A 114,503-nucleotide genomic window follows, 5' to 3' on the forward strand; every position below is an offset into this window, starting at 1 on the left:
GCCCGCGCCGGGTTTCAAGGAATTCGAGGATATCGGAAAGGCGATGGGCGGTTTCTGCATTGGCATCGATCAGCCCCGGATTGTGGCAATAGGGGCAGCGCCACGGGCAACCCTGCAGAAACAGCGTCGCCACGATCTTGCCCGGCCAGTCGCAGAGCGAAAACGGCTCGAAGCCGCCGATGCGGAGGTCGTTTGCGATTTCTCTTTTGGTGTCACCCTCGGGCTCGGCCCGAGGGTCCAGGAAAGGTTCACCGAGCAGCCTGGATCCTCGGGTCAAGCCCGAGGATGACGCAGGGAGGAAACTGGCTTCAGCTCCAAAAGTGGTGCCACACGCCTCCCGATCTCCCCCCTTGAGGGGGAGATGCCCCGAAAGGTGCAGAGAGGGGTGAACCGTTTCGGCGGATTCGGCGTTGGCGGCATGCTTCGTTACCCCTCTCTGTCGCTGCCGCGACATCTCCCCCTCCAGGGGGGAGATTGATGAGGGCATCGCCGCCACCTCTTTATCTCTGCTCACCGGCCTCTTCCCGGAAATAGCGGCGCTCAGTGAATTCGCCCTTCTTGCCGCGGTTGAAGGAGGAGACGGGGCGGTGGTAGCCCATGACGCGGGTCCAGATCTCGCAGGGCTGTCGCTCCTCGTCGGAAAGCGTGATTTCGGTTTCGGCCATGAAGTCTTTCTCGATAACGGACATGATGTCCTCCTTTCATTCGGCGGGCTGGAATGCTTGGTCTTGTGATTCAGCCGCATTGACCGGCTCGCACAACAGCGCGCGTTTTTGCGCCAGCCGTTCGGCATCGCATTTCGGGCAGAATGCGTGCTCGCCCTCGATATAGCCGTGGGTCGGGCAGATGGAGAATGTCGGCGTCACGGTGATGTAGGGCAGGCGGAAGTTCGAAAGCGCCCGTTTGACCAGCGCCTTGCAGGCCTCGCCAGAGGAAATGCGGCTGCCCATGTAGAGGTGCAACACCGTGCCGCCGGTATATTTCTTCTGCAGCACTTCCTGCCGCGACAAGGCCTCGAAGGGATCATCGGTGAAGCCGACGGGCAACTGGCTGGAATTGGTGTAATAGGCATTTTCCGGCGTGCCGGCCTGGATGATGCCGGGGAAGCGCTTGCTGTCTTCGCGGGCGAAGCGATGGGCCGTGCCTTCGGCGGGTGTGGCCTCGAGATTGTAGAGGTGGCCGGTTTCCTCCTGGAAGGAAACGATCTTGGCCCGCACGTGATCGAGGAATTGCTCGGCGAAAGCCTCGCCCCACTCGCTGGTGATGTCCTCGTTGCCGCCGGTGAAGTTGCGGATCATCTCGTTGATGCCGTTGACGCCGAGCGTGGAGAAGTGATTGCGCAGCGTGCCGAGATAGCGCTTGGTATAGGGAAACAGGCCCTCGTCGATCAGCCGCTGGATCACCTTGCGCTTGATCTCGAGACTGTCGCGGCCGAGCTCCAGCAGCGTGTCGAGACGCGCGAGCAGCCCGGCTTCGTCGCCTTTGTGGGCAAAGCCGAGACGGGCGCAATTGATGGTGACGACGCCGAGCGACCCGGTCTGCTCGGCCGAGCCGAAAAGCCCGTTGCCGCGCTTCAGGAGTTCCGTCAGGTCGAGCTGCAGCCGGCAGCACATCGAGCGCACCATGTTGGGCGAGAGTTCGGAATTCAGAAAGTTCTGGAAATAGGGCAGGCCGTATTTCGCCGTCATCTCGAACAGGCGGGTCGCGTTTTCGCTCTCCCACGGGAAATCGGGCGTGATGTTGTAGGTCGGGATCGGGAAGGTGAACACCCGGCCCTTGGCATCGCCCTTGGTCATCACCTCCATATAGGCGCGGTTGATGATGTCCATCTCGGCCTGTAGTTCGCCATAGGCAAACGGCATTTCCTCGCCGCCGATGATCGGGCGCTGTTCCTTGAGATCATCCGGGCAGACCCAGTCGAAGGTGAGATTGGTGAACGGCGTCTGCGTGCCCCAGCGGGAGGGGACGTTCAGATTGTAGATCAGCTCCTGGATCGACTGCAGCACCTCTTCATAGGAGAGATTATCCTTGCGGATGAATGGCGCCATATAGGTGTCGAAGGAGGAGAAGGCCTGGGCGCCGGCCCATTCGTTCTGCAGCGTGCCGAGGAAGTTGACGATCTGGCCGACGGCGGACGACATGTGCTTCGGCGGATCGGCCTCGACCTTGCCGGGCACTCCATTCAGCCCCTCGGTCAGAAGTGTCCTGAGCGACCAGCCGGCGCAATAGCCGGACAGCATGTCGAGGTCGTGAATATGAAGATCGCCCTCGCGATGGGCGGCGCCGATTTCAGGCGCGTAGACATGGGAAAGCCAGTAATTGGCGACGACCTTGCCGGAGACGTTGAGAATGAGACCGCCCAGCGAATAGCCCTGATTAGCATTGGCGTTCACCCGCCAGTCGGAGCGGTCGAGATATTCGTCGATCGAGGAGATGACATCGACGGCGACCTTGCCGCCTTCGCGCAGCTTCGCGTGTTTCTCGCGGTAGACGATGTAAGCGCGGGCGGTGTCGAAGAAGTTCGCCGAGATCAGCACCTGTTCGACGATGTCCTGGATGCGTTCGATCTCGATCGTCTCGCCGGAGGCGCTGTGGGCGATCACCTTCACCACCTGGTCCGACAGCCGCCTAGCCTCGCCGGCGCCAAAGGCCTGTGTGGCTTCGCCCGCCTTGACGATGGCGCGCTCGACCTTGTCGGCATCGAACGGTTTGCGCACGCCGTTGCGCTTGACGACGAAGGGCGGCAGCCTTTCTTCGGTGGTTAGGATCGCGGCATCAGACATATTCGGCCCCCAAGCTCAGGCCGCACCGTATGTGGTGTGTCGTGACGTCAATTCGTCAATATATGGTGGAAACGGCCTCAACTATCGATGAACCGATTCGCGAAGTCGCGCCTTGCAGATCGTCAGATGACCGCGCGTTTCCATATGAAAATTGATGGCGGCGATCTATCGATCGGATGTCTGCCAGCGCGGGTTCGTCCACGGCACGGCATTCTCAGGGGCAAGCGGTGCCTTGCCGAGAATATGATCGCTCGCCTTCTCGCCGACCATGACCGACGGGCCGTTGAGGTTGCCGTTGGTGATGCGCGGGAAGATCGAACTGTCGGCAACGCGCAAGGCCTCGACGCCGATGACGCGGCATTCGGGGTCGACCACGGCCATCGGATCGCTCGCCGCCCCCATCTTCGCCGTTCCGCAGGGGTGATAGGCGCTTTCGGCGTGTTCGCGGATGAAATCGTCGATTTCGTCATCGCTTTGAACGCCCACACCCGGCTGGATTTCCTTGCCGCGATAGGGATCGAAGGCCGCCTGGGCGAAGATTTCGCGGGTCAGGCGCACGCAATGGCGGAAATCGGCCCAGTCCTTCTCGTGGCTCATATAGTTGAACACGATCTTCGGCGCTGCGGCAGGATCGGCGCTGTTCAGCGTGATTTCGCCGCGCGAGGGCGAGCGCATCGGGCCGACATGGGCCTGGAAGCCGTGGCCCTCGGCCGCGGCCGTGCCGTCATAGCGGATCGCCATCGGCAGGAAATGATACTGGATGTCGGGATAATCGACGCCGGCGGCCGAGCGCAGGAAGGCGGCGCTCTCGAACTGGTTGGAGGCGCCGATACCGGACTTGAAGAACAGCCACTCAGCACCCGCAAGCGCCTTTCCGATGAGGTTCCAGTGCTTGTAGAGGGTGATCGGCTGGGTGCTCGCCTGCTGGATATAGACCTCCAGATGGTCCTGCAGGTTCTTGCCGACACCGGGCCGGTCGGCGACGACGGTAATGCCGTGTTCGGCCAACTCTGTCGCCGGCCCGATGCCGGAAAGCAGCAGCAGTTTCGGCGTGTTGATCGAGGAGGCGGCGAGGATAACCTCGCGGCGGGCGCGCACGATCTCGGTCCTGCCGCCGCGCGCGATCTCGACGCCGACCGCGCGGCCATCTTCGATGATCACCTTGCGGGCGAAGCAGCGGATCATGTCGAGGTTCTGTCGCTTCAGCGCCGGCTTCAGATAGGCGTTTGCCGTCGACCAGCGCCGGCCTTTCCACACCGTCTGTTCCATCGGCCCGAAGCCTTCCTGCTTCTCGCCGTTATAGTCGGGCGTCAACTCGAAGCCCGCCTGCCGGCCGGCCTCGACAAAGGCGTGAAACAGCGGGTTCTTCCGCGCGCCGCGGGTGACATGCAGCGGGCCGGATGTGCCGCGCCAGGACGGATCGCCGCCATGGCCGCCATCATGCCAGTTCTCCATGCGCTTGAAATAGGGAAGGACGTCGGCATAGCCCCAGCCGGCAGCCCCCGTCTCGGCCCAGTGGTCGTAGTCGCCGGCGTTGCCGCGCACATAGACCATGCCGTTGATCGAGGACGAGCCGCCGATGACCTTGCCGCGCGGCGTGGCAAGCCGGCGATTGCCGAGATGAGGTTCCGGCTCCGAGGCAAAGCCCCAGTCATAGCGCTTCATGTTCATCGGATAGGAAAGCGCTGCCGGCATCTGGATGAACGGCCCGACATCGGTGCCGCCGAATTCCAGCACCAGAACGGAATGCTTCCCGTCTTCCGACAGGCGATAGGCCATCGCCGCACCTGCGGACCCGGAACCCACTATGACAAAATCTGCTTCAGCCAATTTAGACCCTTTCATTGCCGCAGTGGCGATTTTTCCCATACGCCACTTGCTCGACCGGATCTTCGACCGGTCACTGTCATCGACCTGTCCTCCTCTCCGCGTCATCCTCGGGCTTGACCCGAGGATCCAATCACCCCGGTCGCGAAAGGAGCCGGCGGTTTTCGACGCGGGACGGTCCGCAGGCAGGCAAGGGCACGTCCGTCGTGGGACGATGTGGTTAGATCCTCGGGTCAAGCCCGAGGATGACGTCGAGAGAGGGACGCCGCCAAAACCCTCACTGGCGCATCAAGCGCCATCCACCCATTCAATAAGGACTGTCCACCTTGCCAAGCGCCACATGCACCGTCTTCAGCTGCGAATAGAACGCGATCGCGGCCTTGCCGTTTTCGCGGCCAAGACCGGAATGCTTGACGCCGCCGAAGGGGATTTCGACGGGGGTCAGGTTATAGGTGTTGATCCAGCAGATGCCGGCGGCGAGCCTTCCGGCGACCCGATGGGCGCGGGAGATGTCCTTCGTGAACAGCCCGGCTGCGAGACCGAATTCGGTGCCGTTGGCGCGTTCGACCACTTCTTCCTCGGTGTCGAAGGAAAGAACGCTCATCACTGGCCCGAAGATTTCCTCGCGCGCGATGGTCATGTCGTCGGTAACGCCGGCGAAGACGGTCGGCTCGATATAGGTGCCGGCAGCGAAGGCCTCGCCCTCGGGAACGCCGCCGCCGATGACGAGCCGTGCGCCCTCCGCCTTGCCCTTCTCGATATAGGCCATCACCTTGTCGTGCTGGGCTTTCGAGATCAGCGGACCGAGATGGGTTTCGGGATCGAGAGGGTCGCCTATCCGGATCTTTGCCGTGCGCTCGGCAAGCCGGGCGAGGAATTTTTCGAGGATGCCCTTCTGCACGAAGACGCGGGTGCCATTCGAGCAGACCTGGCCGGTCGAATAGAAGTTGCCGAGCATGGCGCCGCCGATCGCGTCTTCCAGATCGGCGTCATCGAAGACCACGAGCGGCGACTTGCCGCCGAGTTCCATCGTCACGTGGCGCATGCCGGCGGCGGCCGCGGCATAGACCTTGCCACCGGTCGGCACGGAGCCGGTGAGCGAAACCTTGGTGGTCTTCTCATGGGTGGCAAGTGCCGCGCCGACATCGCCAAGGCCCTGCACGACGTTGAAGAGCCCCTTCGGCGCACCGGCTTCGATGAAGATTTCGGCAAGTTTCAGCGCGCAGAGCGGCGTCATTTCGGAGGGCTTGAACACCATGGCATTGCCGCAGGCCAGCGCCGGTGCCGCCTTCCAGCAGGCGATCTGCGTCGGATAGTTCCAGGCGCCGATGCCGACGCACACACCGAGCGGCTCGCGCACCGTATAGGCGAAGGCATCGCCGAGCGGCACGCTTTCGCCGGAAAGGCTGGCGGCTTGTGCGGCGAACCATTCGAGGCTGTCGGCACCCGATGAGGCATCGGCCACCAGCGTCTCCTGAATGGCCTTGCCGGTGTCGAGCGTTTCGAGTTCGGAGAGCGCCTCGTTGCGCGCGCGGATGATATCGGCGGCGCGGCGCAGCACGCGGGCGCGCTCGGCCGGCAGCCATGAGGCCCATTCAAGCTGGGCGCGGCTTGCCGCCGCCATCGCCTTGTCGATGATCGCCGGCGTCGCGCTGTGGAGGGTGGCGATCACCTCGCCGGTCGCGGCATAGATGCTTTCGAAGGCCTTGCCGGCCTCGTCCTCGACATAGACGCCGTCGATGAAATGGCTTGCTTCAGGCTGTGCCCGCATTGTTCTGTCTCCCGTCTCTCGGGTCATTCGCCCCGCGGCCAGCGCTGGCTGGCCTCGAGGATGTTCAGGTCCATGTGGTTGCGCATGAAGCGCTCGGAGGCATTCTTCAGCGGCTGGAAATCCCAGGGCTGGTATTGGCCGTTTCGCAGGGCCTCGTAGACGACGTGCCGGCGCGCCTGGCTTTCGCGCACCTCTGCGTCGAAGGCCGTCATGTCCCAGAGTTCCTCGACCTTGCGTGCGAAGGCGGCGGCCGTTTCGGCATGGGCCGGGTCATCGGCAAGGTTCTTCAACTCGTGCGGATCGGCTTCAAGGTCGAAGAGCAGCGGCGGGTCGAGTTCGCAGTGAATGTACTTGAACCGGCCTTCGCGCAGCGCCACGAGCGGCGCTTCGGAGCCTTCCGCGGCATATTCCATGCGCACCGGTATCTTCCGCTCGGCACCGGCGGCGATCGGCAGCAGGCTTTCGCCGTCCACCCAGGGCTCGATCTCGCCAAGCCCGATCCCGGCAATGTCCGCAAGCGTCGGCGCCACGTCGATGGTCGAGACCGGGGTTTCGACGAGACCGGGCGCCATGCCGGGCGCTGCGACCATCAGCGGCACGCGCGACGAACCTTCCAGGAAGCTCATCTTGAACCACATGCCGCGCTCGCCGAGCATGTCGCCATGGTCGGAGACAAGCAGGATTGCCGTGTTTTCTGCAAAACCGGTACCTTCCAGCGCCTCGAAGATCTGGCCGATCTTGTCGTCGAGATAGGAGATATTAGCGAAATAGGCACGGCGCGAGCGGCGGATCTGTTCCGGGTCGATGTCGAACTTGCGCCAGTCATTGGCGTCCATCAGGCGCTTCGAATGCGGGTCCTGGTCCTTGTAGTCGATTGCGCCGATCTCCGGCTCCAGATGCTCGCAACCCTCGTAGAGATCCCAGTATTTCCTGCGCGCCACATAGGGGTCGTGCGGGTGGGTGAAGGAGACGGTCAGCATGAACGGCCGGTCTTCCTTGCGGCGGCCGAGATCGTAGATCTTGCGCACCGCCTCGTAGGCGACTTCGTCGTCATATTCGAGCTGATTGGTGATTTCGGCAACGCCGGCGCCGGTGACCGAACCCATGTTGTGGTACCACCAGTCGATCCGCTCGCCGGGCTTGCGGTAGTCCGGCGTCCAGCCGTAATCGGCGGGATAGACGTCGGTGGTCAGCCGCTCCTCGAAACCATGCATCTGATCTGGCCCGACGAAATGCATCTTGCCGGAAAGCGAGGTCTGGTAACCGGCGCGGCGCAGGTGATGCGCGTAGGTCGGGATGTCGGAAGAGAACTCGGCGGCATTGTCATACGCGCGGGTGCGGCGCGGCAGCTGGCCGCTCATGAAGCTCGCGCGGGCCGGGGCGCAGAGCGGCGAGCTGGTATAGGCGTTCTTGAAGCGGGTCGAGCGTGCGGCAAGCTTCTTCAGGTTCGGCGTGTGCAGGAAATCGGCGGGGCCGTCGGGAAACAGCGTTCCGGCAAGCTGATCGACCATGAGAACGAGTATGTTCGGCCGCGCGGTCATTCCTTTGTCTCCTTGGCAATGATGAGATCGAGATATTCGAGCGTCATGTCGATGGCGCTCTGGCGATTGGTGGAGAAGTCCTGCAGGGCGGCGCGCAGATAAAAACCGTCGATCATCGAGCCGAGGCCGGCTGCGATGCGATGGGCGGCCTCCTTCGAGACGATCTGCTTCAGGGCATAGACGAGGTTGGATCTCAGCCGCCGCTCGTAGATCACCAGCAGGCGGCCGGCCTCACCCTTCTGCTGGGACTGAACATAAAAGGCGAGCCAGGCCGCGACCACGGCGCTGTCGAACTGATCCGGGCTGAAGCTTGCCTCGATGATCGCGCGCAGCCGTTCCCGTGGCGTCGTGGTGTCGCGGTAGCGGGCCTTGACCGAGCGGCCGTACTCATCAAGGATGCGCCGCATGGCCGCAAACAAGATCCTGTCCTTGGACCCGAAATAATGGTGGGCGAGCGCCGCCGAAACGCCCGCGCGCTTGGCGATCCGGGCCACCGTGATGTCGACCATTCCGACCTCGCCGACCTCGGTGATCGCGGCGCGCACCAGCGCTTCTCGGCGAATGGCTTCCATTCCGGTTCTAGGCATCGGCAAAACCCGCTGAAAAATTACTCATATGCGCAAGCTGGCGTAGATTTATGCAGCTCCAGGCGCTTCGACGTTTACAAAAATTAACATATGTTATATTGACTGAGCGATCAATTAAAAATGCCTTGGGGGAATTTCAAGGAACATCCGTTCAAATCCGACAAGGTTTCGATTCAACCGACCCGAAAGGAAATGCTGACATGTCCCGACAAATCCGATCGATCGTTGCCGCCCTGGCCGTCACGTCTGCGCTTGCAGCCGGCGCAGCCCAGGCTCAGGAAACCGCCTGCAAAAGCGTAAGCTTCTCCGATGTCGGCTGGACCGACATAACCTCGACCACCGCAACAGCCAAGCACGTGCTCGAAGGCCTCGGCTACAATGTCGACGTCAAGGTTCTCTCCGTCCCGGTCACCTTCGCCTCGCTCGAAAGCGATGATGTCGATGTCTTCCTCGGCAACTGGATGCCCGCGCAGACCAGCGCCATCACCCCTTATGTCGACAAGGGCGAGATCGACGTGGTCGCCACCAATCTCGAAGGCACCAAGTACACGCTCGCCGTGCCGACCTACACCTATGACGCAGGCCTCAAGACCTATGACGACATCGCCAAGTTCGGCGACGAGCTCGATGATAAGATCTACGGCATCGAGCCGGGCAACGAAGGCAATGCCTACCTCGTTTCGCTGATTAACGAGGACAAGCACGGCCTGAAGGACTTCGAGGTCGTGGAAAGCTCGGAGCAGGGCATGCTCGCCATGGTCGGCCGCAAGTACAAGAAGGAAGAGCCGATCGTCTTCCTCGGCTGGGAACCGCACCCGATGAACTCCACCTACTCGCTGAAATACCTGACCGGCGGTGAGGACTTCTTCGGCGGCGAAGGCATCGTGCGTACCGTGACCCGCAAGGGCTATGTCGATGAGTGCCCGAATGTCGGCAAGCTTTTGACCAATCTGAAGTTCACCCTGCCCATGGAAAACGAGATGATGGGCGCTATCCTCAACGATGGCGAGAACGAAGCCGATGCGACCAAGGCCTGGATCGTGGCCCATCCGGACGTGCTGGATGGCTGGCTCGATGGCGTGACCACCACGTCGGGTGAGCCGGGGCTGCCGGCGGTCAAGGCATCGCTCGGTCTCTAAAAGTTCTGCCGGCCCGGGAAGCACCTTTCCGGGCCGCTTCGTTTGACGGAACGGCGTGGTCATCCGACCCTGCCGCAAAGGGCTGCCGCGCCATTGAAGCGACGGCGGCGAGGGGATGAGAAGGAGTTTTTCCTTGCACTGGCTGACGGATTACAAGATTCCGGTCGGGCATTGGTCCGCCGCGATTTTCGACTGGATGCAAACCCATGGCGGCTGGTTCTTCGACGGGCTCGCCGCGGTGATGAGCTGGCTGATCGACCAGCTTCTGTTCATCCTGCAGGCGCCGGGGCCGATCGTGGTTGCCCTCGTTGTCACCGCCATTTCCTACTGGCTGCAGCGCAACTGGAAGGTCACGCTGCTGGTCTTTCTCGGCTTCCTGTTCATCATCAACCAGGGCTACTGGGAAGAAACGACGGAAAGCCTGGCGCTGGTCATTTCCTCCTGCATCATCTGTATGGCAATCGGCGTGCCGATCGGCATCCTCACCGCCCACCGGCCCCGTCTTTATCAGGTGATCCTGCCCGTTCTCGACCTGATGCAGACGCTGCCGCCCTTCGTCTATCTCATTCCGGCGATCGTATTCTTCGGCATCGGCATGGTGCCGGGCCTGCTGGCAACCGTCATCTTCGTGGTCGCCGCTCCGATCCGCCTCACCTATCTCGGCGTCTCGTCCGTGCCGAAGCCGCTACTTGAGGCCGCCGATGCCTTCGGCGGCACGGCCTGGCAGAAGCTCACCAAGGTGGAGCTGCATCATGCGCTGCCGCAGATCATGGCCGGGCTCAACCAGACGATCATGCTGTCGCTGTCGATGGTGGTCGTTGCCGCTCTCGTCGGCGCCGATGGTCTCGGCGTGCCGGTGGTGCGGGCGCTGAACCAGGTCAACCCGGCGCTCGGCTTCGAAAGTGGTTTCGTGATCGTCGTACTTGCGATCATCCTCGATCGTGTTCTCAAGATCGGGAGGAACCGCTGATGGCCAATGCTGTGATATTCGAAGACGTCAACATTGTTTTCGGCGACAGGCCGATGAGCGCCTTGCCGCTGATGGATGCGGGCGAAAACCGCTCCGAGATCCAGGAAAAAACCGGCCAGGTGCTCGGCGTCCACAATTGCTCGCTGACAGTGGAGGAAGGCGAGCTTCTGGTGCTGATGGGGCTTTCCGGCTCCGGCAAGTCGACCCTGCTCAGGGCCGTCAACCGGCTGAACCCCGTCTGCCGCGGCCGCGTGCTGGTCAATGACGGCAACGAGATGATCGATGTCACCGGCGCCGACAAGAAGACGTTGCGCCATATCCGCCTGTCGCGGGTGTCGATGGTGTTCCAGCAGTTCGGGCTTCTGCCCTGGCGCACGGTGCGTGACAATGTCGCCCTCGGCCTTGAATTCGCCGGGCTCTCCCGTGACGAACGAACCAAGAAGGCCACGGCCCAGCTCGAGCTGGTCGGCCTCAAGGACTGGGGCGACAAGCTGGTCGGCGAATTGTCCGGCGGCATGCAGCAGCGCGTCGGTCTTGCCCGTGCCTTTGCCACGGAAGCGCCGATCCTGCTGATGGACGAGCCGTTCTCCGCGCTTGACCCGCTGATCCGCACCCGGCTGCAGGACGAACTGATCGAACTGCAGAAGAACCTGAAGCGTACCATCATCTTCGTCAGCCACGATCTCGACGAAGCCTTCAAGATCGGCGACCGGATCGCGATCATGGAGGGCGGACGCATCGTTCAGTGCGGTACGCCCTCGCAGATCGTGCGCAAGCCGGCCGATGCCTATGTCGCCGATTTCGTCGCAAATGTGAATCCGCTCGGCGTGTTGCGTGCGGCCGATGTGATGGGTGAGGCTCCGGCGCCCGCCGATGCGCCGACCGTCAACATCCACACCAAGCTTGCCGACATGATGGAAGCGCTCGGAAACGGTGCCGTGCTCGGTGTGCTGGACGATGCCGGCAAGCCGGCGGGCAGCATCCGGCCTTCGGATGTGGTGACCGCGCTCAATCCGGCAAACGGCCTGAACTGAAGCCATCGTCGAGACAAAAAGAAAACGCCTTCGCGCTCTCCAGTGGGCAGCGAAGGCGTTCTTGTATCAAGGCCTCGGAAATGGGGTTACCGCGGCATCAGGAAGAATTCCAGTACGCCGGTGCGGATCGCGCGACGCCGCACCTTGTTGCGGAAGGGCAGCGAGGCGACGTTGCCGATCAGGCGACAGACCCTGTAGGGCCCGTAGAAGCGCTCGATCTTCTCGCGTTCTGGGTCGTGTTCCGGAATGGTTACGCTTGCATCCACATGCTTGCGGTAAAGGCCGAGCCACTCATTATGCGTGTAGCAGGTCATGAACGAGTTCGGATGCACCTTCATCAGGAAGGTCGGCTTTGACGGCATCAGGTTGAACTGATCGAAGGTCAGGAACACGAAGTTGGAGGCGAAGTAACGCTCTGTCTCGAGGATCGCCGCCATGTTGTCGTCGTTGTAGTATTCGCAGGGCACCTTGCGGCCCATGCGTCTCAAGGCGTTGACGAAGATATACTGCTCCGGCGTGTAGCGGTTGTAGCGCCGGTCGTCCGTGTCCCAGTAGGCTTCCTCTTCGGTCATTAGCGGAACGTCGAAGAGCGCCTTCAGATCGTCGGTCGGCCCGAAGAAGGCAAGATCGGACGGGTGGAACGGAAAGCGCGTGCGCGACCGCGGATTGCGCGAGAAATAGCAGCAGGCCAGCAGCTTTTCGGAGAATACCGAATAGGCCGGGTCGGCATCCGGATAGGCGCCGACGAAATTCAGGAAGTTCGAGCCCGTGAGGCGAAAGTCGGTGCGCATGCGCATCGCATAGCGGGTGCCGGCCTTGGCAAGGCCGGCTGCGGTGCCGACGATCTGTCGGTTGACATTGTTGACCTTTTCGCCGGGCCGGTCGGAATAGAAGAAGTAGCCGGGATCCTCCGAAAGCACGAGGTCGTCGAAATCAAGTCCATCGACATCCGTGCCGGACCAGGTGGAAAGGATGATCGTCGAACCCGGGAAAAACCGTCGGATGCCCGCAAAGCTTTCGCGCAGCGTCGCCTTGTCGGCGGCGCCCTGAAACACGAATGTGATGTCTTTCGGATCAATCATCTTTCATTCCACTTCACCAACAGGCCTTCCGCATCGAAGAGCCGTTTTGCAGGAGCCCGCCAAACCCCTCATGTCGTTATACAGGTATTCTTCAGCAAACTAAACCAAAGATTGCATCTTCTGCAGCCACTTGCCTGTCTGGCGGATTGTCACGCCCGCAAGGTGCCCGGATATTTGTCGTTCGTGGCGCCCGGTAGCTTGACCACCACATTGACGGTCTCGTCTTCCAGACATTCGAAATCGGTCGCCTCACCAGGCTCCATCACGACGATGTCGCCGGCGCCGTAGTCCTTCCCGTTCATCCGCACCCGGCCGGACACGATCACGGTGTATTCGGTCGCGATCCGGTGGAAGTGCATATCCTCCCGATCGCCCTTGCGGTAATGCTTCACCGCCACTTCGACATCCTCGGTCCGACAAAGAGACGGATCGAAATTGCCGATGAACCAGCCCTTGACCATGTCTTCCAGTTGCGCTGTCTTCAATGCAGCCAGGCCTCCCTATGTTCCTGCAGCTGGTTGATATATTGCGCGAGCTGCATTTCCGTCTTCAGCGGGTGGAACTTGTCGTTCTCGATGAACTGGATGCCGACCGTGCCATGGCGCAGGATCATCTCGTTCACTGTCTGGCTGAGATAGAAGGCATTGTTGATCTTGCGATCCTTGCGCACGACGCTCTGGGCGCACTGGACGAATTCGTGGCCGCTGCGGAAATAATAGAAGCTCGCCAGCGCATGCTTGCTCACCGGCCGCTTCTCCGCGACCTCGCGCACCGCGCCGTTCTCGTCGAGAAGGGCGAAAGAGTAGCGCGGATGCACCGAACGGAAGGAGACCACGCCCGCATCCTGTCCGGCATCGCGAAAACCCTTCACGAGGGTGGCAAAGTCGGCGTCGATGAGCTCGTCGGCGGCGACCAGCACCACCTCTTCCTGCTTGTCCACATGTTCGGCGGCGAGCAGTGCCGTGCAGACCGAGCCGGCGGTAGGCCCGGCCACCTCGACGCAGATCGCGTTTTCGGCGCTCTGGGAGATGACATCGTCGACATTGAACTTGCGGATATCTGCGGCGCGCACGCAAAAGAGGATCTGGCTCGGCTCAAGCCTCTGCAGGCTCCTGATCTGCCGCTCCAGGATCAGCTCCTCGTTGAACTCGGTCATGTAGAGCGGATAGCGCTCGCCCTTGATGTCGAGATTGTCGCCACCCATGAGAACGATGATCTTCATGCCGCAGACCCCACGGAGCGCGCCGCCGCGTCGATTTCGGCAATCCGGCGCTTGATGTTCTCGTAGTTGACGTCATCGACTTCGCGCACGGCGAGCAGATGGGCGCCGGAGCCGATTGCGGCCTGGATGCCGTTCGGATTGTCCTCGACGACGAGGCATTCCTTCGGCTTCAGGCCGAGCCTCTCTATGGCCTTGGCGTAGATTTCCGGATCCGGCTTCGGTGCCTTGACGTCCTGGTTGGACAGCATGAAATCGAGGTACGGCGTCAGGCTGGCCTTGTCCATCATCAGCGTCACCGTCTCGCGCATCGAATTGGAGGCGACTGCGAGGCTGTAGCCGTCCTGCTTCAGCCGCGACAGCGCATACTCATGATCGAAGCGCGGCCGGCAACGTTCGTAGATGATCTCCATCGTGTATTTCTGCTTCATCTCGTTGATGAAGCCATGCAGATAGGCCGGGAGATTCTTCTCGATGCTGAGGCGCTTCAGCTTGGTGCGCGTCGGCAGCCCGTCATAAACGGTCGTGTGCTCGTAGCGCTCGATCGTGTAGCCGAACAGGCCGAGCGCCCGGTTGAGCGCATCGTAGTGCCAGTCCTTGGCCTCGATCAGAACCCCGTCCATGTCAAAGATGACTGCCTTGATTGCCATCATCCCGCCTCCCCGAAATAGGTCGCGGCCCGTTGCGGCACATCCGTGCACAGCATGAGCGCCGGGCTAGAGAGTCTTTTGGCCAATTTTATGATCGACCATTGTTGTTCGACATCGCGCTTGTGAAGATCGGCAGAGACGACGCAGACCCGCTTGCCCTCATCGATGAGGCCGTCGATCAGGCCCGGGCCGAACCAGTCGGAACGGAAACAGTCGAGCCAGACGCCCTGACAGTCGGCGAGAAGCGGGGGATTGGGCTGGATGTCGGAAAGGCCGGTAAACGCTGTCATGCCGTCGGCAATCTGCCGCACGAGGTCGGGCACGGACATGTCGAACACGAAATAATTCGTGTGCCCGTAAGCTGCCAGAATGTCCTTGACCCTTGCACTCAAGCCATCCGCCTTGATGTTCAGCGCGAGCGTCAGATTGCGCCCGGCCATGATTTCAAGAACGTGCGAAAACGCGATCTCGTTCCCGCTTGGCATGTCGTGAGCGATGACGATCTCGCCATTGTGGTCGCGCAGGTCCGTCTCGGTGCCGAAGCCGAGGTCGAAGGAGCGCCGGAAGGCGATCTCTGCGTTTTTCTCCTCCGGCGTTTCCCACAATCCGCGGTGCGACAGGATTTCCATCAGCGCACCCTTTCCGAAACCGGATGCTTCAGGAAAAATTCGAGATCGTAGGGAATGCCGAGGCCATACATGCCGTCATATTCCCGGCCGATCGAATAATGCCCGATCCTTCGTCCCTCTGCGATCAGCTGGTTATAGACCGGACAGATGTAAAATTCGCCGTTCACCCGGATGTCGTCGGCGATCATCTGCTTGGCCGCCCGCACCAGGTCGCTGCCCTTGCGGAAATTGAACAGGCCGACGGCGGCATCGTTGGAGATCACCCGCTTTTCCGCGGTCTCGACAATGCGCCCGTCCTCCTCGCGCACGAATGACCACTTGGGGTCATCCGCCTTCATCGTCATGATCAGGCCGTCATAGCCGCCACGCTCCATAAAGGCGAGATAATCGTTGATGTCGGCATCGATATACTGGTCGGAATTGGCAGTCATCACCGGATCGTCGTTGTCGATCAGGCCTTCCGCCAGAAGCACGGTCGATGCCTGGCCCTCGGTGACGTGATCAATGCCGATGATCTCGACATCGCTGGCGAGCGCCGACAGCTTCTCCTTTAATCCGTAATCGCGGATATGCGCATTCTGGCAGATGAAGATGAAGCGGTGCGGAACCTCAGGCGTCAGGTTCTCGACCACGACCTGGATCATCGGCTTGCCGTGGACGTCAATCAGCGGCTTCGGATCGGTGTAGCCTGCGTCTGCAAACCGGCTGCCCCTACCGGCCATCGGAACAACAATATTCAGCACGTCCCCTCACTTACATGGCTTTCAATTTCGCCAGTAATATTTAAACCAATTGCGTCGCCTGAAACAGGCTAAACGTATACGCGCATTCACTAATACTTGCCCGCCTCAGAATTTAGTGAACGCTTTCCTGTCTTAACCCCACCCCGCTTTCGCATCAATACGGCGATCGGCGAATGCCGGCCTTTTCCTGCCATGGCACAAAAAAGGTCCGGCGGCGGATTGACGTGTCGGGCGCCGTAGCCTAAAACCAATTCATAATTGGAACGTGCCAAATTTGGGAGGAGATGGCATGAAGTGGGGTCTCATCGGCGCCAGCACGATCGCGTCCGCCCATATGATCGGGGCCATCCGGGCGCAAACCGGCAACACGGTCGAGGCCGTGCTGTCGTCGGACGCGACACGCGCCCGGGAGTTCGCTGCACGGCATGACATCCCGCACGCCGATACCGACCTCGCGGTCCTTCTTGGGCGTTCGCAGATCGACGCCGTCTACATCTCCACCACCAATGAAAAGCATTTCGCCCAGGCGATGGCGGCCATTGCAGCGGGCAAGCATGTTCTCTGCGAAAAGCCGCTGGCGATGACCGTTGCCGATGCCCGCACCATGGTGGAAGCAGCGCGTGCGGCCGGCCTGGTCTTCGCCACCAATCATCACCTGCGCTGTTCCGGCGCCCATCGGGCCGCCAAGGCGGCAATCGCCGAGGGACGGATCGGTGATGTGCTTTCCATGCGGGTCTTCCACGCCGTGATGCTGCCGGAAAAGCTGCGCGGCTGGCGCATCGACAATCCGGCGGCTGGCGGCGGCGTCATCCCCGACATCACCGTGCACGACGCCGATACGGTGCGCTTCTACCTTGACGAGGATCCGCAGCGGGTGGTGGCGCAGGCCCTCACTTCGGGGCTTGGCAAGGGCGTCGAAGACAGCGTCATGTCGGTCTGGACCATGCCGTCGGGCATCATGGTGCAGAGCCATGAGAGTTTCACCCATCCCTTCGCTGGGTCCGGCCTCGAAATCCACGGGAGCAAGGGTTCGATCTTCGCCCGCAATGTGATGACGCAGCTTCCGACCGGCCGGGTGACGCTGGTGACGGCCGAGGGCGAGCGTGACCTCGCCTATGACAGCTACGATCTTTACGAATTCGCGCTGGCGGAGTTCAACCGCGCTGTCGCCGGCCATGGCAGACCCGCGGCCGACGGCATCGACGGGGTGAAGTCGCTCGCCGTTGCCATGGCTGTGCGCGAGGCGGCGCTCTCCGGTCGCGCCGTCGATGCCGACTATGGAGGCTATTGATCATGGCCGGCAAGATCGTCACCGCCGAAGCCGCTGTCAGCCACATCGCCGATGGCGCCGTGGTGTCCGTTTCCTCCTCCTCCGGGCTCGGTTGCCCGGACAAGGTGCTGGAAGCGCTGGGCGCCCGGTTTGCGGCGACCGGCCATCCGCGCCGGCTGACCACCATTCATCCTATCGCCGCTGGCGACATGTACGGCATCAAGGGCATTGACCACATTGCCCGCGACGGTCTGCTCGATACCGTGATCGCCGGCTCCTATCCGAGTGGCGCCTCGTCGCTGCCGATGCCGGATATCTGGAAGATGATCGTCGAGGATCGGGTCACCGCCTATAACGTGCCGTCCGGCATCCTGTTCGACATGACCCGCGATGTCGCCGCCAGACGCCCCGGCGTGCTGACCAAGGTCGGCCTCGACACATTCGTGGATCCTGAGCGCCAGGGCTGCGCGATGAATGACCGCGCCGCAACCCGACCCATCGTCAAGCGGGTCGAATTTTCCGGCGACACCTGGCTTCACTTCGAAAATTTTGCCCCCGACGTCACCATCCTGCGCGCCACCACGGCCGATGAACACGGCAACCTCACCTATGAGCACGAGGGCGCCTATCTCGGCGGGCTCGACCAGGCGATCGCGGCCCGCAACAATCGCGGCATCGTCATCGCGCAGGTGAAGCGGGTGACCGCCGGCGGCACGCTCCGGCCCCACGATGTGCGCGTTCCCGGCCATCTGGTCGATTTCGTCGTCGTCGACCCCGGCCAGTACCAGACCACCGAAACGCTCTACGATCCGGCGATTTCCGGCGAGGTCATCCATCCGATGGAGGATTTCGAGCTTGCCGAACATGGCGTCGAGAAGATCATCGCGCGGCGCGTCGCAATGGAGCTTTCCGCCGGCCAGACGGCCAATCTCGGCTTTGGCATCTGCGCGCTCGTTCCGCGCATCCTGCTGGAGGAGGGCCATGCCGGCAAGGTGACGTGGGCGATCGAGCAGGGTGCGGTCGGCGGCATGCCGCTCACCGGCTTCGCCTTCGGCTGCGCCTCCAACGCCGACGCCTATATGCCGTCACCGAACCAGTTCACCTATTTCCAGGGCGGGGGCTTCGACGTCACCTTCCTGTCCTTCCTCGAGGTGGACCGTCAGGGCAATGTCAATGTGTCGAAGCTCGGCAAGAAGCCCTATCTCACCGCCGGTTGCGGCGGTTTCGTCGACATCACCGCCAATGCCAGGAAAATCGTGTTTGCCGGGCTTTTCGAAGCGGCCGCCTCGCTGGTCCTCTCCCCGCAGGGCCTGACCGTCGAAAAGCCCGGCAAGTTCTCCAAGATGGTCGATGAAGTCGAGCACGTCACCTTTTCCGGCCGCCGGGCGAAAGAGACCGGGCAGGATGTGCTCTACGTCACCGAACGCTGCGTCATGCGCATCGGCGAAAACGGCCTCGTCGCCACCGAGATCATGCCCGGCATCGAGCCGGAACGCGACATCGTCGCCGCATCGGGTGGGCGGGTGCGCGTGGCGGAGAATGCGACGGACATGCCGCTGTCGCTGCTGTCGGAGAAGCCGATGGGGCTGGTGATATGACGATCGCGGCAAGGAAGGCGTCCGCCGGGAAAACGAGGGCAAGCCACTCCGAAACAATCTCCCCCCTCGAGGGGGGAGATTGTTGGGTGGTCACGGCAAGTGTTGGAGAAACAAGCCGGGAGCCCACCGCATGAGCGCACTTCATCTCATCCGTCACGACGCCATTGCCGAGCTGCGTCTCGACAATCCTCAAAAGCTCAACGCCTTCACGCCGGACATGCTCGCCGCACTTGAGGCGCATCTCGGAACCATTGATGCCGATCCCGTTATTCGCTTTGTCATCCTGACTGCGGAGGGCGAGCGGGCGTTTTGCGCAGGGGCCGATATCAATGCCTGGGGCGACCTGTCGCCATCGGAATTCGCACGCCTGTGGGTGCGCGACGGGCATCGCCGTTTCGACCGGCTCGCGCGGCTCTCCAAGCCGACCATCGCCGCGCTTTCCGGCCATGCCTTCGGCGGCGGGCTGGAGCTCGCGGCCGCCTGCGACATCCGCGTCATGGCACCGGGTGCAACGATATCCCTGCCCGAACCGAAGGTTGGCATCGTGCCGGGCTGGTCGGGTACGCAGCGTCTCGGTCGGCTTCTGCCGGAGCCGGTGCTGAAGGAAATGGTGCTGTTCGGCCGCAGGCTGGATGCGGCGCGCGCTGTCGCGCTCGGCTTCACGGCCGAAATCGCCGATGATGCCCGCGCCCGCGCCTTCGAGATCGCGACGGAGGCCCTCGGCGCATCGCCGCGCGCCACCGAGATCGCCAAATACATGATCCATGCCGGCGCCGGCGAGGATGTTGCGGCGATGATCGATACGCTCGGTAGCGGCATGAGCGCTGCCACAGAAGACAAGGCCGAGGGCGTTGCCGCCTTCCGCGAAAAACGCAAACCCGATTTCAGGGGCCAGTGAAAGGGCAGATGCCATGACCACCATCATCCCCGCCGTCAACCGACCGCAACAGGCCGTTTTCGAAGCCCGGCACCTGATCGATGGCACATGGCGGACCTCTGCCGATGAGGCGACCTTTGACCGGCTGTCGCCCGCCCATGCCGACCTTGTAACCACCGCCGCGAAGGGCGGTGTCGCCGAGACCGAAGCCGCGATTGCCGCGGCCCGCAAGGCCTTTGACGACGGCCGCTGGTCGCGCCTGTCCGGCAAGGACCGCGCCACCGTACTGCTGAAGGTCGCCGACCTCATCGACCGCGACCGGGCGCGGATCGCCCTTGCCGATACGCTTGAAAGCGGCAAGCCGATTGCCCAGGCGACAAGCGAGATCGAGGGCGCCTCCGACCTCTGGCGCTATGCGGCATCGCTTGCCCGCACGCTTTCGGGCGAAAGCCACAACAGCCTTGGCGATGACATGCTGGGCGTCGTGCTGAAGGAGCCCGTGGGCGTCGCCGCCCTGATCACGCCCTGGAACTTCCCGTTCCTGATCGTCTCGCAGAAGCTGCCTTTCGCGCTCGCGGCCGGCTGCACGGCGGTGATCAAGCCTTCCGAGATGACCCCGTCATCGACCGTCATCCTCGGCGAATTGCTGATCGAGGCCGGCATTCCCGACGGGGTCGTCAACATCGTGCTCGGCTACGGCGACCCGGTCGGCACGACCCTTTGCGAAAGCGCCGATGTCGACATGGTGTCCTTCACCGGCTCCACCGCCGTCGGCAAGGCGATCGTGAGTGCCGGCGCCGGCACGCTGAAGAAGGTGTCGCTGGAACTCGGCGGCAAGAACCCGCAGGTGGTGTTTCCCGATTGCGATCTCGATGACGCGGCCGATGCCATCGTCTTCGGCGTCTATTTCAACGCCGGCGAATGTTGCAATTCCGGCTCCCGCATTATCGTCCACGAGGATGTCGCAGACGCCCTTTCGGAGAAGATCGTGGCGCTGTCGGAAAAGGTCGCCTTCGGCGATCCGCTCGACCCTCAGACGAAAGTCGGAGCCATCATTTCCGACACCCATTTCGCAAAGATCGACGGCTATGTTTCCGCCGCGCGCGAGGCCGGTGCGGAGGTTCGCCTCGGTGGCGAGGCGTTGCAGGTGCCGGGGTTGTCAGGCCGATTTTACGCGCCTACAGTTGTGACAAATGTCAATTCCGGGATGGCGATCGCACGGGAGGAGGTCTTCGGACCAGTGCTGTCGGTGCTGACATTTAAAACGATTGAGGAGGCAATCGATCTGGCCAATGACGCAGCCTACGGCTTGTCGGCGGGTGTGTGGAGCGATGACATCCACACTTGCCTTGCCTTTGCCCGCCGCGTGCAGGCCGGAACCGTGTGGACCAATACCTGGATGGATGGATTTTCCGAGCTGCCGTTCGGCGGCGTCAAGCAGTCCGGTCTCGGCCGCGAGCTTGGCCGCTACGGGCTCGAGGAATACCTGGAGGTGAAGACCGTGACGATGCGCATCGGGCGCTCGCGCGCACCCTGGGTCGCATGAAGCCTTCCCCAAGGGGAGGCTGAGGAGGAATTCCGGCCGGACATCGAGGAGCTTGAGGAGGCTCCGTCCGGCGGAAAAACGCAGACAGGAGGAGATCATGCGTTTGAACTTTGCAAGAAGTGCAGCTTTGATTGCGATCGTCGCGGCTTCGGCCGCAGCCACCCAGGTCAAGGCCGAGGACGTCGAAGTCCTGCACTGGTGGACGGCCGGTGGCGAAGCTGCCGCGCTCAACGTGCTCAAGGAAAACCTGCAGGAACAGGGCATCGGCTGGGAAGACATGCCGGTGGCTGGCGGCGGCGGCGAACAGGCGATGACCGTGCTGCGCGCCCGCGTCACGGCCGGTAACCCGCCGGCAGCCGTGCAGATGCTCGGCTTCGATATCACCGACTGGGCCGCCGAAGGCGCGCTCTCAAACCTGAACGACATCGCGGCGGAGGAAAACTGGGATGAAGTGGTGCCTGAAGCACTGCAGAAATTCTCCAAATATGACGGCAACTGGGTCGCAGCCCCCGTCAACGTCCACTCCACCAACTGGGTCTGGGCCAACAAGTCGATCCTCGATGAACTCGGCATCGAGCAGCCCCAGACCTGGGACGAGCTGATCGCAGCTCTCGACAAGGTCAAGGCCTCCGGCAAGGTCGCGATCGCCCATGGTGGTCAGCCCTGGCAGGACGCGACGATCTTCGATGCCGTGGTGATGGCGACCGGCGGGCCGGAATTCTACCAGGCCTCGATGATCGACCTCGATCCCGAAGCGCTCGGCTCCGACACGATGAAGGAGGTCTTCGACCGTATGACCGTTCTGCGCGGCTATGTCGACGACAACTTCTCCGGTCGCGACTGGAACCTGGCGTCCGCCATGGTCATCAACGACGAGGCCGCCTTCCAGTTCATGGGCGACTGGGCAAAGGGCGAATTCCTCAAGGCCGGGCTGACCCCGGACGAGGATTTCCTGTGCTTCCGCTTCCCCGGCACCCAGGACCAGGTGACCTTCAATTCGGACCAGTTCGCCTTCTTCAACCAGGGCGGCGAACCGACGGCGGAGCAGGTCGCGCTTGCCAAGGCGATCATGTCGCCGGAATTCCAGTCGGCCTTCAACGTCGTCAAGGGCTCGGTGCCGGCGCGCACGGATGTCTCGGACGAGGCCTTCGACGCCTGCGGCAAGAAGGGCATGAAGGATCTGGCGGCGGCAGCCTCCTCCGGTAACCTGTTCGGTTCCATGGCCCACGGCCACGCCAACCCGGCCTCCGTGAAGAACGCCATGTATGACGTGATCACCGCCCAGTTCAACGGCGAATACGATTCCGAAACGGCCACGCAGGAACTGGTCGACGCGGTGTCGATCGCGCAGTGATGGGCTGCGATGGAATCGCATGGGAAGCCGAGCGATTCCATCGTCTGCTGTTCTCCCCTGGCAAGGTCGATGCGAGCGTGAGTGAGGTTGCGGCCTGCGCCAAATATTCTCTCCCGCTTGCGGGAGAGATGCCCCGACAGGGGCAGTGAGGGTGAAACAGCATTTCAAGTCGTGAGGGCGTCCGTTTCGACGGGCTCCCCCCTCACTGTCGCTTTCGCGACATCTCTCCCCTCCGGGGCGAGAAGGTGTGGGGCTTTGCGGCTAGGTCGATCGGAGAGATTGGCAAGCGACACGCCCCTTTGAACAAAACGGCGAGCCCTCATGGCCTCGCCCATCCGGAGGACTGGGATGGCTTCGTCTGCAGCAAGACGAGGGAGCGCGGGCGATGTCCTGCGTGACGCCCTGCCGAAGATCGTGCTCAGCCCGTCGCTGGCGATGGTGCTGATCTTCGTCTACGGCTTCATCGCCTTCACGCTCTACCTCTCGTTCACCGACAGCCGCATCCTGCCGAGCTACGATCTCGTCGGCTGGAAGAACTATATCAACCTGTTCCGGCTCAGGGCCTGGACGATCGCGATCAAGAACGTCGCGATCTTCGGTTCGCTCTATATCATTTTCTGCTGCTTCATCGGGCTGATGCTGGCGATCTTCCTCGACCAGAAGATCCGTGCGGAAGGCTTCATCCGCTCCATCTATCTCTATCCGATGGCGCTTTCCTTCATCGTCACCGGCACGGCGTGGAAGTGGTTCCTCGATCCGGGCATCGGGCTCGAGGCGGTGATGCATTCCTGGGGCTGGACGAGTTTCCAGTTCAACTGGATCAAGTCGAACCAGATGGCGATCTACACCATCGTGATCGCCGCCGTCTGGCAGACCTCCGGCTTCGTCATGGCCATGTTCCTGGCGGGGCTGCGCGGCATCGATAACGAGGTGCTGAAGGCGGCACAGATCGACGGCGCCTCGAATTTTTCGCTCTATCGTCGGATCGTCATTCCGCAGCTTCGCCCGGCCTTCATGTCGGCGATCGTCGTGCTCGCCCATATGGCGATCAAGTCCTACGACCTCGTCATCGCCTTGACCGGCGGCGGGCCGGGGAGGGCGACCGAACTGCCGGCAACCTTTATGTATTCCTACACATTCACCCGCAACCAGATGGGCATTGGCGCGGCCTCGGCGGTCATCATGCTGATGTCGGTCGCCGCGATCATGGTGCCCTATCTCTGGTCGGAACTGAGGGAGAAGCCGCAATGAGCAGCGCCTCCGCAAGCCAGGTGGTCTCGACCGGGCGCACCACGCGCTTCCTGATCTACACCCTGCTTCTGATCTTCTGCCTCTATTACCTGCTGCCGCTTTACGTGATGCTGGTGAACTCGCTGAAACCCTTGCGCGAAATCCAGTCGGGCGGGATGATGAACCTGCCCGAGAGTCTGACCTTCGAGCCGTGGAAAAGCGCATGGTCGACCGCACAGATCGGCGTACAGGCGACCGGCCTTCGCCCCTATTTCTGGAACTCGATCCAGATGGTGGTGCCGGCTGTCGCGATCTCCACCATTCTCGGCGCGTTGAACGGCTATGTGCTGACCAAGTGGCAGTTCCGCGGCCACAACATCGTCTTCGGCCTGCTGCTCTTCGCCTGCTTCATCCCGTTCCAGATCGTGCTGATCCCGATGGCGCGCATCCTCGGCATTCTCGGCATCGCCGGCTCGGTGCCGGGCCTGATCTTCGTGCATCTGGTCTACGGCATCGGCTTTTCGACGCTCTATTTCCGCAACTACTACGCCCAGTTCCCGACCGAGCTGGTGCGCGCGGCGATGATCGACGGCGCCGGGTTCTTCACCATCTTCCGCCGCATTCTGCTGCCGTCGTCGGGACCGATCGCCGTGGTCTGCATCATCTGGCAGTTCACCAACATCTGGAATGACTTCCTGTTCGGCGCCTCGTTCTCCGATTTCAACAGCCAGCCGATGACGGTGGCGCTCAACAATCTCGTCCAGTCCTCGACCGGCGTGAAGGAATACAACGTCCACTTCGCCGGCGCGATCATGGCCGCGATGCCGACCCTTCTCGTCTACATCGTCGCCGGACGCTACTTCGTGCGCGGCCTGATGGCCGGCAGCGTGAAAGGGTAACCCATGGGTTTTCTCAAGATAGACAAGGTCACCAAGAGTTTCGGTGCGCTGACGGTGCTTTCCGAGACCGATATCGCGGTGGAGGAGGGAGAGTTCCTGGTACTTGTCGGCCCGTCGGGCTGCGGCAAGTCCACGCTTTTGAACATGATCGCCGGTCTCGAACCGGTCTCCTCCGGTGACATCGTCATTGACGGCCGCTCGATGAACGGCGTGCGCCCGGCCGACCGAAACATCGCCATGGTGTTCCAGTCCTACGCGCTCTATCCGAACATGAATGTCGCCGAGAACATCTCCTTCGGGCTGGAAATGCACGGCGTCGCCAAGGCGGAGCGCGACAAGGCCATCGGCGAGGTCGCGGAGCTGCTACAGATCACCCATCTTTTGAAGCGCAAGCCCGGCCAGCTTTCCGGCGGCCAGCGTCAGCGCGTCGCCATGGGCCGGGCGTTGGTGCGCGATCCGGACGTATTCCTGTTCGACGAGCCGCTGTCGAACCTCGACGCGAAACTGCGCGTCGACATGCGCACCGAGATCAAGAAGCTTCACCAGAAGCTCGGCACCACCATCGTCTACGTCACCCACGACCAGATCGAGGCGCTGACGCTGTCGACCCGGATCGCCGTGATGTTCGGCGGTCATGTCCAGCAGCTCGGCACGCCGAAGGAGATCTACGACAATCCTGCCAACATGTTCGTCGCCGGCTTCATGGGTTCGCCCTCGATGAACCTGTTTCCGGCAAAGGTCGCCGTCAGCGGCGGCAAGGCGGTGGCGAAGATCAGGCTTGCCGATGGCGTGACGGCGGAGCTGCCCTTCGCCGGCGACGCCATGGCCGCCCATGACGGGCGCGACATCGTTCTCGGCATCCGCCCGGAGGCGATCACCGACGAGCTCGGCGCCGATCGCTCCTCAAACGCTGTCCATACCATCAATGCCAAGGTCGAGGTCACCGAGCCGGCGGGCTCGGATACCTATGTGGTTGCCGAACTCGGCGGCGAGGAGGTGACGGCCCGGTTCCGTGCCGATGTCGAGGTGAAGCCTGGCGATGTCTTCCCCTTCGCCGTCAACATGGAAAAGGCGGTCGCCTTCGATCCCGAAACCGAAATGCGCATCCGCTAGCATGGCGTGGTCTTCACCCGACGTGGTCATCATCGGCTCCGGCATGGGCGGGGCGACGCTTGCAGCAAGCCTCGCGCCCACCGGCGCCGGGATCCTCGTTCTCGAGCGTGGCCATCAGATCCCGGATGACGCCCCGGCGCGCGACCCCGACCGCATCTATAAAAACAGCGCCTTTCGCTCCGACGAGACCTGGCTCGACGGCGAGGGTCGGCGATTCTCGCCCGGCAATTATTACAATGTCGGCGGCAATACCAAGCTCTATGGCGCCGTGCTCTATCGCTATCGGTGGCAGGATTTCCAGGCGATGGAGCATCTCGGCGGTATCTCACCCGCCTGGCCGTTTCCCTACGAGACACTCGCGCCTTACTACGATGCCGCCGAAGCGCTCTATCAGGTGCGTGGCGATTTTTCGCAAGACCCGACTGAACCGCCGCATGCCGGCCCCTATCCCTATCCCGCCGTTCTGGACGAGTCGGCGCTTGCTGAAGTTCGCCAACGTCTGGAAAAGGCCGGGCTTCACCCCTCGGCGCTGCCGCTCGGCGTCGACCTCGAACGCTGGCTCTCGAACGGAAGTGACGGCTGGGACGGCTATCCCGATACCCGCTCGGGCAAGATGGATGCTGAGACCTGCGGACTGGCTGTCGCATTGTCCCATGACAATGTTCGTCTGGAGACCGGCGCCCGCGTCTCCGGCCTTTCCGCCACGCTGGACGGCCGCCGGATTGACAGCGTCACCTATGTACAGGCCGGCGAAGCGATCACCGTCAGGCCCAAGATCGTGGCGCTTGCCGCCGGTGCGGTGCAAACGGCGGCGCTGCTGCTCTCTTCAGGGCTCGCCAATTCCTCCGGCCAGGTCGGCCGCAACTTCATGAACCACAATGCCACCGCGATGCTCGCCTACGACCCGCGCTTCGTGAACGATGCCGTCTATCAGAAGACCTTCGCCATCAATGACTGGTATCTTGCAGACGGCGAAAACGGCCCGCCGCTCGGCAATGTCCAGCTTCTGGGCCGGGTGGTGCCGAAGATCCTGAAGGCGACGGTGCCGTCGATGCCAATGCCGGTCGCCGCCCACCTCTCCCGCCATGCCGTCGACTTCTATGCCATCACCGAGGACTTGCCCGACCCGGAAAGTCGGGTGGTGCTGAACGGTGGCGATATCCAGCTCCTCTGGCGCCGCTCCAACATGGAAGCGCACCGCCGACTGGTGAAGCGGATGAAGCAGGCCTTGCGCGATGCCGGTTTTCCGCTGGTTCTGTCGCGCCTGTTCGACGGCCGCGTACCCTCGCACCAGTGCGGCACGGCGCGGCTCGGCGATGATCCCGCGACCGCCGTGCTTGATCCCGATTGCCGCAGCTTCGACCATGAAAACCTTTTCGTGACCGATGCCGCAGCGCTGCCGACATCCGCCGCCGTCAATCCGTCGCTGACCGTCGCGGCCCTTGCGCTGAAGGCGGGTGATGCGATCAGAAGGGAGCTTGGCGCATGAATGTCGCCCTCGTCACCGGCGGCCAGCAGGGCATCGGTCTCGGCATCGCCAAGGCGCTTGCCGCAGGCGGGTTCTCGGTGGCACTTGCCGCCGAGGCCGATCCGGAAAGTCCCGCCGTGCGCGAGGCGCTGGCAGCGCTTGGCGAAAATGCCCGCTATTTCCGCCACGATGTCCGCGATATCGATGCCGTACCTGCGCTGCTCGACGCGGTGGAGGCCGAGCTCGGGCCGCTCATGACGTTCGTCTCCAATGCCGGCGTCGGTGCGCCGGTGCGCGGCGACATGCTGGCGTTGACGCCGGAAAACTTCGATTTTGTTCTTTCGGTGAACCTGCGCGGCGCCTTTTTCCTGGCGCAGCAGGCAGCAGTCAGGATGCTGAAACATCAGGCGGGCTACCGCTCGATCATCTTCATCACCTCGGTCAGCGCCGAAATGGTTTCCGTCGAGCGCGCCGAATACTGCGTCTCGAAGGCAGGGGCGGCGATGATGGCGAAGCTGTTTGCTGCCCGGCTCGCCTCCGAAAACATCGGCGTCTTCGAGATCCGCCCCGGCATCATCGAAACCGGCATGACGGCGGCGGTGCGCGACAAGTACACGGCCCGCATCAGGGACGGCCTCGTTCCGGCCGCCCGCTGGGGCACGCCCGACGATATCGGCAAGGCCGTGCTGCCGCTTGCCAGAGGCGACCTCGCCTTTGCGACCGGCTCGGTCATTGCGGCAGACGGCGGGCTTTCGATTGCGCGGCTATAAGCTGCGCGGTCTCGTGCTCGAACCGTCAGTCGGCATTGGCGATGAAAGCCCTGATCAGAGGCACTGTGAAATCGAGAAAGGCCTGAACCCTGAGTGGCGTGTGTGAGCCGCCGAGATAGACCGCATTGATTTCCTCCCGGTCGGGCGGCAGGACATCACCCAGCACTTCGACGAGGCGGCCGCAGGCCAGATCGTCGCGCATGTGAAAATCGGCAATGCGGGCAAGGCCAGCACCGGCAACGGCCATGCGCCGCACAGTCTCGCCATTGTTGGCAAGCAGCGGTTCGTTGCCGGTCTGTTCGGTGAACCGGCTGTTCTTGCCTGCCGGCCAGACCGGCTTTGACCGGCGAAAATTGAAGCCGAGGCAGCGGTGCTGCGCAAGCTCATCCAGCGTTCTCGGCGTGCCGTAGCGCTCAAGATAGGACGGGGCGGCGACGATCATCCGCCGTGCCGACCCGATGGGCCGCGCCATCATCCCGGAATCGGGAAGACGCCCGACGCGAAAGGCGACATCCGTGTGATCGAGATAAAGATCGACGATTTCATCGGAAAGCGACAGATCAACCGCGATGTCAGGATATGCCTCCCAGAATGCCGGCAGAATCGGCTCGAGAGCGATTGTACCAAGGCCGACCGAGGCATTGACCCTGACCATGCCGCTGGCACGACCCGCACCGCGAATGATCAGGGTTTCGACTTCCGTCAGGTCGCTCAGCAATTTCTGGCTTCGCTCATAGTAGAGTTCGCCCTCGGCCGTCAGCGTCAACCTTCGGGTCGAGCGCTCCAGAAGCCTGACGCCCAGGCGTTTCTCAATGCGTCGGATCAGCTTGCTGACGGTCGACGGCGTCATTCTGAGCTGCCGGGCTGCGCTGGAAAAGCTGCCAGCTTCAACGACACGCTGAAACACCTGCATTTCGCCGGCACGATTATCCAAGTGACGCTCCGATCTGTGAAATAAAATCACAGATTATGTGCTCGCCGGACCCATTTGCAAGCAAATCGGGCCATATTATCTTGTCGGACATCAAAGGCAGGATCGAACCTGCGTTGACCTTTTGAATCAATTTCCCAGTTTCCGGCCCGTTTCCGCCGCATCCGGTCCCTCCCACCCGGAATTGCAGCGCCTGCGGCCGGTTTCTCAAAAGCGGTTTCTCCCGCAAGGCCAAGGATCTTTCGCTATGAGCCCCAGTGCTCCCAACGCGCGTTTCGCGTTGCTCGCCCTTGCCATCGGTGCCTTTGGTATCGGCACGACCGAGTTTTCACCCATGGGCATGCTGCCGCAGATCGCCGAGGGTGTCGATGTGTCGATCCCGACTGCGGGTCTGCTGATCAGCGCCTATGCTATCGGCGTCATGGTCGGAGCGCCGATCATGACCATCGCTTTCGGCCAGTTCGGCAAACGCAAGGCGTTGATGTTGCTGATGACCATTTTCACCATCGGCAATGTGATGGCCGCCCTTTCTCCGGGCTATTACACGCTGCTGGCGGCCAGACTGGTGACAAGCCTCAACCACGGCGCCTTTTTCGGGCTCGGGGCCATCGTCGCCGCAAACCTTGTGTCGAAGGAAAAGCGAGCCGCAGCCCTTGCGACCATGTTCATGGGGCTGACCATTGCCAATATCGGCGGCGTTCCGGCGGCAACGTGGATCGGCCAGCAGATCGGCTGGCGAATGGCCTTTGCCGGAACAGCGATTCTGGGCCTTGTCGCGATCACGGCGCTCGGACTGGCGCTGCCGAAAGGGGAAGCCGGAAAGAAGGCCGACATACGCCGCGAATTCCGGGTGCTTTCCCGCTCCAACGTGCTTCTTTCCATGGCGACAACCGTCACCGGCGCTGGCGCCATGTTCACCCTCTACACCTATGTCTCCGCGGCTCTGGAAACGCTGACCGGTGCGTCCGGTGCCTTGGTGACGCTGTGTCTTGTGCTGATCGGCGTCGGCTTCACGATCGGGAACTGGGCTGGCGGGCGGCTTTCGGCATGGTCTCTCGACGGCGCTACACTGGTCTTTCTCGGTGCGCTGACCGTGATCATGCTCGGCCTGCCTTTTGCCCTTGAGGCGAAAATTACAGCTGCGATCGGTCTTTTGGTCTGGGGCATCGCCGCCTTTGCCATCGTCTCGCCGGTTCAGACACGGGTGATGCAGGCCGCCGAAGAGGCGCCGGCGCTCGCTTCGTCGATCAATATCGGCGCCTTCAACCTCGGCAATGCACTGGGTGCCGCTCTTGGGGCCGCTGTCCTGCGCTTCGGTATGGGCTATCAGGCCATTCCGGTGGCCGGTGCAGCGCTCGCCGCCCTTGCCTTTGCGGTCGTTCTGTTCGCACGCGCGCGGCAGCGTGCTGAGCCGTCGCTTGTGAAGGAGGCTGAAAGTCTGCAGGCCCCGTGAGACAACCTCTTGCGCGGGAACGGCATCCCGCGCTCGCGACCCATTGATTGGCCTCCGGCCACAGGAATCACGGTGGCGGCCAGCTTGGCCATCGCCGTGAACTCTGCTGAAATTTTCCTCTTCCTAAACAGCATCTTGCGGCATTCGCCCAAAGTATGAGCATTCGCCCACTTGACAGAATGCAGGTTTGTGGTGAGTAATTGCTCACATCGTAGGCTATTGCTCAATTCTTAGGGAGGAACGAGTATGAGACTTCACACGATACTTCTGGGCGCATGCTCGCTGGTCGCCATGGCCGGCGCCGCTTCGGCGGAAACGCTGACGATCGCCACCGTCAATAACGGTGACATGATCCGCATGCAGAAGCTCACCGACGATTTCACCAAGGATCATCCGGATATCGACCTCGAATGGGTCACGCTCGAGGAGAACGTGCTGCGCCAGAAGGTCACCACGGACATCGCCACCAAGGGCGGCCAGTACGACGTTCTGACCATCGGCAACTACGAGGTTCCGATCTGGGCCAAGCAGAACTGGCTCCTGCCGCTCGACGGCATGCCAGACGATTATGACGCCGGCGACCTCCTGCCGGCGATTGCCGGCGGCCTGTCCGTAGACGGAACGCTCTACGCCGCACCGTTCTATGGCGAAAGCGCCATGGTCATGTACCGCAAGGATCTCGCTGAAAAGGCCGGCGTTGAAATCCCGGCAGAGCCGAGCTGGGACCAGATCAAGGCTGCCGCTGAAGCCATGACCGACAAGGATGCCGGCATCTACGGCATCTGCCTGCGCGGCAAGGCCGGCTGGGGCGAGAACATGGCCTTCATCACCGCCATGTCCAACTCCTATGGCGCCCGCTGGTTCGATATGGACTGGAAGCCGCAGTTTGACAGCGAAGAGTGGAAGGCGACGCTCACCGACTATCTGGACATGATGACCAATTATGGCCCGCCCGGTGCGTCCTCCAACGGCTTCAACGAGAACCTGGCGCTGTTCCAGCAGGGCAAGTGCGGCATGTGGATCGATGCCACCGTCGCTGCCTCCTTCGTGACCGACCCGAAGGAATCGAAGGTCGCCGACAATGTCGGCTTTGCACTGTTCCCGGAAAAGGGTGACCTCGGCAATCGCGGCAACTGGCTGTGGTCCTGGAACCTCGCCATCCCGGCTTCGACCCAGAAGGCGGATGCAGCCAAGGCCTTCGTCGCCTGGGCAACGTCCAAGCACTACACCGATCTTGTTGCAGAACAGGACGGCTGGCGCGCGGCACCTCCCGGCACCCGCACCTCGCTCTATGAGAATGCCGACTACCAGAAGGCTGCGCCCTTTGCCGAGATGACGCTCGAATCGATCAATGCGGTCGACACCAGCAAGCCCTCGGTTCAGGAGATTCCCTACACCGGTGCGCAGTTCGTCTCGATCCCGGAATTCCAGGGCATCGGCACGGCGGTCGGCCAGCAGTTCTCGGCTGCCCTTGCCGGCAATGTTTCGGCTGAACAGGCGCTCAACAACGCCCAGCAGCTGACGCAGCGCGAAATGATGAAGGCCGGCTACATCAAGTAAGGCTCCTCCGCGGGACGGCCGGGCAGAAGACACTCCGGCAGGTGGTTCACCTGCCGGGAAAGCCCAGGCCCGGCCGTTCGCCCTCACGGACTGAAAGATTTTTGACCGCCACGCAGCTTAGCGGACGGCGGTGAAAGCCATTTCCGAAGCGAGACGGCGTCAGGCCGCCGCGCGGAAACGTCGGGTCCGGCCGTGACGGCCGAAGATCCACTTTGCGGGGAAACACTGTCATGGCGACCACCCATACCAAAAATGCTGCAAGGCTGATGATGGCGCCTTCGGTCATTCTGCTTCTCGCCTGGATGATCGTACCGCTGTCGATGACGATCTACTTCTCGTTCCTGCGCTACAATCTTCTGATGCCGGGTACGGAAAGCTTTGCCGGCTTCATGAATTACCGGTTCTTTCTGACCGATCCGGCCTTCTTCCAGGCGATCGGCAATACGTTGATCCTGGTCGGCGGCGTGTTGTTTGCCACTGTCGCGGGCGGTATTGCATTGGCGCTTCTGCTCGATCAGCCGATGTTCGGCCAGGGCATCGTGCGCATCCTGGTAATCGCGCCGTTCTTCGTCATGCCGACGGTGTCCGCGCTGGTCTGGAAGAACATGCTGATGAACCCGGTCAACGGGTTGTTCGCCTCGCTTGCGCGGTTCATCGGCATTCAGCCGATCGACTTTCTCTCTTCCATGCCGCTGACCTCGATCAGCCTGATCGTGGCGTGGCAATGGCTGCCGTTCGCGACCCTCATCCTGCTGACGGCGCTGCAGTCGCTGTCGGAGGAGCAGAAGGAAGCGGCCGAGATGGATGGCGCCAACGCCTTCAACCGGCTGATCTACATCATCCTGCCGCACATGGCCCGCGCCATCACTGTGGTCGTGCTGATCGAGACGATCTTCCTGCTTTCGGTCTTCGCCGAAATCCTGGTCACCACCAATGGCGGGCCCGGAACCGAGAGCACCAACCTTACCTACCTCGTCTACATGCAGGCGCTTCTGCAGTTCGACGTGGGCGGCGCATCCGCCGGCGGCATCATCGCCGTCATTCTCGCCAACATCGTTGCGTTCTTCCTGGTGCGCATGATCGGCAAAAATCTGGAGGACTGAGGATGGCACGACAGGTAACAACACAGAAAAAGCTGGCCTTCACCGTCCTCGCATGGGTCATCGGGCTGCTCATCTTCTTCCCGATCCTGTGGACCGTGCTGACGAGCTTCAAGACGGAAAGCGAGGCGGTCGCCTCGCCGCCCTCCTTCCTGTTCTTCCACTGGACGCTGGAGAACTATATCGAGGTTCAGGCGCGCTCGAACTATTTCCACCACTTCTGGAATTCGGTGGCGATCTCGCTCGGTTCGACCATCATCGGGCTCCTGATCTCGGTGCCTGCCGCCTGGGCCATGGCATTCTCGCCGACACCGCGCACCAAGGACGTGCTGCTCTGGATGCTCTCCACAAAGATGCTTCCGGCGGTCGGTGTGCTGGTGCCGATCTACATCATCTTCCGCGATCTGGGCCTTCTCGATACCCGCATCGGACTGATCGTGGTGATGATGCTGATCAACCTGCCGATCATGGTGTGGATGCTCTACACTTACTTCAAGGAAATCCCCGGCGAGATCCTCGAGGCCGCCCGCATGGACGGGGCGACGCTCGGCAAGGAGCTCATCTACGTGCTGACGCCGATGGCGGTGCCGGGTATCGCTTCCACTCTTCTTCTCAACATCATCCTTGCCTGGAACGAAGCCTTCTGGACCCTGAACCTGACGGCTTCCAAGGCGGCGCCGCTGACGGCCTTCATCGCTTCCTATTCGAGCCCGGAAGGCCTGTTTTACGCAAAGCTTTCCGCCGCCTCGACCATGGCGATTGCGCCGATCGTAATCCTCGGCTGGTTTTCGCAGAAGCAGCTCGTTCGCGGGCTCACCTTCGGCGCGGTTAAATAAGGACAAGACCAATGGGCAGCATCAGACTCGAAAACGTCTCCAAGCGCTTTGGCGAACACGCCGTCATTCCCGGCATCGATCTCGAAATCAACGAAGGCGAATTCGTCGTCTTCGTCGGCCCTTCGGGCTGCGGCAAGTCCACGCTCCTGCGGCTGATCGCAGGATTGGAGGATGTCTCCGGCGGCCGCATCCTGATCGATGGCGACGACGCCACCGAGAAGCCACCGGCCAAGCGCCGTCTTGCCATGGTGTTTCAGTCCTACGCGCTCTACCCGCATATGAGCGTCAGGAACAATATCGGCTTCCCGCTGAAGATGGCGAATGTCGACAAGGCCGAGATCGACCGCAAGGTCGAGGATGCGGCGAAGATCCTGAACCTCACCGACTATCTGGATCGCAAGCCGCGCGCTCTCTCCGGCGGCCAGCGCCAGCGCGTCGCCATCGGCCGCGCCATCGTGCGCAATCCGGAATGTTTCCTGTTCGACGAGCCGCTGTCGAACCTAGACGCCGCTCTGCGCGTCAACATGCGGCTTGAGATTTCCGAACTGCACCAGACGCTGAACGCGACATCGATCTACGTGACCCACGACCAGGTCGAGGCCATGACCATGGCCGACAAGATCGTGGTTCTGCGCGCCGGCAATATCGAACAGGTCGGCTCGCCCCTCGAACTCTACAAGAAGCCTGCCAATCTCTTCGTCGCCGGCTTCATCGGCTCGCCGAAGATGAATTTCATCGAGGGCGAAAAGGCGGCCGAGCAGAATGCGCATACGATCGGTTTCCGACCGGAACATCTGAAGCTCTCCACGGAGAGTGGCGACTGGCAGGGCAAGGTCGCGGTTGCCGAACATCTCGGCTCCGACACCTTCCTCCATGTCGACGTCCCCGGACTTGGACACATCACGGCCCGTTCGGACGGTGAGTTTCCGGTGCGCCATGGCGACACCGTCTACATCACCCCCGATCGCGAGCGGCTCTATCGCTTCGACGACAAGGGCCTTGCGCTCCAGTGAACCCGTCGGGGCGGTGCGCCGCCCCGCATCACCAACGCGTCGGAACCGGAACAGATTGACCGCCAACAGCGACTGCGTGACAACGGTCAAAGAATAGTACGGACAAAACTGCAAAGCTCGGCGTACCAGCTGATCGGAATGAGACCATGACCAAGAAGCTTTCCCTGCAAACCCTGAACGCGCACGCGGAAAAGGTGGCGCTGCCGTCCTATCGGCGCGATGGCCTTTCGGCTGGCATCCTGCATTTCGGCGTCGGCAACTTCCACCGTGCGCATCAGGCCGTTTATCTCAACGACCTGTTCAACAAGGGCCGCGATCACGACTGGGCGATCATCGGCGCCGGCGTCATGCCCTCCGATGCGAAGATGCGTGAGGCGCTGGCCGCGCAGGATTTCCTGACGACCGTGGTCGACCAGGAGGCGGACGCAACTTTGGCGACGATTACCGGCGTCATGCTCGATATGATCGCTCCGCCGGATTTTGCGAAGATGATTGATCAGCTTGCCGATCCGGCGATCCGCATCGTCTCGCTGACGGTGACCGAGGGCGGCTATTTCATCGATCCGGCCACCGGCAAGTTTGATCCGAAACACCCGGCGATTGTCGCCGACGGCAACAATCCCGATCAGCCGAAGACCGCATTCGGCCTGATCATAGCCGGGCTGAAGAAGCGCCGCGCGGCGGGTGTCGCGCCATTCACCGTGATGTGCTGCGACAACATTCCCCACAACGGTGCGGTGACCCGCGCCACGGTTTCCGGCCTTGCCGAACTCTCCGATCCGGACTTTGCCCAATGGATCCGCGACAACGTCGCCTTCCCCAACGCCATGGTCGACCGCATCACACCGGCGACCGGCGACCGCGAGCGGCGCATCACCAGCGAGGACTACGGCATCGACGACAACTGGCCGGTGTTCTGCGAGGGTTTCAAGCAGTGGGTGCTGGAAGACAATTTCCCGCTCGGCCGGCCGGCGCTGGAAGAGGTCGGCGTCACCTTCGTCGAGGATGTCAGCCCCTATGAGGTGATGAAGCTTCGGATCCTGAACGGCGGCCATGCCGCGATCGCCTATCCGGGTGAACTGCTCGACATCCACTTCGTTCACGAAGCGATGGAAAACGAACTGATCGCCGCCTTCCTCGAAAAGCTCGAGAAGGACGAGATCATCCCGATCGTGCCGCCGGTGCCCGACACCGATCTGACCGGCTATTACGAGCTGATCGCGACCCGCTTCGCCAATCCGAAGATCGGCGACACCATCGAGCGGCTGGCGCTCGACGGCTCCAACCGTCAGCCGAAGTTCATCCTGCCCTCCACCGCCGCACGCTTGGAAAAGGGCCTCGATGTCACCGGACTGGCGCTGGTTTCGGCGCTGTGGTGCCGCTATTTCGAGGGGACGTCGGACAGCGGCCGCAAGATCAAGTTCAACGACGAGGCCGCCGACAGGCTGCACAAGGCGGCCCTTGCCTCCAAGGCCGAGCCGACGGTCTTTCTCGATGAGCGCGATATCTTCGGCACCATCGCCGACAACGAGCAGTTCCGCAAACGCTTCGTCAATGCCTTGACGGCACTGCGCGAGAGTGGCACGGCGGAAACGCTGAAGCGCTACATTGCGGGGGAACTCGCCTAGACTGAGGATGCGGGTACCATGCCGGCCGAGCCATTGATCATCTTCGATTGCGACGGGGTGCTGGTCGACAGCGAACCGATCTCGCTCGGGGTGCTCAGGGAGGCGCTTGCGGCAGAAGGCGTCACCATCTGCGCGGAGACTGCGAACCGGCTGTTTCTCGGCCGTTCGCTCTCTACAATGCTGTCAGTGGTCGAGCGCGATTTCGGTGCGACGCTGAGCGCGGATTTTCTGGAAACCCTGCGCCTGCGGCTCTACGCCCGCTTTCGCCAGGACCTGCAGTCGACCGAGGGCATTGCCGATGCCTGGGCGGGGTTGAAGATGGCAGGCATCGACTGGTGCGTCGCCTCCTCTTCGCAGCCCGAGCGCATCCGTCTCTCACTTGAACTCGTCGGCCTGATGCCGGCCTTCGCCCCGCCGGTCTTCTCCGCCACCATGGTCGAGAACGGCAAGCCGGCGCCTGATCTCTTCCTTCTTGCCGCCGAGCGCATGGGGCGCCCGCCGGCAGATTGCATCGTCATCGAGGACAGCCCCGCCGGCATTTGCGCCGCAAAGGCCGCGGGCATGCGGGTTTTCGCCTTTCTCGGCGGCAGCCACGCACGCAATCCCGCCTATCACGAGGCGATCGCAGCCATGGAGCCGGACCAAATGTTTGACGCCATGGACATTCTCGTTAAACTTGTCCGAAAATAAGCGGGCGAGGAACAGGGGTAGGAGATGCGCGATCACCTGATTGCGGTCGATGTCGGCACGGCAAGCGTCCGCGCCGGGTTGTTCGACCGGGCGGGCGTCATGCTTGCCCGACAAACCCACCCGCTGATGCTTCGCAGGCCCGCCGCCCGACGTGGCGAATATGCGTCCGAGGACATATGGCAGGCGACATGCGCTGCCGTGAAGGCGACAGTCGAGGCGTCCGGCATTGGCGCAGACCGTGTCGCAGGCATCGCTTTCGGCGCAACCTGCTCGCTGGTTCTGCTCGACCGCGAAAGAAGACCGTTGCCGCTCGCAGCCGATGATGGTCATGTCTTCGATACCATCGCCTGGTTCGACCATCGCGCGGCGCAGGAAGCTGCGGAACTGACGGCAACAGGCGATCCGGCCGTCCGCCATTCCGGTGGATCGGTCTCGCCCGAAATGCAGTTTCCGAAACTGCTCTGGCTGAAGCGCAACCGCCCCGAACTCTGGCAGCAAGCCGGCCTCGTCTTCGATCTCGCCGATTTCCTCACCTTCCGCGCCACCGGCAATGCCGCCCGCTCGCTGTCCACGCTGACGGCCAAGTGGTTCTACAGGCCGGACAGGAGCGATCCGGAACCTTCAGACCTGATGCGGCAGGTGGGGCTTTGTGACCTAGCCGGAAAGGCGGGCTTTTCCGGCTCCGTCCTGTCTCCGGGAGAAACGGCCGGAACGCTGAATGCGGAGGCCGCAGCTGCGCTCGGCCTCGACACCACCGTGACCGTTGCCGCCGGGCTGATCGACGCCTATGCCGGCGCGCTCGGCGCCCTGCCGTCGCCAGAGGCCAAGGGGCCGGGCGATCTCGCGCTGATCGGCGGCACGTCGAGCTGCCTTGTCGGCTATGCGCACGAACCGGCCTTTGCAAGAAGCCTGTGGGGGCCATATTTCTCGGCGCTCTATTCCGGCCAGTGGCTGTTCGAGGCGGGCCAGTCGGCAACCGGCGGTCTGCTCAACCATCTGATCGAGGTTTCGAGCGCTGGCGGGATCGCGACGGAAGCCCGTCATGCCGAGGTGATTGCCCGCATCGGGGAGATGATTGCCGAAAATGGCGTCGGTTTCGCCGACGGTCTCGACATCCTGCCGGATTTCCACGGCAGCCGCTCGCCCTTTGCCGATCCGTCGCTGACGGGGATGATTGCGGGGCTCACGCTCGACAATTCCTTCGACGGCCTCTGCCGGCTCTACTGGCGCGCCTCCGTCGCCATCGCGCTCTCGCTTCGCCAGATCCTGACGCTTATGGAGGAGAATGGCCTGACGGTGGCGACGCTGCACCTTGCCGGTGGCCACCGTCGCAACCCGCTCCTGACCAAGCTCTACGCCGATGCAACGGGCCGATCGGTCGCGATCATGCCCGCGGAGGATGCCGTGCTGCTCGGCTCGGCGATCAACGCCGCCTCCGCGGCCGGTCTCTTCGATGGTCTCGGTGCCGCCGCAGGCGCGATGCAGGGGGCGCCACGGGTGATCGCGCCGGACGCAGACCTTGCCGGCTACTACGATCGCCAGCTTTCCCGCCTCGAAATTCTCCAGCAATGCCGTGCCACCTTGCAAAATCTCGGGGTTGCGGACATGAACTGACAAGGTGCCGATGCCGCCTTGAAAGGAATGCCGATGACCGAGATCACCCCCGATTGGGCCGCCCTCCACATGAAGCGCGTCGCCCGCGCCGTCCAGAATCTGCCGGACATGTCCGGCGTCAGGCTGGCGATGAGCATGCATCTCGACATGAAGATGCTGCCGCTGGTGGAAGGCCTCCTGGGGCGCGGCGCCGAACTGTTCATCACCACCTGCAATCCGGCAACGGTGCGTGACGATGTCGTGGCCGCGATGCGTGCCGCCGGCGCCCGCGTGGAAGCCTGGAAGGACATGCCCGAGGCCGACTGGCAGGCCGCGATCGACGCCGGCGTCGACTGGCAGCCGACGCATCTCTCCGAAATGGGCTCGGACTACACCCACCGGCTGATGACCACCGGCCGGACGCTGCCCACCGTGAAGGCGGGTCTGGAGGCGACCGGCTCCGGCATCAACCGGCTGCAGGGCGATCTGCCGCCATGGCCGATCTTCAACTGGGACGATCTGCCGGTGAAGGAAGGGCTTCATAACCGCCACATGGTCGGTCTCACCACCTGGAACGCCTTCTTCACGCGCACGCTGCTGAGCCTGCACGAAAAGAACGTGCTGGTCGTCGGCTACGGCTCTGTCGGCCAGGGCCTTGCCGCGAGTGCACGCGCCTTCGGTGGCACGGTGATGGTGGCCGAGGTCGATCCCGCCCGGCTGCTGCAGGCCCGCTATGACGGCTGGCAGGCCGGGACGGTCGAGGAACTGGCGCCGCGCGCAGACGTGATCGTCACGGGGACCGGCGCCCATCATGTGGTGCCGTTCGGCGTGATCGCGGGGCTGAAGGATGGCTGCTTCCTGCTAAATGCCGGCCATCGCATCGATGAAATCGAGCTTGCTCCGCTCCTGGAGCGCCCGGCCTCGCAATCTTTGCCGGCCGTCACCAGCTACACTCTCGCCTCCGGCAACACGGTGCATCTCTTCGTCGGCGGCACCATGGCCAATCTGACGGGCGGCGAGGGCGACAGCCTCAACGCCTTCGACATGACGCTGGCGGCGATGGCGGAAGGCATCGGCCATATTGTTGGCGCTGGCGAACAGGTCACCCCCGGCGTTCACCTTCTGCCCCGCAAGGTGTGGGAACGCGCCTGCCCGGACCCGGCTTGAGGTTTCGGGAGCTGCGGCAGAACAATCTTTGACTTAACGGCGATCGCATATGGCTCGCCGCAAAGCCCCCATATATTCTCGCCCCCGGAGGGGAGAGATGCCCCGAAAGGGGCAGTGAGGGTCGAGTCTATCCACGCGAACGCCCTCGAAAACGGAAATGCTGCATCACCCTCACTGTCGCTTTCGCGACATCTCTCCCGCAAGCGGGAGAGATGGTTTTGGAGCAAGCGGCATGGCTTATATGAAATTCGCCTGCCTGAAGGAGAAAGGCCAAAGCGGGCGAGGCTGCGTAAACGTCCGGCGTTCCAAGTGAGTGGCGGGGCTAAACGGCCTCTACTCTTCTTCGCCTTCCAGCACGCCGGGCTTCGTCTTCGGATAGAGCACCTCGATGCCCTCAGCCTCGATCAGCCTGGCGAAGTCGCCTTCGGGGGGACCGTCGAGCACCAGCAGGTCGGCGTCGGAAAGGCGGCCGCGCTGGGCCGGGGCCGGGCGGCCGAACTTGGAGCGGTCGGCGACAAGGATCGACTTGCGGCAGCTCTTGCGGATGGCCTCTCGGGCCAGCGTCTCGGTCTGGTCGAAATCGACGAGCACGCCGTCCGGCTCGATGCCGGCAACGCCATAGATGCCGAAATCGGCGCGGTAGCCGGAAAACATCTCCTCCGCCGCATGGCCGAGCAGGTCGCGATCCGGCAGCCGAACCATGCCGCCCGGAAGGAAGATCCGGTTGGAGGCGTTGGCCGACAGCGCCATGGCGACATTGAGATTGTTGGTGACGACGGTGAGGTCCTCGTGATCGGCAAGGGCCGCGGCCACCAGTTCCGGCGTCGTTCCGATCGAAAACATCAGCGAGGCGCGGTCGGGGATCAGGCTTGCCACCAGCGCCCCGATGCGCCGCTTGGCGGCGGGGTTGGCAAGCCGGCGCGTGTCATAGGGCAGGTTGACGCCGGCACCTATCCGCTCGACGCCGCCATGGCTGCGGCGCAGCATGTTGGCGCGGCAGAGCACATTGACGTCCCGGCGGATGGTCTGCGGGGTCACCGAGAAATGATCCGAGAGCGTTTCGATGCTCATTGCGCCATTTTCGTCGACCATGGCGATGATTTTGGACTGGCGGGGCGAGATGTTCATTTGCGCTTTCGGTCTCTGTTCTTCCGAACGCGAAAATCTTCGCCGGCCGTGACATCCGTTTGAAGGACATGTGACGGAGTGATGAAGTTTGCGGCATCTGCATAAAGCGTGTCCGTCACATGACGGCAATTTTTCATTGCTATGCACGGGAAGGTCGAATGCGCTAGTAAAGAGGCCATACGTCCAGGCGGTGCTCAAGCCGTCCGAAAACCAGCGAACCAGAAGTGCCGGAAAAAGCCCATGAAGATTGCCGTTGCCGGACTCGGATATGTCGGATTGTCGCTCGCCGTGCTGCTGGCGCAGAAACACGAGGTCGTGGCGGTCGATGTCGCCGAAAGACGGGTGAACAGCGTCAATGATCGCAAGAGCCCGATCATCGATGAGGAGATCGAGGACTATCTGGCGCATCGCCCGCTCAATCTGCGGGCAACGACGATGCCGGCGGAGGCCTATGAGGGCGCGGCCTTCGTGATCGTCGCCACGCCGACGAACTATGACCCGGCGACCACTTATTTCGACACCTCGTCCGTGGAGGCGGTGGTCGCAGCGGTGCAGGCGGTAAACCCTGAAGCCGTCATCGTCATCAAGTCCACCATCCCTGTTGGCTACGTCATGTCGCTCAGGGAAAAATTCGCAACCGACAGGATCATTTTCTCGCCGGAATTCCTGCGGGAGGGCCGCGCGCTCTATGACAACCTTCATCCCTCGCGCATCATCGTCGGGGAACGCTCCGAACGCGCCGAGCGTTTTGCCGGCCTGCTGCTTGAGGGCGCGGTGAAGTCCGATGTGCCGGTGCTCTACACCGATCCGTCGGAGGCGGAGGCGGTGAAGCTCTTCGCCAACACCTATCTCGCCATGCGCGTTGCCTATTTCAACGAACTCGACAGCTATGCGATGGCCCATGGCCTCGACACGCGCCAGATCATCGACGGTGTCGGCCTCGATCCGCGCATCGGCAACCACTACAACAACCCGTCCTTCGGCTATGGCGGCTATTGCCTGCCGAAGGATACGCGGCAGCTGCTGGCAAACTATGCAGAGGTGCCGCAGAACCTGATCCGCGCCATCGTCGATGCCAATACCACGCGCAAGGATTTCATCGCCGAGCGGATCGTGGCCATGGCGCCGCGCACGGTCGGCATCTACCGGCTGGTGATGAAGGCGGGCTCCGACAATTTCCGCGATTCTTCCGTGCAGGGGATCATGAAGCGGATCAAGGCCAAGGGCATCGAGATCATCGTCTACGAGCCGACGCTCGATGCGCCCGATTTCTTCCGCTCCGAAGTGGTCGCCGACCTCGATGACTTCAAGCGCCGCGCCGACGTCATCGTCGCCAACCGGCTGTCGCCGGACATCCGGGATGTCGCAGACAAGGTCTTCACCCGCGATCTTTTCGGCGCCGACTGATACGGACTTACTGCATCACCCAGCCGCCATCGACATTGAGGTTCTGGCCGGTGATGAAGCCGGCTTTTTCCGAGATCAGGAACAGGATGGCATTGGCGATGTCCGCCGGTGCGCCGCGGCGCTTGATCGCCTGGCTTTCGAGAATGCGGCGCTGGTAACCTTCCTGGTCGGGATGGATCTTCTCGGCATCCGTCGGAAAGGCGCCGGGCGAGATCGCATTGGCGGTGATCCCCCACTTGCCGAATTCGCGGGCCCAGCCGCGGGTGAGGCCGATGAGCGCGCCCTTGGACTGGATATAGGGCGTCAGGTTCTCCCAGCCGCCGGTAAAGGTGATCGAGGCCATGTTGAGGATCCGGCCGAAACCTTTTTCCCGCATCCCCGGCAAGGCCATCATCACGCAGACGATGCCGGCCTCGACATTGACGGCATGGATTCTGGCCTGCTCTTCCAGCGAATACTGCTCGAAGGGTTTTGACGGGTAGATCGCGGCATTGTTGATGACGGTGTCGATTCCGCCTCCGGCGAGGAGATTCGAGATCGCATCCTGCAGCGCCGGCTTGTCGGTGAGGTCGACATCGGTGATGCTCAGCCGGTCCGAAAGGCCCTGTTCGGCTGCAGCACTCGTCAATGCCGAAATCTTCTGCGGGTCGTGATCGATCGCCAGCACCTGCGCGCCGGCTGCCAGCAGCGAAAGCGTCGTGGCAAGCCCGAGCCCGCCTGCCGCACCCGTATAAAGAATGCGGCGTCCTTCGAATTCATTCATATCCGTCCTCCCTGCTGCAAACACTAGAGCCCTTCAGGCTTAAATGGAATCTGTTCTGTTTGCCCAAACCGGTCATTCCACGCGAAGAAGCCCGCGCGGCATAGCCATAGCGAAGGGCTTCGACAAAGTGGAGGGCCGGTTTCGGCAAACCCGATGGGCGGCATGAATTTGCGCCATTGCCGGCGGTCTTCGGCTTGGACATAGCTACGGCTATGCCCTGCGCCAAAGCCCTTGGTCCTGGCGCAAATTCCTTGCCGCAGAACGCTTCCATTTAAGCCTGAAGGGCTCTAGCGCAATTCCAGGTGAAGTGGATAGCGGCTCACCGTTCGGAATGGCGCAATAGCAAAAACATGGAACGTTGCGCAGAAGAGCGGACGCGCTCCAGCGCAGAACAAGGACGCTGCCAAGCGGATTACTTCAGCAGCACGTCGGTGCGCACCTGGAAGCGGGCGGGATCGTAGATGGCCTGGGAGATTTCGACGAGTTCGTCATTGTGGCTGAAGAGATCGGCATCGATGCGCAGAACGGGTGCGTCGGGTGACAGGCCGATGGCGTCGGCGGCGATCGCCGGACAGGCAATCGCGTTGACGCTCTGGGAAACGCGCAGCACGGGACGGCTGAACATTTCCTCGATCAGGTTATAGACCGAGCCGATCGAATGACGCGACAGCGAAGGCTCTATACCGGCATAGGGGCCGGAAACGAACATGCGGCTCCAGTTGAACGGCCGCAGCCGTCCGGGGATACGGCGCACGCCGATCACCTCCAGCCAGTAGCCGGTCGGGCTTTCGCGCCCGCCAAGCGCCGGGTCGGCATGGTTTTCCACATGGCGGGACGACCAGACCTCGAGTACCGTTTCGCGCGTGACGCGCATCAATTCCGGCAGGCCGTTTGTCGCCATCCGGAAATGCTGCTGCGGCGTCTGAGATGCGACGATGGTACCGACGCGCTTGCGCCGGGCCACAAGGCCTTCCGATTCGAGCTCGCTCAGCGCCCGTCTGAGGGTCGTGCGGCTGACGCCGCGTTCGGCGGCGAACTCCACCTCCGGTGGCAACCGGTCGCCGACGCGCAGCCGGCCGGAGACGATTTCATCGCGCAAAGAACGGGTTAGCTGTTTGTGTCTCGGTGCGCTCATTGCATCTTTCCCGGCAACCATAGAACAATCTGGGGAAACGCCGTCAACAAGAGGGCGAACCCGACGAGTATCAGGAAAAACGGGGCGACAGCGCGCACCAGGTTTCCGACGGGCTCGCCGGTCTGCGCCTGTATGACGAACAGGTTGAAACCGACCGGCGGCGTGATTTGCGATATTTCTACCGCAACTACAACAAAAACGCCAAACCAAATCGGATCAAAACCTGCAGATGTAACCAAAGGTAGTGTGATCGGCAGTGTCATGACGATGATCGACGTCCCGTCGAGAAACATGCCGACGATGATGTAGAACACCAGAAGCATGGCGATCAGCGCAAAGGGCGCGAGTTGGAGCGCTGCGATCCAGCCGGCGATCGCCCGCGGCAGGCCGAGGAATCCGAGTGCTGCGTTCAGCAGGGCGGCGCCCAGCAGGATAAGGCCCATCATCGCGCTGGTGCGGGCCGCGCTGCGCCCGGCGCTTGCAAGGTTCGCAAGCGACAGTTCGCGCCGGAGCGCTGCAAGGATGATGGCGCCGAGCACGCCGACAGAGGCAAGTTCCGTCGGGCTTGCAAGGCCGAAATAGAGCGCGCCCATGATACCGAAGATCAGCGCCGCCATCGGCGCGATTTCGAGGAGCCCGCGCCAGCGTTGCCGCCAGCTGTAGACGATGCTCTCGCCGTGGCCTCCGGCGATCGTGTGGGCGGTGGCGATATAGAGGCTGTAGCAGGTGGCGAGCAGAAGCCCGGGGATGATGCCGGCGATGAACAGGCGCAGGATGCTCTGTTCGGCAACCACGCCATAGATGATCATGATGATCGAGGGCGGGATCAGGAAGCCGAGCGTGCCGGCGCCGGCGAGCGAGCCGATCGACAGGCGCCGGTCGTAGCCGTGGCGCTGCAGTTCGGGCAGGGTTACGCGGCCGACGATGGCGGTGGTGGCGGCCGATGAACCGGAGACCGCGGCAAAAAGCGTCGAGCCCGCGACATTGACGTGGACGAGACCGCCCGGAAGCCGGCTGACCCACGGCGCAAGGCCCGAAAACAGCGACCGTCCGAGCTTCGCCTTGACCAGGATGTCGCTCATCAGGATGAACAGCGGCAGCGCCAGCAGTTCCTGCGCCGTGCCGGCCTGCCACATCAGCTTTCCGGCGAAGGCTTCGAGCGGAATGTTGGGCTTGTAGACCGCAAGCAGGATATAGCCGACGCCGAACAGCGAAAGGCCGATCCAGAGCGAGCCTGCAAGCAGGATGGCGAACAGAAAGAGCGTGACCAGCCCGATCTCAACCATCTGTGGCGTCACTTTCGCGGGGGAGTTCGGGGGGCTCGCCGATCAACAGGCGGAGCAGGCGGGCCAGAAGCGCGAGGATGAACTCGGCCGCGCCGATCACCGCGAGCGCCTGCGGAATGGCAAGCGGCGTCGCGATATAGCTCGACTGGCGCAGTCCGCTTGTCAGCGAGGAACGGAAGATGGTGAAGAAGGCCTCGAACATCAGTGCGGCGAAGACCAGTCCGACGAGCGTGGCGGCGATGTCGGCGTAGCGGCCGATCAACGGCCGGGAGAGGAGGAAGCCGACGCGAACCTGCGTGCCGTGTCGAAGCGCCGGTCCGAAGCCGAGCAGGAAGACGCCGCACATGGCAAAGGCCGAATATTCCCAGGAGAAGGCAAGGCTTGTCCGCAGGAACCCACGGCTGAAGATCTCCGCGAGCATCAGCGCGCAGAACCCGTAGAGCAGGACCATGGCGACGGTTTCGGAAAGACGTGCCGTGCGGTCGGTGAATGTCAGAAAGGAGCGGACCATCGCGTTCCTCCAGATGCGCCGACGCTCGCCGGCGCATCGCGGTGCTCGTCGTTACTTGCCGGCGGCCTCGGTGTATTCGTCGATGATCGGTCCCGCGTCCGGAACCTTCGCGACGAATTCCGCCCACATCGCATGGCCCGCATCGGACATCAGCGCCTTCATGCTGTCATCCGCCTCGGTGACGGTGATGCCGTTTTCCACGAGAATTTCGGTCTTGCCTTCGTCCTCGGCGGCGCTCAGGGCCCAGAATTCGCCCTCGAGCTCGTCGGCTACCGTTTCGATTGCGGCCCGCTGCTCGTCGGTCAGCGCGTTCCAGGCGTCGAGGCTGACGGTGACGACGTCGGTGGAGGTCGACCACTGCAGCGGGTTGAAGAAGGAGGTCGTGTCCCAAAGCTTGCCGTCGACGCCCGAAGAGGTCGAGGTGGCGACGCCGTCGATCGTGCCCGCCGCAAGCGCCGGCACGACATCGCCCCACGGCATTTCCAGCGGCGCGGCGCCGAGCTTGGTCAGGAATTCGAAGCTTGCCGGGTTGAAGGCGCGGATGCGCTGGCCGCCAAGATCGTCCGCCGAGGTGATCTCGGTCTTGGAATAGAGGCCCGGCGATGGCCACGGCACGTAATAGAGGATCTTCTGATTGTGCTTCTCGGCAATCGCGTCAAAGGCGGGACCGGCGATGTCCAGGAACATCGCCATCTCATCCTGCCCCTGGATCAGGTATGGCAGGGTGTCGATGGCCAGCAGCGGCTCGGCGCCGGCCTGCAGGAACAGAAGGAAGTCGGCCATCTGCACGATGCCGGTCTCCACCGCCTCCATGCTCTGGCTGCCCGATACGCCGATCTCGCTGCCGTTATGGACGGTGATGGTGACGGCGCCATCTGTCGCCGCGCCGACGGCTTCGGCAAACTGGTGGGCCGCCTTGGACTGGAAATTGGTATCCGGCCACGGTGTCGAGAAGTCCCATGCGGTCTCGGCCATCGCGGTGCCGGCATAAAGCGAAGCGACCGCGCCAAGCGCCAGTGCATTGCAGAATTTCATTGCCTCATTCTCCTCTGTTGACTTTACGGCGCGCCACTCACGCTTTTGTTTTACTGTAATTGTTGTCGGCTGCGGCCTCGCTGACAAGCCCGCGCATGATGTCACGTGCAAGCTTCTCGCGAGCGCGGCCATCCGGCGGGCCGAAACCGCCGCCGCCGGGGGTTCTGAGCACCAGGGTTTCACCCGCGGGAATGGTATAGAGCCCCTTGCTCGCAATCGTCGGCCCGTTGGTGATTTCGGCATGGCCGGGGGCGCCCGGCAGCCCGCCGTCGCGTCCCGCCGCGCCGCGCTTCAGCCGCTCGAAGGCGGCGGCCGACAGTGTCAGCGTCTGGTTGCGGGAGGAGCAGATGCGGATTTCCTGGCCGAGCCCGCCGCGGAAGGTGCCGGCTCCACCGGTATCGGGGGCGAACTCCTTCTTCTCGAAATGCAGCGGCGCGACGGTTTCGGCGATTTCCACCGGCACGCTGCCGACACCGGAGGGAAAGGCCGTCGTCGAAAGCCCGTCGGAACCCGGTCGCGCGCCCATGCCGCCGAGCGCGACATTCAGCGAGGCAAAACTGTCGTGACCCTCGGCGGAAATCGCCAGGACCCAGAGTGCGCCGGCGCTTTCGGCAAGAATTCGCCCCGGCAGGGCGCCGGCAAGGCAGGCAAGCATCAGGTCCGGCAATGCCTGGCCGACCACATGGCGCGCCGTCACCGGCCAGGGCCGCTCGGCCGAAACGATCAATCCGGGTGGCGCATCGATGCGGATGGGTTCGAGCGAGGCGTGGTTGTTCGGCACCTCGGGCGCCACGGCCACCTTGATGCCGAAGGAGGCATAGGCCTGGCTGTAGTTCAGCGGGCAGTTGATGCCCTTGGCGATGGCCGGCGAGGAGCCGGCAAGGTCGACGTCGATGCGCCCGCCCTTCACCGTCATCGTCGCCTTCAGCCGGATCGGCGCATCATAACCGTCGAGCTCGGTCTCGGCGCTATAGACGCCTTCCGGCACCTTTTCGATTGCCGTACGGGTCGCCGCGGCCGAGCGTTCGAAGATGAAATCCGCAAGCGGCGCAAGCGAGCTCAGCCGGTACTCGGCCATCAGCGCCGCCAGCCGCTTGGCGCCCTCGTCATTGCAGCTCATCAGCGAGATGACATCGCCGCGGGCCTCGCGCGGCACGCGGGAATTGGCGGCGATCAGCGCCAGCAGCTCCTCGTTGACGCTGCCGGCACGGCGCAGCCGCATGACGGGGATGGTGACGCCCTCCTCGAACACGGAACGGGCCTCCGCCGACCAGCCAAGCCCGCCGATATCGACGACATGGCAGGTGGAGGCGATATAGCCGGCAATGCGGTGCTCGACGAAGACCGGGGTGACGACGACGAAGTCGAACACATGCCCGGCGCCGAGCCAGGGGTCGTTGGTGACCAGAACGTCACCTTCGACCAGCGTGTCGGCGGAAACGTATTCGAGCATGGCGTTGACGGATTTCGCCATGGTGTTGACGTGGCCGGGCGTACCGGTGACGGCCTGGGCCATCATCCTGCCCTCGGCATCGAAGATCCCGGCGGACAGATCGCCCGCTTCGCGCACGATTGCGCCGAAGGCGACCCGTAGAAGCGCGTTGGCCTGCTCCTCGCAGACCGAGATCAGCCGGTTCCACATCACGTTCATGGCGATGATTTCGGCATCGGAAAGCCGGGTCATGCGGCACCTCCTTCCCGGCGCAGCACCAGATGGCCGAGCGGATGGACGATACCGCTCCAGCCAGCCGGCGCATAAGTGGTGGTCTGGTCCTCGACGATCACCATCGGTCCGACGAAGGTGGCGCCGGGCGTCTCGTCGTCGCGGCGGTAGCGCGCCGCTTGCACGGTCTCGCCGGCCACGGGATCGAACACCGGCACCTGGCCTATGTTCGTGGCGGCATGGGCGGAGCCGGCATCGCCGGCGACATGCTGTGCGCGCTCCGGACCCTTTGCCGTCAGGGTGAGGGCGACGAGCTCCACGGCGTTGTCGTAAAGATAGGCGCCGTAGACTGCGCGGTAGGCATCGACGAAGGCCTGGCGCATCGCCTCGATGGCGGCCTCGCTGTCGATCGGGCCGGCAAGCGGCACCCGCAGCGCATGGCCCTGTCCTTCATAGCGCAATTCGGCGGCGAGATCGGTCTCGACGGCGGCATTGCCGGCAAGCGCCGGGCCGACGACGGCGCCGGCTTCCTCTGCCATATCCGCCTGCAGCACCGTGATCCGGGCGAGATCGATGCGGTCGGTGCGCGCGAGCACGCTGCGGGCAACCTCATAGGCCACCGGTGCGCTCAGAAAGCCGACGGCCGAGCCGACGCCGGCAAAGGCGGGAATGACAATGGTGTCGATGCCGAGCTTTTCGGCAAGGCGGGCGGCATGGAGCGGCCCCGCGCCGCCGGATGCCATCAGCGTATAGCGGGAAATATCCTTGCCCTGTTCGATGGCGTGGACGCGGGCGGCGTTTGCCATAGCCTCCTCGCCGATCTCGGCGATGCCAGCCGCCGCCCATTCCGCTGAGCTCAGCCCGAGCGGGGCGACGACGTGGGTCTCGATGGCGGTGCGGGCAAGGGCGGGGCGCAGCGCCAGCCGGCCACCGGCAAAGCCTTCCGGCGAAAGCTTGCCGAGCACCACATTCGCGTCGGTGATGGTCGGGTCCTCGCCGCCAAGCCCGTAGCAGGCGGGGCCCGGGGCGGCGCCGGCGCTTTGCGGGCCGACGGCGAGCCTGCCGAGGCTGTCGCGCCGGGCGATCGAACCGCCGCCGGCGCCGATTTCGACCAGTTCCGTGGTGGGGATCCGCACTGGCAGGCCCGAACCCTTGATGTCGCGCCAGGCGCGGGCAACCTCGAAGCGACGGGCGGTCGCCGGTTCGGCCTTCTCCAGAAAACAGATCTTTGCCGTGGTGCCGCCCATGTCGAAGGCAAGCATCCGTTCGATGCCGATTTCACGTGAAACCCGGGCGCCGAGGGCAACGCCACCGGCCGGGCCGGATTCGACCAGGCGGATCGGCATGCGCCGGGCCTGCTCGACGGTGGTCAGCCCGCCACCTGACAGCATCAGCAGGAATTCGCCGGCAAAGCCCCGCGCGCGCATTTCGGTGTCGAAGCGCTCCAGATAGCGCGACATCAGCGGGCGGACATAGGCATTGGCGGCAACGGTCGAGAACCGGTCATATTCGCGGATTTCCGGCGATACCTCGCTGCTGATGCAGATCGTGACGGACGAATCCAGCATGCTGGCGAGCCAGTCCGCCACCTGGCGCTCATGGGCGCTGTTGGCGGTCGCGTGCAGGAAGCCGATCGCCACCGCCTCGATACCGGCCTCGGCGAGAACTTCGGCAAGCCGCGCGACATCCTCGCGCCGCGGCGCGCGCAGCGGTACGCCATAAGCGTCCATCCGTTCGGCAAGCGTCAGCCGCCATTCGCGCGGCACCAGCGGCGGCGGCAGTTCGATATCCACATCATACTGGTCGAAACGGCGCTCATAGCCCATTTCCAGCACGTCGCGAAAACCCTCGGTGGTGATCAGCGCCGTCCTGGCGCCACGTCGCTCGATCAGGGCATTGGTCGCAAGGGTCGTGCCGTGGACAACGCTCGCGACGTCCTTGAAGGCAAGTCCATTTTCCTCAAGCAGGGCGGCGCTGCCGGCGAGCGCGGCTCGTTCCGGCGCGTCCGGTGTGGTGAGAACCTTGAGCGAGGTAATGGCGTCGCCCTCCAGGACTACATCCGTGAAGGTCCCGCCGATGTCAATTGAAAGTCTGTACATAAATTGATTATGTCCGTACTTTTCAGCCACCGTCAATTGCAAATATACACAATCCGGCGGGAGGTTGCCCGGCAAAGGCGAATGCTCTCACCTTGGCTACTGTTTTCCCGCAGCACCAACAATCGGCCTTTCGTCGCATGGCTCGTCTGACCGGACGGGCAAGCCTTGCCCGTGCTGAGGCAGGACCGGAGCCTGTCTCGCCCCGAATCGCGATCAAAATACGACGCCCCGCGATTTCTGATTTACGTACATCAGAAATCGCGTTATAACCCTCGACCAACAACCGGCGAAAAGCCCGGATCGGAGAGAAACAACCAGGCGGATCAGCATGCGCCCTACCGTTCATGACATTGCAGCCGAGGCAGGCGTCAGCCTTGCCACCGTCGATCGCGTCATGAATGCCCGGCCCGGCGTGCGCGAGAAGACCCGGGTGAGGGTCGAGCAGGCGATCGAGAAGCTTGGCTATGTCCGCGACGTCGCCGCCGCCAATCTCGCCAAGGGTCGCATATATCCCTTCACCTTTATCCTGCCGAAAAACGACAACGCCTTCATGGCGGAACTGCGCCAGGCCGTGGTCGAGGCCAACGAGCAGGGCCGCGTCGAGCGCACCCGCATCGCCATCGTCGATGTTCCCGCCTTCGATGCCGAGGCGCTGGCCTCAGCCCTCGATGCCGCAGGAGCAGATGAACCTGCCGGCATCGCGCTCGTCGCCATCGAGGCCGAGCCGGTGCGCGCGGCGGTGGCGCGGCTAAAGGAAGCGGGCATTCCTGTCGTCACCCTGGTGTCCGATCTCGAGGGCAGCGAGCGCGACCATTATGCCGGCGTCGACAATCCGGCCGCAGGCCGCACCGCCGCCTCTCTCTTGGGGCGCTTCCTGGGAGACCGACGCGGAACGATCGGCGTCCTGGCCGGCTCGCTTTCGGTCCGTGACCATCAGAACCGCTTTTCCGGCTTTTCCGAGGTCATGGCGACGCAATTCCCGCAGTTTGAGATCCTGCCGCCGATGGAAGGTCGCGACGATGCGGCGATCGCCGAGAGGCTGGTCGGCGAAGCGCTTGCGGCACATCCGGACATGATCGGCATCTACAGCCTTGGCGCCGGCAATCGCGGCCTGATTGCCGCACTTCAGCAGGCGAGGGACGCAGGCCGTGAAATCGTCACGATCGCCCACGAACTTTCCGCTCATTCGCGTGCGGCGCTGGAAAGCGGTCTTTTCGACGCCGTGCTGAACCAGGATGCGGGCCACGAGGTCAGAAGCGCCATCCGCGTGCTGAAGGCGCGCGCCGACGGCACGCCAGTGATCGCCGCGCAGGAACGCATCCGCATCGACATTTTCATCAGGGACAATCTGCCGTGATGCGGCGGAAACCATAAAGGGAGGATAGACATGTATCTCGGGCTCGACCTCGGGACCTCCGGCCTCAAGGCCATGCTGATCGACGACGCCCAGAGGGTGATCGCGAGCGCCGATGCGCCGCTCACCGTGGAACGTCTTCACCATGGTTGGTCGGAGCAGAACCCCGCAAGCTGGATCGATGCCTGCCGGATCGCCGTCGGCAGGCTCGCCGAACGCCATCCGTCGGAGCTTTCCGCGGTCAAGGGCATTGGCCTTTCCGGCCACATGCATGGCGCCACACTGCTCGATGCGGGGGGCGACGTGCTGCGCCCCTGCATCCTCTGGAACGACACCCGTTCCTATATCGAGGCCGCCCAGCTTGACGACGATCCGCGCTTCCGCGCGATCACCGGCAATATCGTCTTCCCCGGCTTTACCGCGCCGAAACTGGTGTGGGTGAAGAAGAACGAGCTGGACATCTTCGCGAAGGTCGCCAAGGTGCTTCTGCCGAAGGATTATCTCCGCTTCTGGCTGACCGGCGAATACATCTCGGAAATGTCGGATTCGGCCGGCACCTCCTGGCTCGATACCGCAAAGCGCGACTGGTCGGACGAGCTTCTCGCCGCCACCGATCTCACGCGCGCGCAGATGCCGGACCTCGTCGAGGGCTCTGCGGTCGGCGGCACGCTGAAGCAGGCGCTCGCCTCCGAATGGGGCATGACCGGGCCTGTCGTGGTTGCCGGCGGTGCCGGCGACAATGCCGCTTCCGCCTGCGGCATGGGCACGGTTGCCGACGGCGCGGCCTTCGTCTCGCTCGGCACCTCCGGCGTTCTCTTCGCCGCCAACGACCGCTACCGGCCGAAGCCGGAATCGGCCGTCCACGCCTTCTGCCACGCGCTTCCCGGAATCTGGCACCAAATGGGCGTGATCCTGTCGGCCACCGATACGCTGAACTGGTATGCCAAGGTCACCGACAAGACCCCGGCCGAGCTCTCGGCCGAAGTCGGCGACGCGCTGAAGGCGCCGACCGACGTCACCTTCCTGCCCTACCTTTCGGGCGAACGCACGCCGCACAATGACGCCGCCATCCGCGGCGCCTTCATCGGCCTTGCCCATGAAAGCGATCGGCCGGCGATGACCCGCGCCGTCATGGAAGGCGTTGCCTTCGCGCTGCGCGACAATCTCGAAGCGTTGCGTTCGGCCGGCACGGAGCTCTCCCGGATCACCGCCATCGGTGGCGGCTCGCGCTCGCGCTACTGGCTGAAGGCGGTGGCGACCGCGCTGAACCTGCCGATCGACATCCCTGCCGATGGCGATTTCGGCGCGGCTTTCGGTGCAGCTCGCCTCGGCCTTCTGGCCGCGACCAGTGCCGATCCGCTTTCCGTCTGCACCCCGCCGAGGACGGCGGAAACGGTCGAGCCGGACGCCGCCCACATCGCCGCCTTCGAGGATGCCTATCAGCGTTTCCGGGCACTTTACCCGGCGATCAAGTCAGTCGCCGGCCAGTAGGCCGGACAAACAAAACGGCGCGCGAATTGTCGTGAGACAATTTCCGCCTCTGCTAACCGAAATGGGAGTATCTTATGAGCACCGGTTTTTTCGGCGATATCGCCAAGATCAAGTATGAAGGTCCGGACAGCGACAATCCGTTTGCCTTCAAGCATTACAACCCGGACGAGGTCGTCCTCGGCAAGCCGCTGAAGGATCATCTGCGCTTCGCCGTTGCCTACTGGCATTCGCTGGCCTGGGAAGGTGGCGACCCCTTTGGTGGCCGCACCTTCGAGCGGCCGTGGCATGACGGTGGCATGGACAAGGCGAAGATCAAGGCCGATGTCGCCTTCGAACTCTTCACCCTGCTTGGCGCGCCCTACTACTGCTTCCACGACGCCGACGTACGTCCGGAGGGCGCAAACTTCGCCGAAAGCACGAAGAACCTGAACGAGATTGTCGACTACTTCGCCAAGAAGCAGGAAGAGACCGGCATGAAGCTCCTCTGGGGCACGGCCAACCTCTTCACCCACCGCCGCTTCATGTCGGGCGCCTCAACCAATCCCGATCCCGAGGTCTTCGCCTACTCCGCCGCGACCATCAAGACCTGCATGGACGCGACGATGAAGCTCGGCGGCGAGAACTACGTTCTGTGGGGCGGCCGCGAAGGCTACGAGACCCTGCTCAACACCGATATGGGTCGCGAATTCGACCAGATGGCGCGCATGCTGCACATGGTGGTCGAATACAAGCACAAGATCGGGTTCAAGGGCGCCATCCTGGTCGAGCCGAAGCCGCAGGAACCCTCCAAGCACCAGTATGACTACGACGTTGCCACCGTCTACGGTTTCCTGCAGAAGCACGGGCTGGAGAAGGAAGTGAAGATGAACATCGAGCAGGGTCATGCGATCCTGGCCGGTCACACCTTCGAACATGAACTGGCGCTTGCCCGCACGCTCGGCATCTTCGGCTCGATCGATATGAACCGCAACGACTACCAGTCCGGCTGGGATACCGACCAGTTCCCGAACAACGTTCCGGAAATGGCGCTTGCCTATCTCGAAGTGCTGAAGGCCGGCGGCTTCACCACCGGCGGCACCAACTTCGACGCCAAGGTCCGTCGCCAGTCGATCGACCCGGCCGATCTGCTCCATGGTCATATCGGCGGCATGGATGCCTGCGCCCGCGGCCTCAAGGCCGCTGCCCGCATGCTGGAAGACGGCGCCCTGCAGAAGCCGCTCGACGAGCGCTATGCCGGCTGGAACAGCGACGTGGCGAAGAAGATGCTCGCCGGCGAGATGACCCTTTCCGACATCGCCGCCATGGTTGAGAAGGAAGACATCAACCCGCAGCCGAAATCGGGTCGCCAGGAATATCTGGAAAACATCGTCAACAAATACGTCTGAGGACGGGTGCGACGAATGATGGCAACGAGGCCGGGGCACGCAAGCGCCCCGGCCTTCTTTTAGGCACCGTTCCGGGCACGAGATGTCCTGCGAACCGACTTCTGCTAAGATGACTCAGGAGGACGGTTTGATGATGAAGCTGATCATATGTGCCGCATTGTTGGTCGTTGCCGGCGCGCCTTGTTGGGCGCAGCAGGCCACGCGGATTTCCTTTGTTCCGGGCGCCTCCGAGGCGAAGGTCGAAGGCAAGGTTACCGGCCATGACCACAGGGACTATATCGTTGAGGCTCAAGGCGGGCAGGCGATGGTCGTCACTCTCACCGTGACCGGCACCAACGGCAACGGTACCGCCTATTTCAACATCCTTCCCGCCGGGCAGGACTATGGCGGACCCTATGTCGGCAGCACGGATGATGACCGAGAGGCCGATATCACCGTCCCAAGCGATGGCGATTGGACGATCCGCGTCTATCTGATGGGCAATGACCGCGATGCGGGCAAGACCGTCGATTTCCGGCTCCATGTCGGGCTGTCTGAGGAAAATCAGTCGCCGATGGTTGCAGACGAGGATTTTTTCATCGTCAACCTGTCTTCCCCGAGTGGCGTGCTGAATATTCGGGCAATGCCCGGTGTCGATGGAAAGCAGATCGGAACGGTCAAGAACGGATCCGTTCTGCAGAATGTCGGAGGATGCGTGATCCAAGGCGGTGAACAGTGGTGTGCTGTCAGATCGATCGCGGATGATGCTCGCGGCTGGGTTGCCGGCCGATTTTTGCGGGTCCCTGCGCCGGAAGACGGTCAGCCGGCGCGCGACGGCGTTGAGGAGACGTCGCCCGAAAATTGAGCCTGCGTGCGATGCCGGGGCACGCAAGCGCCCCCGGCCCGTCTCTTGCTAAGCCTTCGCCGGTGGCGACGTGCCCGTGGCCCGGGCAAGCCAGAACTCCCGCTGCCCGGCATCGAAAGTCGGGACGATCGTGATCCTGGTGCCGTCGCTGATGCGGCGGCGGAGGCGGTCGGCGCGCGCCGGTTCTGCCCGGAGCACGCCATTTTCCCAAAGCGCCTTCAGCTGCGACCGGGAGATGTCGAGCGCGGATGCGAGCAGACGGTCGAGCCGCTGGCTCACCGGCAGAGGAGCCGACAGAAGGATCTCCACGCGGGTGAAGGCTGGCGCCTCCGACAGCACCGTGCGCTCGATGTCGATTTCGTCGGATTCGTCGATGCGCCGAGTTTTTCGCTGCAGCGCTGCGAGGTTGAACGCCTCGGCCCGCACCCATTCCGGGTCGTTGGCGCGGAGCGCCTCGAGCACGGCGGGGCTGATGTCGCGAACATTCTGCCGTTCGAAGATCGGCCGGTTCCACGTCCTGTCGCACACCGTGCATTTGTAGATCAGCCAGGCGTCGAGCCGGCGGCCGTTGGCGTTGAGGCGAACCTTGCCGCTTGAGCGGAAGGGGCGGGGCTCCCCGCAGCCGCCGCAGATGATCCAGGGTTGCGGTTCGGTGCGGGGCGTTATGGTCCATCGGACCTGAAGTAAGTTGCACATTTCGTCTTGGTCTTCCGTTCGGAAGTCCACCAAGAGGGTGCAGGAGAAAACCCTTCGCGGGCGCGGCATGGCGATGTCAGGGGTGGCTGAAGAGCGCAGGGCAGCGGACTGCCTTTGGCACAGGGGAACAATGCCAGACCGGTCTCTTGCCGCCACCCGATGGACACAGATACACACCGGCAGCCTGTGGCCGCCCAGCAGTACGGGTGAAACTGGGTCGAGACCGGGATTACTTAGGCAAAGTTGACCTCTATGCGCCAATGCTCTTCGGCGGCGTATCTAGCAGATGCGCCGAGCGGCAGCGAGTCCGATCGTGCAAGCGATGGTAGAATCGGCGGAGCTGCGACTATTATGCAACGAGACAGAAATCTGCGTCGTGCCGGGTTTCAGGCTTCGATCAGTCAAGGCCGGTGATGCGTAACGCCCTGCCGTCATCCGCGATGATGGCATCGATCTCCCTCTCCAGCGCGTCGCGATCTTCCGGCCCGCGCAGCATGCGTCCGGCGAGCCTGTCGAACCGTCCGCGGGCGATATCGGCAATCAGGGCCGCAGCTTTCGAGGGGGGAACGTTGATCTTGTCTTCGAAGAGCTGCTGGATACCGGGGAGAAAGGTGCGGCCGGCCTCGGTGTCGAGCTGCATCTCGGTCATCGCCGTGCGCACCAGACCCGGATCGACGGCAAAGGCCAGCACTCCGCCGGGTACGGTCGTGTCGTTCAGGCACTCGGTGAAGCGCATGATGCCGGCCTTGCTTGCGGCATAGCCGGAGCCATGCGGAAAGCTTGTTCCGGTTCCGCCGCCGACAAGATTGACAATGCGCCCGCGTCCCCGTTCCAGCATTGCCGGCGCGACCACCCGGCAGGTGTGGAAACAACCGCGCAGGTTGATCTCGACATCGCCCCACCATTCGTCGGGATCGCATTCCCAGATCGGGCCGAAGGCGCGGAACGAGCCGTGATTGTTGATCATGCAGTCGATCGGACCGAGCTCCGAGACGATTGCCGCAAATCCTGCCTCGACGGCGCTGCGATCGACGAGATCGACCGGATAGGCTCTCGCCTTTCCGCCCTCGCCCTCGATCAGTGCCACGGTCTCCTCGATCTGTGGAGCGCTGCGGGCCAAGACTGCGACGGTCGCGCCGGCGCGGGCCTGGTGCAATGCGATCTCGCGGCCGATGCCGCGTCCGCCACCGGTGACTACGGCAAGTGTTCCCTGAAGATCAGCCATCGTTTCCTCCCTCGACTGGCAGAACCGCCTCTGTCAAAGCCTCAGAAAAGCGCGGCGGTTTCAGAATGTGAGGGGCGCAAGTCTGACCGAGCGGTGAGAGTGGCGCAAGGCCTCACGCCTCCACCTCGACATCCGTCAGCGGGCGGGAGCAGCAGGCGAGGATGTAGCCTTCCTCGATCTCGTCGTCGAGAATGCCGCCATTGTGCTGCATGTCGACCTTGCCGGACTTGCACATGGTGCGGCAGGTGCCGCAGATGCCGCTCTCGCAGGCGGCGGGAATGCGCACGCCGTGCTTTCTGGCGGTCTGCAGGATGGTGAAGCCGGGCTCGGCCTCGACCCGCTTGCCGCTGTCGGCGAACTCGATGACGAGGCGCTTGTCCTCGTCGGGGCTTTCGCCCACGACCACCGTCGGCGGTGGTGCCTCGGGCTTGAAGGTTTCCTGGAAGTAGTTGTTCGCCATGTCGAAATTCGAGCTTTCGAGCGAATCCCGAACCGTCGCCATGAACGGGTCCGGCCCGCAGCAGAACACCCGGCGCTCGAGGAAATCCGGCACCAGAAGGGCGATCTTGGCGCGGTCGATGAACCCCCTCAGGCCCGACCAGAGCTGGGTGCGTTCCAGCTCGGTGACGATGAAGCCGAGGTTGAAGAACGGCATGTAGCGCGCCTTGTACTCCAGCTCCCAGCGGAAGATGATGTCGCTCGGCGAGCGGGCGCAGTGGATGAAGGCGATGTCGGTATCGGGATTGCGATCGCCGAGATCGCGCGTCATCGACATCATCGGCGTGATGCCGGAGCCCGCCGAGATGAACAGGTATTTCTCCGCCGGATGCCGCACATAGGAAAAGTCGCCGAGCGGACCGATCGCCTTCAGCTTCATGCCGGGATGCAGGTTCTCGAACATCCAGCGCGTACCGATACTGTCCTTCTGCGCCTTCACGGTGACGGCGATGGTGAACGGCCGGGTCGGGCTCGAGGAGATGGTGTAGGTCCTGAGGATCGGTTCGGGCCCGACCGGCAGCTCCAGCGTGATGTACTGGCCCGGCAGATAGCGGAACCAGATGTTTTCCTCCTCGGCGCGGAAGGAGAAGGTCATCACGTCCGGCGCTTCCGGCGTCCAGGCCACGCATTCGAGCATATGCTCGCGGCCATTCCACGGCACCATCTCGTCGATATGTCTGAATGGCTGCGCTTTTCTCATGTCAGGCGACGATCGCGAGCGGTTTTCCGGCGTCCGACAGGCGCTCGATGGAGGTGTTGGCATACCATTCGACGAATTGCATCACGCCGCCCTCGTCCTCTTCGCAATAGGGGCCGGGTTCATAGGCCGGCGAGCGGATGCCGCGGGCGTTTTCCTCGACGATCTGGCGGTCCTGGTCGTTGGTAAACGTCCAGACATGGGTCAGCTCCTCCAGGTCGTAATCGATGCCCTCGACCGCATCCTTCGGCACCATCCATGTCGTGGTCACCTCGGTTTCCTCCGGCCCGAGCGGCAGCACGCGGAAGGAAATCGCGTGGTCGCCGAGGAAGTGGTTCCAGGTGGTCGGATAGTGAAACAGCAGCAGCGCGCCGATGCCGGCGGCGGCCGTGTTCGGCCCCATCGGCTTGTTGACGGCGCGCCGGCCGCTCATCGTGTAGCTCTCCGCACCCGGGATCAGCGGCATGCGGGTGATGCGGAACTGGCCGTCGGGGTTCAGGAAGAACCGCGCCTTCAGCCCGGCCGCCTCGCAATGCGCCCAGTGCGCCTGGATCTCCGGATCGTCCATCATGCCTTGAACGCCGGTCACGGAGGCGGCTTCCGGGTAGGTCAGGCAGAGCTCGGGATGGTTTGCCGCGCAGTGATAGCATTCGCGGTTGTTTTCCCAGACAAGCTTCCAGTTGCCCTTCTCCACGATCGAGGATTTGAAGGCGACCTTGGTTTCGCGGATGTTGTGCGGCGCGAGATAGGGCGCGACGGTTTCCCTCAGCGGGCCGATATCGGGCGCAACATCTGCGAGGCAGATGAAGATATAGCCCTCGATGCTCTCGCAATGCACCGGCTTCAGTCCGAACTGCGCCTTGTCGAAGTCCTCGCCCATGTGGCGGACATATTGCAGCGTGCCGTCGAGATCGTAAGTCCACTGGTGATAGGGGCAGACGAGCTTGGCGGTCGTGCCCTTGTCGGAGGTGCAGACGCGCGAGCCGCGATGGCGACAGGAATTGTGCAGCGCACGAATTTCCTTGTCGCGGCCGCGGGTGATGATCACCGAATAATCGCCGACCTGGATGGTCAGATAGTTACCCGGCCGCGGGATCTCGCAGTCATGGGCAACGAACAGCCAGTCGCGATAGTAGAAGTTTTCCATGTCGACCCGGAAATAATCGGGGTCGGTATAAAACGGGCGGGCAAGCGTGAAGCCGTCGCGGCGGTTCTTCAGCTCGTCCAGCATTTTCTGGCGTATCGTCATGGCGGCCTCCGGGGCGAAGACGGGCAATAATCTCCATTTAATCACCGGGGCCTTCACCCCTGCATTCCAATCACGACATCACTTTCGGAAATGACGACACCTTGTCGCAGCCGAGGCAGGTCGGACAACGGTCATTGCAATGCAACCGATTGTTGATAGTATGAAGTGCATACTTGCATATCAGTTTCGAAAATGACCATCGCGAAGCTCTGGGAGGACGACTGCATGGACAAACGAACCAAATCTTTCCGCCATATATTTGCGGGCGCAACGGCGCTTGCGCTTCTGGCCGCCGCAGTACCGGTCATGGCCCAGGGCGTCAGCGCGCCGGATAATTCCGTCTTCAGCATCGAAGGTTACGCCGCCGTGGCCGCAGTCACCGGCGGCGGTGTCTATCCGGAAGACGACCCGCGTTACGTCAAGGTCTCGACGGCCGAAGAATTCCTGGCGGCCCTTGCCAGCATATCGGCTACCGACAACGAACCCTACCGCGTCATCGAGATCACGCAGGATCTCGATCTCGGCTACAACGCCGCCGGCGGCGACGCGACGGCGGAAAAATACCCGTTCTTCAAGGCGCACAATCCGGCCCTTGCCAATCCGCTGCTGATGAAAACCGGCGTTTCGAAGATCAACATCACCGGCTTCGGCGGTCTGACGATCTATTCGAAGACCGGCGTCCGCATTCTCCATGCCGGCTTCAACATCGACGACGGCAACAATCTCGTCATTCGCAACCTCAAGTTCGACGAGTTCTGGGAGTGGGACGAGAAGACCAAGGGCGACTATGACGAAAACGACTGGGATTACATCACCATCGGCAATTCGAAGGATACCTCTGTTGGAGGTGTCTGGATCGATCACTGCACCTTCTACAAGGCCTATGACGGCATCGTCGACATCAAGCGCGGCGCCTCAAACCCGGCAGATACCGGTGCCGATACCCAGAAGGCCAACGGCATCACCATTTCCTGGACCGAAATCCTGCCCGGCAGCGGCAATCCGGATTTCATGAAGGACCAGTTCGACTATCTGGAGGAAAAGCGGGCGGACTTTCCGTTCTATGACTTCCTGCGCTCCTTCATGACGGAAGAACAGATCATGGAAGTCGAAACGCCGGTCAAGAAGGGCCATCTGATCGGCTCGTCGAGCAAGAAGGAAAAGCCCGGTTTCGTCGTGACCCTCGCCCACAATCACTACAAGGACCTGCAGGACCGCATGCCGCGCCTGAGGACCGGCGATGTTCAGGTTTATAACCTCTACGCCGATGTCTCGGATGTGCGCGAAACCATGGTCTGGTTCGACAAGCTGATGGCCGACAATCCCGACAAGGCGGCGCAGCTTTCCGGCGATCCCTACAAGCTGAAGCTCTACACCAACGGCTCGATCTCGACCGAGGGCGGCGCGGTGATGGTGCGCAACAGCGTCTATGAGGGCGTCCAGTGGCCGCTGAAGAACAACCAGTCGGACCCGGACGATCCGAGCTTCACCGGCGCGATCCAGGCATTTGAAACGCGCATGGCGCTGCTTGCGGAGGCGGATGCCGACATCATCCCCGATCCGCAGGGCACCTATGAAAGCGACAACGGCACCGCATGGATATGGTGGCAGGGCGATAGCGGCCTCTCCGGCACGCCGCTCGGGCCGAAGGATGCGCCGCCGATCGACTTTGCCTGGAACAATGGCGAACCGCCGGAACCGGCCAACATGGTCGGCACCGACGAAGTGAAGGACCTCGTCACCACCTATGCGGGGGCCGGCAAGATCGCGTTGACCTCCGACCAGTGGATGAGCGTCGATATCAGGTAACCGGTCAACCTTGTGGCGGCGCGGCCAGCGCCGTCACCTCGATTTCGATCCTGTATTTCGGGTCGATCAGGCCGCATTCCAGCATGGTCGCCACCGGCGGGTCATCGCCGAAGGTTTCGGCAAGGACCGGCCAGCAGGTGGGGAAATCTTGCGCATCCGGGAGATAGTAGGTGACCCGCACGACTTCGGCGAAACCGACGCCGGCCTCGGCGAGTGCCTTTCCGATGGCTTCCAGCGCCGAACGGCACTGGCCGGCGACATCGTCGGGAATGACGGCGCCCTGTGCGGTCGTTCCTGCCACATGGACAAAACCGCCGGCGACCACCGCGCGGCAATAGCCGATCTTCTTTTCGTAGATACCGCCCGAGCTGATCCGCCTGATCGCCATGAGAAAATCCTTTGTTCGCGGGCCCCGTTGTTCTAAACGATTATCGTTCAGGCAAAACGGGAAGACCATGGCGAACATCATCGAAATCGGTCGCGAGGCGGAAGCGCTCAGCGAGGGCCGGGCGCTCATTCTCGGCGGCGAACTGGTCGCGATACCGACGGAAACCGTCTACGGCCTCGCCGCCGACGCGACCCAGCCCGCGGCGATTGCCAAGATCTACGCCGCCAAGGGCCGCCCCGCCTTCAATCCGCTGATCTGCCACATGTCCGACCTCGCAATGGCCGAGCGCTATGCGATCTTCGATCCGCTCGCCCGCCAGCTCGCCGAGGCTTTCTGGCCCGGCCCGCTGACGCTGGTGCTGCCATTGTTCGAAGGCTCCGGCATCGCCTCGGCCGCCACCGCCGGCCTGCCGACCGTTGGCGTGCGCGTGCCGCGCGGCTTTGCCGGCAAGCTAATTGCCGAGGCCGACCGGCCGCTTGCCGCGCCGAGCGCCAACACGTCCGGCCGCATCAGCCCGACGACGGCTCTCCATGTCGAAACCGACCTCGGCGACAAGGTCGGCCTGATCCTCGATGGCGGCCCGTCGCTGGTCGGTGTGGAATCGACGATCCTGAAGGTTGCCGATGGCGTTTTGACATTGTTGCGGCCCGGCGGCATTTCGGCCGAGGCCGTCGAGCGGTTGACCGGCATCATGCCGGAGAGGCCCTTCGGTTTCACCACTATTGAAGCGCCGGGCATGATGGCGTCGCATTATGCGCCGAAGGCGAGCGTGCGTCTCAACGTCACCCACGTCGAACCGGGCGAGGCGCTGGTCCTGTTCGGCGATGCCGCCGTCGATAACGGCGATGTGGCCCGCGTCACCTTCCAGCTCAGCGAGAGCGGCGACCTCGCGGAGGCGGCAAGCCGTCTTTACGATGTGATGATCGCGGCCGATGCCAGCGGCGCCGAAGCGATCGCCTTCACGCCCATTCCCGGCGACGATCTCGGCGAGGCCATCAACGATCGTCTGACCCGCGCCGCCGCCCCGCGCGGCTGACCCCGGAGAGAATTGACCATGACCAGTACCGACCTCATTGCTCGGTTCACCGCGATTGTCGGCAAGCCCTATGCCCTGACCGAGGCCGCCGATATCGAACCCTACCTCACCGAAAACCGCGGTCTTTATCGCGGTGCGACGTCGCTGGTGCTGAAGCCCGGCTCGACCGAAGAGGTCGCCGCGATCATGAAGCTTGCCAGCGAAACCAGGACGCCGGTGGTGCCGGCCGGCGGCCGCACCGGCCATGTCGGTGGTCACGTACCGCGCGAGGCCGGTACCGATATCGTGCTGTCGCTGGAACGGATGGACAAGATTAGGAAGATCGATACCACCGCGAATGTGCTCATTGCCGATGGCGGCGCCATTCTGGCCGATGTGCAGAAGGCGGCGGACGACAACGACCGGCTGTTTCCGCTGTCGCTCGGTTCGGAAGGTTCGGCCCGCATCGGCGGCAATCTGTCGACCAATGCCGGCGGCACGGCGGTGCTGGCTTATGGCTCGACCCGCAATCTCTGCCTCGGCCTCGAAGTGGTGCTGCCGACCGGCGAAATCTGGAACGGGCTCCGCAGCCTGAAGAAGGACAATACCGGCTACGACCTGCGCGACCTCTTCATCGGTGCGGAAGGCACGCTCGGCATCATCACCGGGGCGGTGCTGAAGCTGTTTCCCAAGCCGCGGGGCCATCAGGTGGCCTTTGCCGCGGTCAATTCCCCGGAGCAGGGGCTTGAGCTCTTCACCCTGGCGAGCCAGCGCTGCGCTTCGGCGCTGACCGGCTTCGAGATCATGGCGGGCATGGCCTTCGCCTTCACGCTCAAACATACCGAGGGTGCCCGCGACCCGCTGGCTGAAAAGCACCCGTGGTACACGCTGATTGACATTTCCACGGCCGACAGCCAGCAATCCGCCGACCAGATGATGGAGTCACTGCTCGAAGAGGCCTTCGAGAAGGAGGTCGTGATCGATGCCGTGATCGCCAAGTCGCAGAGCGAGATCGACGAGCTCTGGCACATGCGCAACACCATGTCGGAGGCGCAGAAGCCCGAGGGCGGTTCGATCAAGCACGATGTCTCGGTGCCGGTCTCCGCAATCCCCGCCTTCCTGCACGAGGCGGATGCGGCGGTGACGAAGGCCATTCCCGGCGCCCGCATCTGCGCCTTCGGCCATATCGGCGACGGCAATATCCATTACAACATCTCCCAGCCCGTCGGCGCCGACAAGGCGGAATTCGTTGCCCGCTGGGGCGAGATCAACAGGATCGTGCACGCAATCGTTCTGGCCCATGGCGGCTCGATTTCCGCCGAGCACGGCATCGGCCGGCTGAAGCGCGATGAACTCGCGGAAATCCGCGAGCCCATCGAGATCGACCTGATGCAGCGCATCAAGCACGCCTTCGACCCTGCCGGGATCATGAACCCCGACAAGGTGTTGAAGGTCTAGCCGGCACTGTAAAACATCCCGAACCGTGCGCCGTTTCGAGTATGGTTTGCCCAGAGCACGATGATGGCCAGTACCAGCATGCCGAGATCGGCGACGGGTGCTGCCAGCCAGATGCCGGTTTCGCCGAAGGCGAAGGGCAGGACGAAGATGAACGGTATGGTGAAAAGATAGGTGCGGCCGAGCGAGATCGCGGCCGCATTGGCCGCCTTGCCGATCGCCTGGAAATAGCCGGATAGCACCATCAGCGGACCGGCCAGCACATAGCAAAGCGTGATCAGCCGCACGATCCGGACCGTCTCGGCGATGATCGCCGGATCATCAACGAACAGCGCGCCAAGGGGCGCTGCCGCCAGCATGAAGGTCATCTCGACGATGAAGCCATAGGCAAGGCCGACGCCAAGTCCGACGACCAGCGTTCGGTCGGATCGGGCAAATTGCCCTGCGCCGTAATTGTTTCCCACGATCGACTGGCAGGCGAAATTCAGACCCATCAGTGGCAGAAAGGCGAAGGTGAGCAGCCGCGATGCGATGCCATAGGCGGCGATCGTCACATCGTAATGGCTCTCGCCCCAGAGTTTCACCCCGACGATATAACTTGCCGCCGAAAGGCTGATGCCGATCAGCGCCAGCGACGGCGGCAGGCCGAGCGCCAGAATGCGCGGCCAGGCTTCCGTGATGCGCATGCCTGTGCGCCGCCAGAGCGCCACCCGCGTATGTCCGGATAGGCGGAGCCAGCCAACGACGACGAGCGCCGCGGCTTGCGCGGCAAGCGTGCCGATCGCCGAGCCGGCGACGCCCCAGCCGAGCCAGGCGATGAACAGATAGTTGAAGCCGATATTGGCAAGGGTCACCAGCACGCCGATCACCGCCATCACGCCCGGCTTGCCTTCGGAGCGCAGCGTGTCGCCCTGGATGCCGATCAGGAACTGCAGCGGCGAGCCGAAGATCATCAGCCCGATATAGATCTTTGCCATCGCCGCAAGCCCGGCATCGCCGTTGGAAAGCCCGTCGATGATCCTGACGCCGAGCGTCACATAGAAGACCATCAGCAGCGCCGCGACGATGAAGGCGAGCACCGTTGCCGACTGCACCGCCGACTGGGCCCCGTTATCCTCGCCGGCGCCGAGCCGCCGGGCCAGGATCGAGGCCATGCCGGAAGAGACCAGTGTCGACAAGGCATTGATCGCCATGAAGATCGGAAACACCAGCGTCACGGCGGCAAGCGCCTGCGGGCCGACGTAGACGCCGAGAAAGATGGCGTCAACGACCGTAAACAGGCCGCTGACCAGCATCAAAAGCACGATCGGTGCGGCGGTCTTGAGAAAGAGCGGGCCGACTGGCCCGGAAAGATAGGGATTTTTCCGTCCGGCTTCGGGACTTGCGTTGTCCATCATCGATGTCCTTCATGGACACTCATGGCCGCAGATGGCCTTAGAACGGGGCCCGCATTACCGAAAGCTTCGAGTGTCGTCCGAAAAACGATGAGCGAAGGAGACTGACTTCACCAACGCCATCAGGCGCGCGGGCGGCAGGCGTCAGCAGCCGCGCCGAGATAGCGCCGGAAAAGCGTTGAAGTCAAGCGGTCAGCCTTCCTCGCGGGCCACAGCCCGCCAGCCGATATCGCGACGGCAGAAGCCTTCGGGCCAGTCGATATCCTCGATCAGTTCGTAGGCGCTGGTCTGGGCTTCGGTGACGTTGTGGCCGAGCGCGGTGGCGTTCAGCACGCGGCCGCCATTGGCGACGAGCTTGCCGTCCTTCATTGCCGTGCCGGCATGGAAGGTGCGGGCGGCAACGCTGTTTTCCGGAAGCGCCTTGATTTCGCTGCCCTTCTTGTAGGAACCCGGATAGCCCTTGGTGGCCATCACCACGGTCAGCGCCGTGTCGTCGCTCCAGCTTGCCGAGGCCTCATCGAGCGTGCCGTCGGCTGCAGCTTCCAGCATGTCGAGCAGGTCGCCCTGAAGCCGCATCATCAGCACCTGGCACTCGGGATCGCCGAAGCGGACATTGTATTCGATGAGCTCCGGGCCTTTCTCGGTGATCATCAGACCGGCGAAGAGGACGCCGGAGAAGGGGTGGCCCATCTCCGCCATGCCGCGGATCGTCGGCTCGATGATTTCGGCCATGGTGCGCGCGATCATCGTCTCGTCCATCACGGGGGCGGGCGAATAGGCGCCCATGCCGCCGGTGTTCGGGCCGGTATCGCCGTCGCCGACGGCCTTGTGGTCCTGCGCGGTCGCAAGCGGCAATGCATTCTTGCCGTCGGAAAGGCAGAAGAAGCTTGCCTCCTCTCCGACCAGAAACTCCTCGATCACGACTTCCGCGCCGGCAGCGCCGAAGGTGCCGGCAAAGCAGTCTTCGACCGCGGCGATCGCCTCGTCATGGGTGCGCGCGACGGTGACGCCCTTGCCGGCGGCAAGGCCATCGGCCTTGATCACGATCGGAGCGCCGATCTCGCCGATATAGGCCCGTGCCTCGCCGGCATTGTCGAAGCGGCGATAGGCACCGGTCGGAATGTTGTAGCGGGCGCAGAGATCCTTGGTGAAACCCTTCGACCCTTCGAGCTGGGCGGCCGCTTTCGACGGTCCGAAGACCTTGAGCCCTTCCGCGCGCAGATCGTCGGCAAGCCCGGCGACCAGCGGCGCCTCGGGGCCGACGACGACAAAGTCGATGGCCTTTTCCTTGCAGAAGGCGATGATCGCCGCATGATCGGTGATGTCGAGCGCCAGGCATTCGGCATGCTCGGCCATGCCCGGATTGCCGGGGGCGGCATAAAGCTTCGTCAGACGCGGAGATTGCGAAAGCTTCCAGGCCAGCGCGTGCTCGCGCCCGCCCGAACCGATCAGAAGGACATGCATGGGGTTCGCTCCAGTTGTCACCTGTTGGCGGTTGGGTAAGCAGGCGGACGGCAAAGGTCAAGGCCGGGATGCGTTAACCTGAAGGGCAATATTGTGGAATGGCGTCTCAGGGGGTGGTAAAGCCATTGTTTCGGCGCGTTGAACACATAAATTCGCGTCTCCCGGAATTTTGAAATGGAAAGACCATGGCCGCAGCAGAGCTTCAGATCGCCCGCATCGTCGCAGACGAAATCAAGGCCCGGCCGGATCAGGTGGCCTCGGCGCTCGAACTGCTGGATGGCGGCGCCACCGTGCCTTTCGTCGCGCGTTACCGCAAGGAGGCGACCGGCGGGCTCGATGACGGGCAGCTCCGCACGCTTGCCGAACGCGTCACCTATCTGCGCGAGCTGGAAGCGAGGCGCACGGCGATCACCGAATCGATCACCACCCAGGGCAAGATGACCGACGAGCTTTCGGGCAAGATCGCCGCCGTGACGACCAAGTCGGAGCTCGAAGACCTTTACCTCCCCTATAAGCCGAAGCGCCGCACCCGTGCGATGATTGCCCGCGAAAACGGTCTGCAGCCGCTTGCCGATGCGATTTTCGAGAACCGTTCCGCCGATCCGGAAAAGCTCGCCGAAGCCTATGTGAACGAAAATGTCGCCGACACCCGCGCCGCTCTTGATGGCGCCCGCGATATTCTCTCCGAACAGTTCGCCGAAAACGCCGAGCTTGTCGGACGGCTGCGCCAGTATATGCGCGACAATGCCGTGCTTTACGCGAAGGTGGTTGACGGCAAGGAAGAGGCTGGCGCCAAGTTCTCCGACTACTTCGCCCATTCCGAAAAGTTCGCCACCGCTCCCGGCCACCGCGTGCTTGCCATGCTGCGCGGCTGGAACGAGGAGGTGCTGACGGTCGCCATCGAGGCCGACCGCGACGATCCGGCGCCGGTTAAGCCGGCACAGCGGATGATCGCCCGCTTCTTCGATATCGGTGCAGAGGGCAAGGCCGATGAATTCCTGATGCAAGTTGCCGGCTGGTGCTGGCGGGTGAAGCTTTCCACCTCGCTGTCGCTCGATCTGATGCGGGAAATGCGCGAGCGCGCCGAGGATGAGGCCATTCACGTCTTCGCCCGGAACCTGAAGGACCTGCTGCTCGCCGCCCCCGCAGGTTCGCGCGTCACGCTCGGCCTCGATCCGGGCATCCGCACCGGCGTCAAGGTCGCCGCCGTCGATGGCACCGGCAAGCTTCTCGACACCGCCACGATTTACCCGTTCCAGCCGCGCAATGACGTGCAGGGCGCGATGGCCGTGCTGAAGGCGCTGATCGCCCGCCACAAGGTGTCGCTGATCGCCATCGGCAACGGTACGGCAAGCCGCGAGACCGAGAAACTCGTCGCCGACGTGTTGAAGGCGGTTCCCGAACCGAAGCCGATGAAGGTCGTGGTCTCGGAGGCCGGAGCCTCTGTCTATTCGGCCTCGGAGACGGCGGCGAAGGAATTTCCGGAGCTTGACGTTTCGCTGCGCGGCGCCGTGTCGATCGCGCGTCGCCTGCAGGACCCACTCGCCGAACTGGTGAAGATCGAGCCGAAATCGATCGGCGTCGGCCAGTACCAGCACGATGTCGACCAGTTCAAGCTGTCGCGCTCGCTCGATGCCGTGGTCGAGGATGCGGTGAACGGCGTCGGGGTCGACCTCAACACCGCCTCCGTTCCGCTTCTGGCGCGGGTCTCCGGCCTCGGGCCGTCGCTGGCGGAATCGATCGTGATCCACCGCGATGCCAATGGTGCCTTCAAAAGCCGCAAGGAACTGCTGAAGGTCGCTCGACTTGGGCCGCGCGCGTTTGAACAATGCGCTGGCTTTCTCCGTATTCGCGATGGCGCCGAGCCGCTTGATTCCTCGGCCGTTCATCCGGAAGCCTATGATGTCGCAAAGAAGATCGTTGCCGCCTGCGGTCGGGATCTGCGCGCCCTCATGGGCGACAGCGCCGCGCTGAAGGCGGTCGATCCGCGCGCCTTCGTCGATGAGCGTTTCGGCCTGCCGACCGTGCGCGACATCCTGTCGGAACTTGAAAAGCCCGGCCGCGATCCGCGCCCGGAGTTCAAGACCGCGAGCTTTGCCGACGGCATTGACGTGATCTCCGACCTGAAGCCCGGCATGGTGCTGGAAGGCACCGTCACCAATGTCGCCGCCTTCGGTGCCTTTGTCGATATCGGCGTGCATCAGGACGGCCTGGTCCACGTCTCCCAGCTTGCCGATCGTTTCGTGAAAGATCCGCATGAGATCGTGAAGGCCGGCGATGTGGTGAAGGTCCGCGTCGTCGATGTCGACGTCAAGCGCAAGCGCATCGGCCTGTCGATGCGAAAGGACGATGGCGCGCCGCCGGCCCGCGGGCCGCGCAATAACGACCGGCCTCGCAATAATGACCGCGGCGGCAAGCAGCAGAGCCCGGGCGCGTTCGGCGCGGCGCTGGCGGATGCGATGCGCCGGAAGTAATGATCTTCGGCCCCTGCGGCGAACCTGGACTGACTGGCGGCCGTTGTGATTCGTTTGCGCTGTCGCGCTCGCGAAGCATACATTTGGGCGTCAGACGCAGCGGGGCACAGTTGCAATTCCCACTTTGACCGCAATTCGGTGCCTGCGCCGTCCGCAACCTGTGGGCGCTACGGGATGCTGACCGGGCGGCGGGCTGGGGCGGTCTAGTCCGCTGAAACAGCATCAGAATTGACAAGACGCGCGCGCCTGCCGGGGCTATCCCTGTTGGCGCAATTAAAAATTGCACGGATTTTTCATGAGCGATAGAACTGTCGGTTGAGTGCGTTGCAGGGCGCTACGGCTGCCTTGTTTCTTCCGTGAAATTGACTAATGTCCGACACATAATACATGACAACAGCAGATATTCGGAGGTCAGGATGGCGTCTCCGCTACCAAGCCTAATCGACAAAATCATCAAAATTGGAAATCTGAAAGTCCATTGGTCCTCCGGCGGGGCAACCACCTATGGCGACGGCAGTGGTCCCCCGGTCGCCGTGCGGTTCACCGACCAGGAAGCCGAAAAGCTGCTCGCGACCGATCCGGCGCTGACGCTCGGCGAAATGTACATGCAGGGCCGCTTCGTGATGGTGGAGGGTGACATCTATGATTTCCTCTCGATCGTCCGCAAGAACACACTGCATTCGGTCTTCTCGCCGTGGATGGCGATGCGGCTGTTCTGGCGCATCGGCCTGGCGCAGCTGCAGACGCGCCTGCCGATCAACAAGAACCGCAAGAACGTTTCCCACCACTACGACCTGACGCCCGAGCTGTTCAGCCTGTTCCTCGATGACGACTGGCAGTATTCCTGCGCCTATTTCGAACCGGCCGACATTTCGCTCGACGAGGCGCAGCTTGCCAAGAAGCGTCACATCGCGGCCAAGCTGCTTTTGAACGAGGGTCAGCGGGTGCTCGAGATCGGCTCCGGCTGGGGCGGCTTGAGCCTCTATCTCGCCGAAATGGCGGGTGTCGACTGTACCGGCATCACGCTGTCGCACGAGCAGCACGCGATTTCGAACAAGCGCGCCGAACAGCGCGGCGTTTCCGACAGGGTCCGCTTCGAGCTGCAGGACTACCGGACGATGAAGGCGAAGCCGTTCGATCGCATCGTCTCCGTCGGCATGTTCGAGCATGTCGGCACCGGCCGCTACCAGAACTTCTTCGACAAGTGTTTCGAGCTTCTCGATGATGACGGTGTCATGCTGCTGCATTCGATCGGCCGTGATGTCGCCGGTCACAACATGACCAACCCTTTCATCGAGAAGTATATTTTCCCGGGCGGCTACATTCCCGCGCTTTCCGAGGTGCTGCCGGCGGTGGAGAAGTCGGGCCTTCTGGTGCGCGACATCGAGATCCTGCAGATGCATTATGCCTATACGCTCAGGGCGTGGCGCGAACGCTTCGTCGCCCGCAGGGAAGAGGCGATCAAGCTTTATGACGAGAATTTCTTCCGCATGTGGGAGTTCTATCTCGCCGGCTCCGAGATGGCGTTCGAGTGGGACAAGATGTTCATCTTCCAGATGCAGCTCTCCAAGAGCCAGTTTGCCACGCCGAACAACCGTCGTTATATGTTCCCCGCGGAAGACCGGCTCAAGGAAAAGGAAGCGACGCGCGCGCCCCTCGAGCCCATTCCCTTCAAGTAGCTTGGGACGGCTTCGGCCGGGATGACGGATGAGCAATCTCAGCGATGATAACGGTCGCGTCTTTGACGCACCGTCGGACAATTTCGTCTACCGGCTGCTGCCGCCTGGTCTCTGGCCCTATGCCCAGCTTGCGCGCTGGGACAGGCCGATCGGCTGGCAGCTTCTGATGTGGCCGTGTTTCTGGTCGGCGGCGATGGCGGCTGCCGTCACAGCGGAAGCCAATGCCTTCCGGCCCGGCCAGTTCATCGCCCATCTGTTCTTGTTCTGGATCGGTGCGGTTGCCATGCGCGGCGCCGGCTGCACCTATAACGACCTCGTCGATCATGAGATCGACTCAAAGGTGGCGCGGACACGTTCGCGGCCGCTTCCGTCAGGCCGGGTCACGCGGCGGCAGGCGAAGATCTTCATTCTTCTGCAGGCGCTGACCGGGCTTGTCGTGCTGCTCTGTTTCAATCTTTTCACGATCGTACTGGCCATCGCCTCGCTGGCAATCGTGGCGCTCTATCCCTTTGCCAAGCGGTTCACCGACTGGCCGCAATTCGTGCTGGGGCTGGCATTTTCCTGGGGAGCGCTGGTCGGGTGGTCTGCGGTCTTCGGCAGCCTTTCGGCGCCGGCGTTGCTCGTCTATGTCGCCGCGGTGCTCTGGACCATCGGTTACGACACGATCTATGCGCATCAGGACAAGGAGGATGACGCCCTGATCGGCGTTCGTTCGACGGCGCGTCTTTTCGGCGACAACACGCTGCCCTTCCTGATCTTCTTCTACGGCGCCATGCTGGCTCTGATGGCGGTCGCCTTCCATCTTGCCGGACTCGGCTGGCCGGCCTTTGCCGGGCTTGTCGGCGGCGGCGGCATTCTCGCCTGGCAGCTTGTCGTGCTCGACATCAATGACGGCGATCAGTGCAAGCGGCTGTTTCTGGCCAATCACCCCGTCGGCATGGCGATCTTTGCCGGGCTTGTCGTCGCGATCTTCCTCGGTTGACGCGGGGCCGGTTTCAGGCGGCGATCGCCTTGCCCTTTACCGTCATCGCAACGCCAAGGCTTGCGCCTTCGAGCTGAACGGAAAACCGCGGCGTGGCGCGGGTTGCCTTGCGGCGGCGCGGGCCGGTGTCGTCGTTTGCGGCAACGACCTGGTGCGGTTTGGCATCCACGGTGCGGGCAACGCCGTCGGCTTCCACCATCAGCATCGGAATGTCGTACATCGTCGACCAGTTCTGCCAGTCGGCCACAATGTCGCTGAGATTGTGGGCGACGAGCAGCGGAATGCACATTTCCGGATCGGCGTGGTGCAGTTCGAGCGTTACCGTGATGCCGCCGTCGGCATGGGCCATGGCACGGGCCGCAACGCCCTTGAAGGCGCGCCCCGGAAGGGCAATCGAGAAGGGAAGGTTGCTGCTCGGCAGGTTGCGCCGGACAACGGCGCCGCGCTGGTCGAGCTTGACGCCGATGCGGGTATCATCGGCACCCTTCCCCGAGCCTTTGGCGACGTAGGAGAATTTCTGCGGGAACTGGGCGGGATCGATTCTCAGAACCGTTTCCTGCTCCCCCATCCTTGCCTGCGAATTCGTCATCTTGATCACCCTTTGGTTCACTGCCGTTTGCCGGCGCTTTTTCCGCGAACTTTTCCGTTCGTCTGAGGAGGATCATAGGCGAGGTTCTTACCAGCCGCCTTAACAAGCACGGTTAAGAAATTCCCACCCCGCCGAATGGTTATCAAAATCCGATTTGGCAGGGTTGAGAGAGAATGAACGCGGTGATGACCTTATGTTAACCGCGTCGCGGGCCGCCGCTGGTCTCGCGCACCACCAAGGTTACCGGCGACAGATGCCGTTCGGGCGGGCGTTCGCCGGTTTCGATCCAGGCCAGCATGGTTGCGGCGGCATCGCGGCCGAAGGCACCGATGTCGCAATGGACGGAGGAGAGCTTGGGAAAGGCCAGCGCGCATTCCTCGATATCGTCGAAGCCGATCAGCGCGATGTCGCGGCCGACGGCAATGCCGGCCTCGGCAAAGCCGGAGATCATGCCGAGCGCCACCAGATCGTTGAAACAGAGCACGGCATCGATCCCCTGGCGGTCGCGGGCAAGCTTCAGCGCCGCGTCGCGGCCGAAGGCGCGGGTCGGCCGGCCGAGCAGGGTCACGGGGGCGCCGGCTCCGAGCACTTCGCGATAGCCGGCCATGCGCTCATGGGTGACCGCGCGGTCCGGCAGGCCGCCGACGAAGGCGATTTTTTGCGCGCCGGATGCGGCGAGGTGGCGGGCGGCCGCAAGACTGCCGGCCTCATAGTCGAGCGAGGCGAACGGAAAGCGGGCGGTATCGTCGCTGGCCATGCGCAGCACCTGCAGCGCCGGAAGCCCGGCCCGCGCAATTCGCTCGAACACCATGCCGTCATCGCCGTAGGCCGGCGAAAGGATCAGTGCCGAGACGCCGTGTTCGACCATCGATGCGATCACCTGCGCCTGGATGGCGGTATCCTCGTCGGTGTTGGCGATCACGGTCGCAAAGCCGTGCTCGGCGAAGGTCATCTGGGCGCTGGCGGCGAATTCGGCAAAGAAGGGATTGCGCAGATCGTTGATGACAAGGCCGATCAGCCCGGCTTCCGCCCCGCGCAGGTTTGCCGCCGTGCGATTGTAGACATAGTTCAGGTCCTGCATCGATTGCTCGACGCGCGCGCGGGTCGCCTTCTTCACCAGCGGCGAGTTCTGCAGCACGAGCGAGACCGTCGACTTGGAGACCCCCGCATGGCGGGCCACATCGATGATCGTCGGTCGTTTCGCCATGTCCGGTCCTTTTGCGTCTAGCGGCGTGTGTTTGGCGTCTTGCTGCCGGTCTGCCGACAATGTCTCCCTTGTGCGTCATGCTCGGGCTTGACCCGAGGATCCATGCGACACGGAAAACGCTGCCTGGATCCTCGGGTCAAGCCCGAGGATGACACGGAAGAAAGGTAAATCCCATCAAAGCCGAAGCCTGTTTCATGCCTCCTGCGTCGGGTCTTCGCAAGCCCTCACAAACCATGCTCACGGCCGATCATGTCGGCAGCCTTTTCGCCGATCATGATGGCGGCGGCGTTGGTGTTGGAGGAAATCAGCGTTGGCATGATCGAGGCGTCGACGATACGCAGGTTCTGAATGCCGTTGAACTTCAGTTCGGGATCGACGACGGCGCGGTCGTTGCTTCCCATGCGGCAAGTGCCGGCGGGGTGGTGGTCGGTCTTGGCGTGGCGGCAGGCATAGGCGAAATAGTCGTCATCCGTCTTCACCTCCGGTCCCGGCAGCATTTCGCGCTTGATAAACGGCTGCAGCGCCTCCTGGTGCATGATCTCCTGCGCCAGTTTCAGACCCCTGATCGACATTTCGCGGTCATGCAGATCGGCCCAATAGTTCGGGTCAATCAGCGGTGCATCAGCGGGGTTGGCCGATTTCAGCCGCACGGAACCGCGCGAGCGCGGCCTGAGATAGGCGGAATTCAGCGTCACGCCGGGGTTCTGCATCTTTTCCACGCCGGCCTCGATGCCGGAGCCGAGGCCGAGATGGAACTGGATGTCGGGCGAGCGCGCGCCCTCTTCGGCGTACCAGAAGCCACCGGTCTCGAACAGGCTGGAGGCGACCGGGCCCCTGCGGGTCATCAGATATTGCAGCCCGGCAACTGCCGACCAGAATGGCTCGGCATATTTGTCATAGGTGAAATCGCCGGCGCATTCGAGGATGGTGAAGAGGTCGAGATGGTCCTGCAGGTTTTCACCGATCTCCGGATGATCGAAGACCGCCTCGATGCCGGCCGCGCGCAGATGCTCGGCCGGTCCGATGCCCGACAGCATCAGAAGCCGCGGCGAGCCGATCGCACCCGATGACAGCAGCACCTCGCGGGACGCCGTCAGCATTTCGCCCCCGGCAAGCTCCACGCCGGTGGCGCGGCCGCCATTGATGCGGATGCGGCGGGTCTCGACGCCGGTGCGGATGGTGAGGTTCTTGCGGTGGCGGGCCGGTCCGAGATAGGCCTTCGCAGCGGATGAGCGCCGGGCATTCTTCTGGGTGAGTTGGTAATAGCCGACACCGTCCTGGCTTTCGCCGGTCATATCCGGATTGAAGGGAATACCGAGCTCCTGCGCGGCGCGGAAATAGGCCTCGCAGATCGGCAGCGGTGCGGCCGGCTTCGAAACGCCGAGCGGGCCGCCCTTGCCGTGATATTCGTTGTCGAACGTGTCGTTGTCCTCGGCCTTGCGGAAGAACGGCAGCACGTCGTCATAACCCCAGCCTGTGCAGCCCATCTGCCGCCATTCGTCGTAATCGAGCCGGTTGCCGCGGGTGTAGATCTGGGCGTTGATGGTCGAGCCGCCGCCGATGACCTTTGCCTGGGTATAGCGGATCACCATGTCGTTCATGTGCTTTTGCGGCACGGTGTGCCAGCCCCAACTGCCGATGCCCTTGGTCATCTTCGCAAAACCAGCCGGCAGGGTATAGAACGGATGCCGGTCGCTTCCGCCGGCTTCGAGCAGCAGCACCTGGACCTCCGGGTTTTCCGAAAGCCGCGCCGCGAGCACGGATCCCGCCGAGCCGCCGCCGACGATAATGAAATCATAGGCCATTGATGCAGTCCTCCCGAAGGCGGATTTAGCACAAGTTTAGGAACGTTCCAAATATAATCTGCGGGCAAGTCCGGCCTTTGCCGTCGCGCCCCGCCTGGGGTGATTTCTCAATCCGGCTTCAGAAGATAGCGGGCGGCGTCTTCGTCGGTGATCAGAGCGTTGATCTTGCCGCCCCGGACGGCCGCACGGATGGCGCGGTGCTTGCGTTTGCCGCGGGCGAGGCCATAGACGAAGGTGTCTTCCCGGGCGGGCAGCGGGATACTGGCGACACGGGCGTTGATCGGGTGATCGAGCAATTCGCCATTGTCATCGAAGATCCAGCCGCAGATCTCGCCGGCCGCACCAGCCGCCAGCAATTCGGCCATTTCATCCGCGTTCAGGAAGCCATCGACCAGCAGCGGCGCATGGTCCCCGAGCTCGCCGATGCCGACGAAGGTGGCATCCGCCTTGGCGCCAAGCTCCAGCGTCGGCTTTACCAGCGGCTGGGCATGAAACAGGCTGCGCTCCTCCGGCGTGGAGACCAGCACCGGCAGCGGCATCGGGAAATGACGGGCATTGATGGCGTCGGCCATCAGGAAGATGACGTTGTAATAGGCCGCAGACCCATCCGGACTGATATTGCCGGTCAGCGAAACGATGCGGTGCTGCGGGCATTCCAGCGCCGGCAGTTGCTCGACGGCGGCGCGCAACGTGCGGCCCGTGCCCATGGCGAGCACGGTCGGCTCCGAGCGCTTCAGCCAGCGCTCGATCTCGGCTGCGCCCTCCTCGGCAATGCCCGCGACGGAGCTGTCGGAGCTCGGATCGCTCGGCACCACCACCACCTGTCTCAGTCCGTAGGTCTCCTGCAGCGCGGTCGACAGCGCCAGGCACTCGGCGATCGGATGGTCGAGGCGCACCTTGATCAGGCGTTCGGACATGGCAAGCGAAACGAGGCGCTGGGCGCTCTGGCGGGAGATGCCCATGGCTGCGGCGATTTCGTCCTGGGTACGGCCGGCGACATAATAGAGCCATCCGGCCCGTGCCGCCTCGTCCAGTCGCGCTATGTTGCCGCTTTTGCGTGCCAAACCGTCCTCCCGCTGCTTTCAGGGAGAATAGCCTCGACAGATGGCCCCTGCCAAGTCGCACTGATGCCGGTGTGGCGATTGCCGACAGGAAAGCACGATCGCGTGCGCGGGAAAAGTCGTGGACCCGCGCGGCGGCACGGGGTTAAGCTTGCACCATCCGCATCCGTCCGGAGGCGGTAAATACCTGGAGGAAAGCATGACCAAACGCATTGTCTTCACCGGCGGCAGCGGCAAGGCCGGCCGCGAGGTGATCCCCTATCTGCTCGACAAGGGCTACGAGATCCTCAATCTCGACCTGCAACCCTTCGACCATCCGGGCGTCAACACCATCGTCACCGACCTCACAGATAGCGGCGAGGTATTCAACGCTCTATCGATGCACTTCGGTTTCGAAGGCTATGAAACCGGCAAGGGCCCGGCGCCGCTCGATGCCGTCGTCCATTTCGCCGCCGTGCCGCGCGTGCTGCTGAAGCCGGACAACGCCACGTTCGAAAACAATGTCGTTTCGACCTACAATGTCATCGAGGCCGCGGTGAAGCTCGGCATCCGCAAGGTGATCATCGCCTCCAGTGAGACCACCTACGGCGTTTGTTTCGCCGAGGGCGACAAGGATTTTGCGTCGTTTCCGCTGGAAGAAGACTACGATGTCGATCCGATGGACAGCTACGGCCTTTCCAAGGTCTGCAACGAGAAGACGGCCCGCGCCTTCGCCATGCGCTACGGCGCCGATATCTATGCGTTGAGGATCGGCAATGTCATCTCGCCGGAAGACTACAAGAAATTTCCGGCCTTCCTCGCCGATCCGCCATCGCGCAAGCGCAATGCCTGGAGCTATATCGATGCCCGCGATCTCGGCCAGATCGTCGATCTGTGCATCGGCAAGGATGGCCTTGGCTTCCAGGTGTTCAACGCCACCAACGACACCATCACCGCCAACGAGCCGACCGCTCCCTTCCTCGCCAAATACGCACCGAATTCGCCGATCACCCGCGAACTCGGCGAATACGAGGCGCCGCTGTCAAACCGCAAGATCCGCGAGGTTCTGGGCTTTCGCGAAGAGCACGACTGGCGGAAATATGTGAAGCAGGGGTGAGGCGGGCACCACGGAAAGACAATCTCTCCCATGAGGGCGGGGCCATCGAACATGGTCTTCCCGCATAGCCCACAAATCCTCTCGCCCCGGAGGGGAGAGATGTCGCGACAGCGACAGTGAGGGGGGAGCATCTCATCACGGACACCCTGACAGTATCTGAGATGCTGCTCCACCCTCACTGCCCCTTTCGGGGCATCTCTCCCGCGAGCGGGAGAGAGTATTGGGAGCAGGCAGCCACACCATATGCGATGGCCCCGCCCTCAAGGCGGGAGATCGTGGGCGGCCTGCGACCGAAAAGCCTCAGCCGGAAATCTTCGAGAAATCCGCCACGGTACCCGTCGCCTCGCGGATCATCGCCAGCAGCGCCAGACGGTTGGCGCGCACGGCTTCGTCCTCGGCGTTGACCAGCACGTCTTCGAAGAACTGGTCGACCGGGGCGCGAAGGGCGGCAAGCGCCTCCATGGCGGCGAAGTAGTCTTCCTTTGCAGAGGCTGCCTTCGCCTTGTCCTCGGCTTCCAGAATGGCGGCGTGGAGCGCCTTTTCGGCCTCCAGCTCGAACAGCACCGGATCGACCGTCTCGGCGACCCTGGTCTTCTTCTTTTCTTCCGCGGCGAGTAGCTGGCTCGCCCGCTTTTCGCCGGCGAGCAGGTTCTGGCCGTCCTCGCTGTCGAGGAACTTCGTCAGCGCCTCGACCCGGCGGGCGACGACTTCGAGATCGTCGGCATCGGCCGAAAGCACCGCATCGATCAGGTCGTGCCGCGCGCCCAAGTCGCGGAGGTAGACCTTGAAGCGGTCGTGGAAGAAGGAGAGCAGGTCGCGGTCGTCGAAGACCGACAGCAGCGGCAGGCGCACGCCGCGCTCCAGAATGATCCGAATCACGCCAAGGGCGGCACGGCGCAACGCATAGGGGTCGCCGGAGCCGGTGGGCTTTTCGTCGATCGACCAGAAGCCGGTCAGCGTGTCGAGCTTGTCGGCAAGCGCCACCGTCAGCGAGACCTTGCCGCGCGGCACGACATCGGAGGGGCCGAGGGGCTTGTAGTGCTCCTCGATGGCGGCCGCGACATCCTCGCTCTCGCCCTGGAGGATCGCGTATTTGCGGCCCATCGCGCCCTGAAGCTCGGGGAATTCGCCGACGGCCTCTGTGCGAAGATCGGCCTTGGCGAGCATCGCCGCGCGATCAACCTCGGCCGGATCGGCGCCGACAATCGGTGCGAGTTTTGCGGCAAGCGCCCGGATGCGGGCGACGCGTTCGCCCTGGCTGCCGAGCTTGGCGTGGAAGGTGACGTTCAGCGCGTCGAGCTTGGCCATGCGCTGGTCGAGCGGCTTCTTCAGGTCGAGGCCGAATTTTTCCGCCGAAGCCCGCAGCGTGGCGAGGTCGGGCAGGTCGCGCTGGTCGATATGCCAGAAGTGCAGCGCATCGGAGAGACGCGCGCGCACGACCTTGCCATTGCCGTAGCGGATTTCCTTGCCGCCGTCGGTGGCGGCGATGTTGGCAACCAGGATGAACTTGTTGGTGAGGCTGTCCTCGCCATGCTTCCTGACAACGAAGCATTTCTGGTTGGTCTTGATCGTCAGGCGGATGATTTCGTCCGGTATTTCGAGGAAGGCTTCCTCGAATTCGCCGAGCAGCACCTGCGGATATTCGACAAGGCCGGCAACCTCGTCCAGAAGCCCCTCGTCCTCGACCACGTCGAGCCCGTTGGCAAAGGCGAGATTGGCGGCGTCATCGCGGATGATGTCCTTGCGGCGCTCGGCGTCGAGCACGACCGAGGCCTTTTCCAGCCCGGCGGCGTAATCGGAGAAGCGCCTGACCGTGAAGGCGTCCGGCGCGTGGAAACGGTGGCCATAGGTGACGTTGGAGGCGGTGATGTCGTCGATCTCGAAATCGATGACCCGCGTTTCCTCGATTTCCGTGCCGAAGGTGCAGACGATCGACTGCAGCGGCCTGACCCAGCGCAAAGCGCCCGGCTCCGACGAAGCCGCGCCCCAGCGCATCGACTTCGGCCACGGGAAATTGCGGATGATGCCGGGCATCACGTCGCGGATGATCTCTTCGGCGTCACGACCGGGCTTCTCGATGATGGCGACGTAGAAATCGCCCTTCTTCGGGTCCGACTGAACCTTCGCCTCGGAAATATCGGAAAGCCCCGCGCCGCGCAGAAAGCCTTCGACCGCCTTTTCCGGCGCGCCAACGCGCGGACCCTTGCGCTCTTCGCGGACATCGGCGGAGCGCGCCGTCAGGCCGTGGATGTCGAGCGTGAGGCGGCGCGGCGTGAAATACTCGCGCGCGCCCTCATAGGTCAGACCCGCATCGACCAGCGCATCGGTGACGCGCTTCTTCAGTTCGCCGGCCGCCTGGCGCTGCATGCGGGCCGGGATTTCCTCGGAGCGAAGTTCAAGCAACAAATCAGGCATGTGTGGACTCCGCCGCCCGCATGGATTTCATCATTCTGCTCGTCCTCGCGCTGGCGCGCTGCGGTCGCGCGGGCTGGGCCGGAATTTCCTCGGAGCGAAGTTCAAGCAAAAGGTCTGGCATCGGGTCGGGCTTCTATCATTGTCAGGAACTTGGTGACGGCGTGTTAGCAAGCTCCGCGAAAAAAGTCATCCGGCAATCCCCGTTTTCGCGCTGCCGCCGGAGAAGAACCGCATTAGCGCCCGCAAATCACCGGAATTAGCGGCAAGTCTGGGGCAAACCGAAGGAGACTCCTCGCTTGACCACACTGTCCGTCCTGCCCCTGATCCTGATATCCGGCGCCTTCGCCAATGTCGCCCTTGCGGGGCCGGAACTGCCCGAGGGGCGCTATCGCAGCGACTGCACGCCGATCGGCAAGGATGGCCGCCATGGCTTCATCGCCGAGGTGACGATCACCGGCCGCTCGCTTGCGGCAAGCGCGCAGAACTACGCCCACAACGACTGCGACATCCCGACGGTCCGGGTTTCCTATGAGGGCACGATTGCCGAAGTCGAGCAGGATGGCGGAGAGCGGTTCGACTTCGTCCAGGAAACCGGGCCGTTCGACTATGCGCTGCTATCCGATGACATCACCGCCTACTACAACAACAACAGCGATACGGCCGGCTGCGGCATCGACGACTGGCAGACGGATGTGCCGCGCAATGTCGCGGGCCGCATCTGCGCGCCGTTTTCATTTCCCGCGGAAGGCACCTTGCTGAAGGACAGCCTCTGGATCCATGACGACGGCATTGCCTTCGGATACCTGCCCACGGACTGGTCAATTCACGAGGCCTATCCGCAAGGCCCCTCCGTCATTCACTTCCTGCGCGTGGGCGACTGAGCGGCTACCAGCCGCCACCACCGCCGCCGCCGCCACCGCCGCCGGAAAAGCCGCCACCGGAGGAGAAGCCGGAGGAGGAGGAGCTCTGTGTCGGCAGTGATGACGACATCGTCGAGGCCATGGACGAGGAGAAGCTGCCGATATCGCGGGCGAGGCTGTCATGGCTGAAGGTGCCGTAGTACCAGTAGGGCGAGTAGTAGCCGACCGTGCCGGCGGCGACGGCCGTTGCCAGCCACTTGTCGAAGGTCTGAGACCACGGCTTTTCGACACCGAGGGCCACGGCATAGGGCAGCAGCGTCTCGAAGTGCTGCGGCGACATTTCCGGTGCGCCGGCCATGTTCATGCGGTTGGCTTCGGCAAGCGTCAGATACTGCTTCAGCCCGGCAATCTCGTCCATCTTCTTGCGACCCGTCGGTGTCGGCGCGCCCATCAGGAAGAAGAACATCACGTTGATCAGAATGATGCCGCCGACAGAGGCGATCACCGCCCAGTCCTGTCCATCAAGCTGGGAGCTGAACAGCGTGATGGCGATGCCGCCGACCGCATGGACCAGGAAAAATCCGCCAACGCCGATCATGAAAAGCTTGTAGAGCGCCGAGGTGATGCCGTGTCCGCGGCGCGTGAACGACTGGGCAAAGATCGAGCCGAACACGCCGATGAAGATCGACATGAAGACCGAGACCAGCACTGCCGGCACCACGGCCGCTGAAAAGGCCCCGAAGACAAGAAGCGCCACCATAGCGACAATGGAAAGCGCGACACCGCCGAATGTGTAGCCGGCATTGGAAACGAAGAAATCGCCACGGTGCTCACTGGTGATCGCCGAGGTGAAGGCGCTGGCCATGGCCGAGACCTTGGAGCCATGCGCCTTGTCGACCACGAACACGCCGCCTTGATCGTCAACCGCCTTCAGGAGTGCCTTCTGGCCGGGCGGGAGCGTTGGGTCGAACGGCTTGTCGGTGCGCTTGAGCGTCATGCCCTTCTTCGGCTCATCGATGACGAGGTAACCCTTGACGGCAAGGTCGATGGCGGTGGCGGCAATCGCATCGAAACGATGCGAGCCGAAACCCTGATGCTCGACATAGGCGACAAGCGCCGGCGACAGCCCTTCCGGCGGCTCCCACCGCGGCACGATAACGCCCGGTTTCGGATCACGGCCGACCCTGCGCCAGGAGAGGAAGTAGAAGGCAAAGACCAGAATGAGACCGCCGAATCCGATGAAGTAATTGCGGTAGTCGGAAAGAAACCAGCGGGCGCTGTCGGTGGATGACGGCGCGTCGATTGCACCTTTCGGCACGGCAATGACGACGGAAAGCCCCTCTTCGGGGCCGAGCGGCGCGGTGGTCTGAAAGGTCACCACATTGCCGTTCGTTGCCTCACGGGCGTTCTGCTCGCGTGAACCGTAGGCTCCGGTGTAGAAGGCGGTTTGCGTCGGCGCCACCCCGTCCGGAAGCGTGATCGTCGCTGTCGCCTGTTCGATCGGGAAGGCCCAGAAATTGCCGGTGGCGTTCCAGTAGACCTCGTCGTGGTCGTCGAAATAGCGAACCTGCCGGTCGGTCTCGTAGGTGAGCTGATAGGTGTGGTCGCCCGGCGGAAGCATCGTGTCGGAGGAACCGATATAGATGCGGATGCCGTTGGTGATGCTCTCGGTATGGTGGTCGACTGGCTGGCCGTCGAGCGTCACGGCCTTCAGGTCAAAGGTGACATCGCCCGTGCGGCCGTCATCCGTCGTGAACCGCAATGGAAAGTCGCGAAAGATTCCGCGCCGGATCTGGTTACCCTCCGCATGCACGTCGATGGTCTCGGTGACATCGTAGACACCGGATTTTTCGACGGTGACGTCGGAGGTGAATCTGTTGATGACCTCGGCTGCGTGGACGGGGGCGGCGAGGAGGAGCGTTGTGAGGAGCACGGCGATGCCGCGCGCCATCCGATCGAGGCGAGTCAGTAGCATGCAGTCTCGGGGCTTGCTCCCAATACTCTCTCCCGCTGGCGGGAGAGATGCCCCGAAAGGGGCAGTGAGGGTGAAGCAGCTTTTCAGTTTTGTGAGGGCTTTCGTGATGAGGTTCTCGCCCCTCACTGTCGCTTTCGCGACATCTCTCCCCTCCGGGGCGAGAAGACCGGGGGGCTCTGCGGAAAGGTCAAGCGCGATCCTGCCCTCAAGGGGGGAGATTGATGGGTGTGCCGCGCGAAACCACGAGACCGACCGCATGACGAAACCCCGCAAAGCTGACATTGTCGGTTTTGCTGTCGCCATGATGCTTCTCCTCAGGTTTCGTATTTGACGCCAAGCGATGCCAGCGCGTCCCAGTAGCCGGGATAGGTCTTGCCGACGCAGAGCGGGTCGAGAATGGTGATGCCGGAAATCTTCAGGCCGGCGAGCGCAAAGCTCATCGCAATCCGATGATCGGCGAAAGTGTCGATTTCGGCGGGCAGGTGCTGGCCGGCAAGGGCCGGATCGGAATGGACGATCAGATCGTCGCCGTCTTCCTCGGCAAGACCTGCGCGAATGGCGTTGAGGCCGAGGGAGAGCGCGCGGGTGCGGTCGCATTCCTTGACGCGCAGGTTCTCGATGCCGGTGAAGCGCACAGGCGTCTCGTTGAAGGCGGCGAGCACGGCGAGCGTCGGCACGGCGTCCTGCATCTGGCTGCCGTCGATTTCAGCCGGCATATGCGGGAAGGCGGCCATTACGGCATGGGCCTTCGCATCCGGCTGGGTGAATTTTTCGGCCGGCGTGCCGATGTCGATCTTCCCGCCCGTCAGAAGCTCGGCGGCCCAGAGGTAGGTGGCGGCGGAGGCGTCGGGTTCGATGTGGAAATCGGTGGCCTGATAGTGGCCCGGCTGCACCTCCCAGGTCGCATCATCCACCTGCTTCGCGGTGGCGCCGAAGGCGGCCATGGCATCGAGCGTCAGCGTGATATAGCCGCGCGCGCCGATTTCGGTGCCGGTCAGCGCGATGGTCACCGGGGCGGGGGCGAGGGGAGCCGCCATCAGCAGCGCGGAGACATACTGGCTGGAAAGACCGGCGTCGATCTCGACACGGCCGGTGCCGAAGCGGCCGTTGCCGGTGATCGTCACCGGCGGGCAGCCGGTCGGGGCCTCCGCCGAAATGCCCAGACGCTGCAGGGCTTCGACCAGCGGGCCGATCGGGCGCTTGCGCATATGCTCGTCGCCATCGACGATGACGGTGCCGTCGACGCTCGCCGCGGCCGCCGTCAGAAACCGGGTCGCGGTGCCCGCATTGCCGAGAAAGAGCGGACCGGAGGGTGCTTCGAGCCGGCCGGCGCCGGTGACCACAAAGCTGGTCTCGTCAGGCTCCTCGACGGTGACGCCCATCGCCCGCAGGGCGTTTGCCATGTGCTTGGTATCGGCGCTTTTCAGCGCGCCGGTCAGCCGGCTCGTGCCCTTGGCAAGGCCGGCGAGCAGCAGCGCCCGGTTGGTGATCGACTTCGATCCGGGCGGGCTGACATGGCCCTCAAGCGCGTGGCCGGGCGGGACGACGGTGAGCTTTTCCATCTGGGATGCAACTTTCATCAGGGCCGCAACGCGGCGGTCACTCAGAACGAAACCTCGGGCACGGCACGGTCGCCGGGTTCCTCGATCTCGAAATAATCGCGCTTCTGGAACCCGAACTGGCCGGCAATGATGTTGCTCGGGAAGCTTTCGACCTTGATGTTGAGATCGCGGGCAGCGCCGTTGTAATAGCGCCGGGCCATCTGGATCTCGCTCTCGGTCTTTTCGAGTGAGGCCTGAAGGTCCGCGAAATTCTGGTTGGCCTTGAGATCGGGATAGGCTTCAGAAAGAGCAAACAGCCGGCCGAGCGCCTGGGTCAACTCGCCTTCCGCCTGAGCGCGTCCCGCCACATCATTGGTGGCGACGCTCTGGGCCTTGTTGCGCTTTTCGACAACCTCTTCCAGCGTGCCGCGTTCGTGGCTCGCATAGCCCTTCACGGTTTCCACCAGATTGGGGATCAGGTCGGCGCGGCGTTTGAGCTGCACGTCGATCCCGGACCACGCCTCTTCCGCCGTCTGGCGGGCGCGCACGAGGGCGTTGTAGAGCGAGATGACGAAGCCGGCGATGGCTCCGATGATGACGATGAGAACGATCAAGGTGATCATGCGCATTCCTCCCCGGTCTGGTCGCTCGGTGGCCGGGCTGCCTTCAGGCCGCCCTGGCTTCAAAGCCCCCGGCATCGGTCAGAAGATAGGCCTCGCCACAGGCTTTGGCCAGTGTGCGCACCCTCAGGATATAGCTCTGCCGCTCGGTCACGGAAATCACGCCACGGGCATCGAGCAGGTTGAAGATGTGCGAGGCCTTGATGCACTGGTCGTAGGCCGGGAACACGCATTTGTGCAGCATGCCGGGCTCTGCCGGCGAACCGGCTTCCAGCAGCGCCTTGCACTCGGCTTCCGCGTCGAGAAAGTGCCGGTGCAGCATCTCGGTGTTGGCATATTCAAAATTGTGGCGCGAATATTCCTGCTCGGTCTGCAGGAAGACGTCGCCATAAGTGACCTTCTCGTCGCCGTCGCGGCCGTTGAAATTGAGGTCGTAGACGCTGTCGACGCCCTGCACATACATGGCGATGCGCTCCAACCCATAGGTCAGTTCGCCGGCGACTGGGGCGCATTCGATGCCGCAGACCTGCTGGAAATAGGTGAACTGCGAGACTTCCATGCCGTCGCACCAGCATTCCCAGCCGAGACCCCAGGAGCCCGTCGTCGGGTTTTCCCAGTCGTCTTCGACAAAGCGCACGTCATGCAGCAGCGGATCGAGGCCGATCGCCTTCAGCGAGCCGAGATAGAGCTCCTGCAGGTCCGGCGGCGAGGGCTTCAGCAGCACCTGGTACTGGTAGTAGTGCTGCAGGCGGTTCGGGTTTTCGCCATAGCGGCCGTCGGCCGGGCGGCGCGAAGGCTGCACATAGGCAACATTCCAGCGCTTCGGCCCGAGCGCCCTCAGCGTCGTCGAGGGATGCAGCGTACCGGCGCCCACTTCCATGTCGTAAGGCTGCAGGATGGCGCAGCCCTTGTCGGCCCAGTAGGCCTGCAACGTCAGGATAAGCCCCTGAAAGGAGCGGGTCGGGTGCATATGGGGCGGTATCGTCGCTTCGGGCATGGCACTTTGTCTTCATTGAAGGGCTAGCGCTGAGTGCCACGGAAGCGCCAAGGGGTCAAGCCGATGGCCCCGATATGGAAAGACCCGGCGCCGTCCGGAACGGGCCGAGTCCTTTGAGTCCGATCGATCGCCAACGGCAATGAGGTTAGCGGTTGATACGGGCCTGACCGTGGGCGTTATAGTGTTCGCCAACGATGTCGATCTGCTCGAGCGCTTTCCGGATGGCACCGAGGTCGTCGGCAGTCAGGGCGACGCTCGCGCCGCCGGGGCTGCTGACGTTCAGCACCTGTACTATTCGGCCGGCGTTGTCAGTGGCCGGAATTCGTCCTTGGTCGGCGTCATCAGGCTGACCACGTAGATCGCGATGAATGCGGCGATGAAGCCGGGGATGATCTCGTAGACGCCGGGGCCGCCGAGGAAGCTCGAGCCCCAGCCGAGCGCGATCCAGATGATGACGGTGAGCGCGCCGACAACGAGGCCGGCGACGGCACCCGCGCCGGACATGCCGCGCCATGTCAGCGACAGGATGATCAGCGGCCCGAAGGCGGCGCCGAAACCGGCCCAGGCATTGGAGACGAGGCCGAGCACCTTGGAGTCCGGGTTCTTTGCGATGATCGCGGCGACGATCGCCACCAGCAGCACGAAGGCACGGCCGACATTGACGATCTCGCGCTCGCTGGCATGGCGGCGCAGGAACAGGCGGTAGAAGTCCTCCGTCAGCGAGGAGGAGGCGACCAGAAGCTGGCTCGAAATCGTGCTCATGATCGCCGCCAGCAGGGCGGCCAGCAGGAAGCCGGTGATCAGCGGAATGAACAGCGTGTTGGCAAGCACGATGAAGATGGTTTCCGGATCGGCGACATTGATATTGTTGCCGACCACATAGGAGCGGCCGAAAATGCCGACGCCGACAGCGCCGGCCAGGGAAATGATCATCCATGTCATGCCGATATTGCGTGCCTTCGGCACGTCGGCGACGCTCCTGACCGCCATGAAGCGGACGATGATGTGCGGCTGGCCGAAATAGCCGAGCCCCCAGGCAACGGCCGAGAGCCAGCCGATGACAGTGAGGCCGTGGAACATCGACAGGAAGTTCGGGTCGACGCTGAACATGCGCTCGGCGGTGACGTCGAGGCCGCCGGCCCGGAAGACGACGACGAGCGGCATCACGACCAGTGCCAGCATCATGATGCAGCCCTGCACGAAATCCGTCAGGCTGACGGCGAGAAAGCCACCGACCATGGTGTAGATCAGCACGATGCCGAGGGTCAGGTAGATGCCGGTCTGGTAGGCGCTGGTGTCGCCGATATGGATGAGGTCGGGAAAGGCCGTGTTGAATAGCTTGCCGCCCGCCACCAGGCCGGAGGCGGTGTAGACGGCGAAGAAGACGACGATGACGATCGCCGAAACGCTGCGTAGCGTCAGTGCCTTGCTCGGAAAGCGTTTCGACAGGAAGGCCGGGATGGTCAGCGAATTGTCATAGCGCTCGGTCTGCTCGCGCAGGCGCGGCGCGACGATCACCCAGTTGAAGAAGGCGCCAATGACGAGCCCGATGCCGATCCAGCTTTGCGTCAGGCCAGAAACAAACAAGGCGCCGGGCAGGCCCATCAAGAGCCAGCCGCTCATGTCGGAGGCGCCGGCGGAGAGCGCCGCGACCGCCGGGGAAAGCTGGCGGCCGCCGAGCATGTATTCCTCGGAGTTCGAGGTCGATTTTCGCCAGGCATACAAGCCGATGGCGAGCATCAGGACAAAATAAAGGGTGAGGCTGATCGTCACTCCGAGGTTCATGCAGGCACTCCTTGGCTTGGCGCGGCACAAACGGGATGCCCCGGCCGGTCGCGCGTTTCAAACTGCTGGAGCGGAGATCCTCGACAAAGCGCGGCGCCCCAGCATTCCTCCCAGGGAATGCGCGGAAGCCACCGCGTATTCCGTTTTCCGGGGAGCTGCATCGCCAGGGCGACGGAAAATCCGCGACCCGCGCGGGCGCACGTCAACAACTCCGGGCAATCGGCACGCATCTCATGCGCGTGTATCGCCGTTCACGCGGAAAGTGTAACACTTTGATGAAAGAAGCGGCAAGCGTGTTGGCGAATGTCAAGTTGCAAAGAGGCGGAATGGGGGAACCCAGGCGCACGAAGTGCGGGCACCTGATGATCAAAGCCCCGACGAAGGAGAGCCTCCCAGGAAGACATTGTCGACCGGAAACGCAACAGATCAAGCCAATTTTGTTCGGGAAGCTGGCGGTGGATAGTCGACTGGCTGTGGCCGAAAACTAGTCGGCCTGCTTGACGCGGTATTCGCCGCTCACCGGGTCCTGGACCAGCGTGCCGTTGGCGCCGTTCTTCTGCTCGGCGCGCTTCTGCTCGCTGCGGGCGGTGAGTGTTTCCGCATCCGCAATGAACTTGCGGTAGAGCGCGTATCCGCCACCGGCTATGGCTGCAAGAAAAAGAAGACGTCCCATTGAAGGCCCCTGGAGCGTTTCGCCGTCCGGCAGAAGCACCGAAACAGGCGAAGATGCGTCAAAATGAATCTACAAGCCGTAACGCGCCCATAATGCGCGCTCCTCCGCCGTTTCCGCAAGTCCCGAGGCAAGCCCGGATGCGATTTCGGTGGCCGAAATGCTGCCGAAAATGCCGGGTTTGGCACGGCCCAGCATCGATGTCGGACCGGTCACCAGTTTCAGCTCGACCTTGTCGCCATAGCGCGTCTTCAGCGTCGTCAGCATGTCGCCAACGCCATCGACAAGGCCACGTTCAAGCCCGGAAAGCCCGCTCCAGAACAGGCCGGAGAAAAGCTCCGGATCGTCAGCGAGCTTGGCGCCGCGCCGTTCCTTCACCATGGCGATGAACACCTGATGGATTTCCTGCTGCAGGCCCTTCAGGAATTCGATGTCCTTTTCCTTTTCCGGCTGGAATGGATCGAGCATCACCTTGTTCTCGCCGGCGGTGTAGACGCGCCGCTCGACACCGATCTTGCGGATCATCTCGGTGAAGCCGAAGCCGCCGGAAACGACGCCGATCGAGCCGACGATCGAGGTCGGATCGACGAAGATTTCGTCACCGGCCAGCGCGATCATGTAGCCGCCCGATGCCGCGACATCCTCGACGAAGATCAGCACGCGCTTGCGCTTTTCCTCGGCGAGCGAGCGGATGCGTTGGTAGATCAACCGGGATTGCACCGGCGAGCCACCCGGCGAATTGAGCGCAATCGCCACACACGGCGCATCCTTGATCGAAAACGCCTTTTCAAGCGCAGGGGCAACGGCGGCAAGGTTGAGATTGCGGCGGCCGGGGGAATTGGAGGCCATGATGGTGCCGGAAAGCCGGACGACCGGGATGACGGTCCTTTCCTTGCGGAACCTCTTCGGGACGAACCCCTGAACCAGCTTTTTCACCGTTTCCTCCAAAACAAACCTCTCGGAGAACCCGATGTATGCCGAAACCCACGCGAAACAAGGGTTTTACCGCAAAGTTTTGGTGGAGCGGCGATAGGCGGCGCGGCCGTTGTTGAGGTCGTCGACTTCAGGCAGGAAGGCGTGGCCATCGGGCCCATGCATGAAAAGCGGCGCGCGCAGCTCCAGGCGGGCGCGCGAACCCTTGATGGCGCTCGTGAGGATGCGAAAGGCGTTTTCGCCGGCGCGGGCATGGACGGGGGTGATTTCCAGCCCGCCGAAGCGGTTGCCGCAGGCGGCGATGATCTCGGCAAGCGATTGCGGACGGGCAATCAGGGAAAGCTGGCCGCCGGGTTTCAGGATCGCGCCTGCGGTGCGGATCCAGGCTTCGAACAGGCCGTCCTCCATAGCATGCGCAACTTCCCTTAGGGCATCCGGCGTGCGCCGGTCGCGCGTGGCGTTGAAGGGCGGGTTCATGATGACGTGGTCGAAGCTGTCATCGGCGAGGCCGGCGGCATTGCGGGCCGCTCCCTTCAGCGTCACGTCAGCCTCGAACACCCGGACGCGGCCGGCAAGACGGGCGTTTTCGGCAAGCGCCAGCGACCTTTCGGCAAAGCCTGCCATTTCCGTGGAAATCTCGAACAGGCTGACCTCCGCCGCCTCGAGGCGCGCGGCGACGGCAAGCCCGGCCGCTCCGGCCCCGGCGCCGAGATCGGCGACCCTGACCACACCTTTCGCGTCGACCATCGAGGCCAGCAGCATCGCATCCATGCCGGCGCGGTGGCCGCGGCCCTTCGGCTGGACGAGGTGGAAGCCGCCGCGATGAAAGGCGTCGATGGTTTCTTCGGCGAGGGCGGCGCTCATTCCGGCTCGAGTTCCTTGCCGAGCCCGGCCTCGGTCAGAAGCGTGCGGGCCTCGTCCTCGCGCTCGCTCTCGACCATCAGCCGACGCGGCAGCAGGCCGAGCGAGCCTTCCATCACGCTCATGTCGCGATCGGCGACGAAATGGTGGATGCCGGCATCTTTCAGCAGGCTTTCGGCGAGGCCGAGAACCACCGCATCATTGGTGCGCATCAGGTTGACGAGGGACATGGTTCTCTCCGGAATTCATTGAAAAGGAACAATTTGCCTCTTGTCGCCCCTGCCCGCGCTCCCTATTCTCGGGCAGGATTATCAACAGGAGCGCGTTGTCTTGGGCGCCGTTACACCGCTAGCAAAAGAGAACAAACCAACCGGCTCGGTCAAGCCCATCGTTGACCTGACCCGGGCGGACATGGAGCGCGTCAATCAGCTCATACTGTCCAAGGCGGGTTCGGATGTCCAGATGATACCGGAGGTCGCCAACCACCTGATTTCCTCCGGCGGCAAGCGGCTCCGGCCAATGCTGACGCTCGCGACCGCCGCCATGTTCGGCTATCGCGGCGAACATCACGTCAGGCTCGCCACCAGCGTCGAATTCATGCACACCGCCACCCTGCTGCACGACGATGTCGTCGATGAGAGCGATCTGAGGCGCGGCAAGTCCAGCGCCCGGATGATTTGGGGCAACCAGGCGAGCGTCCTCGTCGGCGATTTCCTGCTCGGCCAGGCGTTCCGGATGATGGTCGAGACCGGCTCGATGCAGGCGCTCAAGGTGCTTTCCGATGCTGCCGCCGTCATTGCCGAAGGCGAAGTCTTCCAGCTCGCCGTCTCCAAGAAGATGGAGACGACCGAGGACGATTACATAGCGGTCATCCGTGGCAAGACGGCCGAGCTTTTTGCCGCCGCGGCCGAAGTCGGCCCGATCATCGCCGGCGCTGCGGATGCCGACAGGGTCGCGTTGCGCGACTACGGCATGGCGCTCGGCCTTGCCTTCCAGCTCGTCGATGACGTGCTCGATTATGGTGGCTCCAGCGCCGATCTCGGCAAGAATGTCGGTGACGATTTCCGCGAGGGCAAGGTGACGATGCCGGTCATCCTCGCCTATCAGCGCGGCAACGAGATCGAACGGGCCTTCTGGCGCAATGCCATCGAGGATGGCGTCAATGATGATGCCGCCCTTGAAAAGGCCCGGATGCTGATCGAAAAGCACGACGCGCTGGGTGATTCGATCGCTCGCGCGCTTGCCTATGGCGAGGCCGCCCGTGCGGCGCTTTCGCCGCTGCCGATGTCGCCGGCCCGGCATGCGCTCGAGGAAGTCGTCGATTTCTGCATCGCGCGAATCAGTTGACGGCAGCTTCGCCGCTGCCGAAGAAAGGTCCTGCATGACAACGACGAGCCCCCTGAAAAGCCGTCTGCGGCGCGCGTTTTTTGCCGCCGCCCTGCTGCTTCCGCTGCCTGCCCTTGCCGATGGCGGACCCGTGCCCGGTTTCGATCCCGCCAGTGCCAGGACCTTCGCAGGCGCAGTGCTTGCCGGCCAGATTGCCGCCGGTCAGAGTGATCTCGATACCGCGATCGCCTATTTCCGCCGGGCTCTGCAATATTCGCCGGATGATGTCGGCGCCAACGACCAGCTTTTCATCGCCCTCGTCTTCAACAGCGACCTGCAGGGTGCTGCGGCGCAAGCGGACAAGACCTCCGACAACCCGCAGCTCGTCTCCCTGCGCAACATTGCGCTTGGCCTCTCCGCCCTTTCCAGTGGCGATTATGATGATGCGATCACCCGGTTCGATACGTTCGGCGGCAGCGATCTCGACCAGCTCGTTGCCGAACTGCTGAAGGCCTGGGCACAGGTCGGCAAGGGCGATACCGATGCTGCGCTCGAGACCATCGATGCGCTCGAGGGGCCGCCCTGGTACAATCTCTTTGCCAATGACAATGCCGGCGCGATCGCGCTGATCGCCGGCGATACGGAGCGGGCCCGCACCTATCTCAACAATGCGCTTTCCGATCGGCAGGGCGGCGTTGCCGCGCCGGATACGATGCTGCGCACAGTGATTGCCCTTGCCGGGCTGGAGCAGAAGGCGGGCAATACCCGCAAGGCGCTCGACACGATTTCGGTTGCCGAGACCTACGGCCTGAACGACGCCGTGCTCGATCCGCTGAGGGCTGCCGTTGAAGCCGGCGAGCCGATCGATGGCGCACCGGAGACGGCGACCGAAGGGGCGGCCGGCGTGCTGTTCGAAATCGCCGCAGCGCTGAACCAGGGCGGACCCGACGAGGTCGTCGCGCTTTATCTGGCGCTGGCCTCGGCGCTGGCGCCCAACGAGCCGGACATCCTCTATTCGCTCGGAACGGTGGCCGCCGCCAACAAGAAGCCGGAGCAGGCGCTCGCCTATTTCGCCCGGGTTCCGGAAGGCTCGCCGCAGTTTCATCTGGCCGAGCTGCAGCAGGGTCTGCTGCTGGCCGATCTCGGTCAGCCGGACGAGGCACGCGAGCATCTGGAATCGCTCGTTGAGGCCATGCCGGATGACCGCCGCGCCTATCTCGCGCTCGCTGCCATCCTCTCCGGCGAGAAACAGTTCCAGGAGATGGCGGATGTGCTCGACAAGGCCGTCGACGTCATCGGTCCGGTGCCGAAGCCGGAGGACTGGAGTATCTTCTATCGCCGCGGCATCGCCTATGAGCGGCTGAAGGAATGGGACAAGGCTGAACCGAATTTCTTCAAGGCGCTCGATCTCTATCCCGATCAGCCGCAGGTGCTGAACTATCTCGGCTATTCGTGGATCGACCAGGGCATCAATCTTGAGGATGGCCTCGACCTGATCAAGCAGGCGGTCGATCAGCGGCCGGACGATGGCTATATCGTCGATTCGCTCGGCTGGGCCTATTACCGGCTCGGACGCTATGACGACGCCGTCACCGAGCTGGAGCGGGCCGTCGAGCTCGACACCGCCGATCCGACGATCAACGATCACCTCGGCGATGCCTATTGGCAGGTGGGGCGCAAGCTCGAAGCCATCTACCAGTGGAACAAGGCGCTGGCCTCCGAGCCTGAAGCGGACCTCGTCCCCGGCATCCGCGACAAGCTTGCCAACGGCCTGACGGCGGAGAACCAGAAGGACGATGCCACCCCGGTTGCCAAGGCTGCCGAGGGAGACGGAGACGCCGTCAAGACGCCGTGACAGTCCACGAATTCGCCCCGGCGAAGGTCAATCTGGCCCTGCATGTCACCGGGCGCCGCGACGATGGCTATCATCTGCTCGATACGTTGGTGACCTTCGCCTCGATCGGCGACCGGCTGACCTTCGAAAGCGCCGATGCCGACGGCTTTTCGCTGTCCGGTCGATTCGCCGGCCCGCTGCCCCGCGATGACGATGCGATCACCGGCAATCTGGTGCTGAAGGCCCGCAATCTGCTGCGGCTTCTGGCGCGGGAGACCGGCCAGGCGTCGGATCCGGTTCACATCCACCTCGAAAAGAACCTGCCGCCGGCCTCAGGCATTGGCGGCGGCTCGGCGGATGCTGCGGCGACGCTGCGCGGGCTGTGCCGGCTCTGGTCGCTCGACTGTTCCTCCGACACGCTGCAGCGGCTCGGCCTCTCTCTTGGCGCCGATGTGCCGATGTGTCTTGAAAGCCGGCCGCTGACGGCGCGGGGGATCGGCGAGGATATCCGCATTGCCGCAGGTCTGCCGGCGCTTTCGCTGGTGCTCGTCAATCCTTTGGTGCCGGTCTCCACGCCTACGATCTTTGCTGCGCTCGAAAGCCGGCACAATCCGCCGCTCGGGGCGCTGCCGGAAACGGCCGGCGGCTGGATGGCGCTGATTGCGGCAAGCCGCAACGACCTGCAGCCGGCCGCCTGTCAGGCCGAACCGGTGATCGGCGATGTCCTTGCCGCGCTTTCGGCCGCGGGTGCGACAATCGCCCGCATGTCGGGCTCGGGAGCGACATGTTTCGGCCTTTTCGCTGACATGAATCATGCAGAGATTGCGGCCGCCACCATTGCCGGGGCCCATCCGGACTGGTTTGTTGCCGCAAGCAGCACCGTTTCAGGAGATGAAAGATGATCGAACGTTCCTTCATTCCCGTCCGCTTTGCCGTTCTCACCGTATCCGACAGCCGCACGCTCGCCGATGATCGCTCGGGCGAAACGCTGAAGGCGCGCATCGAGAAGGCCGGCCATATCCTCGCCGACCGCCAGATCGTCGGCGACGACCGCGAGGAGATCGCCGCCGTCGTTTCCCGGTGGTGCGGCGAGGCCGACATCGATGTCGTGCTGACGACGGGCGGCACGGGATTTACCGGGCGGGATGTGACGCCGGAAGCGATCGAACCGCTGTTCGAAAAGCGGATGGACGGGTTTTCCGCGGTCTTCCACCGGATCTCGTTCGAGAAGATCGGGACCTCGACAGTGCAGTCGCGGGCGACCGCCGGCCTGTTCAACCAGACCTTCATCTTCGTGCTGCCGGGCTCGCCGGGCGCCTGCAAGGACGCCTGGGACGGCATCCTCGAAAAGCAGTTCGACTATCGCCACATGCCGTGCAATTTCGTGGAGATCATGCCGCGACTGGACGAGCATCTGCGCCGGCGCGCCTGAGCGACTGTCGCTAGAGCATTTCCGGTGAAAACCGGATCGTCGAAAATGCTCCATCCATTTGTCTTTGCGCGCGTGCGGACGGAACCGGTACCCACTTTCCCGGACGCGCTCTAGACCCGCATCATCACCCGTGCCGGCACGAGCTCGCAGCTGAGACGCCGAGTGACCATACGCCCGGCCAGCGTGAAGGGCGAGGGGCCGCTTGCCGCCGCGCGCTCCCGCGCCGCCGCCTTCGGCATGATCAGGCCCACTTCGAGCGGGCAGCGGCGTGAAAACAACCGGTTCCAGAATGGCATGCGGTGGTGGCGCGAGCAGGAGAACCGGGCCGGCCGGCTGTCGGTCGCGATATGCTCGGACACCGCTTCGACCCAGCCCGTGAGCGGCCTTGCGCCGGGCTCGAGCACCATGATCCAGTCACCCCGCGTCTCCGCGATCACCTGTTCAAGATTCCAGCTTCGGAAATAGCGGCAGCCAGCTGCTTCCGCGACCCGTTCGCTGCCATCGGCAGAGCCGTGGTCCAACACAATGACATCGCTGACAAGCCCCTCGACCGCACCCGTGACCAGTGCGGAAAGCGAATGGGCAAGCTCGGCTTCGTTGTTATCGCATTCGATGATGACGCTCAGCATGTCCCTACATATGCAGAGCATGGCTAGCTTGCCAAGCATCACGGTTAATGTTCTTGATTTGTTCTCGTTCGTGGGCTATAGATTCCTCAGGATTGTTGTTGGAAAGCCCTGGCGACGGGGCCGGCAACCATGGCGGCCGGGCCGCCGGGAGATCAACATGGACGACGTCTTCAATATTCTGTCCGACGGTGTCGGCCCGCAGCCGGTCCATTTCGAAACCGTCGAGAAGGACCGCCGGCGCGGCCGCGCGGCGACGGCCAATCCGGACGGTCGTTTCGAGCCGCTCGCGCGCGCGCGTTTCGACGACGGCTGGGCGATGGACGAGGAGCTGCCGCCGCTTGCGACCGAGGTGCAGGTGGAGAAGGTGAAGTCGATCATCACCCGCAACACCTCGCCGGATGTGCCGTTCGAGCGCTCGGTCAACCCTTATCGCGGCTGCGAGCATGGCTGCATCTATTGTTTCGCGCGGCCGAGCCACGGTTTCATGGGGCTTTCGGCCGGGCTCGACTTCGAGACCAGGCTGTTTGCCAAGCCGGATGCCGCCCGCCAGCTCGCCCGCGAGCTGTCGAAGCCCGGTTACCATGCGAAGACGATCGCGATCGGCACCAATACCGATCCGTATCAGCCGGTCGAGAAAGACTGGCGGATCATGCGGCAGGTGCTGGAAGTGCTCGCCGACGCCAATCATCCCGTTGCCATCACCACCAAGTCGGCGCTGGTGCTGCGCGATCTCGACATCCTTTCCGCGATGGCGGAGAAGCGGCTGGTGAAGGTGACCATGTCGGTGACGACGCTCGATCGCAAGCTTGCCCGGGCCATGGAACCGCGTGCTGCGACGCCGCCGCGCCGGCTGGAGACAATCAGGGCGTTGAGCGAGGCCGGCGTTCCGGTCGGCATTTCGCTGGCGCCGGTCATTCCGGCGCTGAACGATCATGAAATGGAGCGGATCCTCGACAGCGGCAAGGCGGCGGGTGCCACCGAGGCGAGCTATATCCTGCTGCGTCTGCCGCTCGAAGTGGCGCCGCTGTTCAAGGATTGGCTGCTGGAGCATCATCCAGAGCGCTATCGTCATGTGATGAGCCTGATCCGCTCGATGCGCGGCGGCAAGGACTATGATGCCGAATTCGGCAAGCGGATGAAGGGCAGCGGTCCCTATGCCTGGCAGCTGGCACGCCGTTTCGAAATCGCCGTCAAGCGGCTCGGGCTGATGCGGCGCTCGGTGGCGCTGCGCGACGATCTGTTCGTCTCGCCGGACAGCGGCGGCACCCAGCTCAACCTCTTCTGAAACCTGCATTTTCAGTTGCCTTACCGGCCGGCTTCCCTGGCCCGCCGAAGAAGTCCCCTTGCCGCCAACCATAAGGGGACTTGCAGGAGATCGGAAGGCTGTGCGAAATGACATCATGTCTTTGAGCGCGCCTTCCGATTCTCCTCTCCTGTTCGACCTTGCGCCGCAGGGCCCGGACTTTTCGATGGAGCTTGCCGCCCGCGGGCGCGGCCTCTGGCCGGTGGCCGGCTGCGATGAGGCCGGTCGTGGTCCGCTCGCCGGTCCGGTTGTCGCGGCGGCGGTGATCCTCGATCCCGATCGCATTCCGGACGGCCTGAACGATTCCAAGAAACTTTCGGCAAAACGGCGGGCCGAGCTGTTCGATCTGATCATGGAGCATGCATCGATCTCGGTCGCTTCCAGCGGTCCGGCCCTGATCGACCGCATCAACATCCTGGCGGCAAGCCTCGATGCGATGCGCCGTGCCGTCATGGGGCTCTGCGTCCCGCCGGCACTGGTGCTGACCGACGGCCGGGACCGGCCGCCGAACATCGCCTGCCGCGCCGACGCCGTGATCAAGGGGGATGCGCGCTCGTTGTCGATCGCTGCAGCGTCGATCGTCGCCAAGGTCACGCGCGACCGGATGATGGCCGCCGCCGGCACGCTCTATCCGGCCTACGGCTTCGACATCCATTCCGGCTATGGCACTGCCCGTCACCTGACGGCGATTAGCGAGGCGGGCCCATGCCCGCTGCATCGCAGGAGCTTCCGCCCGATCCGCGAGCTTTGATGAAAAGCCACGGCCCGCAGGCACGAAATCTATCGGAAAAATCGGGGAAATTTGATGGTCGGAGTGGCGTGATTCGAACACGCGACCCCCTCGTCCCGAACGAGGTGCGCTACCAGACTGCGCTACACTCCGTGACCAGCGGCTGCTCTATAAAACAGCCCGCCCGGTTCGGCAAGCGTTCAGTTGAAATTTTTTGTCGGTGGCTCGGTGTCCCGCCACAGCCGTGGGGTCAGCCCCGAAATAGACAGTTGCAAACCGGCTCCCCTCAAGCACAATGAGCCGCGGGCGATCGTCTGCTACGACGGCAGGTGGAACTTTCATGACGGTTGCACGTTTGTATTGGGCTGGGGTGTTTCCTCGGCAACAGACATTTTCTCGGTGCCCCCGGGCGCCTTGTAGTCAGAGACGGAGCGCTGTTATCGGCCGCTCCCAAATGCAGTCAGGCGCGGCCGGTGGACGCGCAAAAAAGTGGGACAAACCGTATTCATGAGCATCAAATTCGGCACCAGCGGGCTTCGTGGCCTGTCGGCTGACCTTATCGGAGAACCATCTTATCGTTACACCAAGGCCTTCTGCCATCATCTGCAGAAAGCCGGACATGCCAGCAAGGGCGATGCCGTCCTCGTCGGGCAGGACTACCGGGATTCGAGCCCGGCGATTGCCGCCAACGCCATGGGGGCGATTGCGGCGGCGGGACTGACCCCGATCGATTGCGGCGCGCTGCCGACGCCGGCGCTCGCCTTTTACGGGCTGAAGCGCAAGGCCGCCTCGGTGATGATCACCGGCTCGCATATCCCGGCCGACCGCAACGGCATCAAGTTCTATCTGCCGGCCGGCGAGATCAGCAAGGAAGACGAGGAGGCGATCTCGCGCTTTGCGGAGACGCTTTCCGGCGACGTCACGGTCACGACGGCCAAAGGCGAGGATGAATCGAGCGAGGCACTCGCCCATTTCGGCGTGCGCTGCACCGATATCCTGCCCGATGACGCGCTTTCGGGCATGAAGATCGGCGTCTACCAGCATTCGACGGTCGCCCGCGACCTGTTCATCGCCGTGCTGGAGCATTATGGCGCTGACGTCACCCCGCTCGGCTTTTCCGAAACCTTCGTCCCGGTCGATACCGAGGCCGTCTCGTCGGAGACCGTGACGCTGCTGAAGGGCTGGGCGAAGGAGCACGGGCTTGATGCGATCATCTCCGCCGATGGCGATGCCGACCGGCCGCTCGTGGCGGACGAGACCGGCACGCCGCTCCGGGGCGATCTTGTCGGCCTGATGACGGCCAATTTCCTCGGCGCCAGGGTCGTCGTCACCCCCGTCACCTCCAATTCCGGCATCGAGAAGAACGGCGATTTCGAGGTGATCCGCACCCGCGTCGGTTCGCCCTATGTGATCGCTGCCATGAGCGAGGCGCTTTCGGCCGACAAGGACGGCGTGATGGGTTTCGAGGCCAATGGCGGACTGCTGACGGCCTCGCCGTTCCGACCGGCCGGCGAGACCATTGCCGCGCTGCCGACCCGCGACTGCTTCCTGCCGGTGCTCTCCGCCCTCTACCTCGCGGCAAAGGACAAGCGGCCGATGTCGGAGCTGGCCAGGGCCTACAGCCTTCCGGTCGCCGATGCCGACCGCATCAAGGATTTTGCCCAGGAGCGCAGTGCCGCGCTGATGGACTATCTTCGCAACAGCGACGACAATCTCGAAAGCTTCCTCGCGCCGATCGGCAAGCCGGCTGCAAAGAGCGATATCGACGGCCTTCGGGTGACGCTCGAAGATGGCCGCATCATCCATTTCCGCCCCTCGGGCAATGCGCCGGAAATGCGCTGCTATGTCGAGGCCGAAACGGCCGAGGCCGCAGGCGCCCTTCTGAGAGAAGGCCTCGCCCTCATCGAAGGCTTTTCGGCGTGAACCTTTTTGAACCCATGACCTTTTTGAATTCCGGAGTTTGAGCACCATGACCAACAAGATCGTTCCCGTCATCATGGCCGGCGGCAAGGGCACGCGCCTGTGGCCGCTGTCGCGCGCCACCGCGCCGAAACAGTTCATCCGCTTCCTCGGCCCGAAGACGCTCTATCAGAAGACGCTGGAGCGTCTTTCCGACAGCGACCGCTACGAAGCGCCGATCGTTCTGACCAATGAGGACTTCCGCTTCCTTGCCGCCGAGCAGGCGCGCGAACTCGACATCGAGCTTTCCGGCGTGATCCTGGAGCCGATCGCCCGCAACACCGCACCGGCCGTGGCGGCTGCTGCCGCCATGGTGCGCGCCAATTTCGGCGAGGACGCGATCATGCAGGTGCTCGCCTCCGACCACGAGATCGATGCTGGCGCGGATTACTTTGGCGCGATCGATACCGCCCTTGCCGCGGCCAAAACCGGCAAGCTCGTCACCTTCGGCATCGAGCCGACCGAGCCCGCCACCGGTTTCGGCTATATCGAGGCCGGCGAGGAACTGCCGTCGGGCGCCCGCAAGGTCGCCCGCTTCGTCGAGAAGCCGGCGCAGGAAAAAGCGGAAGAGATGCTGGCGGCCGGCAACTACACCTGGAACTCCGGCATGTTCATGTTCCCGGTCGCCGTGCTGATCCGCGAACTGGAGAAATACGCCCCCGAGGTGTTCGCGTTCGCCGAACAGGCCGTGCTGAAGGACGAGAGCGACCTCGAACTCGACTTCACCCGCCTCGACAAGGAAACCTTCGCCCAGTGCCCGGACATTTCCATCGACTATGCGGTGATGGAAAAGACGTCTGCAGCCGCCGTCGTGCCGTCGGCCTTCACCTGGTCGGATCTCGGCTCCTGGGATGCGATCTGGAAGGATGGCGATCAGGATGCAAGCGGCAATGTCGTCTCCGGCGATGCGACGCTGCTCGACACGCAGAACTCGCTGGTGATCTCGCGCGACATGCATGTCGCCATGCAGGGCCTCGACGGCATGGCGGTGATCGCCTCCGAAGATGCCGTCTATGTCGGCAAGCTCGAAGACAGCCAGAATGTCGGCAATATCGTCAAGGTGCTGAAGGGTGCCAAGGAAACCAGGGCGCTTGCCGAGGAGCATCCGACCGCCTACCGGCCGTGGGGCGGCTATACCTCGATCATCAAGGGCGAACGTTTCCAGGCCAAGCGGATCTTCGTCAAGCCCGGCAAGAAGCTGTCGCTGCAGAAGCACCATCACCGCGCCGAGCACTGGATCATCGTCGTTGGCACGGCCGAGGTGACGGTTGACGAGAACGTCACGCAGCTCACCGAGAACCAGTCGATCTACATCCCGCTCGGCGCCGTCCACCGGCTCTATAATCCGGGCAAGATCACGCTCGAACTGATCGAGGTCCAGACCGGCTCCTATCTCGGCGAAGACGACATCATCCGCCTCGTCGACGACTTCGGCCGCGGCTGAGGTCTTTGCAATCCGCGTCGGCGAAAGGCTGACGCGGATTTCGCTTCCATATGCGCCAAAGTTCGCGCTTTCTACGAACATATCATCAAAATTCGATGATTCTGCTGCGTATGCATTCGAACGCGCAATCTTGTCCACCACGCTCTTGACCATGGCGGCTCCGCCACGATATCGTCACCGCAAATTGCCGCCGCGAAATGACGCGTGACGGCTGGTTTTGCGAAAAGGGCACGGCAGATGATCGAAACACCCTATCTTCTCTTCCTCGGCGATGCGCCCGATGGCCTTGCCGCCAAGGTGGCGCAGGGCATCAAGGACTGGCGGCCGGAATATGCCATCGGCCAGTTCCGGCTTGAGGGCTGCAAGGCTGATCTCGGCCTGCCGGATCTTTCGATCGCCGAGGCCGTGGACAAGGGCGTGAAGACGCTGGTGATCGGCGTGGCCAATCGCGGCGGCATCATCTCGCCTTCGTGGAAGAGCGTGCTGATCGAGGCGCTCGAGGCCGGCCTCGATCTGGCCTCCGGCCTGCACAATCTGCTGCGCAACGAGCCCGATCTCGCCGAAAAGGCCAAGGAACTCGGCCGCACGCTGCATGATGTCCGCATCCCCTCCGTTCAGTATCCGATCGCCAATGGCAAGAAGCGCACCGGCAAGCGCATGCTCGCCGTCGGCACGGATTGCTCGGTCGGCAAGATGTACACCGCGCTCTGCGTCGAAAAGGCGATGCGCGAGAAAGGCATGAAGGCCACCTTCCGCGCCACCGGCCAGACCGGCATCCTGGTCACTGGCGAGGGCGTGCCGCTCGATGCGGTGATCGCGGACTTCATGGCCGGCTCGATCGAATATCTCACCCCCGACAACGAACCCGATCACTGGGACCTGATCGAGGGCCAGGGCAGCCTGTTCCACGCCTCCTATTCCGGCGTGACGATGGCGCTGGTCCATGGCGGCCAGCCGGATGCGCTGGTGCTCTGCCACGTGCCGAACCGGCCGCATATGCGTGGCCTGCCGGATTACCAGCTGCCAAGCCTTGAGGCGCTGCGCGATCTGGCGCTGCAGGTCGCGCGCATCGTCAACCCGGCCTGCGAGGTCGTCGGCATCTCGCTCAACACCTACGGCATGTCGGATGACGAGGCGCTGGCGATCTGCCGCGAGACCGAGGAGCGCATGGGGCTTCCGACCGTCGATCCGTTCCGCCACGGCGCCGAGCGCCTGGCGGATGCGCTGGCGGCGCTATGACCGGGCTTTCGCTCTCCGTCCGCGAGGATGTGTTTCCGGTCGCGGGAAGCTTTACGATCTCGCGCGGTTCGCGCACCGAGATCCGCGTCGTCACGGTCGAGCTTTCCGACGGCATATATACGGGGCGCGGCGAATCCGTGCCCTATGCCCGCTATCACGAGACCGTCGATGGCGTGATCGCCACGATCCTTGCGCTGGAAGCGGAGCTCGCCGCCGGGCTCACCCGCTTCGGCCTGCAGGAGCGGTTGAAGCCGGGGGCGGCTCGCAATGCACTCGACTGCGCCTTCTGGGATCTGGAAGCCAAGCGCGCCGGCAAGCCGGTCTGGCAGCTCGCCGGCCTTGCCGAACCAGGGCCGCTGACGACCGCCTACACGATCTCGCTCGGCACGCCGGAGAAGATGCGCAATCAGGCTGCCGAGAATGCCCATCGGCCGCTTTTGAAGGTCAAGCTCGGCTCGGAAGGCGATCTTGAGCGGATCCGCGCCGTGCGCACCGGCGCGCCGGAATCCACCATCATTGTCGATGCGAACGAGGGCTGGTCGGTCGAGGCCTATCAGGCGCTGGCGCCGGAGCTCGTCTCGATCGGCGTCGCGCTGGTCGAACAGCCGCTGCCCGCCGGCGATGACGAGGCGCTGCGGCACATCGATCGGCCGCTGCCGGTCTGCGCCGACGAGAGTTGCCACGATCGCCACTCGCTTGAAGGCCTGAAGGGCAAGTACGACGCCATCAACATCAAGATCGACAAGACCGGCGGACTTACAGAGGCGCTCAGGCTGCGCGAAGAGGCCGAGGCGGCCGGTTTCCGCATCATGGTCGGCTGCATGCTCGGCACCTCGCTTGCCATGGCACCCGCCATGCTGGTCGGCGCCGGCGCCCCCTTCATCGATCTCGATGGCCCGCTTCTGCTTGCAGGCGATCGCGACCACCCGATCCGCTTCGAGGGCTCGGTGATGTTCCCGCCGGAGCCGGCGCTCTGGGGCTGACGCCTTCCGCGTCATCGGTTCAATGAGGTCAGATCCGCCGCATCCATCTCGAAGCTGGTGCAGATGATGCCCTTGACCGTGATAGGCGCCGTTTCCCGCATGCCGATCTTGCGCAGCACGGCGACGGAGGCCCCGTTTTCGGGAACGGCGAAGGCAATGAATCGGTTGCCGATCCGCTTTTCCAGAAACCAGCGTGCAAGCGCTGCGGCGGCTTCCGTCGCATAGCCCTGGCCCCATTCGCTGCGGATGATCGTGTAACCGAGTTCGGCAACGCTGCCGTCTTCATGAAAGCCGAAACCGGCGCGGCCGATGAAGGCGCCATCCGCCTTCCGCACCAGCTTGAACTTGCTGTATCCATGCCGGGCGTAGGTCTCGCGCCATTTGGCGATTTCCGATGCTGCATAAGCTTCGCTCCACAGCATGCCATCCCGGAAAAGATAGCGCTCGCCCTCGGGTGTCGAATGGAGGGCGGCAAGCATCGCCGCATCGCCGGGCTCGAAAACGGAATAGGACAGTCGCTCACTTTCAAGTATGGCGGCAGGCACTGGATGCATGGTGATCTCAACAGGTTGGTCGGCGATGGGACGGTAAAACAAATGAGCCAGACATCAAAGCAGGACGTCGCCATTTCCGCGCCCCGGCAAGACGGCCATAGCCTGATATTGACTTATGCGAAGAAAGAACGGACATGCTTCTTCCGCCCGAACGGCGCTTGAGAGGACATACCCGATGCTTTCCAACACAATCGCCCGGTGGATGGCGGCGCGGAATATCCATTACGGCTGGCTGGTGGCCGCGACCACCTTCCTGACCATGCTGGCGACCGCCGGCGCGATGGGCTCGGCCGGTGTGATGATCCAGCCGCTGCATGACGAATTCGGCTGGGATATTGCCGATATCTCGACGGCGATGGCGATCCGGCTGGTGCTTTTCGGCCTGCTCGGTCCGTTCGCCGCAGCGTTCATGAACCATTTCGGCGTCCGCCAGGTGGTGGTGACGGCGCTGGCGCTGATCGTCGGCGGCATCGGCCTGTCGCTCGTCATGACCGAGGTCTGGCAGCTTGTGGCGCTCTGGGGCGTGGTCATCGGCGTTGGCACGGGAATGACCGCGCTGGTGCTCGGCGCCACGGTCGCCTCGCGCTGGTTTTCGAAGCGCCGCGGTCTCGTCGTCGGCCTGATGACGGCAAGCAATGCCACCGGACAGCTCGTGTTTCTGCCGATCCTGGCGGCGCTGACGGAAGCCTATGGCTGGCGCGCGGCACTGACGCTCTGCGTCGCCGTCATCGTCACGGCCATGGTGCTGGTGCTGCTTTTAATGCGCGACCGGCCGTCGGATGTCGGCCTGCCGGTCTATGGTGAAACGGCGGTCGAGGCGCCGGTCAGTCAGGATCACAAGCTGCTGGCGACACTTGCCTCGCCGCTCATCGTGCTGAAGGAGGCGGCAACGAGCCCGGTGTTCTGGGTGTTGTTCGGCAGCTTTTTCGTCTGCGGCCTTTCCACCAATGGACTGATCCAGACCCACTGGATCTCGATCTGCGGCGATTTCGGGCTGACGGCGGTGATGGCTGCCAGCACGCTTGCCGTCATTGGCCTGTTCGATTTCGTCGGCACGATCTTCGCCGGCTGGCTTTCGGACCGTTATGACAACCGCCTGCTCCTGTTCTTCTTCTATGGCTTCCGCGGCCTGTCGCTGCTTTACCTGTCGTTTTCCGGCTTTACCTTCCTCGAACTGTCGCTGTTTGCTGTGTTCTACGGCCTCGACTGGGTGGCCACCGTGCCGCCGACGGTGAAGCTCGCGGCCGAGAATTTCGGCAGGGAAAAGGCCGGGCTGATCTTCGGCTGGGTGTTTACCGGCCACCAGCTGGGTGCGGCCACCGCCGCATTCGGCGCCGGCGTCTTCAAGAGCGATTTCAACACCTATATGCCGGCCCTGCAGATTGCCGGACTGATGTGCCTGCTGGCCGCCCTTGCCCAGTTCTTCCTGAAGCGCCCCGGCGCCACGCGGCTTGCCACGCAGCCCGGTTGATCGCCTATTTCGCGGCGGGCATGGGGTGCAGGCCGAAATGTTGGGCGATGACGTCGCCGAAGAAATAGGGAATGGTGGTCCAAACCGCCGCCCAAAGCAGCGCGCCGGCAAGATTGGCGATGAAGAACGCATGCCAGCGCATGGCCATCGTGCCGGCGGCAATGCCGTTCAGCTGCCGGAGCACGACCACGAAACGGGCGCCGACGACGACGAGCGCGCCGTGCTTTTCGTAAAGCCCCTCGATCCATCGCTGGCGCTCGTCGGTCAGGCCGATATAGCGACCGAAACGCTGGATCACGGCCCGGCCGCCATAGCGGCCGATGAGATAGCCGGTGCTGTCGCCGGCCACGGCGGCAACGACTACGACCAGAAACACGCCGACGATCGGAAGCTGCCCGTCGGCCGCCAGCAGCGCGGCGCCGATCAGCGCGCTCTCGCCGGGAAGCGGCGCGCCGAGCGATTCCAGGTAGATGATGACGAGCAGCGCAAAGAGCCCGTAATGTCGCAGATAGGGCTCCATCAGCGCGATCGTATCGTGAATGATGTGCATCAGGCCTCCCCGGGGCGCGACACTCATCGATCCGGACGCGCATTCCGCCCAATCTGCCCGACTTTTACTGCCGCGCCAACCGTAAACAGTGACGAACACGCTCATGCGTCGGTCGCGGTCAAGCAGAGGAAATTTCACGGAAAAGCTGGTGCCGCTTACGTGACTCGAACACGTGACCCCATCATTACGAATGATGTGCTCTACCAACTGAGCTAAAGCGGCGGAAAGCGGGATGCGCTTTCGCTGAAGGCTGTTACAGGCTCCGGCACGGTTTTTCAAGCGCCTTGGAAGCTGGCGTTCAAAAAAATGCGGGCCGCGTTCCCGCTGCCGCTCAGCTCTGGCGTTCGAGCAGGCCGAGGATTTCGGCGCGCTGGTCGCGGTCGTTGTCGTAGATGCCGCGGGTGACCAGGGTGACGGTCCTGGAGCCGTGCGCCTTGATGCCGCGCATCGCCATGCACATGTGTTCCGCCTCGACCAGCACCATCACCCCACGGGGTGCCAGCGCGTCGTTGATGGCATCGGCGATCTGGCCGGTGAGCCGTTCCTGCAGCTGCGGCCGGCGCGCCAGCGTATCGACGACGCGAGCAAGCTTGGAAAGCCCGGTCAGCCGGCCGCCGTCGGGCAGATAGGCAATATGGGCCTTGCCGAAGAACGGCAGCAGATGATGCTCGCACATCGTATGGAAGGGGATGTCCTTGACGATGACGACATCGCCGTGGCCTTCCTCGGCGAAGACCGTCTGCAGATGCGTGCGCGGGTCTTCCTCGCGGCCGGAAAACACTTCCTGATACATCTTGGCGACGCGCAGCGGGGTATCGCGCAGACCCTCGCGCGACGGATCCTCGCCGAGGGCGACAAGAATGTCGTTCACGGCCTTCATGATCGTCTGGCGCTGCTGGGCCTTGCGGTTGGCATCGCGCATTTCGGCTGGGATATCGTCCAAGTTTCACCTGTCGGCTCGGCGCGGCGCGCCCGTTTCGGCGGCGTTGGCCGCGTGCATGCATATGAGACAATCTGCGCCAATGTTCAAGTGAAGAGGTCGGCTCTGCCTATTCGCGGGCCGAAAGCGCGCAGGCCATGATGATCAGCGCGGCGCCGAAAAGCGTCGGCAGCGTCGGGAGTTCGGCGAAGAAGATGTAGCCGTAGAGCCCGGCCCAGACGAGTGACGAATAGTCGATGACGGCATAGAGCGAGACCGGTATGCGGGCAAGGCCGGCGATCAGGAAGATGAAGCCGACCGCGCCGCAAAGCCCGATCAGCGTAATCTGGACGGAAAGGTGAGCCGGCGGCGCCTGCCACACGGAAAGGGCCATCGGCAGCGAGAATAGTGCCGCAAACATAGCCTGCATCAGGCTCAGCACGGCTGGATGATCGCTGGTCGAATTCTGCTTCATCGCGATCGCCGCCAGCGCATAGATGACCGGGGCGAGAAGGCCGGCGGCAATCGCAAGCGGGGCGACCGGCGGGCCGGCAAGCCCGGTACCGCGCGTGAGGACGATGATGGCGGAGCCGGCAAACGCCAGCACAATCGCCGCGACCAGATGACGTCCGGGACGTTCTTTCAAAAGCAGCGTGCCGAGCACAGCCATGTAGATCGGGCCGGTCATGGCGAGCGCCAGCGCCATCACCAGCGGCATGCCGGCAAGCCCGTAGAAGAAGCTGCTGGCCGTCGCTGCCGCCAGGAAGCCGCGCAGCGCATGCGCCCTCAGGTATCCGCGTTTCGGCCACTGCCGCACGTAAAGCGCCACGAACAGCGCCAGAAACAGCGAGGCGACGGTGTAGCGCAGGAAAACGACCTGAAAGCTCGAGAGCTCCGCGCCCAGCGCCTTGGCGAGCGCGTCGACGCCGGAAAGCGTTGCGACCGCGGCGACACACAGCCCGATACCCGATGAACGGCTCAATGCCACCATGATGACTGCCTCTCCCCGAAACTAGCTTCCGGCGATAGCGGCGGGCGTGCCGCGGGTCAAGGCTGATGTGGCGGAAGGACGCTTTGCCTGGCGACGGCGATCGCGTAGGGTCGCCTGCCGATGAACCGAACGAGGAAACCGCCGCCATGGCCAAGATGATCCACACGATGATCCGGGTGCTGGATGAAACCCGCTCCGCCGATTTCTACAAGCTGCTGTTTGGCCTGGAAGTGGTCGATCGCTATCCCTTCGATGGCTTCACGCTTGTCTATCTCGCCAATGCCGAGACCGGTTTCGAGCTGGAGTTCACCGTCAACGCGGGTCGCGAGGCGGCCTATGACCTTGGCGATGGCTATGGCCATCTGGCGGTGTCGGTCGAGGATGTTGCCGCCGAGCACCAGCGTCTCATCGATCTCGGCATACCGGTCGGAAAGCTCGTCTCGATGGAGCGGGAAGGCGCCGTGTTCGCCCGCTTCTTCTTCGTCACGGATCCGGACGGCTACAAGATCGAGGTGCTGCAGCGCGGCGGCCGGTTCCAGTGAAGCTTCCGGCTCAGGCGCCAAGCGCGGTCAGCACGAAATCGGCGCGGGCCGCGACATCCGTCTTCGGCAACACCACCGGGCTGTAGCCAAGGCGCGGGTAGAAGGCCATCAGCCGCTCGTATTCGGCGATCCCGTCCTCCAGCCCGTGCCTGCGTTCGGGATCGTTGCGATAGATCGCGGGCCAGGGCGGCGTCATGAAGACCTGCCGGTTGAACCGGCAGGTGAGCGCTTCGCGCGGCAGCGTCGCGTTGCCGGTCGCATGGGCAAGCCCGGCGATGGCATCGAGAAGGCCGCGATCGAAGAAGACGAGGCCGGTTTGCGCACACATCGCTTTCCGGTCGGCGAGCGCCATTTCGATGGCACGGCGGGCAAAGGCGGCCATATCCACCCAGGGCAGGGTGGCGCCGTCGCCGGCAAGCGCCTCGGCGACGATCCGCCGCCCCGGCTCTTCCACGATCAGGTGGCCGCGCCGGCCGAGTTCGGCAAGCAGCGTCGACTTGCCGCCGCCGGAACAGCCGGAAAGGATGACGAAATTGCGCAAGGCTGCGTCTCTAGGGGGTGGTGGTCTTGCAGGCGATGCCTGGATCGTCGGGGCCCTTGAAGCTGTCGTAAAGCGTTGCCGTATCGCCCTTGACCCACCAGATATAAGGCCCGGCGGCATAGCGTGCGCCGGAGCCGGAGATGACCTCGCTTGCGACCGCGAACTGCTCTTGCCAGGCAAGCGTTGCCAGGGAAACGTCGCCGCTGTTGATATAGTGTGCCTCAAGCGTGAAGTCGCCGCAGTCATAGGTGGCGTCGATATCGCCGACTTCGGTCTCTCCCGGCAGCGTGATCTCGATCGTCGAAGCCAGCGCCGGCTGCACTGCGCCAAGCCCCATTGTTGCTGCCACGGCCAGCATCCGGTATTTCGCGCGCATCAAACCACCTCCTGTCATGCAATTTATCCGCTTCCGGGCTATGCTTTCGGCCACGGACATGTTGAAACCTTTCACGCAAACGCGCCCAAACCTTGGCAGATGAGTTGATCTTGCTCAAGGTCGCAGGAAAAACTTAGCCTTAAGTCGTAGGTCAACTTCGAAAGCCGCGCTCCGGCGGCCTTCCCAAACCCTGAAAGGGCGAAAAGCGAGAGATGGCAAGACCCTTCCGTCCGCAGGCCCGGCCTGTGTCCGGCGCTGCGGCCAGGCCTCCCCGCCAAGCCCATACGTTATGAACCAAGGAGTTCCAGACAATGGCCGAAAAATTCGACGTCGCCGGCTTCAACAAGAATTTCATCGAGCGCGCAGCGCAGAAGCCCGCCATCGCCACCGCCGTTGTTCACCCCTGCAGCCGTGATGCGCTTCTGGGCGCCGTCGAGGCGGCCCATGAAAACCTGATCGTGCCGATCCTGGTCGGCCCCGAGGCCAAGATCCGGGCGATCGCCGACGAGCACGGCATCGACATTTCCGATTACAAGATCGTCGATACCCCGCACAGCCATGCCTCCGCGGCCCAGGCCGTGGCGCTTGCCAGCAAGGGCGAGGCCGAGGCGCTGATGAAGGGCAGCCTGCACACCGACGAATACATGGGCGCGGTGCTGAAGAAGGATGCCGGCCTCAGGACCGGCCGGCGCATCAGCCACGTCTTCGCCATGGTCGACCCGGAATATCCGAAGCCGTTTTTCATCACCGACGCGGCGATGAACATCAAGCCGGACCTCGCCACCAAGGTCGATATCGCCCAGAACGCCATCGACCTGATGCGGGCGATTTCCGACGTCGACATCATTCCGAAGGTGGCCGTGCTTTCGGCCGTGGAAACCGTCAATCCGGCGATCCAGTCGACCATCGACGCCGCCTGCCTGTCGAAGATGGCCGATCGCGGCCAGATCACCAATGCGATCGTCGATGGCCCGCTTGCCTTCGACAACGCGATCAGCCTTGAGGCCGCGAAGATCAAGGGCATCACCTCCAGAGTTTCGGGCGATGCCGACATCCTGCTGACGCCCGATCTCGAATCCGGCAACATGCTGGCCAAGCAGTTGGTCCTGCTCGGCGGCGCCACCTCTTCGGGCATCATCATCGGCGCACGCATTCCGATCATCCTGACCAGCCGCGCCGATGGCCCGGAAGCCCGCATCGGCTCCTGCGCGATCGCGGCACTGATGGCCGATGCCCGCCGTAACGGACGCATGCCGGCGCTTTGAAGCGACCTGCGTCCGAAAGAAGCCGCCGCAGCCTTTTGCGGCGGCTTTTTTGTGCGCCGCGCGTGGAAGCCGGGTTGCTTTCGGGCTTCAGGGGCGTATAAACGCCGCCCTTCCACACCTCAAAGGACGGCATCATGACCGCGCTCGGCCTCGACTTCGGTACGACCAATACCGTGATCGCAATTCCCGGCAAGACCGAGGGCGAGACCCGGTCTCTCACCTTCGAAAGCCGCGCGGGCGTGACCGACACGATGCGCACCTGTCTTTCCTTCATGAAGGACCGCCAGGCTGCCGTCGGCGCGCCGCTTCTGACGGAGGCCGGTGCGGCCGCGATCAGAATCCTCATCGATCATCCCGGCGAGTGCCGTTTCCTGCAGTCGATCAAGACCTATGCGGCGAGCCCGCTTTTCAGGGAAACCGCCGTGCTCGGCCGGCGCCACACCTTCGCCGACCTGATGGCCGTGTTCCTGGAAAAGCTGATGACCTATGCCGGCGAGGGCTGGCCGACCGAGGTCTCCCGTGTCGTCGCGGGCCGGCCGGTGCGCTTCGCCGGCATCGGCGCGGATGAGGATCTGGCGCTCGAACGCTATAACGAGGCGCTGTCGCGCTTCGGCTTTCCCGAAATCCGCTTCGTGCTGGAGCCGGTGGCGGCGGCCTGGTATTTCGCCGAGCGCCTGAAAAGCGATGCCAATGTGTTGGTCGCCGATTTCGGCGGCGGCACAACGGACTATTCGATCATCCGGTTTTCCAGAACGGAGGGCAGGCTTGAAGCCGAGCCGCTCTCCCATTCCGGCGTCGGCGTTGCTGGCGACATGTTCGACTACCGCATCATCGACAATGTGGTGAGCCCGATGATCGGCAAGGGCACGCATTACAAAAGCTTTGGCAAGACGCTCGACGTGCCGTCGAACTACTATGCCAATTTCGGCCGCTGGAGCCAGCTCTCGATCTTCAAGACCACTCGCGACTTTACAGACCTGAAGAGCCTGGTGCGCGATGCGACCGATCCGGATGCGCTGGAGCTTTTCATCGAACTGATCGAAAACGACGAGGGCTACCCGCTTTACGAGGCCGTCTCGGCCACCAAGCGGGCGCTGTCGGAGGCAGACGAGGCCGAGTTCTTCTTCGCGCCGCTTGGCCGCGACAGTCGCCGCACCATCCGCCGTGGCGATTTCGAGGGCTGGATTGCCGGTGAACTCGGCCAGATGGAGGCCGCCCTCGACGAGGCGATCGAAGGCGCCGGGCTGCAACCCGCTGAAATCGACAAGGTGTTCCTCACCGGCGGCACCTCGTTCGTGCCGGCGGTGCGAAAAATCTTCGAGAACCGGTTTTCCGATATCGAGACCGGCGGCGAACTCCTGTCGATCGCCCATGGGCTGGCGCTGATCGGTTCGGGCGAGGCGTTTCCGCGAGAGGTATAGGCTCTTCTGCTGGCCGGGTATGCGTTCATTGTTGTCGTGTCCCCCCTTCTTTCGATTCTTCGCGTAGGGGCGCTGGCCAATCTTGCAGGTTTGAATTTGGCGCGGGATCCGTTTACAAGTATTATACTAAACTATCCTGTAAAAAATAAATATTACTAGTTCTATTGTCTCCTGAAATACAACCTTTACGTTAGTTTTATCAACAGTGGAGGTTGTAATGAAGTTAAATCTTGAATTCGCGGATGGTGACATCGCCGCTATCGCCGAGCATGCGAGCAAAGAGCTTACGGAAAACCCCGAATTTGCGAGCCTGAATTTCTGCTCAATCTGGCCGCAGGCCAAAAGCATGCTGCAATTGCTTGCAGGTTTCTTGCCGTTTCCGGCGAGCACGGCGATCAACATCGTTATCAACATCGGCGACGGTGTCTATGCAAGTACCTGCAAGTAAAAATCCAGGAAGAGCTTTCAATTCACTTTTGTCGATGACGGAGAACCAGGACTTCTCCGTCTGCTTCAGATCGGAGGGTAGGATGTCAAGACGATCATTCCAGGCGCAACAGGACCGCAGACGAGCTCAGAAAAGGGTTCTGGGTGGCAGCACATATTCTTTTCTTTTGGCCCTGGGGCTTGCGGCGGCGATGCCGGTTGGTGTGCGCGCCGGCTGTTTTGAGGACAACAGTACAACGCTTTCCAGCACCGTTTACTGGAACGGTGAGGAAGAGATCGAGGGGCGCGTCAATGGTGGCGACGGCGAGTGGAACCTGTCAAAGTCGAACTGGACCGACGAATGCGGTAGCACGCAGCGCACCTGGGACGGCTCGATCTTCAGGGGCATTTTCAACACCGTAAAAGGCAATGTGCTTATCACAGAGCCTGTTCCCTTTCACATTCTCGAGTTCAGTGACGTGCAGGGATATGTCATTGGTGGCGAGAGTCTGCAGATGCGGCGGGCAGACCGATACGCCACAATTGTCGTCGATTCCGGTCTGTTCGCGCAGATCAACGCCAATATCGAGAACGATCCGATCCAGCCAAGGTTCGGGCCTGATCTGATGGTAATGGGCGGCGGCCAACTGACCCTGGTCGGCAAGAAGACCTTTACCGGCGAAACGATCGTTTACGAGGACACGGCCCTGAGCCTCGGGACGTCTTTACATTCCGGCAGCGTGGCCGGCGATATCCAGCTCATGGCCGGCGCGAAACTCGAGGTATCGTCCCTGAGGGAAGCGACATTCGACAATAAGGTCAGCAGCGAGGACTCCAGCGCCGAGATCCGATTCAAGGGCGGTGGCACCGTCTATTTCAATGGAGATGCCTCCGGGTTCAGCGGCACCACCACGAGCACAAGCAGCATCAATGTCACGTCCACCCTCGGCGGTGGT

At 63.1% G+C, this 114,503-nt stretch carries 102 protein-coding genes and 2 tRNA genes (2 of these 104 only partly in view); 51 read left to right on the forward strand and 53 right to left on the reverse strand.

From position 1 onward, the window contains the following. From TM49_RS05215 to betI, 7 genes are all read right to left on the reverse strand, one after another. Positions 1-277: the start of an anaerobic ribonucleoside-triphosphate reductase activating protein gene (locus TM49_RS05215; RefSeq protein WP_244464801.1), read on the reverse strand. The gene continues 443 nt to the left of window position 1, outside the view; only the first 277 of its 720 coding nucleotides appear in the window; the start codon lies at positions 275-277; the stop codon falls past the left edge of the window. Positions 278-500: 223 nt separating this feature from the next. Continuing rightward, positions 501-689 carry an anaerobic ribonucleoside-triphosphate reductase gene (gene nrdD / locus TM49_RS05220; RefSeq protein WP_045679831.1) on the reverse strand — a complete coding sequence of 63 codons (189 nt, stop codon included), beginning with the start codon at positions 687-689 and terminating at the stop codon, positions 501-503. Positions 690-701: 12 nt separating this feature from the next. After that, on the reverse strand, positions 702-2,783 hold the full coding sequence (locus tag TM49_RS05225; protein WP_045679832.1) for a ribonucleoside triphosphate reductase: 2,082 nt from the start codon (positions 2,781-2,783) through the stop codon (positions 702-704). 165 nt (positions 2,784-2,948) lie between these two features. Then, the gene (betA, locus tag TM49_RS05230) at positions 2,949-4,628 is read right to left on the reverse strand and encodes a choline dehydrogenase (protein WP_045679833.1); all 1,680 of its coding nucleotides are present in this window, start codon (positions 4,626-4,628) and stop codon (positions 2,949-2,951) included. Between the two features lie 289 nt (positions 4,629-4,917). Further along, on the reverse strand, positions 4,918-6,381 hold the full coding sequence (gene betB, locus TM49_RS05235) for a betaine-aldehyde dehydrogenase (protein WP_045679834.1): 1,464 nt from the start codon (positions 6,379-6,381) through the stop codon (positions 4,918-4,920). A 23-nt stretch (positions 6,382-6,404) separates the two neighbouring features. Then, on the reverse strand, positions 6,405-7,922 hold the full coding sequence (betC, locus tag TM49_RS05240) for a choline-sulfatase (protein WP_045679835.1): 1,518 nt from the start codon (positions 7,920-7,922) through the stop codon (positions 6,405-6,407). Next, positions 7,919-8,509 (reverse strand): transcriptional regulator BetI, encoded by a 591-nt coding sequence (gene betI, locus TM49_RS05245; RefSeq protein WP_045679836.1) that lies wholly within the window; start codon positions 8,507-8,509, stop codon positions 7,919-7,921. The genes betC and betI overlap by 4 nt, the downstream gene beginning before the upstream one ends. A gap of 200 nt (positions 8,510-8,709) precedes the next feature. Between betI and choX the strand changes: the two genes are divergently transcribed. The 3 genes from choX (at position 8,710) to choV (ending at position 11,652) form a co-directional block, all read left to right on the forward strand. Beyond that, the gene (gene choX, locus TM49_RS05250; RefSeq protein WP_045679837.1) at positions 8,710-9,648 is read left to right on the forward strand and encodes a choline ABC transporter substrate-binding protein; all 939 of its coding nucleotides are present in this window, start codon (positions 8,710-8,712) and stop codon (positions 9,646-9,648) included. Positions 9,649-9,781: 133 nt separating this feature from the next. Further along, positions 9,782-10,618 carry a choline ABC transporter permease subunit gene (gene choW / locus TM49_RS05255; protein ID WP_045679838.1) on the forward strand — a complete coding sequence of 279 codons (837 nt, stop codon included), beginning with the start codon at positions 9,782-9,784 and terminating at the stop codon, positions 10,616-10,618. Further along, positions 10,618-11,652, forward strand: a complete 1,035-nt coding sequence (gene choV, locus TM49_RS05260; protein ID WP_045679839.1) for a choline ABC transporter ATP-binding protein — start codon at positions 10,618-10,620, stop codon at positions 11,650-11,652. The genes choW and choV overlap by 1 nt, the downstream gene beginning before the upstream one ends. An 86-nt stretch (positions 11,653-11,738) precedes the next feature. Here the strand turns inward: choV and TM49_RS05265 are convergent, their stop codons facing one another. The 6 genes from TM49_RS05265 to TM49_RS05290 all read right to left on the reverse strand — a co-directional run bounded on the left by TM49_RS05265 (position 11,739) and on the right by TM49_RS05290 (position 15,975). Beyond that, positions 11,739-12,734 (reverse strand): WavE lipopolysaccharide synthesis family protein, encoded by a 996-nt coding sequence (locus TM49_RS05265; protein ID WP_045679840.1) that lies wholly within the window; start codon positions 12,732-12,734, stop codon positions 11,739-11,741. Positions 12,735-12,883: 149 nt separating this feature from the next. Beyond that, a complete protein-coding gene (locus TM49_RS05270; protein WP_045679841.1) occupies positions 12,884-13,219 on the reverse strand; it encodes a cupin domain-containing protein in 336 nt (111 codons plus the stop codon). After that, entirely contained in the window at positions 13,216-13,956 is a 741-nt protein-coding gene (locus TM49_RS05275) for a glycosyltransferase family 2 protein (RefSeq protein WP_045679842.1), read from the reverse strand. Before TM49_RS05275 ends, TM49_RS05270 begins: the two co-directional genes overlap by 4 nt. Continuing rightward, positions 13,953-14,603 (reverse strand): HAD family hydrolase, encoded by a 651-nt coding sequence (locus TM49_RS05280; RefSeq protein WP_201777030.1) that lies wholly within the window; start codon positions 14,601-14,603, stop codon positions 13,953-13,955. Before TM49_RS05280 ends, TM49_RS05275 begins: the two co-directional genes overlap by 4 nt. After that, complete coding sequence (locus TM49_RS05285) at positions 14,603-15,232, reverse strand: PI-PLC domain-containing protein (RefSeq protein ID WP_045679844.1); 630 nt, start codon at positions 15,230-15,232, stop codon at positions 14,603-14,605. Before TM49_RS05285 ends, TM49_RS05280 begins: the two co-directional genes overlap by 1 nt. Further along, positions 15,232-15,975 carry a glycosyltransferase family 2 protein gene (locus TM49_RS05290; protein WP_045679845.1) on the reverse strand — a complete coding sequence of 248 codons (744 nt, stop codon included), beginning with the start codon at positions 15,973-15,975 and terminating at the stop codon, positions 15,232-15,234. The genes TM49_RS05285 and TM49_RS05290 overlap by 1 nt, the downstream gene beginning before the upstream one ends. Before the next feature lie 289 nt (positions 15,976-16,264). On the opposite strand from TM49_RS05290, the gene TM49_RS05295 reads away from it, so the two are divergent. The 10 genes from TM49_RS05295 to TM49_RS05340 all read left to right on the forward strand — a co-directional run bounded on the left by TM49_RS05295 (position 16,265) and on the right by TM49_RS05340 (position 28,100). Further along, a complete protein-coding gene (locus tag TM49_RS05295; RefSeq protein ID WP_045679846.1) occupies positions 16,265-17,266 on the forward strand; it encodes a Gfo/Idh/MocA family protein in 1,002 nt (333 codons plus the stop codon). Positions 17,267-17,268: 2 nt separating this feature from the next. Beyond that, positions 17,269-18,843 carry an acyl CoA:acetate/3-ketoacid CoA transferase gene (locus TM49_RS05300; RefSeq protein ID WP_045679847.1) on the forward strand — a complete coding sequence of 525 codons (1,575 nt, stop codon included), beginning with the start codon at positions 17,269-17,271 and terminating at the stop codon, positions 18,841-18,843. Positions 18,844-18,973: 130 nt separating this feature from the next. Continuing rightward, entirely contained in the window at positions 18,974-19,741 is a 768-nt protein-coding gene (locus TM49_RS05305) for an enoyl-CoA hydratase/isomerase family protein (RefSeq protein WP_045679848.1), read from the forward strand. A gap of 13 nt (positions 19,742-19,754) precedes the next feature. Further along, a complete protein-coding gene (locus TM49_RS05310; RefSeq protein WP_045679849.1) occupies positions 19,755-21,266 on the forward strand; it encodes an aldehyde dehydrogenase family protein in 1,512 nt (503 codons plus the stop codon). A 97-nt stretch (positions 21,267-21,363) separates the two neighbouring features. Further along, positions 21,364-22,620 carry an ABC transporter substrate-binding protein gene (locus TM49_RS05315; RefSeq protein ID WP_045679850.1) on the forward strand — a complete coding sequence of 419 codons (1,257 nt, stop codon included), beginning with the start codon at positions 21,364-21,366 and terminating at the stop codon, positions 22,618-22,620. A 348-nt stretch (positions 22,621-22,968) separates the two neighbouring features. Continuing rightward, positions 22,969-23,871: a carbohydrate ABC transporter permease gene (locus TM49_RS05320; RefSeq protein WP_045679851.1), complete on the forward strand. Its 903-nt coding sequence runs from the start codon at positions 22,969-22,971 to the stop codon at positions 23,869-23,871. Next, positions 23,868-24,749: a carbohydrate ABC transporter permease gene (locus TM49_RS05325; protein WP_045679852.1), complete on the forward strand. Its 882-nt coding sequence runs from the start codon at positions 23,868-23,870 to the stop codon at positions 24,747-24,749. Before TM49_RS05320 ends, TM49_RS05325 begins: the two co-directional genes overlap by 4 nt. 3 nt (positions 24,750-24,752) lie before the next feature. Further along, positions 24,753-25,862, forward strand: coding sequence for an ABC transporter ATP-binding protein (locus TM49_RS05330; RefSeq protein WP_045679853.1), 1,110 nt, complete (start codon positions 24,753-24,755; stop codon positions 25,860-25,862). Position 25,863: 1 nt separating this feature from the next. Further along, the gene (locus TM49_RS05335; RefSeq protein ID WP_045679854.1) at positions 25,864-27,351 is read left to right on the forward strand and encodes a GMC oxidoreductase; all 1,488 of its coding nucleotides are present in this window, start codon (positions 25,864-25,866) and stop codon (positions 27,349-27,351) included. Beyond that, positions 27,348-28,100, forward strand: a complete 753-nt coding sequence (locus TM49_RS05340) for a 3-ketoacyl-ACP reductase (protein WP_045679855.1) — start codon at positions 27,348-27,350, stop codon at positions 28,098-28,100. The genes TM49_RS05335 and TM49_RS05340 overlap by 4 nt, the downstream gene beginning before the upstream one ends. Positions 28,101-28,125: 25 nt before the next feature. On the opposite strand, the gene TM49_RS05345 is transcribed toward TM49_RS05340, so the two are convergent. Then, complete coding sequence (locus tag TM49_RS05345) at positions 28,126-29,034, reverse strand: LysR family transcriptional regulator (RefSeq protein ID WP_045679856.1); 909 nt, start codon at positions 29,032-29,034, stop codon at positions 28,126-28,128. Positions 29,035-29,278: 244 nt separating this feature from the next. Between TM49_RS05345 and TM49_RS05350 the strand changes: the two genes are divergently transcribed. From TM49_RS05350 to TM49_RS05390, 9 genes are all read left to right on the forward strand, one after another. Next, a complete protein-coding gene (locus tag TM49_RS05350) occupies positions 29,279-30,484 on the forward strand; it encodes an MFS transporter (protein WP_045679857.1) in 1,206 nt (401 codons plus the stop codon). Between the two features lie 246 nt (positions 30,485-30,730). Further along, positions 30,731-32,044, forward strand: a complete 1,314-nt coding sequence (locus TM49_RS05355) for an ABC transporter substrate-binding protein (RefSeq protein ID WP_045679858.1) — start codon at positions 30,731-30,733, stop codon at positions 32,042-32,044. A 230-nt stretch (positions 32,045-32,274) separates the two neighbouring features. Continuing rightward, positions 32,275-33,147, forward strand: a complete 873-nt coding sequence (locus TM49_RS05360; RefSeq protein WP_045679859.1) for a carbohydrate ABC transporter permease — start codon at positions 32,275-32,277, stop codon at positions 33,145-33,147. A 2-nt stretch (positions 33,148-33,149) separates the two neighbouring features. After that, positions 33,150-33,980, forward strand: coding sequence for a carbohydrate ABC transporter permease (locus TM49_RS05365; protein WP_045679860.1), 831 nt, complete (start codon positions 33,150-33,152; stop codon positions 33,978-33,980). A gap of 11 nt (positions 33,981-33,991) precedes the next feature. Further along, the gene (locus TM49_RS05370) at positions 33,992-34,993 is read left to right on the forward strand and encodes an ABC transporter ATP-binding protein (RefSeq protein WP_045679861.1); all 1,002 of its coding nucleotides are present in this window, start codon (positions 33,992-33,994) and stop codon (positions 34,991-34,993) included. Positions 34,994-35,139: 146 nt separating this feature from the next. Beyond that, complete coding sequence (locus TM49_RS05375) at positions 35,140-36,621, forward strand: mannitol dehydrogenase family protein (protein WP_045679862.1); 1,482 nt, start codon at positions 35,140-35,142, stop codon at positions 36,619-36,621. An 18-nt stretch (positions 36,622-36,639) separates the two neighbouring features. Next, positions 36,640-37,311 (forward strand): HAD family hydrolase, encoded by a 672-nt coding sequence (locus TM49_RS05380; protein ID WP_045679863.1) that lies wholly within the window; start codon positions 36,640-36,642, stop codon positions 37,309-37,311. Between the two features lie 24 nt (positions 37,312-37,335). After that, positions 37,336-38,925: an FGGY family pentulose kinase gene (locus TM49_RS05385; protein WP_045679864.1), complete on the forward strand. Its 1,590-nt coding sequence runs from the start codon at positions 37,336-37,338 to the stop codon at positions 38,923-38,925. A 33-nt stretch (positions 38,926-38,958) separates the two neighbouring features. Next, positions 38,959-40,071 (forward strand): adenosylhomocysteinase, encoded by a 1,113-nt coding sequence (locus TM49_RS05390; RefSeq protein WP_045684804.1) that lies wholly within the window; start codon positions 38,959-38,961, stop codon positions 40,069-40,071. Between the two features lie 333 nt (positions 40,072-40,404). On the opposite strand, the gene TM49_RS05395 is transcribed toward TM49_RS05390, so the two are convergent. Then, complete coding sequence (locus TM49_RS05395; protein WP_045679865.1) at positions 40,405-41,199, reverse strand: DeoR/GlpR family DNA-binding transcription regulator; 795 nt, start codon at positions 41,197-41,199, stop codon at positions 40,405-40,407. Between the two features lie 240 nt (positions 41,200-41,439). Between TM49_RS05395 and TM49_RS05400 the strand changes: the two genes are divergently transcribed. Further along, on the forward strand, positions 41,440-42,606 hold the full coding sequence (locus tag TM49_RS05400; RefSeq protein WP_045679866.1) for a nucleotide sugar dehydrogenase: 1,167 nt from the start codon (positions 41,440-41,442) through the stop codon (positions 42,604-42,606). A 7-nt stretch (positions 42,607-42,613) separates the two neighbouring features. Here TM49_RS05400 and TM49_RS05405 read toward each other — a convergent pair whose 3' ends face one another. From TM49_RS05405 to TM49_RS05435, 7 genes are all read right to left on the reverse strand, one after another. Then, positions 42,614-43,369 carry an SDR family NAD(P)-dependent oxidoreductase gene (locus TM49_RS05405; RefSeq protein ID WP_045679867.1) on the reverse strand — a complete coding sequence of 252 codons (756 nt, stop codon included), beginning with the start codon at positions 43,367-43,369 and terminating at the stop codon, positions 42,614-42,616. A gap of 412 nt (positions 43,370-43,781) precedes the next feature. After that, positions 43,782-44,504 carry a GntR family transcriptional regulator gene (locus TM49_RS05410; RefSeq protein WP_158498603.1) on the reverse strand — a complete coding sequence of 241 codons (723 nt, stop codon included), beginning with the start codon at positions 44,502-44,504 and terminating at the stop codon, positions 43,782-43,784. Next, a complete protein-coding gene (locus tag TM49_RS05415) occupies positions 44,501-45,790 on the reverse strand; it encodes a TRAP transporter large permease (protein WP_045679869.1) in 1,290 nt (429 codons plus the stop codon). Before TM49_RS05415 ends, TM49_RS05410 begins: the two co-directional genes overlap by 4 nt. Then, the gene (locus tag TM49_RS05420; RefSeq protein WP_045679870.1) at positions 45,783-46,301 is read right to left on the reverse strand and encodes a TRAP transporter small permease subunit; all 519 of its coding nucleotides are present in this window, start codon (positions 46,299-46,301) and stop codon (positions 45,783-45,785) included. Before TM49_RS05420 ends, TM49_RS05415 begins: the two co-directional genes overlap by 8 nt. A 51-nt stretch (positions 46,302-46,352) precedes the next feature. After that, positions 46,353-47,336 (reverse strand): TRAP transporter substrate-binding protein, encoded by a 984-nt coding sequence (locus TM49_RS05425; RefSeq protein ID WP_045679871.1) that lies wholly within the window; start codon positions 47,334-47,336, stop codon positions 46,353-46,355. Between the two features lie 37 nt (positions 47,337-47,373). Then, positions 47,374-49,020: a hydantoinase B/oxoprolinase family protein gene (locus tag TM49_RS05430; RefSeq protein WP_045679872.1), complete on the reverse strand. Its 1,647-nt coding sequence runs from the start codon at positions 49,018-49,020 to the stop codon at positions 47,374-47,376. Continuing rightward, complete coding sequence (locus tag TM49_RS05435; RefSeq protein WP_045679873.1) at positions 49,017-51,098, reverse strand: hydantoinase/oxoprolinase family protein; 2,082 nt, start codon at positions 51,096-51,098, stop codon at positions 49,017-49,019. The genes TM49_RS05430 and TM49_RS05435 overlap by 4 nt, the downstream gene beginning before the upstream one ends. Before the next feature lie 328 nt (positions 51,099-51,426). On the opposite strand from TM49_RS05435, the gene TM49_RS05440 reads away from it, so the two are divergent. The 4 genes from TM49_RS05440 to TM49_RS22520 all read left to right on the forward strand — a co-directional run bounded on the left by TM49_RS05440 (position 51,427) and on the right by TM49_RS22520 (position 56,172). Continuing rightward, on the forward strand, positions 51,427-52,455 hold the full coding sequence (locus TM49_RS05440) for a LacI family DNA-binding transcriptional regulator (RefSeq protein ID WP_045679874.1): 1,029 nt from the start codon (positions 51,427-51,429) through the stop codon (positions 52,453-52,455). Positions 52,456-52,485: 30 nt separating this feature from the next. Continuing rightward, positions 52,486-53,943, forward strand: coding sequence for a xylulokinase (xylB, locus tag TM49_RS05445; RefSeq protein WP_045679875.1), 1,458 nt, complete (start codon positions 52,486-52,488; stop codon positions 53,941-53,943). A gap of 74 nt (positions 53,944-54,017) precedes the next feature. After that, positions 54,018-55,328, forward strand: a complete 1,311-nt coding sequence (xylA, locus tag TM49_RS05450) for a xylose isomerase (protein ID WP_045679876.1) — start codon at positions 54,018-54,020, stop codon at positions 55,326-55,328. Between the two features lie 82 nt (positions 55,329-55,410). Beyond that, positions 55,411-56,172: an SH3 domain-containing protein gene (locus TM49_RS22520; protein ID WP_082074625.1), complete on the forward strand. Its 762-nt coding sequence runs from the start codon at positions 55,411-55,413 to the stop codon at positions 56,170-56,172. A gap of 48 nt (positions 56,173-56,220) precedes the next feature. Here TM49_RS22520 and TM49_RS05460 read toward each other — a convergent pair whose 3' ends face one another. The 4 genes from TM49_RS05460 to TM49_RS05475 all read right to left on the reverse strand — a co-directional run bounded on the left by TM49_RS05460 (position 56,221) and on the right by TM49_RS05475 (position 60,537). Beyond that, the gene (locus TM49_RS05460) at positions 56,221-56,868 is read right to left on the reverse strand and encodes a DUF1062 domain-containing protein (protein WP_045679877.1); all 648 of its coding nucleotides are present in this window, start codon (positions 56,866-56,868) and stop codon (positions 56,221-56,223) included. A 397-nt stretch (positions 56,869-57,265) separates the two neighbouring features. Beyond that, a complete protein-coding gene (locus TM49_RS05465) occupies positions 57,266-58,093 on the reverse strand; it encodes an SDR family NAD(P)-dependent oxidoreductase (protein WP_045679878.1) in 828 nt (275 codons plus the stop codon). Positions 58,094-58,205: 112 nt separating this feature from the next. Further along, positions 58,206-59,291, reverse strand: coding sequence for an FAD-binding oxidoreductase (locus TM49_RS05470; RefSeq protein WP_045679879.1), 1,086 nt, complete (start codon positions 59,289-59,291; stop codon positions 58,206-58,208). 1 nt (position 59,292) lies between these two features. Then, positions 59,293-60,537, reverse strand: coding sequence for an aromatic ring-hydroxylating oxygenase subunit alpha (locus TM49_RS05475; RefSeq protein WP_045684807.1), 1,245 nt, complete (start codon positions 60,535-60,537; stop codon positions 59,293-59,295). A 225-nt stretch (positions 60,538-60,762) separates the two neighbouring features. On the opposite strand from TM49_RS05475, the gene TM49_RS05480 reads away from it, so the two are divergent. Beyond that, a complete protein-coding gene (locus TM49_RS05480) occupies positions 60,763-62,346 on the forward strand; it encodes a pectate lyase family protein (RefSeq protein WP_158498604.1) in 1,584 nt (527 codons plus the stop codon). 4 nt (positions 62,347-62,350) lie between these two features. On the opposite strand, the gene TM49_RS05485 is transcribed toward TM49_RS05480, so the two are convergent. After that, complete coding sequence (locus TM49_RS05485) at positions 62,351-62,734, reverse strand: RidA family protein (RefSeq protein ID WP_045679880.1); 384 nt, start codon at positions 62,732-62,734, stop codon at positions 62,351-62,353. 67 nt (positions 62,735-62,801) lie between these two features. Here TM49_RS05485 and TM49_RS05490 point away from each other — a divergent pair, with 67 nt between their 5' ends. Further along, a complete protein-coding gene (locus TM49_RS05490; protein ID WP_045679881.1) occupies positions 62,802-63,770 on the forward strand; it encodes an L-threonylcarbamoyladenylate synthase in 969 nt (322 codons plus the stop codon). A gap of 18 nt (positions 63,771-63,788) precedes the next feature. Next, positions 63,789-65,207: an FAD-binding oxidoreductase gene (locus tag TM49_RS05495; RefSeq protein ID WP_082074626.1), complete on the forward strand. Its 1,419-nt coding sequence runs from the start codon at positions 63,789-63,791 to the stop codon at positions 65,205-65,207. Here TM49_RS05495 and TM49_RS05500 read toward each other — a convergent pair. Both TM49_RS05500 and purD read right to left on the reverse strand, forming a co-directional pair. Next, on the reverse strand, positions 65,204-66,598 hold the full coding sequence (locus TM49_RS05500) for an MATE family efflux transporter (RefSeq protein ID WP_158498605.1): 1,395 nt from the start codon (positions 66,596-66,598) through the stop codon (positions 65,204-65,206). The two genes, TM49_RS05495 and TM49_RS05500, sit on opposite strands and share 4 nt — an antisense overlap. Positions 66,599-66,790: 192 nt before the next feature. Then, a complete protein-coding gene (purD, locus tag TM49_RS05505) occupies positions 66,791-68,062 on the reverse strand; it encodes a phosphoribosylamine--glycine ligase (RefSeq protein ID WP_045679884.1) in 1,272 nt (423 codons plus the stop codon). Between the two features lie 185 nt (positions 68,063-68,247). Between purD and TM49_RS05510 the strand changes: the two genes are divergently transcribed. The 3 genes from TM49_RS05510 (at position 68,248) to ubiA (ending at position 73,197) form a co-directional block, all read left to right on the forward strand. Next, positions 68,248-70,536, forward strand: a complete 2,289-nt coding sequence (locus tag TM49_RS05510; RefSeq protein ID WP_045679885.1) for a Tex family protein — start codon at positions 68,248-68,250, stop codon at positions 70,534-70,536. Between the two features lie 416 nt (positions 70,537-70,952). Further along, a complete protein-coding gene (locus TM49_RS05515; RefSeq protein WP_045679886.1) occupies positions 70,953-72,215 on the forward strand; it encodes a cyclopropane fatty acid synthase in 1,263 nt (420 codons plus the stop codon). Positions 72,216-72,243: 28 nt separating this feature from the next. After that, positions 72,244-73,197 carry a 4-hydroxybenzoate octaprenyltransferase gene (gene ubiA / locus TM49_RS05520; protein WP_045679887.1) on the forward strand — a complete coding sequence of 318 codons (954 nt, stop codon included), beginning with the start codon at positions 72,244-72,246 and terminating at the stop codon, positions 73,195-73,197. Positions 73,198-73,210: 13 nt separating this feature from the next. Here ubiA and TM49_RS05525 read toward each other — a convergent pair whose 3' ends face one another. The 4 genes from TM49_RS05525 to TM49_RS05540 form a co-directional block, all read right to left on the reverse strand. Continuing rightward, on the reverse strand, positions 73,211-73,786 hold the full coding sequence (locus tag TM49_RS05525; protein WP_045684810.1) for a DUF6101 family protein: 576 nt from the start codon (positions 73,784-73,786) through the stop codon (positions 73,211-73,213). A 196-nt stretch (positions 73,787-73,982) separates the two neighbouring features. After that, on the reverse strand, positions 73,983-74,993 hold the full coding sequence (locus TM49_RS05530) for a LacI family DNA-binding transcriptional regulator (RefSeq protein WP_045679888.1): 1,011 nt from the start codon (positions 74,991-74,993) through the stop codon (positions 73,983-73,985). A gap of 224 nt (positions 74,994-75,217) precedes the next feature. Then, positions 75,218-76,798 (reverse strand): GMC family oxidoreductase, encoded by a 1,581-nt coding sequence (locus TM49_RS05535; RefSeq protein ID WP_045679889.1) that lies wholly within the window; start codon positions 76,796-76,798, stop codon positions 75,218-75,220. 107 nt (positions 76,799-76,905) lie between these two features. Then, complete coding sequence (locus TM49_RS05540) at positions 76,906-77,862, reverse strand: sugar-binding transcriptional regulator (RefSeq protein ID WP_045679890.1); 957 nt, start codon at positions 77,860-77,862, stop codon at positions 76,906-76,908. A 196-nt stretch (positions 77,863-78,058) separates the two neighbouring features. Between TM49_RS05540 and TM49_RS05545 the strand changes: the two genes are divergently transcribed. Beyond that, on the forward strand, positions 78,059-78,955 hold the full coding sequence (locus TM49_RS05545; RefSeq protein WP_045679891.1) for an NAD-dependent epimerase/dehydratase family protein: 897 nt from the start codon (positions 78,059-78,061) through the stop codon (positions 78,953-78,955). A 300-nt stretch (positions 78,956-79,255) separates the two neighbouring features. Here TM49_RS05545 and glyS read toward each other — a convergent pair whose 3' ends face one another. Further along, positions 79,256-81,370, reverse strand: a complete 2,115-nt coding sequence (gene glyS, locus TM49_RS05550) for a glycine--tRNA ligase subunit beta (protein ID WP_045679892.1) — start codon at positions 81,368-81,370, stop codon at positions 79,256-79,258. 296 nt (positions 81,371-81,666) lie between these two features. Between glyS and TM49_RS05555 the strand changes: the two genes are divergently transcribed. Then, the gene (locus tag TM49_RS05555; protein WP_045679893.1) at positions 81,667-82,251 is read left to right on the forward strand and encodes a hypothetical protein; all 585 of its coding nucleotides are present in this window, start codon (positions 81,667-81,669) and stop codon (positions 82,249-82,251) included. 4 nt (positions 82,252-82,255) lie between these two features. On the opposite strand, the gene TM49_RS05560 is transcribed toward TM49_RS05555, so the two are convergent. The 10 genes from TM49_RS05560 to TM49_RS05610 form a co-directional block, all read right to left on the reverse strand. After that, complete coding sequence (locus TM49_RS05560) at positions 82,256-84,181, reverse strand: DUF2207 family protein (RefSeq protein WP_425283285.1); 1,926 nt, start codon at positions 84,179-84,181, stop codon at positions 82,256-82,258. Positions 84,182-84,519: 338 nt separating this feature from the next. Continuing rightward, positions 84,520-85,767 (reverse strand): 3-phosphoshikimate 1-carboxyvinyltransferase, encoded by a 1,248-nt coding sequence (gene aroA, locus TM49_RS05570; RefSeq protein WP_045684812.1) that lies wholly within the window; start codon positions 85,765-85,767, stop codon positions 84,520-84,522. A 41-nt stretch (positions 85,768-85,808) separates the two neighbouring features. Next, positions 85,809-86,369: a LemA family protein gene (locus TM49_RS05575; protein WP_144409482.1), complete on the reverse strand. Its 561-nt coding sequence runs from the start codon at positions 86,367-86,369 to the stop codon at positions 85,809-85,811. 43 nt (positions 86,370-86,412) lie between these two features. Continuing rightward, positions 86,413-87,363: a glycine--tRNA ligase subunit alpha gene (locus tag TM49_RS05580; RefSeq protein WP_045679896.1), complete on the reverse strand. Its 951-nt coding sequence runs from the start codon at positions 87,361-87,363 to the stop codon at positions 86,413-86,415. Positions 87,364-87,508: 145 nt separating this feature from the next. Beyond that, positions 87,509-87,649, reverse strand: a complete 141-nt coding sequence (locus TM49_RS23600; RefSeq protein WP_158498606.1) for a hypothetical protein — start codon at positions 87,647-87,649, stop codon at positions 87,509-87,511. A gap of 5 nt (positions 87,650-87,654) precedes the next feature. Further along, positions 87,655-89,148, reverse strand: coding sequence for a sodium/proline symporter PutP (gene putP / locus TM49_RS05585; RefSeq protein WP_045679897.1), 1,494 nt, complete (start codon positions 89,146-89,148; stop codon positions 87,655-87,657). Positions 89,149-89,632: 484 nt separating this feature from the next. After that, positions 89,633-89,821: a hypothetical protein gene (locus TM49_RS05595; RefSeq protein WP_045684815.1), complete on the reverse strand. Its 189-nt coding sequence runs from the start codon at positions 89,819-89,821 to the stop codon at positions 89,633-89,635. A 69-nt stretch (positions 89,822-89,890) separates the two neighbouring features. After that, positions 89,891-90,754: a S49 family peptidase gene (locus tag TM49_RS05600; protein ID WP_082074880.1), complete on the reverse strand. Its 864-nt coding sequence runs from the start codon at positions 90,752-90,754 to the stop codon at positions 89,891-89,893. 66 nt (positions 90,755-90,820) lie between these two features. Beyond that, complete coding sequence (locus tag TM49_RS05605; protein ID WP_045679899.1) at positions 90,821-91,615, reverse strand: tRNA1(Val) (adenine(37)-N6)-methyltransferase; 795 nt, start codon at positions 91,613-91,615, stop codon at positions 90,821-90,823. Next, positions 91,612-91,842: a putative signal transducing protein gene (locus TM49_RS05610; protein WP_045679900.1), complete on the reverse strand. Its 231-nt coding sequence runs from the start codon at positions 91,840-91,842 to the stop codon at positions 91,612-91,614. Before TM49_RS05610 ends, TM49_RS05605 begins: the two co-directional genes overlap by 4 nt. A 100-nt stretch (positions 91,843-91,942) precedes the next feature. Here TM49_RS05610 and TM49_RS05615 point away from each other — a divergent pair, with 100 nt between their 5' ends. From TM49_RS05615 to moaB, 4 genes are read left to right on the forward strand one after another with little or no spacing between them, the layout of a single operon-like run. Continuing rightward, on the forward strand, positions 91,943-92,959 hold the full coding sequence (locus TM49_RS05615; RefSeq protein ID WP_045679901.1) for a polyprenyl synthetase family protein: 1,017 nt from the start codon (positions 91,943-91,945) through the stop codon (positions 92,957-92,959). Between the two features lie 34 nt (positions 92,960-92,993). Further along, positions 92,994-94,793: a tetratricopeptide repeat protein gene (locus TM49_RS05620; protein ID WP_158498607.1), complete on the forward strand. Its 1,800-nt coding sequence runs from the start codon at positions 92,994-92,996 to the stop codon at positions 94,791-94,793. Beyond that, positions 94,790-95,674, forward strand: coding sequence for a 4-(cytidine 5'-diphospho)-2-C-methyl-D-erythritol kinase (locus tag TM49_RS05625; protein WP_045679902.1), 885 nt, complete (start codon positions 94,790-94,792; stop codon positions 95,672-95,674). The genes TM49_RS05620 and TM49_RS05625 overlap by 4 nt, the downstream gene beginning before the upstream one ends. Next, entirely contained in the window at positions 95,671-96,204 is a 534-nt protein-coding gene (moaB, locus tag TM49_RS05630) for a molybdenum cofactor biosynthesis protein B (protein ID WP_045679903.1), read from the forward strand. The genes TM49_RS05625 and moaB overlap by 4 nt, the downstream gene beginning before the upstream one ends. A 110-nt stretch (positions 96,205-96,314) precedes the next feature. Here moaB and TM49_RS05635 read toward each other — a convergent pair whose 3' ends face one another. Next, entirely contained in the window at positions 96,315-96,833 is a 519-nt protein-coding gene (locus tag TM49_RS05635; RefSeq protein ID WP_045679904.1) for a glycosyltransferase, read from the reverse strand. 157 nt (positions 96,834-96,990) lie between these two features. Here TM49_RS05635 and TM49_RS05640 point away from each other — a divergent pair, with 157 nt between their 5' ends. Both TM49_RS05640 and TM49_RS05645 read left to right on the forward strand, forming a co-directional pair. Further along, the gene (locus tag TM49_RS05640) at positions 96,991-98,118 is read left to right on the forward strand and encodes a PA0069 family radical SAM protein (protein WP_082074628.1); all 1,128 of its coding nucleotides are present in this window, start codon (positions 96,991-96,993) and stop codon (positions 98,116-98,118) included. Between the two features lie 115 nt (positions 98,119-98,233). Beyond that, entirely contained in the window at positions 98,234-98,887 is a 654-nt protein-coding gene (locus TM49_RS05645) for a ribonuclease HII (RefSeq protein ID WP_045679905.1), read from the forward strand. A 55-nt stretch (positions 98,888-98,942) separates the two neighbouring features. Here the strand turns inward: TM49_RS05645 and TM49_RS05650 are convergent. Next, positions 98,943-99,019, reverse strand: a tRNA-Pro gene (locus tag TM49_RS05650). Between the two features lie 354 nt (positions 99,020-99,373). On the opposite strand from TM49_RS05650, the gene TM49_RS05655 reads away from it, so the two are divergent. The 4 genes from TM49_RS05655 (at position 99,374) to dgcA (ending at position 104,491) form a co-directional block, all read left to right on the forward strand. Continuing rightward, the gene (locus TM49_RS05655; RefSeq protein WP_045679906.1) at positions 99,374-100,789 is read left to right on the forward strand and encodes a phosphomannomutase; all 1,416 of its coding nucleotides are present in this window, start codon (positions 99,374-99,376) and stop codon (positions 100,787-100,789) included. Between the two features lie 46 nt (positions 100,790-100,835). Continuing rightward, complete coding sequence (locus TM49_RS05660; RefSeq protein WP_045679907.1) at positions 100,836-102,269, forward strand: mannose-1-phosphate guanylyltransferase/mannose-6-phosphate isomerase; 1,434 nt, start codon at positions 100,836-100,838, stop codon at positions 102,267-102,269. A 237-nt stretch (positions 102,270-102,506) separates the two neighbouring features. Beyond that, entirely contained in the window at positions 102,507-103,508 is a 1,002-nt protein-coding gene (gene dgcN / locus TM49_RS05665) for an N-acetyltransferase DgcN (protein WP_045679908.1), read from the forward strand. Then, positions 103,505-104,491: an N-acetyl-D-Glu racemase DgcA gene (gene dgcA / locus TM49_RS05670; RefSeq protein WP_045679909.1), complete on the forward strand. Its 987-nt coding sequence runs from the start codon at positions 103,505-103,507 to the stop codon at positions 104,489-104,491. Before dgcN ends, dgcA begins: the two co-directional genes overlap by 4 nt. 11 nt (positions 104,492-104,502) lie before the next feature. On the opposite strand, the gene TM49_RS05675 is transcribed toward dgcA, so the two are convergent. Continuing rightward, positions 104,503-105,045, reverse strand: coding sequence for a GNAT family N-acetyltransferase (locus TM49_RS05675; RefSeq protein ID WP_045679910.1), 543 nt, complete (start codon positions 105,043-105,045; stop codon positions 104,503-104,505). Positions 105,046-105,220: 175 nt separating this feature from the next. On the opposite strand from TM49_RS05675, the gene TM49_RS05680 reads away from it, so the two are divergent. Beyond that, on the forward strand, positions 105,221-106,516 hold the full coding sequence (locus tag TM49_RS05680) for an MFS transporter (protein WP_045679911.1): 1,296 nt from the start codon (positions 105,221-105,223) through the stop codon (positions 106,514-106,516). A 4-nt stretch (positions 106,517-106,520) separates the two neighbouring features. Here the strand turns inward: TM49_RS05680 and TM49_RS05685 are convergent, their stop codons facing one another. The 4 genes from TM49_RS05685 to TM49_RS05700 all read right to left on the reverse strand — a co-directional run bounded on the left by TM49_RS05685 (position 106,521) and on the right by TM49_RS05700 (position 108,976). Further along, positions 106,521-107,045 (reverse strand): DedA family protein, encoded by a 525-nt coding sequence (locus TM49_RS05685; protein ID WP_425283286.1) that lies wholly within the window; start codon positions 107,043-107,045, stop codon positions 106,521-106,523. A 167-nt stretch (positions 107,046-107,212) separates the two neighbouring features. Then, positions 107,213-107,288: transfer RNA gene (locus tag TM49_RS05690), tRNA-Thr, on the reverse strand. Between the two features lie 109 nt (positions 107,289-107,397). Further along, positions 107,398-107,946 carry a GTP cyclohydrolase I FolE gene (gene folE / locus TM49_RS05695; RefSeq protein WP_483127879.1) on the reverse strand — a complete coding sequence of 183 codons (549 nt, stop codon included), beginning with the start codon at positions 107,944-107,946 and terminating at the stop codon, positions 107,398-107,400. A gap of 169 nt (positions 107,947-108,115) precedes the next feature. After that, on the reverse strand, positions 108,116-108,976 hold the full coding sequence (locus tag TM49_RS05700; RefSeq protein WP_045679914.1) for a DMT family transporter: 861 nt from the start codon (positions 108,974-108,976) through the stop codon (positions 108,116-108,118). A 146-nt stretch (positions 108,977-109,122) separates the two neighbouring features. On the opposite strand from TM49_RS05700, the gene TM49_RS05705 reads away from it, so the two are divergent. Beyond that, positions 109,123-109,518 carry a VOC family protein gene (locus TM49_RS05705; RefSeq protein WP_045684821.1) on the forward strand — a complete coding sequence of 132 codons (396 nt, stop codon included), beginning with the start codon at positions 109,123-109,125 and terminating at the stop codon, positions 109,516-109,518. Between the two features lie 10 nt (positions 109,519-109,528). On the opposite strand, the gene TM49_RS05710 is transcribed toward TM49_RS05705, so the two are convergent. Beyond that, positions 109,529-110,059, reverse strand: a complete 531-nt coding sequence (locus tag TM49_RS05710) for an AAA family ATPase (RefSeq protein ID WP_045679915.1) — start codon at positions 110,057-110,059, stop codon at positions 109,529-109,531. A gap of 10 nt (positions 110,060-110,069) precedes the next feature. Further along, positions 110,070-110,435: an MliC family protein gene (locus TM49_RS05715; protein ID WP_052699723.1), complete on the reverse strand. Its 366-nt coding sequence runs from the start codon at positions 110,433-110,435 to the stop codon at positions 110,070-110,072. A 311-nt stretch (positions 110,436-110,746) separates the two neighbouring features. Here TM49_RS05715 and TM49_RS05720 point away from each other — a divergent pair, with 311 nt between their 5' ends. The 4 genes from TM49_RS05720 to TM49_RS05735 form a co-directional block, all read left to right on the forward strand. Beyond that, complete coding sequence (locus TM49_RS05720) at positions 110,747-111,700, forward strand: bifunctional enoyl-CoA hydratase/phosphate acetyltransferase (RefSeq protein WP_045679916.1); 954 nt, start codon at positions 110,747-110,749, stop codon at positions 111,698-111,700. 131 nt (positions 111,701-111,831) lie between these two features. Further along, positions 111,832-113,121: an Hsp70 family protein gene (locus TM49_RS05725; protein WP_162484894.1), complete on the forward strand. Its 1,290-nt coding sequence runs from the start codon at positions 111,832-111,834 to the stop codon at positions 113,119-113,121. A gap of 217 nt (positions 113,122-113,338) precedes the next feature. Next, positions 113,339-113,569, forward strand: coding sequence for a hypothetical protein (locus TM49_RS05730; RefSeq protein WP_045679918.1), 231 nt, complete (start codon positions 113,339-113,341; stop codon positions 113,567-113,569). Positions 113,570-113,651: 82 nt separating this feature from the next. Beyond that, positions 113,652-114,503, forward strand: partial view of a hypothetical protein gene (locus TM49_RS05735; protein WP_144409483.1) — the 5' portion only. Its footprint extends 447 nt past the window's final position; 852 of the gene's 1,299 nt are visible here — the first part of the coding sequence; it begins with the start codon at positions 113,652-113,654; its stop codon lies off the right edge, out of view.

Source organism: Martelella endophytica (genome assembly GCF_000960975.1).
GTDB classification, from domain to species: Bacteria; Pseudomonadota; Alphaproteobacteria; order Rhizobiales; family Rhizobiaceae; genus Martelella; species Martelella endophytica.

What these genes read in the sequence shown, in the direction of transcription:
- nrdD (WP_045679831.1), bottom strand. Translation starts at nt 689, where the DNA reads ATGTCCGTTATCGAGAAAGACTTCATGGCCGAAACCGAAATCACGCTT.
- TM49_RS05225 (WP_045679832.1), bottom strand. Translation starts at nt 2,783, where the DNA reads ATGTCTGATGCCGCGATCCTAACCACCGAAGAAAGGCTGCCGCCCTTC.
- betA (WP_045679833.1), bottom strand. Translation starts at nt 4,628, where the DNA reads ATGAAAGGGTCTAAATTGGCTGAAGCAGATTTTGTCATAGTGGGTTCC.
- betB (WP_045679834.1), bottom strand. Translation starts at nt 6,381, where the DNA reads ATGCGGGCACAGCCTGAAGCAAGCCATTTCATCGACGGCGTCTATGTC.
- betC (WP_045679835.1), bottom strand. Translation starts at nt 7,922, where the DNA reads ATGACCGCGCGGCCGAACATACTCGTTCTCATGGTCGATCAGCTTGCC.
- betI (WP_045679836.1), bottom strand. Translation starts at nt 8,509, where the DNA reads ATGCCTAGAACCGGAATGGAAGCCATTCGCCGAGAAGCGCTGGTGCGC.
- choX (WP_045679837.1), top strand. Translation starts at nt 8,710, where the DNA reads ATGTCCCGACAAATCCGATCGATCGTTGCCGCCCTGGCCGTCACGTCT.
- choV (WP_045679839.1), top strand. Translation starts at nt 10,618, where the DNA reads ATGGCCAATGCTGTGATATTCGAAGACGTCAACATTGTTTTCGGCGAC.
- TM49_RS05265 (WP_045679840.1), bottom strand. Translation starts at nt 12,734, where the DNA reads ATGATTGATCCGAAAGACATCACATTCGTGTTTCAGGGCGCCGCCGAC.
- TM49_RS05275 (WP_045679842.1), bottom strand. Translation starts at nt 13,956, where the DNA reads ATGAAGATCATCGTTCTCATGGGTGGCGACAATCTCGACATCAAGGGC.
- TM49_RS05280 (WP_201777030.1), bottom strand. Translation starts at nt 14,603, where the DNA reads ATGGCAATCAAGGCAGTCATCTTTGACATGGACGGGGTTCTGATCGAG.
- TM49_RS05285 (WP_045679844.1), bottom strand. Translation starts at nt 15,232, where the DNA reads ATGGAAATCCTGTCGCACCGCGGATTGTGGGAAACGCCGGAGGAGAAA.
- TM49_RS05295 (WP_045679846.1), top strand. Translation starts at nt 16,265, where the DNA reads ATGAAGTGGGGTCTCATCGGCGCCAGCACGATCGCGTCCGCCCATATG.
- TM49_RS05300 (WP_045679847.1), top strand. Translation starts at nt 17,269, where the DNA reads ATGGCCGGCAAGATCGTCACCGCCGAAGCCGCTGTCAGCCACATCGCC.
- TM49_RS05305 (WP_045679848.1), top strand. Translation starts at nt 18,974, where the DNA reads ATGAGCGCACTTCATCTCATCCGTCACGACGCCATTGCCGAGCTGCGT.
- TM49_RS05310 (WP_045679849.1), top strand. Translation starts at nt 19,755, where the DNA reads ATGACCACCATCATCCCCGCCGTCAACCGACCGCAACAGGCCGTTTTC.
- TM49_RS05315 (WP_045679850.1), top strand. Translation starts at nt 21,364, where the DNA reads ATGCGTTTGAACTTTGCAAGAAGTGCAGCTTTGATTGCGATCGTCGCG.
- TM49_RS05320 (WP_045679851.1), top strand. Translation starts at nt 22,969, where the DNA reads ATGGCTTCGTCTGCAGCAAGACGAGGGAGCGCGGGCGATGTCCTGCGT.
- TM49_RS05325 (WP_045679852.1), top strand. Translation starts at nt 23,868, where the DNA reads ATGAGCAGCGCCTCCGCAAGCCAGGTGGTCTCGACCGGGCGCACCACG.
- TM49_RS05330 (WP_045679853.1), top strand. Translation starts at nt 24,753, where the DNA reads ATGGGTTTTCTCAAGATAGACAAGGTCACCAAGAGTTTCGGTGCGCTG.
- TM49_RS05335 (WP_045679854.1), top strand. Translation starts at nt 25,864, where the DNA reads ATGGCGTGGTCTTCACCCGACGTGGTCATCATCGGCTCCGGCATGGGC.
- TM49_RS05340 (WP_045679855.1), top strand. Translation starts at nt 27,348, where the DNA reads ATGAATGTCGCCCTCGTCACCGGCGGCCAGCAGGGCATCGGTCTCGGC.
- TM49_RS05350 (WP_045679857.1), top strand. Translation starts at nt 29,279, where the DNA reads ATGAGCCCCAGTGCTCCCAACGCGCGTTTCGCGTTGCTCGCCCTTGCC.
- TM49_RS05355 (WP_045679858.1), top strand. Translation starts at nt 30,731, where the DNA reads ATGAGACTTCACACGATACTTCTGGGCGCATGCTCGCTGGTCGCCATG.
- TM49_RS05360 (WP_045679859.1), top strand. Translation starts at nt 32,275, where the DNA reads ATGGCGACCACCCATACCAAAAATGCTGCAAGGCTGATGATGGCGCCT.
- TM49_RS05365 (WP_045679860.1), top strand. Translation starts at nt 33,150, where the DNA reads ATGGCACGACAGGTAACAACACAGAAAAAGCTGGCCTTCACCGTCCTC.
- TM49_RS05370 (WP_045679861.1), top strand. Translation starts at nt 33,992, where the DNA reads ATGGGCAGCATCAGACTCGAAAACGTCTCCAAGCGCTTTGGCGAACAC.
- TM49_RS05375 (WP_045679862.1), top strand. Translation starts at nt 35,140, where the DNA reads ATGACCAAGAAGCTTTCCCTGCAAACCCTGAACGCGCACGCGGAAAAG.
- TM49_RS05380 (WP_045679863.1), top strand. Translation starts at nt 36,640, where the DNA reads ATGCCGGCCGAGCCATTGATCATCTTCGATTGCGACGGGGTGCTGGTC.
- TM49_RS05385 (WP_045679864.1), top strand. Translation starts at nt 37,336, where the DNA reads ATGCGCGATCACCTGATTGCGGTCGATGTCGGCACGGCAAGCGTCCGC.
- TM49_RS05390 (WP_045684804.1), top strand. Translation starts at nt 38,959, where the DNA reads ATGACCGAGATCACCCCCGATTGGGCCGCCCTCCACATGAAGCGCGTC.
- TM49_RS05395 (WP_045679865.1), bottom strand. Translation starts at nt 41,199, where the DNA reads ATGAACATCTCGCCCCGCCAGTCCAAAATCATCGCCATGGTCGACGAA.
- TM49_RS05400 (WP_045679866.1), top strand. Translation starts at nt 41,440, where the DNA reads ATGAAGATTGCCGTTGCCGGACTCGGATATGTCGGATTGTCGCTCGCC.
- TM49_RS05405 (WP_045679867.1), bottom strand. Translation starts at nt 43,369, where the DNA reads ATGAATGAATTCGAAGGACGCCGCATTCTTTATACGGGTGCGGCAGGC.
- TM49_RS05410 (WP_158498603.1), bottom strand. Translation starts at nt 44,504, where the DNA reads ATGAGCGCACCGAGACACAAACAGCTAACCCGTTCTTTGCGCGATGAA.
- TM49_RS05415 (WP_045679869.1), bottom strand. Translation starts at nt 45,790, where the DNA reads ATGGTTGAGATCGGGCTGGTCACGCTCTTTCTGTTCGCCATCCTGCTT.
- TM49_RS05420 (WP_045679870.1), bottom strand. Translation starts at nt 46,301, where the DNA reads ATGGTCCGCTCCTTTCTGACATTCACCGACCGCACGGCACGTCTTTCC.
- TM49_RS05425 (WP_045679871.1), bottom strand. Translation starts at nt 47,336, where the DNA reads ATGAAATTCTGCAATGCACTGGCGCTTGGCGCGGTCGCTTCGCTTTAT.
- TM49_RS05430 (WP_045679872.1), bottom strand. Translation starts at nt 49,020, where the DNA reads ATGACCCGGCTTTCCGATGCCGAAATCATCGCCATGAACGTGATGTGG.
- TM49_RS05435 (WP_045679873.1), bottom strand. Translation starts at nt 51,098, where the DNA reads ATGTACAGACTTTCAATTGACATCGGCGGGACCTTCACGGATGTAGTC.
- TM49_RS05440 (WP_045679874.1), top strand. Translation starts at nt 51,427, where the DNA reads ATGCGCCCTACCGTTCATGACATTGCAGCCGAGGCAGGCGTCAGCCTT.
- xylB (WP_045679875.1), top strand. Translation starts at nt 52,486, where the DNA reads ATGTATCTCGGGCTCGACCTCGGGACCTCCGGCCTCAAGGCCATGCTG.
- xylA (WP_045679876.1), top strand. Translation starts at nt 54,018, where the DNA reads ATGAGCACCGGTTTTTTCGGCGATATCGCCAAGATCAAGTATGAAGGT.
- TM49_RS22520 (WP_082074625.1), top strand. Translation starts at nt 55,411, where the DNA reads ATGTCCTGCGAACCGACTTCTGCTAAGATGACTCAGGAGGACGGTTTG.
- TM49_RS05460 (WP_045679877.1), bottom strand. Translation starts at nt 56,868, where the DNA reads ATGTGCAACTTACTTCAGGTCCGATGGACCATAACGCCCCGCACCGAA.
- TM49_RS05465 (WP_045679878.1), bottom strand. Translation starts at nt 58,093, where the DNA reads ATGGCTGATCTTCAGGGAACACTTGCCGTAGTCACCGGTGGCGGACGC.
- TM49_RS05470 (WP_045679879.1), bottom strand. Translation starts at nt 59,291, where the DNA reads ATGAGAAAAGCGCAGCCATTCAGACATATCGACGAGATGGTGCCGTGG.
- TM49_RS05475 (WP_045684807.1), bottom strand. Translation starts at nt 60,537, where the DNA reads ATGACGATACGCCAGAAAATGCTGGACGAGCTGAAGAACCGCCGCGAC.
- TM49_RS05480 (WP_158498604.1), top strand. Translation starts at nt 60,763, where the DNA reads ATGGACAAACGAACCAAATCTTTCCGCCATATATTTGCGGGCGCAACG.
- TM49_RS05485 (WP_045679880.1), bottom strand. Translation starts at nt 62,734, where the DNA reads ATGGCGATCAGGCGGATCAGCTCGGGCGGTATCTACGAAAAGAAGATC.
- TM49_RS05490 (WP_045679881.1), top strand. Translation starts at nt 62,802, where the DNA reads ATGGCGAACATCATCGAAATCGGTCGCGAGGCGGAAGCGCTCAGCGAG.
- TM49_RS05495 (WP_082074626.1), top strand. Translation starts at nt 63,789, where the DNA reads ATGACCAGTACCGACCTCATTGCTCGGTTCACCGCGATTGTCGGCAAG.
- TM49_RS05500 (WP_158498605.1), bottom strand. Translation starts at nt 66,598, where the DNA reads ATGGACAACGCAAGTCCCGAAGCCGGACGGAAAAATCCCTATCTTTCC.
- purD (WP_045679884.1), bottom strand. Translation starts at nt 68,062, where the DNA reads ATGCATGTCCTTCTGATCGGTTCGGGCGGGCGCGAGCACGCGCTGGCC.
- TM49_RS05510 (WP_045679885.1), top strand. Translation starts at nt 68,248, where the DNA reads ATGGCCGCAGCAGAGCTTCAGATCGCCCGCATCGTCGCAGACGAAATC.
- TM49_RS05515 (WP_045679886.1), top strand. Translation starts at nt 70,953, where the DNA reads ATGGCGTCTCCGCTACCAAGCCTAATCGACAAAATCATCAAAATTGGA.
- ubiA (WP_045679887.1), top strand. Translation starts at nt 72,244, where the DNA reads ATGAGCAATCTCAGCGATGATAACGGTCGCGTCTTTGACGCACCGTCG.
- TM49_RS05525 (WP_045684810.1), bottom strand. Translation starts at nt 73,786, where the DNA reads ATGACGAATTCGCAGGCAAGGATGGGGGAGCAGGAAACGGTTCTGAGA.
- TM49_RS05530 (WP_045679888.1), bottom strand. Translation starts at nt 74,993, where the DNA reads ATGGCGAAACGACCGACGATCATCGATGTGGCCCGCCATGCGGGGGTC.
- TM49_RS05535 (WP_045679889.1), bottom strand. Translation starts at nt 76,798, where the DNA reads ATGGCCTATGATTTCATTATCGTCGGCGGCGGCTCGGCGGGATCCGTG.
- TM49_RS05545 (WP_045679891.1), top strand. Translation starts at nt 78,059, where the DNA reads ATGACCAAACGCATTGTCTTCACCGGCGGCAGCGGCAAGGCCGGCCGC.
- glyS (WP_045679892.1), bottom strand. Translation starts at nt 81,370, where the DNA reads ATGCCTGATTTGTTGCTTGAACTTCGCTCCGAGGAAATCCCGGCCCGC.
- TM49_RS05560 (WP_425283285.1), bottom strand. Translation starts at nt 84,181, where the DNA reads ATGGCGCGCGGCATCGCCGTGCTCCTCACAACGCTCCTCCTCGCCGCC.
- aroA (WP_045684812.1), bottom strand. Translation starts at nt 85,767, where the DNA reads ATGGAAAAGCTCACCGTCGTCCCGCCCGGCCACGCGCTTGAGGGCCAT.
- TM49_RS05575 (WP_144409482.1), bottom strand. Translation starts at nt 86,369, where the DNA reads ATGATCACCTTGATCGTTCTCATCGTCATCATCGGAGCCATCGCCGGC.
- TM49_RS05580 (WP_045679896.1), bottom strand. Translation starts at nt 87,363, where the DNA reads ATGCCCGAAGCGACGATACCGCCCCATATGCACCCGACCCGCTCCTTT.
- putP (WP_045679897.1), bottom strand. Translation starts at nt 89,148, where the DNA reads ATGAACCTCGGAGTGACGATCAGCCTCACCCTTTATTTTGTCCTGATG.
- TM49_RS05595 (WP_045684815.1), bottom strand. Translation starts at nt 89,821, where the DNA reads ATGGGACGTCTTCTTTTTCTTGCAGCCATAGCCGGTGGCGGATACGCG.
- TM49_RS05605 (WP_045679899.1), bottom strand. Translation starts at nt 91,615, where the DNA reads ATGAGCGCCGCCCTCGCCGAAGAAACCATCGACGCCTTTCATCGCGGC.
- TM49_RS05610 (WP_045679900.1), bottom strand. Translation starts at nt 91,842, where the DNA reads ATGTCCCTCGTCAACCTGATGCGCACCAATGATGCGGTGGTTCTCGGC.
- TM49_RS05620 (WP_158498607.1), top strand. Translation starts at nt 92,994, where the DNA reads ATGACAACGACGAGCCCCCTGAAAAGCCGTCTGCGGCGCGCGTTTTTT.
- moaB (WP_045679903.1), top strand. Translation starts at nt 95,671, where the DNA reads ATGATCGAACGTTCCTTCATTCCCGTCCGCTTTGCCGTTCTCACCGTA.
- TM49_RS05635 (WP_045679904.1), bottom strand. Translation starts at nt 96,833, where the DNA reads ATGCTGAGCGTCATCATCGAATGCGATAACAACGAAGCCGAGCTTGCC.
- TM49_RS05640 (WP_082074628.1), top strand. Translation starts at nt 96,991, where the DNA reads ATGGACGACGTCTTCAATATTCTGTCCGACGGTGTCGGCCCGCAGCCG.
- TM49_RS05645 (WP_045679905.1), top strand. Translation starts at nt 98,234, where the DNA reads ATGTCTTTGAGCGCGCCTTCCGATTCTCCTCTCCTGTTCGACCTTGCG.
- TM49_RS05655 (WP_045679906.1), top strand. Translation starts at nt 99,374, where the DNA reads ATGAGCATCAAATTCGGCACCAGCGGGCTTCGTGGCCTGTCGGCTGAC.
- TM49_RS05660 (WP_045679907.1), top strand. Translation starts at nt 100,836, where the DNA reads ATGACCAACAAGATCGTTCCCGTCATCATGGCCGGCGGCAAGGGCACG.
- dgcN (WP_045679908.1), top strand. Translation starts at nt 102,507, where the DNA reads ATGATCGAAACACCCTATCTTCTCTTCCTCGGCGATGCGCCCGATGGC.
- dgcA (WP_045679909.1), top strand. Translation starts at nt 103,505, where the DNA reads ATGACCGGGCTTTCGCTCTCCGTCCGCGAGGATGTGTTTCCGGTCGCG.
- TM49_RS05675 (WP_045679910.1), bottom strand. Translation starts at nt 105,045, where the DNA reads ATGCATCCAGTGCCTGCCGCCATACTTGAAAGTGAGCGACTGTCCTAT.
- TM49_RS05680 (WP_045679911.1), top strand. Translation starts at nt 105,221, where the DNA reads ATGCTTTCCAACACAATCGCCCGGTGGATGGCGGCGCGGAATATCCAT.
- folE (WP_483127879.1), bottom strand. Translation starts at nt 107,946, where the DNA reads ATGAAGGCCGTGAACGACATTCTTGTCGCCCTCGGCGAGGATCCGTCG.
- TM49_RS05700 (WP_045679914.1), bottom strand. Translation starts at nt 108,976, where the DNA reads ATGGTGGCATTGAGCCGTTCATCGGGTATCGGGCTGTGTGTCGCCGCG.
- TM49_RS05705 (WP_045684821.1), top strand. Translation starts at nt 109,123, where the DNA reads ATGGCCAAGATGATCCACACGATGATCCGGGTGCTGGATGAAACCCGC.
- TM49_RS05715 (WP_052699723.1), bottom strand. Translation starts at nt 110,435, where the DNA reads ATGCGCGCGAAATACCGGATGCTGGCCGTGGCAGCAACAATGGGGCTT.
- TM49_RS05720 (WP_045679916.1), top strand. Translation starts at nt 110,747, where the DNA reads ATGGCCGAAAAATTCGACGTCGCCGGCTTCAACAAGAATTTCATCGAG.
- TM49_RS05730 (WP_045679918.1), top strand. Translation starts at nt 113,339, where the DNA reads ATGAAGTTAAATCTTGAATTCGCGGATGGTGACATCGCCGCTATCGCC.